The organism is Polyangiaceae bacterium, assembly GCA_020633205.1.
Lineage (GTDB): Bacteria > Myxococcota_A > Polyangia > Polyangiales > Polyangiaceae > JAHBVY01.
Genome location: JACKEB010000010.1, coordinates 288,358 through 403,700 on the forward strand (window position 1 = coordinate 288,358; position 115,343 = coordinate 403,700).

89 protein-coding genes (2 of these 89 only partly in view) are annotated in these 115,343 nt (G+C 64.6%); 55 read left to right on the top strand and 34 right to left on the bottom strand.

The annotated features are described in order from the left end of the window. Both H6718_01270 and H6718_01275 read right to left on the bottom strand, forming a co-directional pair. On the bottom strand, positions 1-294 hold the 5' portion of the coding sequence (locus tag H6718_01270) for a hypothetical protein (protein MCB9583992.1). Its footprint begins 1,677 nt before the window's first position; 294 of the gene's 1,971 nt are visible here — the first part of the coding sequence; the start codon lies at positions 292-294; the stop codon falls past the left edge of the window. An 80-nt stretch (positions 295-374) separates the two neighbouring features. Next, entirely contained in the window at positions 375-1,499 is a 1,125-nt protein-coding gene (locus tag H6718_01275; protein ID MCB9583993.1) for a tRNA-dihydrouridine synthase family protein, read from the bottom strand. Positions 1,500-1,578: 79 nt separating this feature from the next. Between H6718_01275 and H6718_01280 the strand changes: the two genes are divergently transcribed. After that, on the top strand, positions 1,579-2,571 hold the full coding sequence (locus tag H6718_01280; GenBank protein ID MCB9583994.1) for a D-2-hydroxyacid dehydrogenase: 993 nt from the start codon (positions 1,579-1,581) through the stop codon (positions 2,569-2,571). 1 nt (position 2,572) lies between these two features. On the opposite strand, the gene H6718_01285 is transcribed toward H6718_01280, so the two are convergent. The 3 genes from H6718_01285 to H6718_01295 all read right to left on the bottom strand — a co-directional run bounded on the left by H6718_01285 (position 2,573) and on the right by H6718_01295 (position 5,411). Then, positions 2,573-2,935: a DUF1330 domain-containing protein gene (locus H6718_01285; GenBank protein MCB9583995.1), complete on the bottom strand. Its 363-nt coding sequence runs from the start codon at positions 2,933-2,935 to the stop codon at positions 2,573-2,575. 80 nt (positions 2,936-3,015) lie between these two features. Next, a complete protein-coding gene (locus H6718_01290; GenBank protein ID MCB9583996.1) occupies positions 3,016-4,152 on the bottom strand; it encodes a hypothetical protein in 1,137 nt (378 codons plus the stop codon). 26 nt (positions 4,153-4,178) lie between these two features. Next, the gene (locus tag H6718_01295) at positions 4,179-5,411 is read right to left on the bottom strand and encodes a DUF1704 domain-containing protein (protein ID MCB9583997.1); all 1,233 of its coding nucleotides are present in this window, start codon (positions 5,409-5,411) and stop codon (positions 4,179-4,181) included. Between the two features lie 173 nt (positions 5,412-5,584). On the opposite strand from H6718_01295, the gene H6718_01300 reads away from it, so the two are divergent. From H6718_01300 to H6718_01310, 3 genes are all read left to right on the top strand, one after another. Next, complete coding sequence (locus tag H6718_01300; GenBank protein ID MCB9583998.1) at positions 5,585-7,219, top strand: AMP-binding protein; 1,635 nt, start codon at positions 5,585-5,587, stop codon at positions 7,217-7,219. An 81-nt stretch (positions 7,220-7,300) separates the two neighbouring features. Next, positions 7,301-7,549 carry a hypothetical protein gene (locus tag H6718_01305; GenBank protein MCB9583999.1) on the top strand — a complete coding sequence of 83 codons (249 nt, stop codon included), beginning with the start codon at positions 7,301-7,303 and terminating at the stop codon, positions 7,547-7,549. 58 nt (positions 7,550-7,607) lie between these two features. Next, positions 7,608-8,282: a hypothetical protein gene (locus H6718_01310; GenBank protein ID MCB9584000.1), complete on the top strand. Its 675-nt coding sequence runs from the start codon at positions 7,608-7,610 to the stop codon at positions 8,280-8,282. Between the two features lie 51 nt (positions 8,283-8,333). Here the strand turns inward: H6718_01310 and H6718_01315 are convergent, their stop codons facing one another. Together H6718_01315 and H6718_01320 are read right to left on the bottom strand one after the other, a co-directional pair. Next, positions 8,334-10,202: a hypothetical protein gene (locus H6718_01315; protein ID MCB9584001.1), complete on the bottom strand. Its 1,869-nt coding sequence runs from the start codon at positions 10,200-10,202 to the stop codon at positions 8,334-8,336. A gap of 53 nt (positions 10,203-10,255) precedes the next feature. Further along, entirely contained in the window at positions 10,256-11,443 is a 1,188-nt protein-coding gene (locus H6718_01320) for a PD40 domain-containing protein (protein ID MCB9584002.1), read from the bottom strand. Between the two features lie 126 nt (positions 11,444-11,569). Here H6718_01320 and H6718_01325 point away from each other — a divergent pair, with 126 nt between their 5' ends. After that, positions 11,570-13,240 carry an acyl-CoA dehydrogenase family protein gene (locus H6718_01325; protein MCB9584003.1) on the top strand — a complete coding sequence of 557 codons (1,671 nt, stop codon included), beginning with the start codon at positions 11,570-11,572 and terminating at the stop codon, positions 13,238-13,240. A 36-nt stretch (positions 13,241-13,276) separates the two neighbouring features. On the opposite strand, the gene H6718_01330 is transcribed toward H6718_01325, so the two are convergent. After that, complete coding sequence (locus H6718_01330; GenBank protein MCB9584004.1) at positions 13,277-14,398, bottom strand: PQQ-binding-like beta-propeller repeat protein; 1,122 nt, start codon at positions 14,396-14,398, stop codon at positions 13,277-13,279. An 87-nt stretch (positions 14,399-14,485) separates the two neighbouring features. Further along, complete coding sequence (locus tag H6718_01335) at positions 14,486-15,070, bottom strand: DUF3575 domain-containing protein (GenBank protein MCB9584005.1); 585 nt, start codon at positions 15,068-15,070, stop codon at positions 14,486-14,488. 78 nt (positions 15,071-15,148) lie between these two features. On the opposite strand from H6718_01335, the gene H6718_01340 reads away from it, so the two are divergent. Together H6718_01340 and H6718_01345 are read left to right on the top strand one after the other, a co-directional pair. Then, on the top strand, positions 15,149-18,157 hold the full coding sequence (locus H6718_01340; protein ID MCB9584006.1) for a DEAD/DEAH box helicase: 3,009 nt from the start codon (positions 15,149-15,151) through the stop codon (positions 18,155-18,157). Between the two features lie 42 nt (positions 18,158-18,199). Then, positions 18,200-19,579 (top strand): hypothetical protein, encoded by a 1,380-nt coding sequence (locus H6718_01345; GenBank protein MCB9584007.1) that lies wholly within the window; start codon positions 18,200-18,202, stop codon positions 19,577-19,579. 66 nt (positions 19,580-19,645) lie between these two features. Here the strand turns inward: H6718_01345 and H6718_01350 are convergent, their stop codons facing one another. Next, on the bottom strand, positions 19,646-20,362 hold the full coding sequence (locus tag H6718_01350; GenBank protein ID MCB9584008.1) for a collagen-like protein: 717 nt from the start codon (positions 20,360-20,362) through the stop codon (positions 19,646-19,648). 206 nt (positions 20,363-20,568) lie between these two features. Here H6718_01350 and H6718_01355 point away from each other — a divergent pair, with 206 nt between their 5' ends. The 7 genes from H6718_01355 to H6718_01385 all read left to right on the top strand — a co-directional run bounded on the left by H6718_01355 (position 20,569) and on the right by H6718_01385 (position 25,685). Continuing rightward, the gene (locus H6718_01355) at positions 20,569-21,123 is read left to right on the top strand and encodes a DUF433 domain-containing protein (GenBank protein ID MCB9584009.1); all 555 of its coding nucleotides are present in this window, start codon (positions 20,569-20,571) and stop codon (positions 21,121-21,123) included. A gap of 16 nt (positions 21,124-21,139) precedes the next feature. Beyond that, on the top strand, positions 21,140-21,259 hold the full coding sequence (locus tag H6718_01360; protein ID MCB9584010.1) for a DUF5615 family PIN-like protein: 120 nt from the start codon (positions 21,140-21,142) through the stop codon (positions 21,257-21,259). After that, on the top strand, positions 21,256-21,477 hold the full coding sequence (locus H6718_01365; protein MCB9584011.1) for a hypothetical protein: 222 nt from the start codon (positions 21,256-21,258) through the stop codon (positions 21,475-21,477). The genes H6718_01360 and H6718_01365 overlap by 4 nt, the downstream gene beginning before the upstream one ends. A gap of 333 nt (positions 21,478-21,810) precedes the next feature. Next, the gene (locus H6718_01370; protein MCB9584012.1) at positions 21,811-22,830 is read left to right on the top strand and encodes an LLM class flavin-dependent oxidoreductase; all 1,020 of its coding nucleotides are present in this window, start codon (positions 21,811-21,813) and stop codon (positions 22,828-22,830) included. Positions 22,831-22,868: 38 nt separating this feature from the next. After that, positions 22,869-24,851 (top strand): alpha/beta fold hydrolase, encoded by a 1,983-nt coding sequence (locus H6718_01375; protein MCB9584013.1) that lies wholly within the window; start codon positions 22,869-22,871, stop codon positions 24,849-24,851. After that, a complete protein-coding gene (locus tag H6718_01380; GenBank protein MCB9584014.1) occupies positions 24,848-25,327 on the top strand; it encodes a hypothetical protein in 480 nt (159 codons plus the stop codon). The genes H6718_01375 and H6718_01380 overlap by 4 nt, the downstream gene beginning before the upstream one ends. A gap of 130 nt (positions 25,328-25,457) precedes the next feature. Next, positions 25,458-25,685: a hypothetical protein gene (locus tag H6718_01385; protein MCB9584015.1), complete on the top strand. Its 228-nt coding sequence runs from the start codon at positions 25,458-25,460 to the stop codon at positions 25,683-25,685. Positions 25,686-25,805: 120 nt separating this feature from the next. On the opposite strand, the gene H6718_01390 is transcribed toward H6718_01385, so the two are convergent. After that, positions 25,806-26,711 carry an NAD(P)-dependent oxidoreductase gene (locus H6718_01390; protein ID MCB9584016.1) on the bottom strand — a complete coding sequence of 302 codons (906 nt, stop codon included), beginning with the start codon at positions 26,709-26,711 and terminating at the stop codon, positions 25,806-25,808. Between the two features lie 132 nt (positions 26,712-26,843). Here H6718_01390 and H6718_01395 point away from each other — a divergent pair, with 132 nt between their 5' ends. Continuing rightward, positions 26,844-27,746, top strand: a complete 903-nt coding sequence (locus tag H6718_01395; GenBank protein MCB9584017.1) for a LysR family transcriptional regulator — start codon at positions 26,844-26,846, stop codon at positions 27,744-27,746. Here the strand turns inward: H6718_01395 and H6718_01400 are convergent. After that, the gene (locus H6718_01400; GenBank protein MCB9584018.1) at positions 27,733-28,908 is read right to left on the bottom strand and encodes a hypothetical protein; all 1,176 of its coding nucleotides are present in this window, start codon (positions 28,906-28,908) and stop codon (positions 27,733-27,735) included. The two genes, H6718_01395 and H6718_01400, sit on opposite strands and share 14 nt — an antisense overlap. A gap of 294 nt (positions 28,909-29,202) precedes the next feature. On the opposite strand from H6718_01400, the gene H6718_01405 reads away from it, so the two are divergent. Genes H6718_01405 through H6718_01415 form a run of 3 tightly spaced genes read left to right on the top strand, consistent with a single transcriptional unit; the run spans position 29,203 to position 33,300 of the window. After that, positions 29,203-30,594 carry a hypothetical protein gene (locus tag H6718_01405; protein ID MCB9584019.1) on the top strand — a complete coding sequence of 464 codons (1,392 nt, stop codon included), beginning with the start codon at positions 29,203-29,205 and terminating at the stop codon, positions 30,592-30,594. Next, complete coding sequence (locus H6718_01410; protein MCB9584020.1) at positions 30,591-31,658, top strand: cytochrome c3 family protein; 1,068 nt, start codon at positions 30,591-30,593, stop codon at positions 31,656-31,658. Before H6718_01405 ends, H6718_01410 begins: the two co-directional genes overlap by 4 nt. Then, positions 31,651-33,300, top strand: coding sequence for a hypothetical protein (locus H6718_01415; protein ID MCB9584021.1), 1,650 nt, complete (start codon positions 31,651-31,653; stop codon positions 33,298-33,300). The genes H6718_01410 and H6718_01415 overlap by 8 nt, the downstream gene beginning before the upstream one ends. Positions 33,301-33,369: 69 nt before the next feature. Here the strand turns inward: H6718_01415 and H6718_01420 are convergent, their stop codons facing one another. Then, on the bottom strand, positions 33,370-35,250 hold the full coding sequence (locus H6718_01420) for a hypothetical protein (protein ID MCB9584022.1): 1,881 nt from the start codon (positions 35,248-35,250) through the stop codon (positions 33,370-33,372). Between the two features lie 175 nt (positions 35,251-35,425). On the opposite strand from H6718_01420, the gene H6718_01425 reads away from it, so the two are divergent. From H6718_01425 to H6718_01435, 3 genes are all read left to right on the top strand, one after another. Continuing rightward, entirely contained in the window at positions 35,426-36,178 is a 753-nt protein-coding gene (locus H6718_01425; protein MCB9584023.1) for a NapC/NirT family cytochrome c, read from the top strand. Then, positions 36,175-36,534 (top strand): hypothetical protein, encoded by a 360-nt coding sequence (locus H6718_01430; GenBank protein ID MCB9584024.1) that lies wholly within the window; start codon positions 36,175-36,177, stop codon positions 36,532-36,534. Before H6718_01425 ends, H6718_01430 begins: the two co-directional genes overlap by 4 nt. Positions 36,535-36,721: 187 nt before the next feature. Then, on the top strand, positions 36,722-38,053 hold the full coding sequence (locus H6718_01435) for a collagen-like protein (GenBank protein ID MCB9584025.1): 1,332 nt from the start codon (positions 36,722-36,724) through the stop codon (positions 38,051-38,053). A 136-nt stretch (positions 38,054-38,189) separates the two neighbouring features. Here the strand turns inward: H6718_01435 and H6718_01440 are convergent, their stop codons facing one another. From H6718_01440 to H6718_01450, 3 genes are all read right to left on the bottom strand, one after another. Beyond that, a complete protein-coding gene (locus H6718_01440; protein MCB9584026.1) occupies positions 38,190-38,783 on the bottom strand; it encodes a hypothetical protein in 594 nt (197 codons plus the stop codon). Positions 38,784-38,987: 204 nt separating this feature from the next. Beyond that, the gene (gene wecB, locus H6718_01445) at positions 38,988-40,160 is read right to left on the bottom strand and encodes a UDP-N-acetylglucosamine 2-epimerase (non-hydrolyzing) (protein ID MCB9584027.1); all 1,173 of its coding nucleotides are present in this window, start codon (positions 40,158-40,160) and stop codon (positions 38,988-38,990) included. A 4-nt stretch (positions 40,161-40,164) separates the two neighbouring features. Next, the gene (locus H6718_01450) at positions 40,165-41,679 is read right to left on the bottom strand and encodes a carboxypeptidase regulatory-like domain-containing protein (GenBank protein MCB9584028.1); all 1,515 of its coding nucleotides are present in this window, start codon (positions 41,677-41,679) and stop codon (positions 40,165-40,167) included. Positions 41,680-42,057: 378 nt separating this feature from the next. Here H6718_01450 and H6718_01455 point away from each other — a divergent pair, with 378 nt between their 5' ends. Further along, positions 42,058-43,878 (top strand): protein kinase, encoded by a 1,821-nt coding sequence (locus tag H6718_01455; protein ID MCB9584029.1) that lies wholly within the window; start codon positions 42,058-42,060, stop codon positions 43,876-43,878. Between the two features lie 15 nt (positions 43,879-43,893). On the opposite strand, the gene H6718_01460 is transcribed toward H6718_01455, so the two are convergent. Together H6718_01460 and H6718_01465 are read right to left on the bottom strand one after the other, a co-directional pair. Further along, on the bottom strand, positions 43,894-44,799 hold the full coding sequence (locus H6718_01460; protein MCB9584030.1) for a CPBP family intramembrane metalloprotease: 906 nt from the start codon (positions 44,797-44,799) through the stop codon (positions 43,894-43,896). A gap of 112 nt (positions 44,800-44,911) precedes the next feature. Then, positions 44,912-45,622 carry an outer membrane beta-barrel protein gene (locus tag H6718_01465; GenBank protein ID MCB9584031.1) on the bottom strand — a complete coding sequence of 237 codons (711 nt, stop codon included), beginning with the start codon at positions 45,620-45,622 and terminating at the stop codon, positions 44,912-44,914. Between the two features lie 351 nt (positions 45,623-45,973). Here H6718_01465 and H6718_01470 point away from each other — a divergent pair, with 351 nt between their 5' ends. Beyond that, positions 45,974-46,768 (top strand): hypothetical protein, encoded by a 795-nt coding sequence (locus H6718_01470; GenBank protein ID MCB9584032.1) that lies wholly within the window; start codon positions 45,974-45,976, stop codon positions 46,766-46,768. A 40-nt stretch (positions 46,769-46,808) separates the two neighbouring features. Next, positions 46,809-47,612 carry an alpha/beta fold hydrolase gene (locus H6718_01475; GenBank protein MCB9584033.1) on the top strand — a complete coding sequence of 268 codons (804 nt, stop codon included), beginning with the start codon at positions 46,809-46,811 and terminating at the stop codon, positions 47,610-47,612. A 3-nt stretch (positions 47,613-47,615) separates the two neighbouring features. Here H6718_01475 and H6718_01480 read toward each other — a convergent pair whose 3' ends face one another. Continuing rightward, positions 47,616-48,449, bottom strand: coding sequence for a patatin-like phospholipase family protein (locus H6718_01480; protein MCB9584034.1), 834 nt, complete (start codon positions 48,447-48,449; stop codon positions 47,616-47,618). Positions 48,450-48,542: 93 nt separating this feature from the next. Between H6718_01480 and H6718_01485 the strand changes: the two genes are divergently transcribed. Further along, on the top strand, positions 48,543-52,259 hold the full coding sequence (locus H6718_01485) for an Ig-like domain-containing protein (protein ID MCB9584035.1): 3,717 nt from the start codon (positions 48,543-48,545) through the stop codon (positions 52,257-52,259). Between the two features lie 37 nt (positions 52,260-52,296). Here the strand turns inward: H6718_01485 and H6718_01490 are convergent, their stop codons facing one another. Then, entirely contained in the window at positions 52,297-53,118 is an 822-nt protein-coding gene (locus tag H6718_01490) for an MBL fold metallo-hydrolase (protein MCB9584036.1), read from the bottom strand. A 245-nt stretch (positions 53,119-53,363) separates the two neighbouring features. Between H6718_01490 and H6718_01495 the strand changes: the two genes are divergently transcribed. The 13 genes from H6718_01495 (at position 53,364) to H6718_01555 (ending at position 69,679) form a co-directional block, all read left to right on the top strand. Then, positions 53,364-54,218: a hypothetical protein gene (locus H6718_01495; protein ID MCB9584037.1), complete on the top strand. Its 855-nt coding sequence runs from the start codon at positions 53,364-53,366 to the stop codon at positions 54,216-54,218. A 35-nt stretch (positions 54,219-54,253) separates the two neighbouring features. Then, on the top strand, positions 54,254-55,669 hold the full coding sequence (locus H6718_01500) for a hypothetical protein (protein ID MCB9584038.1): 1,416 nt from the start codon (positions 54,254-54,256) through the stop codon (positions 55,667-55,669). 299 nt (positions 55,670-55,968) lie between these two features. Next, positions 55,969-57,159, top strand: a complete 1,191-nt coding sequence (locus H6718_01505) for a cytochrome P450 (protein ID MCB9584039.1) — start codon at positions 55,969-55,971, stop codon at positions 57,157-57,159. A gap of 256 nt (positions 57,160-57,415) precedes the next feature. Next, positions 57,416-59,017, top strand: a complete 1,602-nt coding sequence (locus tag H6718_01510; protein MCB9584040.1) for a PAS domain S-box protein — start codon at positions 57,416-57,418, stop codon at positions 59,015-59,017. Positions 59,018-59,143: 126 nt separating this feature from the next. Next, the gene (locus H6718_01515; protein ID MCB9584041.1) at positions 59,144-60,835 is read left to right on the top strand and encodes a hypothetical protein; all 1,692 of its coding nucleotides are present in this window, start codon (positions 59,144-59,146) and stop codon (positions 60,833-60,835) included. 39 nt (positions 60,836-60,874) lie between these two features. Then, positions 60,875-61,366, top strand: a complete 492-nt coding sequence (locus tag H6718_01520) for a hypothetical protein (GenBank protein ID MCB9584042.1) — start codon at positions 60,875-60,877, stop codon at positions 61,364-61,366. A 185-nt stretch (positions 61,367-61,551) separates the two neighbouring features. After that, complete coding sequence (locus tag H6718_01525) at positions 61,552-62,865, top strand: hypothetical protein (protein ID MCB9584043.1); 1,314 nt, start codon at positions 61,552-61,554, stop codon at positions 62,863-62,865. Between the two features lie 187 nt (positions 62,866-63,052). Further along, positions 63,053-64,153, top strand: coding sequence for a phosphate ABC transporter substrate-binding protein PstS (gene pstS, locus H6718_01530; GenBank protein MCB9584044.1), 1,101 nt, complete (start codon positions 63,053-63,055; stop codon positions 64,151-64,153). Positions 64,154-64,237: 84 nt separating this feature from the next. Beyond that, positions 64,238-65,176, top strand: coding sequence for a phosphate ABC transporter permease subunit PstC (pstC, locus tag H6718_01535; protein ID MCB9584045.1), 939 nt, complete (start codon positions 64,238-64,240; stop codon positions 65,174-65,176). After that, positions 65,173-66,042 (top strand): phosphate ABC transporter permease PstA, encoded by an 870-nt coding sequence (gene pstA / locus H6718_01540; protein ID MCB9584046.1) that lies wholly within the window; start codon positions 65,173-65,175, stop codon positions 66,040-66,042. The genes pstC and pstA overlap by 4 nt, the downstream gene beginning before the upstream one ends. Positions 66,043-66,122: 80 nt before the next feature. Beyond that, a complete protein-coding gene (gene pstB, locus H6718_01545) occupies positions 66,123-66,902 on the top strand; it encodes a phosphate ABC transporter ATP-binding protein (protein ID MCB9584047.1) in 780 nt (259 codons plus the stop codon). A gap of 113 nt (positions 66,903-67,015) precedes the next feature. Next, positions 67,016-67,696 (top strand): phosphate signaling complex protein PhoU, encoded by a 681-nt coding sequence (gene phoU / locus H6718_01550; protein ID MCB9584048.1) that lies wholly within the window; start codon positions 67,016-67,018, stop codon positions 67,694-67,696. A gap of 249 nt (positions 67,697-67,945) precedes the next feature. Then, positions 67,946-69,679, top strand: coding sequence for a GAF domain-containing protein (locus H6718_01555; protein MCB9584049.1), 1,734 nt, complete (start codon positions 67,946-67,948; stop codon positions 69,677-69,679). 30 nt (positions 69,680-69,709) lie between these two features. On the opposite strand, the gene H6718_01560 is transcribed toward H6718_01555, so the two are convergent. From H6718_01560 to H6718_01570, 3 genes are all read right to left on the bottom strand, one after another. Further along, positions 69,710-70,393 carry an SDR family oxidoreductase gene (locus tag H6718_01560; protein ID MCB9584050.1) on the bottom strand — a complete coding sequence of 228 codons (684 nt, stop codon included), beginning with the start codon at positions 70,391-70,393 and terminating at the stop codon, positions 69,710-69,712. Between the two features lie 90 nt (positions 70,394-70,483). Then, a complete protein-coding gene (locus H6718_01565) occupies positions 70,484-72,403 on the bottom strand; it encodes a lamin tail domain-containing protein (protein ID MCB9584051.1) in 1,920 nt (639 codons plus the stop codon). A 131-nt stretch (positions 72,404-72,534) separates the two neighbouring features. After that, a complete protein-coding gene (locus tag H6718_01570) occupies positions 72,535-74,415 on the bottom strand; it encodes a S8 family serine peptidase (GenBank protein ID MCB9584052.1) in 1,881 nt (626 codons plus the stop codon). A 122-nt stretch (positions 74,416-74,537) separates the two neighbouring features. Here H6718_01570 and H6718_01575 point away from each other — a divergent pair, with 122 nt between their 5' ends. Together H6718_01575 and H6718_01580 are read left to right on the top strand one after the other, a co-directional pair. Next, positions 74,538-76,187: a hypothetical protein gene (locus H6718_01575; protein MCB9584053.1), complete on the top strand. Its 1,650-nt coding sequence runs from the start codon at positions 74,538-74,540 to the stop codon at positions 76,185-76,187. Positions 76,188-76,261: 74 nt separating this feature from the next. Continuing rightward, positions 76,262-76,726 (top strand): 6-carboxytetrahydropterin synthase, encoded by a 465-nt coding sequence (locus H6718_01580; GenBank protein ID MCB9584054.1) that lies wholly within the window; start codon positions 76,262-76,264, stop codon positions 76,724-76,726. A gap of 21 nt (positions 76,727-76,747) precedes the next feature. On the opposite strand, the gene H6718_01585 is transcribed toward H6718_01580, so the two are convergent. Further along, positions 76,748-77,548, bottom strand: a complete 801-nt coding sequence (locus tag H6718_01585) for a GTP cyclohydrolase I FolE2 (protein MCB9584055.1) — start codon at positions 77,546-77,548, stop codon at positions 76,748-76,750. Positions 77,549-77,773: 225 nt separating this feature from the next. Here H6718_01585 and H6718_01590 point away from each other — a divergent pair, with 225 nt between their 5' ends. The 4 genes from H6718_01590 (at position 77,774) to H6718_01605 (ending at position 84,367) form a co-directional block, all read left to right on the top strand. Then, positions 77,774-78,715, top strand: coding sequence for a mechanosensitive ion channel (locus H6718_01590; GenBank protein ID MCB9584056.1), 942 nt, complete (start codon positions 77,774-77,776; stop codon positions 78,713-78,715). A gap of 154 nt (positions 78,716-78,869) precedes the next feature. Continuing rightward, entirely contained in the window at positions 78,870-80,741 is a 1,872-nt protein-coding gene (locus H6718_01595) for a hypothetical protein (protein MCB9584057.1), read from the top strand. Positions 80,742-80,769: 28 nt separating this feature from the next. After that, positions 80,770-82,764, top strand: coding sequence for a serine/threonine protein kinase (locus tag H6718_01600; protein MCB9584058.1), 1,995 nt, complete (start codon positions 80,770-80,772; stop codon positions 82,762-82,764). Between the two features lie 52 nt (positions 82,765-82,816). Continuing rightward, positions 82,817-84,367 (top strand): cryptochrome/photolyase family protein, encoded by a 1,551-nt coding sequence (locus H6718_01605; GenBank protein ID MCB9584059.1) that lies wholly within the window; start codon positions 82,817-82,819, stop codon positions 84,365-84,367. Here the strand turns inward: H6718_01605 and H6718_01610 are convergent. The 3 genes from H6718_01610 to H6718_01620 all read right to left on the bottom strand — a co-directional run bounded on the left by H6718_01610 (position 84,364) and on the right by H6718_01620 (position 85,755). Continuing rightward, positions 84,364-84,918: a DedA family protein gene (locus tag H6718_01610; protein MCB9584060.1), complete on the bottom strand. Its 555-nt coding sequence runs from the start codon at positions 84,916-84,918 to the stop codon at positions 84,364-84,366. The genes H6718_01605 and H6718_01610 overlap by 4 nt on opposite strands. 25 nt (positions 84,919-84,943) lie before the next feature. Next, positions 84,944-85,222, bottom strand: a complete 279-nt coding sequence (locus tag H6718_01615) for a hypothetical protein (GenBank protein MCB9584061.1) — start codon at positions 85,220-85,222, stop codon at positions 84,944-84,946. 233 nt (positions 85,223-85,455) lie between these two features. Beyond that, complete coding sequence (locus H6718_01620; protein ID MCB9584062.1) at positions 85,456-85,755, bottom strand: hypothetical protein; 300 nt, start codon at positions 85,753-85,755, stop codon at positions 85,456-85,458. Between the two features lie 409 nt (positions 85,756-86,164). Here H6718_01620 and H6718_01625 point away from each other — a divergent pair, with 409 nt between their 5' ends. Together H6718_01625 and H6718_01630 are read left to right on the top strand one after the other, a co-directional pair. Then, positions 86,165-88,534: a 3-hydroxyacyl-CoA dehydrogenase/enoyl-CoA hydratase family protein gene (locus tag H6718_01625; protein ID MCB9584063.1), complete on the top strand. Its 2,370-nt coding sequence runs from the start codon at positions 86,165-86,167 to the stop codon at positions 88,532-88,534. A gap of 19 nt (positions 88,535-88,553) precedes the next feature. Continuing rightward, positions 88,554-89,717 carry a thiolase family protein gene (locus tag H6718_01630; GenBank protein ID MCB9584064.1) on the top strand — a complete coding sequence of 388 codons (1,164 nt, stop codon included), beginning with the start codon at positions 88,554-88,556 and terminating at the stop codon, positions 89,715-89,717. 87 nt (positions 89,718-89,804) lie between these two features. Here H6718_01630 and H6718_01635 read toward each other — a convergent pair whose 3' ends face one another. After that, complete coding sequence (locus H6718_01635; protein ID MCB9584065.1) at positions 89,805-90,791, bottom strand: LLM class flavin-dependent oxidoreductase; 987 nt, start codon at positions 90,789-90,791, stop codon at positions 89,805-89,807. Between the two features lie 64 nt (positions 90,792-90,855). Between H6718_01635 and H6718_01640 the strand changes: the two genes are divergently transcribed. Further along, entirely contained in the window at positions 90,856-92,793 is a 1,938-nt protein-coding gene (locus tag H6718_01640) for a hypothetical protein (protein ID MCB9584066.1), read from the top strand. Between the two features lie 189 nt (positions 92,794-92,982). Further along, entirely contained in the window at positions 92,983-93,945 is a 963-nt protein-coding gene (locus H6718_01645) for a phosphotransferase (protein ID MCB9584067.1), read from the top strand. Here the strand turns inward: H6718_01645 and H6718_01650 are convergent. The 3 genes from H6718_01650 to H6718_01660 all read right to left on the bottom strand — a co-directional run bounded on the left by H6718_01650 (position 93,929) and on the right by H6718_01660 (position 99,233). Continuing rightward, entirely contained in the window at positions 93,929-96,412 is a 2,484-nt protein-coding gene (locus H6718_01650; GenBank protein MCB9584068.1) for a hypothetical protein, read from the bottom strand. The genes H6718_01645 and H6718_01650 overlap by 17 nt on opposite strands. A 102-nt stretch (positions 96,413-96,514) precedes the next feature. Then, positions 96,515-96,898 (bottom strand): hypothetical protein, encoded by a 384-nt coding sequence (locus H6718_01655; protein MCB9584069.1) that lies wholly within the window; start codon positions 96,896-96,898, stop codon positions 96,515-96,517. 103 nt (positions 96,899-97,001) lie between these two features. Further along, positions 97,002-99,233, bottom strand: a complete 2,232-nt coding sequence (locus H6718_01660) for a M13 family metallopeptidase (protein MCB9584070.1) — start codon at positions 99,231-99,233, stop codon at positions 97,002-97,004. 129 nt (positions 99,234-99,362) lie between these two features. On the opposite strand from H6718_01660, the gene H6718_01665 reads away from it, so the two are divergent. Both H6718_01665 and H6718_01670 read left to right on the top strand, forming a co-directional pair. Next, a complete protein-coding gene (locus tag H6718_01665; protein ID MCB9584071.1) occupies positions 99,363-99,647 on the top strand; it encodes a hypothetical protein in 285 nt (94 codons plus the stop codon). 79 nt (positions 99,648-99,726) lie between these two features. Beyond that, positions 99,727-100,497 (top strand): hypothetical protein, encoded by a 771-nt coding sequence (locus H6718_01670; protein MCB9584072.1) that lies wholly within the window; start codon positions 99,727-99,729, stop codon positions 100,495-100,497. Between the two features lie 88 nt (positions 100,498-100,585). Here H6718_01670 and H6718_01675 read toward each other — a convergent pair whose 3' ends face one another. Together H6718_01675 and H6718_01680 are read right to left on the bottom strand one after the other, a co-directional pair. Continuing rightward, entirely contained in the window at positions 100,586-101,842 is a 1,257-nt protein-coding gene (locus tag H6718_01675; GenBank protein MCB9584073.1) for a PQQ-dependent sugar dehydrogenase, read from the bottom strand. Positions 101,843-101,958: 116 nt separating this feature from the next. Then, entirely contained in the window at positions 101,959-102,621 is a 663-nt protein-coding gene (locus H6718_01680) for an outer membrane beta-barrel protein (GenBank protein MCB9584074.1), read from the bottom strand. Positions 102,622-103,217: 596 nt separating this feature from the next. Between H6718_01680 and H6718_01685 the strand changes: the two genes are divergently transcribed. After that, positions 103,218-104,579 (top strand): hypothetical protein, encoded by a 1,362-nt coding sequence (locus H6718_01685; GenBank protein ID MCB9584075.1) that lies wholly within the window; start codon positions 103,218-103,220, stop codon positions 104,577-104,579. Between the two features lie 12 nt (positions 104,580-104,591). Here H6718_01685 and H6718_01690 read toward each other — a convergent pair whose 3' ends face one another. After that, positions 104,592-105,374 carry a hypothetical protein gene (locus H6718_01690; protein MCB9584076.1) on the bottom strand — a complete coding sequence of 261 codons (783 nt, stop codon included), beginning with the start codon at positions 105,372-105,374 and terminating at the stop codon, positions 104,592-104,594. 185 nt (positions 105,375-105,559) lie between these two features. Between H6718_01690 and recC the strand changes: the two genes are divergently transcribed. The 4 genes from recC to H6718_01710 form a co-directional block, all read left to right on the top strand. Continuing rightward, positions 105,560-109,030: an exodeoxyribonuclease V subunit gamma gene (gene recC, locus H6718_01695; protein MCB9584077.1), complete on the top strand. Its 3,471-nt coding sequence runs from the start codon at positions 105,560-105,562 to the stop codon at positions 109,028-109,030. Then, positions 109,030-112,815, top strand: a complete 3,786-nt coding sequence (gene recB, locus H6718_01700; protein MCB9584078.1) for an exodeoxyribonuclease V subunit beta — start codon at positions 109,030-109,032, stop codon at positions 112,813-112,815. Before recC ends, recB begins: the two co-directional genes overlap by 1 nt. Next, positions 112,815-114,800 (top strand): exodeoxyribonuclease V subunit alpha, encoded by a 1,986-nt coding sequence (gene recD, locus H6718_01705; protein MCB9584079.1) that lies wholly within the window; start codon positions 112,815-112,817, stop codon positions 114,798-114,800. The genes recB and recD overlap by 1 nt, the downstream gene beginning before the upstream one ends. A 215-nt stretch (positions 114,801-115,015) precedes the next feature. After that, on the top strand, positions 115,016-115,343 hold the 5' end (the start) of the coding sequence (locus H6718_01710) for a transglycosylase domain-containing protein (GenBank protein MCB9584080.1). It continues 1,769 nt past the right edge of the window; 328 of the gene's 2,097 nt are visible here — the first part of the coding sequence; the start codon lies at positions 115,016-115,018; the stop codon falls past the right edge of the window.

Consider the following 115,343-nt stretch of genomic DNA (forward strand, 5'->3'; position numbering starts at 1 on the left):
CGCCGTCCAGATCAGCTTGCCCGTGGAGACCGGGCTCTGGAAGCTGCTCTCGAGCTCTTGCTCTGGCGGTGTTCCGGCGGTTCCTCCGCCGCCGCCGGCGCCCGAGCCACCGCTTGCGTTGCCGCTACCGCCATTGGCTCCAGGCGTCCCGAGCCCGCCTTCGGCCTCCCCATCCGCGGAACAGTGAATGAGACCGAGCGTCGCCGCCAACAGCCCCAACAGAGACAGCCTCGAACCCCAAGTCGTGACGCGGCGTTGCCCCTCGCCGCGCGCTCCCCAAGCAAGCCAACCCATCGCCGGACTCGCTGTGCAAACCACGCGCCAAGCAAGCAAACGCGGAACGTCTCGGCAGATCCGCGGGAAATCGCCAAGCTTCAGCGGAGTGAGGCGTGGCTCAACTCGTGGCTGGTGTCTGCGTACCCTGACTTCGCTGTCCCGGCGCCGAGCGCGCTGCCAACGCTCTCGAGTCCGTGGCGCGGCGACGCCGCGAGATCGAGCTGCTCCGCTGGGAGCTCCAGCAGGAAGCGCTCACTCACCCTCAGAAATTCATCGAGTGACTGAGTCCGTCGGACATCCTTCAGGAATCCAGCGCCTCCCAGGATCCCCCGGGAGACGAAGGTGCAGAGCTCTTTCAGCTTTCCGAGCACACCTTGCCCGCGCACGTGCCGAAAGACCGGAACGTAGCGCTGCGAAGTACGCTGGAGGTACTCGAGGACATCGAGCGGCGTCGGATCGAATGCGGCTTGCCCGGCGCGCAGCTCCGCGAGCTGACGAAAGATCCAAGGGTTGCGAATCGCCGGCCTGCCGATCATGACCGCTGCACAGCCTGTTTCCGCCTGGAGACGCAGCGCGCTCTCGGCGTACCACAAGTCGCCGTTGCCAATCACCGGCACCGACAAGTGCCGCGCGAGCAGACCGACAATGCGCCAGTCCGCAACGCCGGAGTAGAAGTCCGCACGCCGACGCGGATGGACGCTGATGAAATCCACCCCCGCGCGCTGCACCGTCTCCGCGATTTGGAGCACGTGCTCCGCATCGTCGAACCCGGCGCGGATCTTTGCTGATAGCAGGCCGGGGGTGGCTTCTCGCATCTGACTCAGCACCTCGAACAACACCTGCGGTTGCTTGAGCATCGCGGCGCCGACGCCCTTCTTGACAATGCGCGGCATCGGGCAGCCGAGGTTCACGTCGATCACGGCGGCGCCGGCCTCGGATACGTAGCGCGCGGCCTCCGCCATGCGGTCCGCGTCGTTGCCCATCACCTGCACACTCAGCGCGACGCCAGGCGACGGCTGGATCGCGCGCCGAATCACTTCTGGGTTCATCGGTGACGAGGTCACGCGCACGAACTCGGTGCACACCAGGTCGAGGCCACCCTCTGCGACGATGGCGTGGCGAAACGCCGGGTGCCCCACGCCCTCCATCGGCGCCAGTACGTTGCGCCACGGCAGGCGCTCGTGGGGCGCGTGATGAGCTGGGGGCTTCAACTTGGGATTCACGGGGACGCCCCGGCTTGACCCAAAGCGCTGCTGCCCGCAAGCGTCCACTCTCGAGGACGCGCGTGCTACGGGAACCAGCATGAAGCCGCGTCTGGTGGTGCTCGATGGACACACGCTAAACCCAGGGGATCTGAGCTGGTCTGCGTTCGAGGACGGCGTCACGCTGGAGCTTCACGCACGCAGTGGGGATGCGACCGTGGAACGCGCCAAGGGCGCAACCCTCGTACTCACGAATAAAGAGTACCTGAACCGCGCGCGCCTCGAGCAGCTCCCGGACCTGCGCTACATCGGCGTCCTCGCGACGGGGGTGAACGTGGTGGACCTGGAAGCGGCGCGTGAGCGCGGCATCGCAGTCACCAACGTACCTGGCTACGGCGCTGCCAGCGTCGCCCAGCATGTCTTTGCCCTGCTCCTCGAGCTGAGCAACCGGAGCTACCAGCACTCCATTGCCGCGCGGCAAGGTCACTGGGCCAGTTGCCCAGACTTTTGCTTCACCCTCGCAAGCCTCCCGGAGCTGGAGGGGAAGCAACTCGGGATCGTGGGGTTAGGCGCGATAGGGGCCCGTGTGGCCCGCATCGCCACCGCGCTTGGCCTGCGGGTAGCCGTGGCAGATACTCAGCAAAGTCGCCCGGAGGTGCCTGGCGTCGACCTCAGGTGGCTCGGGCTCGACGAGCTGTTCGAAACCAGCCATGTCGTGAGCTTGCACTGCCCCCTCACCCCGGAGACTCGAGACCTCGTGGACACCAAGCGGCTCGAGTTGATGCGACCTGGCGCGTTCCTGATCAACAGCGGACGCGGACACCTGCTGGACGAAGCGGCGTTGCTCGGCGCCCTCGAGCGAGGAGATCTCGGCGGCGCCGCACTAGACGTCCTACGAAAGGAGCCGCCTCCCGCGGATCATCCGCTGATCGCCTACGCCGCGCGGGCGGGGGATGACGCGCGGAAGACACCGCTGATCATCACGCCACATATCGCATGGGCGACGAGGGAGGCGCGCGCTCGACTGATGGATATTGCCGCACGGAACCTGAAGGCGTTCCTGAGGGGCGAACGCCTGAACCGCGTCGACTGAATCAGCGTGTTGGGGGCAGCAGCGGGTCGGTGGCAAAGAGCACCGACTTTTTCAGGGCGTCAGTGCGCAAGTGTGAGATCGCCTGGTACTCGTGGCTCTGCACCATATCCAGCAACGCCGCGCGCTTCGGGTACTCGATGAGCGCCACGAGGTCCCAGCGCTGGTCATCAGAGCCGAGCAGCAGTTCGGCGCCGCGTCCCATGTAAATCGCGCGGCCGCCCCGAGCGCTCAACATCGGCTCCACTGCGCGCGCGTACTTCGCGTAAAGCTCCGCGCCGCCTTCACAGAACCTGAGCAGGTTGAGCATGCACACGGGGCCTTCATCCGCCCGCTGGGCGAAGCGCGAGAGGTCGTCAGGGTTCATTGGGACGCGGTACGCCGTCAGCGCCCAGCGCACAAGGCAGGAACCAGCGAATGGCGGGGCGGGTCAGGCGTCCGGGTCGATCAGGGTCGGGGCGCGCTCAGGTCGATCGGCACGTCGAAACTGAGCCAGGAAGCGAGAACTTGGAACTCCTCGCAGTCCCCCGGGTCCTGGCAGAGCTGGCTCGCAGCACCTTGGAGCCAGCCCCCAACTTGGTCCGTTGGAACCCGGTACAAAACCGAGCAGCCTACCTGTTGCACGATGTTGATCATGTTGCCCGCGCCGAGCTGCGGGTCCACGTCGAAGTCGCTCTTCTTTGGCGCCTTCGGACATTGCTCTTTCGCGAAGTCGTACGCCGCGCCGTCCGTCGGATTGAATCCCCCGGGAATCGAATGGTACAGAAACTGCGGCGCGATCTGGTCCAGGCCGTCCATGCAGGCGAAGCCCTTCAGGCTGCAGTAGCCCGGCCGCCCTGGATACCCAAAAGGCTGGGCGCTCACGATATCCAGGCGCCCGTCCTTGTCAGCGTCGGTGAAGCGAGCAACGGGCGCGGTGTCTACCCGCTGGACCTCAGCCGCGCGGGCCGGATCGGGCTGCGCCACGCCAAAGAGGTCGCACTGCGAGATGGGCTGCGGCACATAGAAGTTTGGGCCACGGTACTCCTCGCCTGTCGCCCGCACGCACAACGCGATTTCGGTTTGGGCGTCGGCGCTCAAGTCCTGCACGGCTTCGATATCGAGGCTGACGGAACCCCGGGCAAAGCCTGCAAAGTAGGGATTGAAAGCCGGTAGCTCCACGCGTGCCTCGCGTCCTGCCGGGTCGATGTGTACGAGCTCGAGCGTGACGACCACCAGCTCGGGTTCACTCACGTCGGTGCGCCGCCCCGCGCTCTTCAGGTCCAGCGCCCACGCCCCACCCAGCGCCCCGTGACACTTACCCAGATTTTCCCAAGGGAAATCATCCTCGGCCAGGGGCGCGAGCTTCGCATCTGGATCGTCGAGCTCTGGCAGCGGAACCTTCCCCGGTTGATTGCGCTCGGCGAGCGCCTTACACGCGTCTCTTACGGAGACCTGCATCACGGGCGCGGTCACAGGCTGATCCACTGGCTCAGCAACGCTTGCGCTGGTCGCTGGCGCGGCGGACGACGCCGTGGGTGCAGGCGCCGCGCCACCACAGCTCACAGCCAACCAAAGACTACCTCCCCCCCAAACCCATCTCATGCTCATCCCCCGATGCCTGAACCAACTCAGTCTTTGGGCGCGACCGGCGGAGGGCGCACGGAGACTGGATTGAGATCGTGAAGCCCAACCTGCTCGAGATCGATGCGGTTCACCACGCGAGAAAAGGCCAGGGTCGCTGCCAGCGTGTGGGTGCTGGCCGCCCAGCGCGGGACGTAGAGCGGCTCCTGAATCCAGCCAGCTTCGAAGGCCTCCTCCAGGTCCAGCACGTCGGCCAAGCTGAGGCGCCCGGCGAACACCCTCCGCACCAGCGCGAGGCGATGCTCCGCTATTGCCTTACGGAAAAACGTATGAACACTAAACAGACCGTGGAGGTAGACGGCGTCCTTGGTAAACACGACCTTGCCGCGGACGTCTCCGCCGCGGAAGACGCGCATGGCGGAGCGCACGCTCTCCATTTCGGTCTGCCCCTGATCCATGAAGAAGCGGAACGTGTCGATGAAATCGGCGCCGTTGAGCGCGTTGTGCACCGCGACCGTGCGCAACGCGAGGCGACGCAGCCGAGCCAGATCGATCGCCCCCGTCAACACCTCCGCCAGCGTGGCTAGGCCCTCCTGGGTCGACGTCGTGCGCGGAGCACCGAGCCCGAGCGCGCCTACGATGGGTTGCGCGCGGCCGTTGAGGGCGGTCGCGCTATGCACGAAAGCTTCGTGCTCGAGGAGCTGCGCTAGATCTTCGTGACTGAAGCAGGTGCGACCCCGAATGCGGATCCGGGTCGCGCTGGCTGCGGCCTTGCTCGCCAGCGACTCATCGATCACCACCTCGACCTGATGTTGCGTGAAGAAGCTACTCATGCGCTGCTCGAGCTCGGCACGCACGTACTCCGCGGTGAGGCAGTAGTCGGCGGCGTCTGGACCGATGCTCTCCGCCAGCGGCCCAGTCGTGTCGAGCAGAGTCTGTGCGGCATCCAAGTACGAAGCGTTGGTCCCCGGCATGCGGGAACTCGGATCACCGTACAGATTGCGACTCAGTTCGAGAAAGCCGCGAGTACCTGCTGCAGTGACCAAGCGCGCGGCGTCCAGGTAAGAAGCTGCTGTTGCCGCAAGGTAACGCCCCAAGGGGTGTCCAAGGTCGAACTCCTCGAGCAGCGCTTCCAGGCCGTCGATTTGCGCGCTGAGATCCACCTGAGGGGGAGTCACGACTGGTAGCTCGCGCTGCCCCTTGTGCCAGCCTTCCACGAAGGCGTCTACGACATCGCTTGGCCAGGTGAGCATGCCAAGCACCTGGATCCCTCGCGCCATCTCCACCAAGCGCGTGCTCTGCTCCTGGATGCGGTCGAGAGCGCTGGTCATCGTCCGAACGATACCGCGAATCCGAGCATTCAGTCCCCTATCCTCTCGGACAATCAGCTCGCGCGATGCGCTGTCTTCCCGCTCAATGCCCTATCCGGCTCAATGCTCTATCATCCTGCCCAATGCCCTCCAGGTTGTTTGGCGCGCTAGATCTCGATCCAACCCAGGAAGCCGCGCTGGTTTCCCCCGATGGCGGCATGCTGTTGAGCTACGCCGAGCTCGAAGGTCGCGTTTGGGCTTTCGCCGCACTGCTCCAGCATCCCGAGCAGCTAGCGCCCGACCTGGAAGGTGGCGACGCGCTCCGCCAGCTCGCAGGCCTGCCTCTCGACAGTCTCGCGCTGTCTGTCGGCAGTCTCATTCGGCCCCTCGACAATCTCGCGCTGCTCTCGAAGAATCGCGCTGAGTATCTGGAGGTGGTCCTCGGCGCCATCGCGGGTGGCGCCTGGCTCACCCCGCTGAACTGGCATTTGTCATCCAGGGAGGTGGCGTATATCCTCACGGATTCGGGCTCGCGCCTGGTCATCGTCGATCCGGAACTCGAGGGCCTTTTGCCTGAGGGGTTTCCGCGGCTGATCTTGGGCGAACGCTACGAGCAAGCGCTGGACCGAGGCTCCCGCGTCGCACGCGAAGCGCCGATGAACGGCAAGCCCGGTGGCACTCGCATCTACACGAGCGGCACGAGCGGGCGCCCCAAGGGCGTCGAACGCCAGCGCGCGACCGATCTCGATGCTGCCTGGGAGGCGCTGCGGGCTGCCGGTCGCGCCCTTGGGCTTGAAGGTCGGCGCGGGGATGGCACGCCGCACACCCACCTGATCACCGGCCCGATGTACCACGCGGCTCCACTGATGTTCGCGGTCTATGACTTGATGAACGGCGCGCGCGTCAGTGTCTTGCCACGCTTCTCCGAGCAGGCGTTCAGCGAGGCTGTGTCTGCCCTCAGGGTAAGCCACACCCACGTCGTCCCGACGATGTGCGTGCGCCTGTTGCGCCTCGATGCCGACGCGCGCCGCGCCCTCGATACATCGAGCTTGGAGCTGGTGTTGCATGGCGCCGCTCCCATCAGCCCCGGGATCAAGCGCCAGATGATCGAGTGGTGGGGTCCACTGCTCGTCGAGTACTGGGGGGCAACGGAAGGCGGCGTCTACACGCTGATCGACTCGCAAGACTGGCTGGAGCATCCCGGTAGCGTTGGCAAGCCGCTCCCGAAATTCGAAGTGTTCGCCCTGGACGATGAGCTGCAGCGCATGCCACCCGGCAGCGTGGGTACCCTGTACTGTCGTCACCGAGAACTACCGACGCCGTTCGTCTATCACCGGGCAGAAGACAAGACACGCGCTTGCTACCTGGAGCCCCACGTCTTCACCGCCGGCGACCTAGGGCATGTGGATGAGGACGGCTATGTGTTTCTCTCCGCGCGCCGCAGCAACCTGATCTTGAGCGGAGGCGTAAACATTTACCCAGCGGAAATCGAAGGAGCGTTCCTCGAGTCACCCTGGGTCGGCGACGTGGCGGCCTACGGCGTGCCCGACGAAGAGTGGGGAGAGCGCGCGTGCGTCGCCATCGAGCTCAGTGAAGCTGGGGCGAGCGAGCGAAACCGCATCGGGGACCAGGCGCTCAGTGACGCCCTGCTAGCGAGCCTGGACGGGCACTTGGCGCGCTACAAGTGGCCTCGAGAGCTGCGAATCGTGGACGCTTTGCCGCGATTGCCCACGGGTAAGATCCGCCACGAGGCGCTGCGAGCGCTTGGGTCGAGCTGAGCGGGAGCGCCCCGAAGACGTGAGCCCTGCGGGAGGCCTTTGCGCGAGACGCCCTCGGGGGCCTCGGATAGGGTGTGGCGTATGTTCGACAAGAACCAGCTCAGCCCGGAAGATCGCGCCTTTCTGGAGAAGGCAGCGGCCCAGGCGCGCCAGAAGCGGATGGAGTACGTGATGACGATGCTGCCGGCGATGGGCGTGCTGATCTTCATTGGCTTCGGACCAACGTTGGGGCTCTTGGCGCTCGGGCTGTTCAGCATCCGCATCACGATCATCACCTTCGTGGCCGGCGTTGCCCTGAGCGGCCTTTTGTATCGCAAGCTCCAGCGTTGAGCGGTTGAACACGCGATTGCTGCTCCCCCGCTGACCCGAGCCCGCTAGTATCGCCGGGATGTCGAACCTCTACGCTCCTCCTCAAGAGCCAGCTCCTGGAACCGCTCCCGCGATGACGGGGACCGAGCCGAAGAGCATGAACACGGTGTTGGTGCTGCTGCTCGTGCTTTCGGCGCTAGGTCTTCTGGGCGCGCTGCTCGGCATGCTTTCGAACCTCACCGGCCTGGGGCAAAGCCCTCCGCCGCCTCAACCCGGCATGCCGCCCGGCTTCGTGGAAGCGCAAGCCAAGATGTATGAGGAACTCCAGGCCGCCTCGATGAAGGGCCCGGCCACGCTGGTCTCTCTGATCGCGGCAGGCGTCGAGGGCTATGTGTTGGCCATGGCGTGGAGTGCGAAGCAGTACAAGAACGCTGCGCGAGAGGCGCTGGTTCGCACGGCGCTGCCAGCGATCATGGTCTTCACGATTCTCAAGCTGATCTGGGGCCTGATCGTCGCGATGCGCACCTACACGGTCTTCACGAACTTCATGGACCGCCTCGAAGCTTCCTTGCCGAGTAGCTCCGCCGGCACGTCAGCGATGAACATCATGAAGGCTGCAGTCCTTGGTGGGACGATTGGCGGGACAATCTTCGCAATCGTCTGGGGGATCGGCTTGACCGTGTTCTACAACTGGAGCCGGAAAGTGCTCGCCCGCCCAGATGTAGAAGCCTACTACGCCGCTCGCGCGGTCTAGCAAGGTGCGGTTGCCCATTCGCGCGCGGCCCTTCTTAGGGCGCCGCGCGGATCACTGATCCGCTGGGATCAGAGTACCCGACGTGGACACCCAGAAGGGTAACGCCGGCTGCTCACCGGGAGCCGGCTTGTCCGCTACTCGAGTCAGCCGGGGATGCAGCCAAAGCTTCACGCGGCCATCCCCCGTGACTGCCCACGCCACGGCGTTCTGGGTGAGGGCAACACTGGGCAACGGCGCCAGCCCCTGAGGCGTGTCCAGCACGAGGTTCAAGACGTTGGGATCCCCACCGACCCCAGGCAGTGCGACCAGCGCGCGCCCTCCTGCCAGTGCCTTCGCGGCGATTGCTTCCGCGGGGAGACTGCGCCAGCGCCCTGCCCCCGGCTGAGCGGGACTGCGCAAGAAGTGGCGCGTCTTGCCGTCGAGCTCCACTTCGACGACCAAGGTGCCGTCCGCGGCGTAGGTGTGCCCGTGCAGCCGCTCGACCTTGGTCCCTGGTAGCGCGACCTCGCTCTGCAAACCCGTCGCGCCCACTACGCCAAAGGACACCGTCTTTTGTTCGGGGTTGCGGCAGGCAAACAGACCGAGACCAATCGCGGTGCTCACCGACTCGAGATGACATCCCGGCGTGACGGGTACGACGTTGAGACCGCTCGACGTCACGAGGGCCACGCTGCCCCAGCGCTTGAGCTTCGCGTCTTGCTTGCACACGCGGTACTTGTGCGTCTCTTCGTGGCTCTGCTTGTCGGCTCCGGTGCCGAGCACCGTGTACTTCTCCACCCGCTCTTCACTGTCTGTGGGGCTGCACGCGGCATCTCCGAGGGCGACCGCCACGCGCTTCCCCGTCGGGAGCGAGGACTCTGACCACTCGAGTGCGAATGCACCACGGGGCGCGGTGCGCCCTGAGAGCACTCCAAGCAGTCCGCCGACGCAGTCCGACTTGCTGACCTTGCTAGCCGCTGTTGGCACCTTGGGCAGCGTGGGCTCGACGACTTCGCCGGGCCAGGCGGTCACCAACCTGCTGTGGAATGGCGCGCTATCCATCCAGTTCCACATGGATTTAGCCATGGTCTTCTCCGGGCAACCATAGCCCGCGACGATGGCGTCCCCCCAGCGCTCCAGCACGCCGCGCTCTGCCAGGAACTCGCGGTTCTCACCGGTCTCTGGCGGCTTGAGCTTGGCCTCGGCGAACGGGCGCCAGCCGTCGCTGACCCAAATCTTGAAGTCGTGCACCTCGACCGCCATGACCCCGTCCCGTCGCACGACGATCTTGCGCACGTCTGGTGGGAGCGCCGGCCCTTCGCGGAACGTCTTGCCCTGGTCCTGGGAGATCCAGAGCTTGTCGTTTTCGCCCTGCTCACCCTTGATGACCACGAACTTGCCGCGCGCGTCCCAGAACTGCGCGCCTGCGGTTGTGCTCAAGAGCTCGAACTCGCCCTTGACCGCGGCGTCCAAGTCCTTCGCACGATAGAGCTCGCCCTCATCGTTCGCGAGCAGCGGCGTGCTGCCGTCGCCCACCAACAGGGCAGCGGCCACATTTCCCTTTGGAATTTTTATCAAACCTCGCATGCCTCGCTCGAGATCCAGCGCGAGGACTCCGTAGGCCGTCAGCGCCAGGTAGGCCTTCTCACTCCACGCGCTGCGCTCGGGTTCTAGCGCCAGCCAGCCGGATTTCGGCTCCCCGGGCGTGGTCAGATCGAGCCAAGGGGGCGGCTGTGCGGGCGCCGCCGCCGCGGGCACGCGCAGGAAGTTATCCGCTGTTGGGGGCGGCGCGGGAGGCGGCGCATAGACGGGGGGCGGCGCCGCCTTCGGCTCATGCGCACAGCTCACCAGTGAAAGCAGCCCCAGGCCACTGACCAACCCGCTGAGTCCCCGACGCAGCGTATGCCCCGACATCCCCAACGAAACGCTCAAGCCAAACATGGCGGGACGCTAACCGAAGCGCCGCGGCTTTGCCCAGGGGCGACGCACTTTGCTCACTCGGAGCGTTGGATCCAGCTCAACTTGGTCACGAATTGCCCGGAATCCACGCAGTCGAGCAGGCGCGTCGCATCCCCGGTGCCGTCTGCCGCCCGAACTTCGATATGAGAGCACTGCGTTGGATCCGGCATCAAGTAGGCAACCCGTGTCCCGTCAGGCGACCAAACCGGATTCGTCACGTCGGCAGCCACGATCGAAACCGGAGTTCCTCCGCTGACATCGCGAACGTACAGGCCGCGAGGCGCGACGCGAGAGCGGTACAAGAACCGCTTTCCGTCGGGCGAGACGACGGGGTTGTCAGCATCCGCCAAGAAGCCCTCGCTGCTGCCATCGCTGACCTGCATGCGGCGGATTTCCCGGACCTGAGTGTTTGGGGGGGTGAGAGTGATGCGGGTAAACAACAGCTCGCTCACGTCTTGTCCTGCAGCTGCTGGGAGCAGCGGCGCCGGATTGAGCTCGAACACGTTGTCTTGGAGCGCGCCGTAGGCCTGATACGTTCCGCAGCCGAAATCGATCCGCCCGAGCTGCCAACCCTTGAAATGGCCCCCGGAACTATCCTCGGCGAAGTCGAAGCGACGACAGACATACAGGCCTGTCCCGTCCGGCGCGAACAAGTGGCACTCATCATTGATATTTCCGTGCGAAACCAGCTCAACCTGCTGCGTCGACGAGTCGTAGAGCCAGGTGTGCTGGATCGAGTCAAGGAAGTTGAGCCCGTAGTTGGTCTCTTGAGCTGGATCTGTTGCGGAGAAAGCGATACGGGCGCCTCCAGGCTCCACGCCCATGCTCCAAACCCTGAGCGCCGTGAACAGCAGGCTCTGCTCGCTGCCGTCCGGACGCATCGCCCGCACGGCGTTGGGCGTGCCCCAGTCGTTGTAGACGATGCTCTCTCCCTGCGGTAACGGATTCTTTGCACTGAACTGAATCGCCGCGGCCGTTGGCCTGGGGAAGCTATCATCCAACGCGGGCGCTCCGACGCAGCCGCCCGCGGCTCCGGCGCCGCCGACCCCGGCGCTGCCTGCCGCGCCGCCCGAGCCAGCAGTGCCTGCTACGCCGGCTCCGCCACCCCCAGCGCCAGCGACACCCGCCGTAGCACCGGCGCCTCCCTCTCCCCCTGATCCCTCGTCCGAACCACACGCGACAAGAAGACAGGCCAAACCAATGCAAGCCAAGCGAACGCGCATGCCTTGCGTGAACCACAGTCCTTTCCCGCACGCAATCCGTGCGGTTGGTTCAGCAACAAAACGCACCGCTGGAGGTGGGACAAACCCCGGGTTGCGCGCGTCGACGGTCCTTGGGATAGATGCCCCATGGGATTCATCCAAGCGCCGCCAGAGCTCGCCCCCCAGTTCGAAGACGACCGCGTGTTGCGCCGATTCCTCGAGCGGCAAGTGCCCGCGGAGGTGCTGAGTGAGATCACACCCAGCCTGAAGGAAATGGGCGAGCTCGCCGCGGGTCGGCTGTATGAGCTCGCGATCCGCCATCGCAACGAGGAGCCGCAGCTCACTTCGTGGGATCCCTGGGGCAATCGCATCGACCACCTCGAGGTGAATACCGCGTGGAAAGAGTACGCGAAGGTCGCCGCGGAAAAGGGTGTGGTTGGTACCGCGTACGAGCGCAAGCACGGCGCCTACTCGCGCATCCATCAGTTTGCGCTGATGTACCTCTTCGCCCCCTCGACGCAGGTCTACACCTGCCCCCTCGCCATGACCGACGGCGCGGCGCGCACCTTGGAGACGCTCGCCAAGCCGGAGCTGCGAGACCGCGTGTTGCCCCGTTTGATCCACAGGGATCCAGCTCAGGCCTGGACCAGTGGCCAGTGGATGACCGAGCGCACCGGTGGCTCCGACGTCGGATTGAGCGAAACCGTCGCCAAGGAGAGCGCCGACGGCTGGCGCCTCTACGGAACGAAGTGGTTCACCTCTGCGGTGACGAGCGAGGTCACGCTCACGTTGGCGCGCCCTGAGGGCAATCCGAGCGGCGGCAAAGGGCTCGCGCTCTTCTTCGTGGAGCTGAAGAACGACCAAGGGCGGCTGAATCACATCTTGGTCAACCGCCTCAAGGAAAAGCTCGGCACGAAGAACCTGCCAACCGCCGAGCTCACGCTCGACGGAACCCTCGCACAGCCCGTGGTCGGCCTCGACAACGGGATCCGCAACATGGCCAACATGCTGAACATCACGCGCACCTGGAACGCGGTGGTCGCCGTCTCGAGCATGCGTCGTGGGCTCGCGTTGGCGCGGGACTACGCCAAGCGCCGCGTGGCGTTCGGTGCGCCGCTAAGCGAGAAGCCCCTGCACCTCGACACGCTGGCTGGCCTTGCCGCCGAGTACGAAGCAGCGTTTCAGTTGGTGTTCGAAGAGGTGCGGCTGATGGGTCGCGCGGAGCTCGGCGAAATCACCGAGGAAGAGCAGCGTGCGCTGTACGCGATTCAGCCGCTCACGAAGCTGATGACGGGCAAGCAGGCGGTGGCTCACGCGAGCGAGGTGCTCGAGTGCTTCGGCGGCGCCGGGTACGTAGAAGACACCGGGCTGCCGGTGTTGCTCCGCGACGCACAGGTCCTGAGCATCTGGGAGGGCACGACGAACGTGCTCAGCTTGGAGACTTTCCGGGCGCTGCAGCGCGAGAACACCTGGGGTCTGTTGTCGGAGAAGATCAAGCGCCACGCGACCTCCGCCAACGACTCGCGCCTCAAAAACCTCGCGGAAACGACCCTGAAGGCGACTGGCCATGCCCTGGAGTGGGTGAGCCGCACGGGCCCCAACGATCCGAGGGCCTTTGAAGCCGGTGCGCGGCGCTGCGCGCTGACGCTGGGCCGAGCGCTGGCCTCTAGCCTGCTCATCGAGCACGCTCAGTGGGAGCTCGATCACGGCGGAGATCCGCGGAGCCTGTACGCCGCGCGGCGCTTCGCCGAGCACGGTATCGACCTGGTGCTGGACAGCTCGGAGCTCGAGGCCAACGCCGCGCTCGCCCTCGGCTGAGCGCGCAATCACGAAGCTTCCTGGCGGCCGCTCGGTCTACAGCGCGGCGGCGTCACCCAAGGTGGCCTTGAGCTTGCCGTCTTTCGGATCGAACAAACAGAGCCCTTTGCCGACCTGGACGTAGACGGCGTCCTTGGATGCCGAGACACCACTCGTCACCAGCAGGTTCGCCGTCGTGTTCTTCCACAGCTGCGTTCCGGTCTTCGCGTCGTAGGCCGTCAGCGCTGGGGGCGTCGCGAAATTGCTGACCACGTACGCGCGGCCCTCGGCTAGCGCCACCCAGGGAGGCGTTGTTCCCGGATAGGTTTGACTCCACAAATGCGCTCCGGCTTGGTCTTGGGCGATCAGCACGGGCGAGGGACCACCAGAAGAAGTCTTGAGCCCAGTGAAGAAGCGGTTGCCCGCCTCGTCCTCGAGGATGCGCGCACTGGCGTTCATGCCCTCGGGCGGCGTCACACCAGAAAGGCGCTTGCCGACCCCTGGTATCATCTGCGCCCCGCACCAGGACGCGTCCCCTGCTGCGGTACCGAGATCGACCAAACTGAGCTGAGTCACCTGGTTGTAGTTTCGCAGGACGACGTTTGGCTTTCCCGACGGATCCGGACAGAACTCACGGATCGCGTGGGGTGCCTGAGCCCGCTGGAGCTCCTTTCCGCTCTTGAGTTCGACCAACACGAGATCCTGGGGGTAGCCGACGATCAGCACGTTCTCCGACGTGGTGTAGAGCGTCGGTCCCATCCCAAACTTGATCGGGCCAACCCGCCACAGCACGTTACCGGTCTTGCCGTCAAACGCCCCCAGGTAGTCCCCGCTCGGGTCGAAGCCACGGTAGCCGCCGAGGAAATCGACAGCACCGTCTCCGTTGAGCTCGATGGGCAGCGCTCGCCCAGGATCCCCCTTGAGCCAGAACTCGGCGGTGTTGAGCCGCGCCTTGGCGTCCGCTTCTTTTCCACCCAGTAATTCGTAGCGGATCTTGGTCCCCACCCAATAGATGCCGTAAATCAAGCCGCAGAGCAGCACGATCCCGTACGTCCAGAAGATCTGATAGCGCTTCTTCGAGTACTTGTTGAGGAAGCGCCCTGCCTTCTTGGAACTCCGCTTGAGGTCTCGCTTGGTGTGCTTGACGAGATCGGAGCCCTTGGGTTTCGGAGCGGACACTCAAACAGTCTACCCAGCGGGAGGGAGATGCATGGCGTGTTTCCTACGGAAAATCTCCGAACCGGGAGAATCGCCTCGTCAGTCGCTCTAAAAGGCCCAGCCGAGGATGATATCCACCTGCGGATACACGCCCTTCACGCCCGCCTTCTTCTGGGAACCGGTCTCATACGCCCAGTACTGCGCGCCAGCTCCGAGCCGCAGCAAGATGCGGTCGTAGTTGAACATCCAGCCGTACCCAGCCGTGGCGCCAACGCTCCACACCGGATTCGATTCCGTCTTGTCGAGCCCATCTTTGGCGTAGCCGATGCCCGCCCGGCCGAACGGCGAGAGGTAGAGCCCCTTCATTCCGGTTCCGAAGGGAAAGATAAAAGGCCGCAGCTCCACTGCCCAAGCGTACGCGTCGGTGTCGGGTCCACCCCAAGTCTCGGTGTACCAGGGCTTGTTGTACTGCAGCGTCAGTCGAAGCGAGAGATGCTTGACGAGGCGTTGCTCGTAGCCCACGCCGAGCACACCGCTGCCGAGGTCTGCTTGGAGGCTATTGGTTGGATCCGGATCGGCGCAGGAAGCGACTTGGTAGGGCGGATCGTCTTCATCCGCGAGCGCCGGCACCGCGACGACGCACAGCGAGACACCCACGAAGCAACCGATCCCTGCGCTCTTCAGCCTACCCATGCTGCGGAGCTACCACGACCTGAGGCCCGACTGGTACCTGACTGGCCTCACCCAAAGAAAACGAGTACATCGCGCGCCATGGTCTCCCCCGCTGAGCGCGCGGCGCTCGAAGAGCTGTTCAAGAGCGTGCGCGGAGCCTCTACCGCGCGCAACTGGAGTCGCGGCGTGGAGATGGCGCGGGCAGGCCACGTGTTTGGCGCTGAGCAAGACGAAGACTCCGTCAGCCTCAAGGTGACCGACCCGAAGCTGCGCATCGCGCCGGTGGCCACGCTCTACGTCGAAGACGCCGAGTGGGACTGCAGCTGCGGTGGCGACGATCCGTGTGCCCACGTAGCGGCCGCGACCATCGCGCTGAAGCGCGCCCGCGAAGAAGGCCAAGCGTTGCCCGAGCCGCCACGCAACCTGGGTGAGCTGGTGTACCGCCTGAAGACCCTGCCGGAACGGGCAGAGCCAGGGGAACAAGTGCTCTTGATCCGCGTCAAGCGCGTCGGCGATCAAGAGACGCTGGTCGACGGCTCCATCGCCGCGCTGCTCAAGAACGACAGCGGCGCGCAGGCGTTGGATATCGAGCAAGCCGATCTGCAGCTCGATCGCGCGCTCTCGGGACGGCCGAACGGCACCCTGCCGCCGGACTTCTTCCAAGGGCTACTACGTTCCCTCGCGGAAGTAAAACACCTCGAGCTCAACGGCAAGCCCTGCCGCGCCTCGGGGGACAGCATCGCACCGCGGGCGCGCGTGGAAGCGACGAAGGCAGGCTTTCGCGTCACCATCGAGCGCCACCCCGACGTGCTCGCCGTGGTGTTGCCTGGGGTTGCCCTGGTGCGCGACGGCGAGGGCGCGGTGCTGAAATCCCTGCGCGGCACCGAGCTGACCGGCAAGCGCCTACAGAACCTGCCGAGCACCCGGGAGTACCCCAAGGCCAAGAGCGCCGAGCTCATCACAACCATCTTGCCCGCGCTGCGCGAGAAGATGGACGTCGACGTACTCACCGACGAGCTGCCCCAGGCGGCGCGCCACCTGAGGCCTCGCGCCGAAGTACAGATCACCCAGGAAGGCGGCAGCATCAGCGCGTTTGCAGTGCTGGTCTATGGCGATCCGCCGGTCGCGCGCATCGACAACGACGAGCTGGTGATCCTGGGTGGCGCCGTACCGGTGCGGGACACCGGCGAAGAAAAGCAGGTCGCGGACCGCCTGCGTGAGGATTTGGGGCTGATCCCTGGTCGCCGCCAGCACTTCCACGCGGAAGCAGCTACCGAGTTTGCCACGCGGCTCGATCGTTACCGCGCGCGCGCAGGGCGCGTGACCGGCGACGCGCCCGAGCGCTTCCTGCGCAAGGCGTCGCTCAGCCCGCAGCTGTCGATCAGCGGCAGCGACTTCTCCCTGGAGTTCTCTGGCACCGCGGACGACGGCAAGGCGGTGAGCGCCGACGCCAACGCAGTGCTCAAGGCGTGGCAACAAGGCCTCGACCTGGTGCCGCTCAGCGATGGTGGCTTCGCTCCCTTGCCGGCGGACTTCTTGAGTCAACACGGCCACCGCGTACTGATGCTGCTGTCCGCGAAGGAACAAAAGGACGAGCTGGCGGCGTACGCAAAGCCGCAGCTGCTCCAGCTGTGCCGCGACCTCGACTACCCCGCGCCGCCTGAGCTTGCTGCGCTGGCTCCGCTGGTCGATGGCTTCGAGGGCCTGCCTGAAGCCAAGCTGCCAAAGACGCTCAACGCGACCCTTAGGCACTACCAAGAGGCCGGCGTCTCCTGGCTCGGCTTCTTGCGTCAGGCAGGCCTCGGCGGCGTGCTGGCAGACGACATGGGCTTGGGCAAGACACTGCAGGCCCTGGCGAGTCTACCTGAGGTCACTACGAAGCAGCGCAAGCGCACTCTGGTCGTGTGTCCGACCAGTGTGCTGATGAACTGGCGCCGCGAAGCCAATAAATTCCGTCCGGATTTAACAGTTTGTGTGTACCACGGTGCGAAGCGCGAGCTCGACAAGCAGGCCGACCTGGTGCTCACGAGCTACGCGCTCTTGCGCCTCGACCGCGACGCGCTGGCCGCCGAGACCTGGAACACGTTGATCCTCGACGAAGCCCAGACCATCAAGAACCCCGACAGCCAAGTGGCTCAAGCGGCGTTTTCAATCCCCGCGGAATTCCGCCTGTCCCTGAGCGGTACGCCCGTCGAAAACCGCCTGGACGAGCTGTGGAGCCAGCTCCACTTCAGCAATCCCGGGCTACTCGGCGGTCGGGCCGACTTCGACAACCGCTTTGCGAAGCCCATCGCAGAGGGCCAGAGCGGCGCGGCCCAGCGCCTGCGCAGCCGCATCGCGCCGTTCCTGCTGCGGCGCCTGAAGCGCGACGTGGCCCCGGAGCTGCCCCCGCGCACCGACGTGACGCTGTATGTCGAGCTGACGGACACGGAGCGAGCCACCTACGACGCCGTGCGAGCGGCGACGGAGAAGGAGCTCGCAAGCCAGCTGGGAGCCGGCAGCAGCGTGCTCGCGGCGCTGGAGGCGCTGCTCCGGTTGCGTCAGGCGTGCTGTCATCCGGCGCTCTTGCCTGGTCACAGCGGCAGCCCTGCGGATACGCCGCCCTCGTCGAAGGTCACGCTGCTGGTCGATCACTTGGAGCGCGCCGCAGCGGAGAACCACAAGAGCCTGGTGTTCTCCCAGTGGACGAGCCTGCTCGACTTGGTGGAGCCCGCGCTGCGCGGCGCTGGGCTCGACTTCGTGCGCCTCGACGGCAGCACCGCCAATCGCGACGCAGTCGTGCAAACTTTCCAGGCGGAATCTGGTCCGCCGGTCATGCTCATCTCTCTGAAGGCGGGCGGCACCGGCTTGAACCTGACCGCAGCGGATCACGTCTTCCTGCTGGATCCCTGGTGGAACCCGGCGGTTGAAGACCAAGCCGCCGATCGCGCCCACCGCATCGGCCAGGAGCGCCCGGTGATCGTGCACCGCATGGTGGCTGAGGACAGTGTGGAGGAGCGCATCCTCGCGCTCCAGGAGCAGAAGCGGGCCATCGCGGATGCGGCCCTTGGGGAAGCCGACAAGGCCCTCAGTCTGACCCGGGAAGACTTGCTTGGCTTGCTTGGTTGACAGCGCCTGGGAATGCCTGCGCCGGTACAACGTACAACGCTCGTGAACAAGACCCCCGCGAGTTGGCCCCTGGGTGTTTCCGCGTTGATTTGCGCGTGCGCCGCTGGCTCCGAGCGCGCCGCGACGCCAGGGGTGACACCCCAGCTCGCATCCTCGACCACGGCAACGGTCGGCACCAACCGACCGGAACCCGCACCGGCACCGCGCACTCATTTCCCGGGGGACTCAATCAGCACCCCCCGAGGCAGTGACGGCGGCCAGGTACTAGCTCTGGACCACTACTTGTACTGGCTCGGCGGCACCACGGGCTGGCCGGACTCGCGGGTGCGGCGCTTCGATACCCGTACGAAAACCTGGGCGGGGATGCCACCGATGCGAGACGGGCGGATGCACTTCGGCGCGACCTCGCTGGGGAGCCGCCTGCTGGTGGTCGGCGGGATGGAAAGCGACTACCGCGACAGCGCCGAGTGGTACGATATCGCCCACGGACTCTGGACGCGCGCTGCAAGGCTTCCAGAGCCCCTCGGTGGCCCTGCCGTGGCTGCGGTCGGCGAATCCATCTACGTCTTCGGTGGCAGCCGCCGCGTCAGCCCGCTCGTCACCGAGTCCGTCCAAACTGCTTACCTTCTTCGAGGAAGCGAGTTCACGCGACTGCCGGACCTACCCAACGCGAGAAGCGGCAGCGCGCCGGTCGTCGTTGGCGACAAGATCTACTTGCTCGGCGGCCGAGTCTTTCGACGCGATGTCGACAACCCAACGGGCGCCGCGGCTCGGGACGTGACGGTCTTTGACACGCGCCTCGGCAAGTGGAGCGAAGCGCCGAGGATGCTGGACGGTGGACAGGGCTGCGCAGTCAGCAGCCAGGGCAAGCTCGTGTTCTTCGAGGAGCACATGGAGCGGAGCCCGAACGTCTACGACCTAGCACGCAAAGGGTGGATCCGTGGGGCAAAGCGCGACCGCGACCGCTTCGGCGACACCGTCGAGGGCTGCGCTGTGATCGACAAGCAAATCTACGTGATCAGCGATCGCGTTCCGGCCTACGGTCCCAAGCTACCCCTCGTGCTCACCTACGATCCGAAGCACGACGCCTGGGAAGTGGTCTATGAGGCCACCAAGCGTGGGGATCGCGATCGCCTTCCCGAGCCCACACCTGAAGCTCCCCCGCCACCCGCGGCAAGCAAGCAGGAGGCCCGCTGCGGTGCCGCATTCGATCACATGCAGCGTGTCTCGCAGCAAGAGCTCGAAGCGTTGCCCCTCGACCAGCGCCCGTCGGCTTCCGCACTCGCCAACATGAAGAAGAGCGACGCCGAACGCCGACGCAAGTTCATCGAGCGCTGTGAGCAAGGCAGCATCGACGTCGCCTGCATCCTGAAGTCAAACGACACCGTCGCCTACATCAAGTGCCTCGCGCCCAAGCGCTGACCAGGCGCCCCGCGTTTCCCCATGGTTTGTGGGTGAGGAGCACCCGCGCTGACGGCTAGCTGCTCATCAAGGGCACACGCTAGCAAAGCCTTGATCCAGGCGACCACCCAAGAAAGCTTCCATCTGGGAGTCACGGGCGCCCGCCTTCACCCGCACAGGCGCGTATTGGAACGAAGCTTCTGCCTCCGCCGGGAAATAACCAAGGTACTCGCACGTGATGGCAGTCGACTGCCCCTGGGCGTCGTTCACGTAGCTGTAGTACGTTCCCACGCACTCGGCGTTGGCGCTGCACGCAGCGGTGCACAGGTCGAACCCGTAGATCGTGGTGTTCTGCGTGTCGGTGAAAATCTTCGGGAACTTCTGCGTGCCGATCACGTAGGCGTTTTTCGCGACGAGCGAGTAGTCGCCGTTGCTCTCGAGGCGCCACGCCCACAGATCACAACCATCTTGTAGCGGGTCGATGGTGCCGGTCGCGTAGCTATAGACTTCCAGGTACTGCGGCGACCCGACGGCGTACGAGCCAAAGTGCTCTCGTGGGGCGCTAGTGGGCGTGGAAGCACCGACCACGCAATCGAGCACGTTGACCACGCCGTCTTGATTGGTGTCTTCCGCCTCCAGGTCTTTGGCGCCGTTCTCGTTGAGGTCCCAGCAGCTCTGCCCGCTCGCGCCCTGTTCGCCTGTCGCGCCCTGTTCACCCGTCGCGCCCTGTTCACCCGTCGCGCCCTGTTCGCCTGAAACGCCTTCGTCACCGCGGGAGCCGTCCGCTCCGGAGCATCCAAACAAGGCGAAAGGCTACAGGCAGCAGACGGCGAGGTTCTTCATCGGTTTCCCCTGGGAACGCTAGGCAAGGTCGCGTGTGCGGCTCCCGCACCGAAGAACGGCAGCTTGGTGAAAAGCTGGAGCGGTTACGGAACCCCGCTACCGCAGCCGCTCAAAATGGGTGGCGCGCCGCCAGTCTCGGATTAATATTCCCTAGTCCGGGAATATTTATGGCTCAGGATGCTCTTACCGCGAATGAGGTTGCTGCCGTCTTCGGGATCCCCGAGTTCCGGGTACGCAAGGAGCTCGAACGGGGTGTCCTCCCCAAACGCAAGCTGCCTCGCTTTACGCGCACAGACGTCGTGTACCTACGCGTGGAACAAGAGCTTGGCCTCGACATTGGGGTGGCGGACCGCAAGCGTCTCTACAAGCTGGTCGCCAAGGCCGTCGCACAGCCGGTCGAGCCTGAGCAAGTAGAGCTCGGGAAGCGCCTGGTCCTCAAGCTCGGAGATCAGATCCGCGAGGTCGCGAAGCGCTTCGACTTTGCTGAATGGCGCTCGCGACTAACGATCGACCCCAATATTTTGGGCGGAGAACCGGCATTTCCGGGCACGCGCCTTGCCGTGAGGAACGTCGGCGGCCAACTGAATCGAGGTGTGTCACGAGCTGACCTACTCGAAGACTATCCTTACCTCACGGAGACAGACTTGGACTACGCTCTCGTCTACACGCAGGCTCACCCGCGGCGTGGACGGCCCCGTGCACGTCAAGCTACTCCTCGATGAGAATTTGTCTCCACGTGTGACGTTGGCCTTACAAGCTGACGGGGTCGACGCGTGCAGCGTTCGCGATCGAGGAATGAACGGCGCGACGGACCCCGAGGTTCTCGACCTTGCGTTCCGCGAGGATCGCACCTCGTGACCAAGAACGTAGACGACTTTGCGCGCCTCGCCAATCAGGTGGAGATCCACGCTGGCATGGTGTTTTTCGAGGACGGCAATCTGACCCCGACGGAACAGCTCACGCTGCTGAGGGAAGCGCTGGGGCTCATCGAGAGTCGGGGCGGTACTCACCACATGGTCAACACGGTGCTGACAATTGACTTAGCGGGCCAACCAAAATTTGAGGAAGCCTCATGATCCGCGACGCCTGGCTAGACTCAGAGGGGCACCCATGCCTTTGGCTCTCCGTGCGCGTGGCGCGCTATCACGGTCACCGCGTGCTTCTCGAACCGTACTGACGGAATCTGCAAGCAGCCCCGACTGGAATCCCCCTCCGCCCGGCGCGCGAGCGTTTAGCGAGTCGCGCCCGGCGCCGGGAGGGGGAGCGTCCGAGCTACGCCACAGGCGTGTCTCGGACGCGGGGGGAGGCAGCCCTTCCCCCTCTGGAGTGTTTGCTCTACATCTCAAGGATCGCAGGCCGACTGGGAAAACCAGCGGCGAGCAGCCGTGAGGCGAGAAGGAGATCCGAAGATGACCGACACGAAGCAGAACGAGCGCATTGGGCTCGTGGCGTTCTGGAAGAACTACGACCGCAAGCTGAACCTACGCGCGGCGCAGCTCGCCGATGAGCTGGGGTACGACTCCTTCTGGCTGCCCGAGGCGTGGGGTTACGAGATCTTCAGTCTCCTCACGGAAATGGCCGTGCACACCAAGAATATCAAGCTCGGCACAGGCATCGTGAATGCTTACTCGCGCACGCCGGGTCTACTTGCGATGCACGCGGCGACCCTGGACGAAGTCAGCGAGGGCCGCTTCATCATGGGCCTCGGCACCAGCGGCAAGCGGGTGATCGAAGGCTTCCACGGCCGCCCCTTCGACAAGCCACTGACCCAGGTGCGCGACGTGATCCGCGTGGTACGGGCGCTGCTGGCGGGTGAGAAGCTGTCAGACGCCGGAGCCAAGCTGAACGACTACCGGCCCTTCGAGCTCGCGATGACCCCCGTGCGCAAGACGGTGCCGATCTACGTTGCCGCGCTGAAACAGAAGAGCATCGAGAGCATCGGTGAGCTGGCGGACGGCTGGATCCCGACGTTTTGGCCTTACCAGGAGTTCAAGACCGGCATGCAATGGATCGAGAACGGCGCCAAGAAGGCCGGTCGCGATCCGAAAGAGATCACCGTCGCGCCCTTCACTACCGTGATCCCAACCGGCGGTGAGATGGCGAAGGCCCAAGCCAAGCAGATCATCAGCTTCTACATCGGCGGCATGGGCGACTACTACAAGGAGCTCCTGAGCGGCTTCGGCTTCAAGGACGAGTGCGAGAAGGTCGACAGCCTCTACAAGGACAAGGCGACTCGCAGCCAAGCGGCAGACGCCGTGACCGACGCGATGATCGACGCGCTCGCGGTGACCGGCGACCCCAAGGAGTGCGTCGCTGAGCTGCGCCGCCGCCGCGAGTTTGGCATCGGACTGCCGATCTTGAACCTGCCCAACGGCATGCCCTTCGAGATGGTCGAAATGTTCATTCGCGCCATGGCGCCGAACCAGTAGCCGCATCATCGAGCCTCGAGCGCGAAAGGCGTCAATTCATGCAGCTCGCCCCCAAGCAGCGTCGTTCGCTCTTCGCGGACATTCAGCACCGCCCAAGCCATCGCCTAAGGCACCGCGTCGCCACGGGCGATGGCTGGCACATCGCGCTCTACGAATATTCCCCAGGGAAAAATGTCGCCAAGAGCGATTTGCCCCCTGTCGTGCTCTGCCACGGCGCGTTCAGTCGCTTTCACATCTACGACTGGGGCGGGGGTGGGGGACTGGCACCGTACCTCGCCGGGCTAGGCCGCCGGGTGTTCGCCGTGGAGCTGCGCGGCCGGGGAGACTCCCTCCCCCGCTCTCCTCGCGGTCGTAAGCGCCAGTACAAGCAAGGCTGGACCATCGACGATCTCTTGAACCACGACGTGCCCGCCACCCTCGACTTCGTCACCCGCCACACCGGCGCAGGTCAAGTCGACTGGGTCGGGCATTCGATGGGCGGCATGTTGATGCTGGCGCACCTGAGCCAGGCAGAAGACCCGCGGGTGCGCCGTGTGGTGACCGTGGGCTCCGCTGACTTTCGATTCCTTGGGGAAAATGACAAGGCCGGCAGCCACGACCCCCGTAAGGGCGAGCGCCGCCGCGTCGATTTGGCTCAACTGATGAGCCCGATCACCCGGCGCTTGCCCGTGATCCCAGCGCGCCCCTTCATGCGCGGCCTGGCAGTGGCAGCGCCCTGGGTGCCCGCAAAGTACAAGGCAACGGCGTACCACGCACCGAACGTCGAGCGCGGCCTCGAGCGGCGCTACCTGTGGCACGGGTTCACCAACGTGTCGTCACGGAAGTTCCGCGAGTTCATTCGGCTGCCCGATCCCGAAGGCCTGTCGCGCTATCAACACCCGACGCTGTTCATCGCGGGGGAGCGCGACCTCCTGGTACCGCCACGCCTGGTTCAGCGCACGTTCGAACGCGCTGGCTCCGCGGACAAGCGCTACCTCTTGTTCTCGAAGGACCAGGGTCACAGCGCCGACTACGGCCACGGCGACTTGCTGATCGGCAAGCAGGCTCCACAAGAGGTGTTCCCACACATCGCGCAGTTTCTGTCCCAAGAAGCGGGAGCCGTCTCCAGGCGTGAGGGCACGGCGCCAACTCACGAGGTGCGCTCGTTTCCGTTGCCCCACGGTATCACCTTGGTGGGCGACGCCTACGGCGACCAGCGCGCGTACAAAGCAGGCAAGGCGCCTGGAGTATTGCTGCTTCACGGTGGCGGTCAGACTCGCCACGCCTGGGGAGGCAGCGCGGAGGCGCTGGCGCGCGCCGGATTCTACGCCATCGCCCTCGACCTGCGCGGCCACGGGGACAGCTCCTTCGCTCCGAACGGCGAGTACCACACTGATCACTTCGTCCAAGATCTGCGCGCGCTGCTCGAGCTCTTGCCCCATAGGCCAGCCCTCGTCGGCGCCTCCCTCGGCGGCATCACGTCTTTGGCAACGCAGGACTTGGAGGCCGCTCAAGGCGCAGACGCTTGCAGCGCCATTGTGCTCGTGGACATCACGCCCAAGATGGAAGTCGACGGCATCCGTCGCATCCTCGAGTTCATGGACGCGCGCCCTGACGGCTTCGCCGATCTGGAAGAAGCCGCAGACTTCATCGCGGAGTTCCTGCCCCACAGAAAGCGCCCGAGTAACCTGAACGGCCTGAAAAAGAACCTACGCCAGCACCCCGACGGCCGCTGGCGCTGGCACTGGGACCCGAAGCTGATGCGCACCTGGGACCCGAACAGCTTCGACCCGACGGAGGGCCCTAAGATCCACGCGGAAAGGCTCGCCCAGGCCCGCCGCCTGAAGGTCCCCACCTTGCTCATCCGCGGCAAGCAGAGCGACGTGGTCAGCGAAGCCGGCGCTCGGGAGTTCCTCGAAGCCTGCCCCCACGCCGAGTTCGTCGACCTCACCGGCGCGACCCACATGGTCGCCGGCGATGTGAACGACCACTTCAGCAGCGCAGTGGTCGACTTCTTGAACCGCGCAACCCGGCGGGCATGAGCGACTGGTTACGCGACACGCGGGCCCTCCTCGCACACCTTTCAGAGTCCTTGCTCGGCTATCCTCCGGGATTGAATGAGGTGCTGGAGCCGGAGCACCAGGAAGCGGACGATCTCACAGCAATCTACAGTCGGTGCGGTGGAGCGAGCTTGCCCGATGTGTGGAATGGCTACTTCATCGATACGCCGGCGCGAGCTCGCACTGCGTCAGCGAGGGCGGAACCGCTGAGCATCGACGGAGAGCGGGCGATTTCAGTGTTCGGCAGTGACGGCGGCGGCGGCCGCTTCGCCATCGCACGGGACACGGGCGCAGTGCTCTACCTGCCGTCAGGCGGCGCGGTTTCTAAGTCTACGTACTGGCAAGACGAGAGGAACGAAGTGCGCGAGGTCGCGTCATCAGGCAACGAATTCCTCGACCGTCTTCAGCGAGACATCGAGGCGTTCATCAAGGGCGATAGCGATCACAAGTACCTCTAGCGCGAGCAATCGCCCGCACCGGCGCTACGCACGTGAGCTATACTACCTGACACTGCTAACCGATGCGCTCTCCGAGCAGGAACTCCTAGAAGCGCTGAGCGAGGCACCGCCCGAGGCAAAGGAAGCGATCATGTCATTGGCAGAACAATGGATGGCCAGAGGCCGGGCGGAGGGCGAAGCCAGAGGCCGAGCGGAAGGCGAGCGCCGGGTGCTGGAGCGCCAGCTGCGGCGCAAGTTCGGTGATGCCGCCGTGGATGAGTCGGTTTTGAATCGCCTCGCGGCAGCGGTGGAGGCGCAGTTGGTCGAATGGACTGAGCGCGTCCTCGACGCCGAGTCGCTGGATGCTGTCTTTCGCTGACTCGGCGCTTTTCCTCACGGTATTTCTCCAGGCATCGCTCTTGCTCGTGATTGGTGGCTGTACACCTCACGACGAGCGAGCGGAGAAGATCCTCGACTGCAATCTGATTGGGTAGCTGCGCTAGCCGTACCGCTTTGCGATCGCCGTGAGGTTCAAGCCGCCGAGTCCCGCATCACTTGCCGCACGGAACACCTCGTGGGCCTGGGCGGTCAACGGTGCGTCCCCAGCTTGGCTTGAAGCATAGCCCAGGTCCTTCGCGACCAGGTCGATGGGGAACATGGGGTCGAAGGCGGCGGCCAGCATGCCGCGCAGCGCGCCGAGGGCTGCGGGGCTGAGGACGGGCAGGCGCTCGAGGGCGGCTTGTATTGGGGGGGAGAGGAGCGGCGCTCGGTCGCTTGCGGTGCTGTGAGGCGGGGCAAGGGTCGGTAGCAGTTCGGCCAGAGTGGCGACTTGGATGGCGAAGAGGGCGTTCGCGACCAGCTTCAGCCGCGCGCCTGCACCTGGTTGTCCTAGTGGATAGTGGGCGCTGCCGCAGACTTCGAAAATAGGCTCCGCGCGACTCAGACTCGTGCCCTCACCCCCAACCAAGAAGATCAATTGGCCGGCTTCGGCTTGGGGTCGGGAGCCGAGCACCGGGGCATCCAGGAAGGCTCCGCCGGCGCCCTCAACGGCGGCGCCGAGCTCGAGCGCCCAGTCGGGGGTGACCGTGCTGCACTCGAGCACCAGCGTATCCTTGCGGATCGACTCCAGCGCGCCGTGCTCTGAGTCGAGCCACAGCTCGCGCGAGGCAGCGTCGTCGCGCACCATCGAGAGCACGATGTCCGCTTCGGCGACCGCTTGGCGCGCGTCGGAGCGAAACGTCGACGCGAGGGAGTCGCAGTCAGCGGGCAGGCCGGAGCGACTCCAGGTGGCGAGGGGGAAGCCCGCCGAGAGCAGGCGCTGAGCCATGCGTCGGCCCATGGCCCCCAACCCGAGCAGCGCGATGCGCGGCTGACTTTGCGAAGTGTCTGGAATGAACTTGGGCATGGCTTCTCCTTTTGCGCTGCTCGAAGTGGCAGGCTCGGCGCTTGCGTCGCGCCGGTGAGTTGATTTGTATGCATTCCAAGTTCGGGTGACAGCACCGGCTTCATGTTAGGATTCATTCCAAAAGGGGAATCAATGGATCGCATCGAAGCCATGCGCTTGTTCACGCGGCTCGTGGAGCGCGGCAGCTTTTCGGCTGCGGCGAAGGACCTGAAGGTGAAGCAAAGCACCGCCAGCAAGTGGGTCGCGGAGCTGGAAGAGCAACTTGGGGTCAGCTTGGTGGAGCGCACCACGCGGGCAATCCGCATCACGGATGCGGGGCGGCGCTTTCACGCAGGCTGCCAGGCGGTGCTCGGCACCTTTGACGAGTTGAGCGCCGAACTCCGAGATCAGAGTCTGGAGCCGAGCGGCCACTTGCGCGTGAGCCTACCGGTGACCTTCGGCACCTGGTTCGCCGCGCCGCTGGTTGCGGACTACCTCACGTGTTTCCCCAAGGTAAGCATCGAGATCTTGCTGAGCGACCGCTACGTGAACCTCGTGGAGGAAGGCATCGACCTGGCGCTACGCGTGGGCGTGCCCGTAGACACCAGCGCCCGGGGTAGGCGTTTGCTCGACGGCGGACGCCGCTTGGTGGCTGCTCCGGACTATCTGAAGCGGCACGCAAAGCCGAAGGCCCCCGAAGATCTGGCGCAGCACACGTGCCTCCGCTTCAGCGAGGTGGGCACGGGCCCGGTGTGGAGTTTCACGGACGAGGATGGCACGCAGCACACAGTTAGCGTGAGAGGCCCGCACGCAACCAACAACGCGGAGGTGCTGCTCCTGATGGCGAAGCGCGGCATGGGGATCACGCTGCTCGCCGACTGGCTGGTGCGAGACGCCATCAAGCGCAAAGAACTGGTGGCGTTACTGCCAAACTTCGCGCCGCCGCCAGCGCCGATCTACGCGCTCACTCCCGGCAACCGCTACGTCAGCATTGCCGTGCGGTCATTGATCGCCCATCTGGAAGCGGGGCTACGCCGCGAGCTCAGGGGCGCCTAGCCTTGCGCGCCAGCTTGAGCAGCGTGTCGCCTTGAGCGCTCACGATGGGGTCTGAATGCGCCTTCAGCGCTTTCGCGGTGGCTTGGCCCACCAGGAGCTGCCGGCCGAGCAGCACCTGCAGACACGACTTGAGCGCATCCACCGCGCCGGCTCCGCTGGCCAGCTCTTCGGCTAGCGGGATCAGCTCCTCGGCCACTTGGAGCGGAGCGTACTTCGCGTCGCTCAGGTAGGACACGAGCTGCATACGGAACGACTGCATCTGGTCGAGAGGCGGTCGTAGCATCGCGCGAGCGATGTCGGTGTGCCCAGCCTCGGCGGCGACCAACACCCGCACCGCATTGATCAGCTCCGAGTCTTCTGCATCACTTCGCAGCAGATCCAGCGCTGCCGCCACCGCGGTCTCTTGGTCGAGCTGGCGGAGGAGGCGCAGCGCAGCCTCACTCATCCAGGGCGGGTCTTGGCGCCGGATCGCCAGCAGCAACGCTTTACCGTCGGGAAACGCCTGTTCAACGGGAACCGATTCCAAGAGCGAGATGGAGAAGTGCCCGCCCTGGGCGACCAACGCGCGAAGCACCACCTCGGGCTCGAAGCACTCAAAGGCAGCGACCACTCGCTGACGGATCGGCGCGACAGGAGTGAAGCTGCCGGACGGCGCGGCGACCGGCTCGTGTCGCGGGAACGACGCGACATACAGTTCGGAAGCCTGCTCGGAGAGCGGCAGATCCCGAAGCGCGCCAAGGGCATCGGCGTCCAAGCTCGCGCAGCTGCTCCCTCCGGCGTGCACGCGGATCTCATAGCCGTACTCCTCTCCGACCTGCACGACGTATAGCTCTCCCTCCGCTCCAACGCTCGATGCGACACGGAAGGCGGTGACCAGTTCGGTGACGAGCCAGCTGAAGCTCTGTTCCTTCAAGAAGCCTGACCAGCTGACGAGGCGCCCTCGGGTCTCGAGCAGCACCCTGGCGTCGCCGTGACTCGACTTGGGGTATGCCGCGATCCGCTTCAAGAGCTGCGCGACCGGCGCGCCGTCGCCGGAGCTGCCGTGTCCGAGATCGTCCGGCCAGTCGTCGAATGCTTCGGCATCCACGAGGAGCTTACGCCACGCGCTGACTCCACGGGCAGGGAAGCTCAGGCTTCCGAACACGAGGACGTGGGACTCCATGCACTCGTACTAGGCCAGCGCTTTCCTCCCGGCAATGGTCAGGGAAGCCCCGACGCGAGCCGCGGGCAAACGCCTCGTCGGGCAACGCGCGGCGTCGCCGGCCCGGGGTCCCACGCACGCAGCTGGTTTGGCGCCAAGACCGGGCTGAACCTGGGAATCCGACGCACTGCGCACGGCTTGCTGGCACGAAAGCTCACGCGCGAACATTGCGCATTTTGAAGGGATTGCAGGTTCCGCGGGAGTCCTGGACCCGCTGTTGGTCGAAACGAAACTGCAGTAAAGATTGGAGCCGTCATGTGGTGGCTCCAACGGATCGGCAGGCTCGGTGCGCCCGCCACAGCGGTCGTGCTGTGGTCCGTGGTCGCCAGCGCCGAGCCTGCGGATGGTCGCTACCACCCAGACCGCTTTACCCTGGTCGCGAAGAGCGAAAGCCACGTCGGACTTTTCCAACGGGCGCTGTTGCCTGGACCCCGCGGCACGTTGATCACCACGGAAACGGTCGTCCCCCTCGAGGAGTACGTGCTGCTCGACGCGCGCGGGCTCGATACGGGCTGGGACGAGGACAGCGTCGACATCGAGCTATCAGCGTACGGGCAAGTCGCCTTGGGGGCGCTAGAAGACGAACAGCGCCTGGACGGTGACATCCAGACGTTCTTCGTTCGCTATCGCAAGGGCCCCGCAGCGCTGCAGCTCGGTCGGCAAATCGCGGTCTCTCCCGCCGCGCGCTATGTGCGCTTCGACGGGGCGGCAGTGGACGCGGACCTGGGGCTTGGGCTCGACGTGAATGCGTATGGGGGCTTCACAGTGCTGCCCCGCTGGAATCGCACACCGGGCTATGCCTCGCTGGGCGGGCTTCCCGAAGCGCGGGTGGAAGATCCTCGCGTGCTGGAGACGGTGTCACGCAGCGGCTACTGGCTGGCCGGCACCCGGGTTGGCTACTCCCAGGAGTTCATCGGCGGTGGCCTGTCCTTTCACGAGCAGCGGGAAGACAGCGAACTCGCGCGTCGCAACTTGGGCTTGGACTTCCGCGCTGGACCTTGGAAGAGCGCCAGCTTGGGCAGCAACGCGCTCTTCGACACCGACGCCACGCGCTTCGCCGACGCGCGGGTGTGGATCGACGCCGAGCCGTGGGAACCGCTCGACTTGTCCATCGAATATCTCCACACGGAACCAGCCTTGTTGCTCTCGCGGCAGTCGGTGTTGTCAGTGTTCGGTGGCTCTGGGTATGAGGAGGTGAGCGGCAGCGCCGAGCTCGACGTCACTCCCGCGCTCAGCCTTGAAGGCCAAGCAGCCTTCGAGGTGTATGACGAAGGACACCCGGGCTCCCGGGGTGAGCTCGGTGCGCGCTTCCTCGCTGATCGGCTGAGCCACGTCGTGGTGCGCGTGAGCTACGCCCGCTTGATCGCCCCGGATAACGGCTACCAGAGCCTGCGCGGCGGGCTCTCCAGCAAGTTGATGCCTCGCCTCTCCGGCACCGCGGAGGTCTACGCCTACTTCTACGATGAGGCGATCCGCGGCTACCACGTCTCGACGGTGTATGCCGGCACCCTTGGCTACCAAGCGACGGACGCCCTCGACTTGCTTTGGGGTGGGTCCGTCGCGCGCTCGCCATACGCCGCTCTCGATGCGCAGACTCAGCTGCGGTTGCGCTACCTGTTCGACTCCACGCTGGAGGCGCGGCGATGACGACCAGCGGACCCACGCGTTCGAGCCAGAGCCTCACGTGGCTGTTCTGGGCTGCGCTGGTGTTCGCGGCAGTCTTTGCTGCGTGTAGCACGCCTCCCCCCCCGCCCCGCTTTCCGCACGAAAAGCACTTGGAGGAGCTGCCCTGTGGCGGCCCGGGTCAACGCGCGTGCTTGAACTGCAACACCTGTCACACCGTCTCGGAGACCCGCCGCGACGATAAGTTGCCGGAGCCGGTGCTCTGCGAGACCTGCCACCAAAAAGACGCCCAGACGGCGGTGCAGGCGCTCAAGGCGATCCCCGAGCGGCCATACGGAGAGATCCTCTTCAACCACGACCAGCACCTCGCGCTGCCGAAGCTGAACGGCCAGTGTGTGGGCTGCCACTCTGGCATCGTGGAAGGTGCCAAGCGCAACATCCCCGCGATGAGCGAGTGCTTCAAGTGCCACGAGCACCAAGCGGAGTGGGACCGCGGCGAGTGCGTGCCGTGTCACGCGAAGTCGGATCTCAAGCGCATCACGCCTCAGAGCTTCTTGCGCCACGACGCGAGCTTCCTCAAGCACCACGGCGTGGAGGCGGTGCAACAAAAGCAGCTCTGCCAGAGCTGTCACGCGAAGCAAGACTGCGAAGGCTGCCACGACGCCTCTCAAGACTTGAGCATCGAGCGGCGCCGGCCGGAGGCGCTTGGGTCACGCTTCGTGCATCGCGGGGACTTCATCAGTCGCCACGCCATCGAAGCGCAAGCCTCCCCGGCGAAGTGCCAGCGCTGCCACGAGCCCTCGACCTGTGACGCGTGTCACACGCGGCGCGGCGTCAGCGCCAACAGCCGTTCCTCGCGGAACCCGCATCCGCCGGAGTGGGTCGGCAACAGCGCCAGCATCAAGAGCCTGCATGGTAAGGCCGCGCGACGCGATCTCTTGAGCTGCGCGAGCTGCCACGAGCAAGGGCCTGCGACCAACTGCATCCGCTGCCACAAGGTCGGTGCCTACGGCGGCAATCCCCACCCCGGTGGCTGGCGTAGCAGCCGTGGCGAGACCACAGGAATGTGCGGGTACTGCCATGAGTGAGCGCCGCCAACGCCTGCTGTTGCTTGGCAGCCTGAGCGGCGCCTTGCTCCTCGGCTTGATGCCGAGCTGCCTGGAGCGCCATGAAGAGCGCGCCATCGACTCGGATGTCACGCGCTGTGCTTCTTGCCACGGGGATCCAACGCGTGGCGGCGACTACCTGCAGCGCTCAGCGCCCCCAATCAACCTGATCGGGACGACGGACGTCAGCTACCCCAGCGTTGGCGCGCATCAGTTTCACGTCTATGGCAGCGAGACCCATGGTCCCGTCGCCTGTAGCGAGTGCCACGTCGTCCCAGAGCGGGTCGACGACCCGGGTCACGCCGACTCCGAAGGTCCCGCCGAAATCAGCTTCGGCACACTGGCGAGCTCCGACGACCACAATCCAGCCTGGAGCCCGAAGACGCGGCGCTGCAGCGACAGCTACTGCCACGGCCCGAAGTCGCCCTCCTGGACGCAGCCAAAGCCCTCGGATGAAGCTTGCGGCACCTGTCACGGACTGCCCCCGGCGCCCCCTCACCCCCAATCCGAGCGCTGCTCCGCTTGTCATACGGGGATCGACGCTGACAACCATTTCCCCGAGGCAAGACTTCACGTCAACGGCGAGGTCGAGTACCTGCTCGGCAAGTGCAACGCCTGCCACGGCAACGCGGACTCTCCCGCTCCGCCGGTGGACACCCACGGCAACACGGATCCCACATCGCCTGGCGTGGGCGCGCACGCGGTGCACCTCGCAGGCGGCAACGTGAGCCGCCCCGTGGAGTGTCAGGAGTGCCATCAAGTGCCTGACACCTCGGATCTGACGCACCCCAACGGCCAGTCAGAGCTGGTTTTTTCGGGGGTGAGCCAAGCCAGCGCAGACGCTCCAAGCTACGACTCGGCGGCGCAGAGCTGCACGGTCTACTGCCACGCCCCGAGCGCCAGCGACCCCCACGCCTCTCCCAGCTGGACCGACGCCCAGGCGCTTGCCTGCACCAGCTGCCACGGCGCGCCGCCTCCAGCCCCACACCCGCAGATGACCGACTGCAACCGTTGCCACGCGGCAACAGTTGCAGCAGACAACGTGACCATCGTGGACCGCGCGCTTCACGTCAACGGCAAGGTGGAAGTCGACTTCGACGGCAGCTGCAACGCCTGCCACGGCAGCACCAACGACGCCCCTCCCTTCGATTTGAGCGGCAACACGGCGACCAGCTTCCCCGGAGTGGGCGCTCACCAAGTGCACCTCGCTGGCAGCAGCAGCTTCCGCGCCGTGGCCTGCAGCGACTGCCACCAGGTCCCAACCGAGGTCACGACTCCAGGACACACCGACTCCGCGCTGCCAGCGGAGGTGGTGTTCTCCGGCGTGGGCGCGGCGTTCGGCGCAACTCCGACGTACTCCGGCAGCAGCTGTCAGGGCACCCCCTGCCACGGCGGTCGCTTCCCAGACGGGCATCGCTCGGGTGGCACGCAAACCGAGCCCGTCTGGACGCAGGTCGACGGCAGCCAAGTGGTCTGCGGCAGCTGTCATAGCTTGCCGCCGCCTCCGCCGCACCCCTACCCGACGGACTGCAGCCAGTGTCACAAGAACATCTCGAGTGACAACCAGAGCTTCATCCGCGGGGATCTGCACGCGGACGGCGTCGTGACCTTCGAGCTACCCTAGTCGCCCCGAGCTGCCCGAGTCGCCCGTTCTGGACGCCCGCGCCTGCGCAAGGTCAGGGAGCGTGGAGCACTACTTGGTTGGGTTGAACAGGTGGCAGCTCGTGCAGGTCGGCGCGTCGGGGAAGTGATCTTCGCGCTTCTCGTGGCACTTCGTGCACGCCGCGCGGTCTAGCGCCTGCACCACAGCACCCGTCGAGGCGAGCATCTCACCGTGTCCAGTGTGGCAGTTGCTGCAGGTTTCATGTTGCTTCAGGCGATGCAGTCCGGGCAGCTGCTTCGGTTCGTGGCAGCTGGTGCAACCAGGCGGCGTGGTCACGCCGGATGGCCCATGGGGGCGGTGGCAGCTCGCGCAGTCGGCGCTGATCTTTCCGTGGGGCGTCTTCGCCGGCTCAGCGTGGCAGCTCGCGCAAGCCTTCGGGTTCTTGCCGCTGTGCGGCTCGTGGCAGTTGGCGCACGCCAGGTGACCCGCAGGTGCGGTGTTCTTCTCTTGGCGATGGCAATTGCCGCAAGTCTGCGGGACATCGCCACGTACCAGCTTGCCGCCGTGGGGCTCGTGGCAGCCCTGACACTCCTGATGTCCTTTCCGCACGGTTCCGCCCTGGGCTTCGTGGCAGCTCTTGCAATCGGCGCGCAGCGCCTTGGGCTGGTGGGGCAGCCCGCGATGGCAGCCTTGGCAGTTCTGGTGCCCCGCACCGGTGGCGCTCTTGGTTCCGCCGCTGGCGATGACAGACGCCAGCGTCACCTGTTGCGAGTGACAGCGCGTGCAGAGCGGCTTCTGGTCTAGCCCGGCCAGCACGAAGCGATGAGGCTGGTGGCAGCTCTTGCACTCCACGCGCTCGTGGAAGGCCTTGTCGCTCGCCGCCTTCTGGTGGCAGTCGCTACAGCTCCGCGCGAAGACCTGGGCGCTCTCTTTCGCTGGGTGCGGGTTGTGGCAGTTCACGCACTGGCCGACGCCAGCTTTCACGGGATGGTTCGGGTGTACGTCCTGATGACACTTGGCGCAGGCCTTTGCAGGGCTCTCCCGTACGGCGTGGGGCGAGTGGCAGGCGGTGCACTCTTGGTGCGCCTTGATGCGCTTGCCGCCGAGCAGATTCATTTCCGCATGGCATGAACGACAGGACGTCGCGTCTTGCTTTTCGAAGGCGTGGGGCTGGTGGCAGCCAACGCACGCGCGGTGTCCCCCCTCGAAGAGCGCCGTCGCGGGAACGATGGGTTCCTGCTTCTGATGACATCCGGCGCAGGTGTCGAGGGCGTCTTTGGCGCGGGCGTGCTGGTGCTGGTGGCAAGTAGTGCACACCTGAACGACGCCCTGAGTGCCGAGCCCATGGCTCACCGGAGCCTGGGTGAGCTCCTGATGACACTCGCTGCAGGGTGTGACGTTTACCTTCTGGTCACCGTGAGGTCGATGACAGCTGAGGCAAGGCGCCGAGCTGTGCACCTCCACCGCTGGCGTATCGCCCTGCGTTTCCGCGTGACAGCGAAAGCAGTCTTTGGGTCGGTACGAGCCGGCCTGGGTCAAGTCCGGCGGCGGCAGGTCCGGAGCCGACTCTCCGTTCGCTTCGGGCGCACCTTTCGAAGCCTCATGCAGGCGAAATACATGGCAGGTGGTGCAGTCCGCTTTGGCGGTGGCCCCGAAGCGTTCGTGCGCCTCGGCTTCGGCGTGCACGATCGTGGCTTGTTTCTCGTGGCAGGCGGCGCAGCGCTCGGGAGTGAAGCTCCCCATGCTGTCCTTGCCCATGGTGTGGCAGGCGGAGCACGCGATGTGTTGATCGACGACGTGGGTTTGATGGCCGGCTTGTGCTCGAGCCTGTTGCCACTGAGTCCCGATGTAGATCCCGTTTCCGAGCGGACCCGGCTCTGCTTCGTCGGAACAGCCGACGATCCACGCCACACACAGCGCGATCAGCAGCCACACGACGGGCAAGCCTCTCTTGGGGAGCGAACGGGCCAACGCGCCCATCATATAGCCTGAAGCGCGGGTCGCGCGCGCGATGGATCCGCGGAGGATCGACGGGTGGTGATCGACCACGGAAACACGCAACGCTTGCGCCGGCCCGCGAACACTGCGGGACTTCTCACCAACAACCCTCTAGCGAGACGCGCGTTGGCCCCCTATCCTGCCGGACGTGGCCCATTCGTCGCCGCTCACCGCGCTGACCCTGGTGTGCGCACTGATCGCGGCATCCATCTGCCTTCACTACCTGGTGAAGCGGCCGCCGCTGATCCTGGCGACCAAGCTCCAGCTCTTGCTTGGTCTCGGCGTTTTTCCCTCCTTGGCGGCAGTGACCTCCACCGTCACCGGGATGGAAGCCACGACCCATCGTGAGTTCTGCGGCTCGTGTCACGTGATGGGCGCGCACTACGCAAACGCAACGGATCCCAACGCTCAGTCGCTCGCGGCCCGGCACTCGCGTAACCCGTTCTTTGGCGATCGCAGCTGTTACGTCTGTCATGCCGACTACGGCATGTACGGCTACGCGATGACCAAGGCGGGCGGGATGCGCCACGTCTACGAGTACTACCTCGGCGGCTACAAGGACATGACCCTCGAGGAAGCAGAGAAAAAGATCCACCTGCGCAAGCCGTACGACAACACCAACTGTCGGCAGTGCCACACCACCACGGCGAGCGTGTGGCGCTCGGTTCCCGATCACGTCTCCCTGGCGAGTGAGCTCAAGACGAACCAGGTCAGCTGCACCAGCGCCGGCTGCCACGGCTACGCCCACCCGTTCACCAAAGCGTCGCAGGAAGGCAGCGGAGGGACGCAGACGGTCCCCTCCACGTCACTGAGCCCATCACCAGCGCCTTCAGGTGCGCCCTCTGCAGCAACTGCAAGCTCTGCAGCTGTCCCAGCTTCCAGCGCAGGAGGTGCGCCGTGAGCCGGGTTGGCCACTGGCTGGTCCACCAGTCCGTAACGCACCTGCTGCGGATGGCCTGCGTCGCGGCGCTGATCGCCCTGAGCCTGATGTCCTACTCGGTCATCTCGCTGAAACCTTTGCCGGTGATCTTCGCGATGAGCGTGGGCCACGGCATCGGGATCTTCGCCTTCCTGTGTTACCTGCTCGCGGTGATCCTCGACACCCGACGGAGCGCCCCGCGGACGAGCGCTGCCCCCTCTCCCCCAAAAAAGAAGCCGAGCGAAGCAGCACGGGCGGACGCTGCAGAGGACGAGGACAGCGAGGAAGCGCACGCAGACTCAGAGGACGAAGACGGCGACGAGGCCAACCGTCACTGAGCTGTTCCGCACGGCGACAGCCTGAGCGACCGAAAAATCTTCCGCCCCTGGAACCCCCGCGCGTTCTTTTCGCGAATCGGGCCAAGTCGCAAAACCAGCAAAAGTTTCCGGCATTTTTGCGGGTGAGGAGCTTCGTCGTCGGCGACGCCGGCTGCTATAAACAGGCCGTTCGAAAGGGTTGCTGGCTATGAAAAAAACGTCCCTCGTCCTGATATTGGCGGGTGCCTTTGGCGCCGCTGTGGCTTGTTCCGGAGATGATGGTGCCGATGGAAAGCAAGGTCCCCAAGGGGAACCTGGCGAACAAGGCGATCCCGGGACCCAAGGCGATCCGGGTATCCCCGGGGAAGCGGGCGTACCGGGTGAAGCGGGAACGAACGGCGAAGCGGGCACCACGCCGGAAGGCGGACTCACCGCCTCTTGCCTCGGCCCCTGCCACGGCTTCACGGGCATCGTGGAGCAGTGGAAGTCCAGCACCCACTACGCGACGTACATCGCGAACCTCGGTGGCGAAGAGGTCGAGACCTGGACCGGCGAGCGCGCGTGCGGCAACTGCCACGCGATCGACGCGATTGAGCAGCGCGTCGCCGGCAACGTGTTGGCTCCCGGCGGAAGCGCCCCAACCCACGCCGCCAACGGCCAGCTGAACTACCTCAAGGGTAGCGCGGTGACCGAGTCCAACTACGGCGGCCACGCAAGCGTCGCGGTCGTCCACTGCACGACCTGCCACGACTCGAGTCCGCAGAACGATCCTCACCGCACCGGCAAGCAAGTCTACGAAGCAGGCGACTTCCCGCTACGTGGACCGACGGGACCGACGGACCAGACGTACATCGAGAAGAGCTCCGCCGTGGGCGTGTCGGACGGCACCGAGGCCGGCACCTACAACAAGGGCAACGCCTGCATCTGGTGTCACAAGTCGCGCAAGGACGTGACCAACTACATCACCGCGAGCAACCGCTTCTCCGCCTACTGGGGTCCGCATGAAGGCCCGCAGTCGGACATCTACACTGGCAAGGGCGGCTATCAGTACAGCGGTCAGACGTACACCTCGTCGTCGCACCAGGCGTTCACCAACGGCTGCGTCGATTGCCACATGGCCCCCGTCGCAACCAACGGCGATATCGGAGATCACTCCTTCCGGCCGCAGCTGTCCACGTGCCAGTCCGCAGGCTGCCACGTCGCTGCGACCAGCTTCGACGTAGCCGGCGGCCAGAGCGCGATGAAGGAAGGCATTCGTGAGCTGCGCACGGCCCTCAACGACAAGGGCTACCTGTCCCGTGAAGGCGTGGCCCCCCTCACCGCAGCTCAGCTGGCCGACAACTTCTTCATCGAAGACCAGCCAGCCAGCGTGAGCAACGTCCCCGCAGACGACGCCGGCGCCATGTACAACTACCTGCTCCTCGCCCGAGGCAGCGGCTACGGCGTCCACAACCCGGTCTACACCCGTCAGCTGATCTACGACTCCGTGTTCTCGCTGACGGGCGCCGCACCGGCGACCATCCCAACCCGCCCGCAGTGATCTGAGCGCTGGTTGAAACACGGGGCGTCCCTTGGGGCGCCCCGTTTTTTTGTTGCCTCCCCCCGCGCCGCGCGTTGCCGCGCGGCACGCCCCCTCCCGGCGCCGGCGCTAACGCGCGCGGGCGGAGGGGGATGAGCTACAGCGCAAACCCCGCGCGCACGCCGAGCCAGTTGGCGTTCCAGAGTATCGACTTGCAGGTGTCTTCTAGCTCCACGCGGCTGCCGTCGGCGTTCTCACGGTGGAAATCGTAGAAGCAGCCGGTGGACCACTGGTACTGCACCCCCAAGCGCACACCAGAGACGGGCGCGAAGTCGTAGCCGATCCCGGCGCGCACGAAGTCGGCGCCGTTGGCGACCAAGCGATCGGGACCGCTCGACTCCTCGTGGCGGCGATAGCCCGCACCGAAGGTCACGATCAGCTCACCCACCGGAGTGAACACCACGTGCCAGCGCGCTTGCGCCCCGACTGAGAAACCATCGCGCTCTTTCTCAGAGCCGCCCGTCTCCGCAAACACGGATGGGTTCAGCCACTGCACGTAGCCCCCGAAGGACCAACGCTTGTGCGGACGAAACGCAGCATCGAGGCCATAGCCGGTGACAGGCCCTGCAAGGACTCGGTCGTCGAGCTCCAGCCCGACGATGGCGTTCCCCCCGAACTCGAAACCGTAGCCGTAGTCAGGTGGCCTGTCTTTATCGTGCGGAGCTTGCTCCTCCGGCGATCCGGTGGCCACGACGTTGGAGTTTGGCGCCGCCTGAGCGACACACGGAATGAATAAGCCCCCAATAAGTAAAGGAGCAGCACACAGCCGCATGGCTGAAAGCTAGCTCAACCAGAGCAGGCTCGCAGCTCTCTGTGCGGAGAGTTGTATGGGGTAGCTCGGGTGGCTGAGCGGCGTTCCTCACCCCCTGCCCCCGAGCAATCGGTCGTTCACGCTTCAACCGAAGGCTTTGAGCAGGCTCTCGGCGATGCGCTCGGCGGTTTTTCCGTCCCAGAATTTGGGGATGCGGCCGTCGAGCTTACGGCTCATCACCTCTTTGTAGGCGGGCAGGATGGTTTCGCGGCGGCTGCCGGCGAGCACGTTGGTGCCTTCCTCGATCGTGCACGGGCGCTCGGTGTTCTCCCGCAGGGTGACGCAAGGCGTTCCAAGCACAGTCGTTTCCTCCTGGATCCCACCGGAGTCGCTGAGCACGACCTTGGCTGAGGCCATCAGGCGCAAGAAGTCCAGGTAGCCGAGGGGCTCGACCAGCTTCCAGCGGGCGCTGTCGAGCTCGAGGCCCATGTCCTTGAGGCGCGCACGGGTGCGCGGGTGAACCGGGAACACCAGAGGCTGGTCGTGAGAGACGTCATCGAGCACGCCCAGCAGGTGCTTCAGCTGCTCGGGCTCATCGACGTTGCTCGGGCGGTGCAGCGTGACCAAGCCGTAGCCGCGCTCAGTCAAATCGAGGCGCTGCATGATGTCCGACTGCATCGCCTTCTGCTTGGCGTAGAGCAGCGTGTCGATCATCACGTTGCCGACGTACTCGACGCGCTCGTCAGCGACGCCCTCCGCCTTGAGGTTCGTCATGCCCGCCGGGTCCGACACGTAGAGCACGTCGCTCAACACGTCGGTCACCTTGCGGTTGGTCTCCTCCGGCATGTCGTCGTCGAAGGAGCGGAGCCCCGCCTCGACGTGCACCATCACCGGGCGCTTGCGCGCTTTCCCGCGGAAACGGAACTCCTCGGACAGGAAGTGCTTGGCAGTGACCAGTGCGCAGCCGGCGGTAGAGTTCACGTCGCCCACCACGATCACGACGTGGGGGTTCTCGGCCTGAATCACCGTCTCGAAGCGCTTCATGATCTCGGCGGTCTGCACCGCGTGAGACGCCGAGCCAACCTCCAGGTCCATATCAGGCTTGGGGATCGCCAGGTCTTCGAAGAAGACCTTCGCGAGCTTCTCGTCGTAGTGCTGTCCGGTGTTGACCAGCTTGACCTGGAACTGCTCCGGGCGCGCGTTGAAGGCGCGCATCAACGGCGCGATCTTGGGGAAGTTCGGGCGGGCGCCCGCGACGCACAAGACTTTGATGATCACGGCCCCGGAATAGCCAGAAAGCCATTCCGGGGCAACCATGGGCTCAGGGCAGCGGAACCAGGATGAAATTCCGCGTCGTCGAGCCACCGTTTGAGATGTCGGCCATCGCTACGGCGTCTTGGTAACCGGCCTTGCGCACACGAATTTCCCACGCAGTCCCCGCAACTGCTGAGTTGAAGTTGTAATTGCCGGTGGTGTTGGTGGTCTGACTCGAGAGACCACGGTTGATCTGCACCGTCGCGCCGCTGACCGGCTGTGACTGGTCGTCGACCACCTGTCCGAGCAGCACGCCAGCGCCGGGATCCGCGCCGATGCGCACCTGATAGTGACCCGCTTGCTTGGTGAGGTAGCCCTGAGTGTCGACGCTGACCACGTGGAAGAAGTGGATGCCAGCGCTCAAGTTCGACTGAATCAGCTGCTTGTTCGTGACCGGCAGGAAGTTGTCGGCACTGGTGGGCACCGTATCCGCGTAGACATCGCGCACCCAGTAGGCCCCGACGAGGTTGCTGTCCGCCACGGGGAACGTCCACGAGTAGAACGCGGTGGTGTTGCTCGACCAGCTGGTCTGGCTCGGGTGACTCGAGGAGGCCATGCTGGGCGGCGTGGTGTTGACCTGGATCTGGAACCAGGACTGCACCGTGCTCACCGCAGAGTTCCCGTCGATACTTGCCACATGGAAATAGTTGGTCCCTGCGACGAACTCGCTGCGCGGCAGGGTGATGCTCTCGGTGTCGAGGAAGTTCGCGTTGGACGGCGAGGGCACCGTGGTCGCCGAGGTGTTCGTCAGCTCGTAGTAGCCAAGCGCCGAGGGGAACGGACGATTCCAGGTGACATAGGCCTCCGGGAAGTCGTCGTTGTAGATCCGCGCCGGTTGGGGGTGAGATGCGCTGGTGAGCGTCAGCGGAGGCAAAATGCCTGACGTGAGCGTGGCCCCGCTAGTGCTGCCGCTGATGGTGTTGGTGAGCCCATAGAGTCGCTTCACGCGGCCGTTGCCGCCCTTGCCGCCCGGCAATGCGTCATTGCTTCCGCCCTTGGCTCCGCCGGCTCCACCAGACACGTTTATCGAACCCCCAACGGTGAGGTTGTCCGCGGCCAACAAGATCCCGCCACCAGATCCTCCACCACCGCCCCCGGCGTAGTAGGACAACGCCGGAGCGCCATCCTGACCCGTAGCACTCACGGTGCCATTCATCGTGATGGTCGGTGCAATCAGTCGGAGCACGCCGCCGCCGACGCCTCCGGTTCCGGGGTTGTTGTAGCCCGCCCCACCGCGAGAGCCCTTGGTGACAAACCCATCGGAGGTCTGACCGTGTGCAGGCCCCCCCGCCCCGCAAGAGCCACTGCTCCCGCCGCGCGTCCCACTGCTGCCATACCCTCCTCCGCCGCCACCATTGTACGCGTAGCAGGGAGAAGCGTACGCCGGCCCGATCGCACCCGCGCCAAGAGGATTGTCCCCCGTGGGCGCGACGGCGATCGACCCACCGTTCTCCACCACGATCTGATCCGCGATGATCGTCAGGTCACCGCTGGGCGAGTTCAGCGTCGCGCCAGAACGCACGACCAACGCCGCGGGGACAGGCGGCAGCCGTGCCGCCGCTGCCTCACTGGCGCGAACCTCTCTCCTGCCGACCCGTCCGGTGTGGCGTCACTTTCGGTGCCACTCGGCGCCGGGGGATACTCCCCGAACTCACCCTTCGGCGCAACGACCGGACGGCAAAAAGTTGACTGATATCAATATGTTACAACCCAACAGGCAGACCGATCGATGTTTTACGCTTAAAGCATTTCAGATCTCCCCCAGCGCGAGCAGCAGCACACCGTTAAGCTCGCCCCGAACACCCCGTAGCGTCGCGGGATCAGACGAATAGGCGCATGGAAAAGCGACGTGGCGTGTTCACTCAGTGGGTGAGACAGAGCACCCACCGGTCAGGGGAAAATGGATCACGACGAGGAAACGCTCGCAGAGCCGCGACCGCGCTATCCAAGTCGCCCAGATGAACTGGGTGACTTGCCGTCCGCCATGAGCGGAATGGAGCGCGAGCTCGGCAGCGATCCAACCGTGAGCACTGGCTTTCCCCGAAGCGAGTCCTTGCCGCCACGACCCCTCAGCGAACCACCCGCGAGCGGCGTGACCACTCACTCATCGCTCACCACCACACTCGTACGTCGAAGAGAGGAAGCCGAGCGCGCCAGGGCACTGAGCGTGGTGGCTGGCATCGGCGCCCTCGGCACCATCGCCGCGCTGTTGATCGGTGACCGCGCGTCCCCTTCGCTGTGGGTCGCCGTCGCCTGGTTGACCTTCACGGCCCTCGGCTCCGTGGTTGGCTACGTGATGGACCGCATGGGGTACCCCATCGGTCCGCGCCGCCTGCTCACCATGGGCTTGCTCGCTACCGTCGGTGTCCTCGCGCTGATCGTGCACATCGGCGTCTTTTCCTTGGCGGTCGTGCCGCTCTTCGTCGGCACCTACTACTTCGGCATGACCGACGCCCAACGGGATGGCTGGGCGTTCTTTGGCGTCGGGGCAGGCGGCTACTCGGTGCTCGTCGTGCTCAGCATGTTAGGCGTGCTGGATCCGGCGAGCGCACTCCTTTCCCTGCGGGAACCGCCAGACCGCACAGCGGGCAGCATCGCTGTGGTGATCGTCGGCTTCCTTGGACTCACCTTCTGGCTGGCGCGGCGGACGCGAGCGGCAACCCTGGAAGCCATGGCTCGGGTCGAACGCGCCCAGCGCCAGCTCCGTGGGCGCGAGGCGCTGCTCAACGAGGCGCGCGCCGACCTTGGGCGAGCGCTGGAACATGCGCGCCTCGGACGCTTCAGCGGACACGAGATCGACGGCTACGTGCTCGGCGATGTGATTGGTCGGGGCGGGATGGGTGAGGTATACCGCGCGGAATCAATTGACGGCGGCATCCCTGTCGCCTTCAAGGTGCTGCATGCGTTTGCCGCCGCCGACCCAGCGCACGTCGAGCGGCTGATGCGCGAATGCGAAATCACTCGGGGCATGGACTCCAAGCACATCGTGCGCGTGCTTGGCTCTGGCACCGCCAGCGACGGCACCCCGTATTTGATCATGGAGCTGCTTCACGGACGGGATTTGGGGGAGCTGCTCCGCGAGACACGCCGCTTGTCGCTGCAGCAGACGCTGGAGCTGACTGAGCACGTGGCAGAGGCGCTGAACGTCGCGCGCGCCCACGGCGTGGTGCACCGGGACCTCAAGCCCCAGAACCTATTCCGCACGGAAGAGGACGGCGGCGCCTACTGGAAGGTGCTCGACTTCGGCGTCTCCAAGCTCCAGGGCTCCAACGCGACGCTTACCCGCGGCTCGACCATCGGCACCCCGAGCTACATGGCGCCGGAGCAAGCCAGAGGGCGCGACGTGGACCACCGCGCGGACATCTTCGCGCTGGGCGTCAACGTGTATCGCGCCCTGACGGGCCGCCCCGCCTTCACCGGGCCCGACATGATGGCGACGCTCTACAACGTCGTGCATGTACAACCCGTTCGCCCGTCGGACGTCGTGCGTCTGGGCACTCCAGAGCAGGAGCGCGCCTTGGATTTCGTGTTGGCCCTGGCGCTTGCAAAAGACCCAGCTCGCCGCTTCTCCAGCGCGACGCTGTTCGCCGCAGCGCTTCGCGACGCGAGCCAAGGCCGCCTCGACCAGCGCCTGGAAGTCGACGCGCAAGCGCTCATCCAGGCGCAGCCCTGGGGGCGGGACGTGTCGGAGCCCACGGAGAGCGTGCCTCCCGAAGCGTGAATGCTTAGGCGGTGCTTACGGAATGGGCACGCCAGGACTACGCAAGCGCTTCCACACCCCACGCCCGAAACCGAGGGCGACCAGCACGCTGAAACTAGCCACGAACACTCCCGACTCACCCACGAACGAGCCTTGGCCCTGGGTGGCTCCGTCGAACGCGCCCTGGATGATTGAATTCCACGCGGAATGCATCAAGATCGCCGGCCACACGCTGCCAGACTCCAGCCGCAGCCGCGCAACGAAGTAGCCTGCGGCGACGATCGACACCATGAACAGCAGCGCAGACAGCATGGGGTGAGGCCCCGAGGCGTATTGCCCGCTCAAGATCAGCGGCAGGTGCCAAAAGCCCCAAATGAGTCCGCTGCTCAGCACCGGCTTCGGTATCCGGGCTTCGATCAGGCGAGTGAGCAAGTAGCCTCGCCAGCCGATTTCCTCACCTGCAGCCGAGATCGCTGACAAGACGACGCCAACCGAGCACGTCAGCGCTAGCAGCACGAAGAAGCGCGTGCTGGGAGCGAGCGCGGACAGCGCAGTGTCCCGCGCCGGAAAGCCGAAGTGGGCCAGACCAGTCGCCCAAGCCAGCCCATAGGCGGCTCCGCCAATCACCAGCGGATAGACCCACGCGAGCAGCGACCAGCGCACGCCGCGCCAGCCACCGAGACGAAAGGACACGTCCGCGAACCCCTCGCGCAGCGCCAGGCGCAGGCCAAGCGACACCAGGCCAGGAGTCCACATCAGGCCCAACACGAGCCCAACGTGCTTCTCGATAGGATCCCCGGTCCGCAGCAGCAGCCATTGAAACACGCCTGAGATCAGGAACGTCAGGGTCAGGAATGCGCTCACGGTGAAACGCGCGCGCGCCACACGCGCCGACTGTGACGCCGGCTGAGGTACGGCCTCGGAGACGGGTGAACTCAACATCCTGCTTACTTCGAGCTGTAGCCCGATTTATTTCAGCGGCGAGGTGCGATGGACCAACGGTCCGTGAGGCGGACGAGTGTGCACCGCTCGCCCTTGAACGCAGCGCCGGGACTCAGAGGGCGTAGCGAACGAACAGCTGAGCTTGAGCAGCGAAATCCGACTGGGTCTCGATGCGACCACCGCCACTCACCGTCGTGTCGTTCCACTTCCAGCTGCCATCACCCTGAGACTCGCCGTAGACGGGGAGCGTCGTAGCGAGCATGCGAAACGCCCCTCCGAGCTTCAAGTTGTCAGTCGCGTTGATCTCCAACCCAAAGCCGATGTATCCGACCGGATACACGGCGGAGTGGCTCATCACCGCCTCACCGTCCTGAAGCGCTTCGATGCGCGTGAGCTCCACGCCACCACCGAGCTCCGCGTACGGGCTCACGATGAAGTCTGGCAGCATGCGAAAGCCGACACCCAAGGTGCCGTGGGTGGAGACTCGATCCAGCCCCTGTTCGTTGGTCTCTGGCGCCGCGCTGTAGAAGTCGAGCCCCACCTCGCCGAACACATGGCGGTTGAGGTCCAGCGTTCCGAAGACACCCACCCCGTTCATACGGCAGTTGTCCCAAACGCCCTCGCCGTCTGCGTGGCGGAAACCGTAGCCCCCAACCCGCGCTCCAAAGCCAGGTCGCAAGAAGCCGTTGGGATGGCTCTCGTCCGAGGTTGCCTGATCCTGCGCGCCCGGCGCCTTCGCAGTCTCCGCTGCGGGTTCCGCGCTGACCGCCCCAGCCGTTGCCACCAACACCCCGCACACACACATCGTTGCCAATCGCTTCATCTCGTCCTCCTGATCCCTGACCGTGGCTCGTCCCGTGGCGGGCCAGCTCAACTGAAGATGCGCACTCGACTCTGGGCGTGCGCTATCGCTGCCAGCGCCTAGAGCAATCGCTATGCCGGTCAGCCCGAGAGACTTCCTGCGCGGAAATTGGGGCCGGAGGTCTGCCAGTGCGAACCGCTCGCTACACCGCCACCCGAGACGCCGGTTCACGCACGAAGGCCTACAAAAATAGGACAAATGCCTTTTCGGAAATTCGCCGTCGGGGATTGAACAGTCCACGGCGGAGCGGCAACCAACGGGGTCGATTCTGGGTTCTGTCAGGGTCCAGGACCCCGGCAGCTGGCAAAGCTGGTGGCAGACCAGCGCGTCGTGTACTCAGACGCGGTGGAGTCCAGCACAGCGCTCGCACCGGGCAGCCCAACACCTACGTCGCCCCGCCCCATCCCGCGCAGCGTCTGGGTATGCGCCCTGCTGTCCGCAGCCGCGCGCTTCGCGCCACTCCCGTTTCTCGATGATTTGATCATCGGTCGCATCCAGCGCCACTTGGTTGCCACGGCCCTGGTGCGGCACGGGCGCAGCCTGGATCGCCATCAGGTGGCGCCCCTCTACGAGGACCCTCAAGGTTGCGTCGCGGGCTGCCTGGCACTGGCCATCCAGCTACCGCTGGCGATCTTGCTTTTTCCCATACGCAAAATCTGGGGGATCGTCAAGGCCATCCGCAGCTTCTCCAAGGACGTCGCGGACACGCTGCTGCTCGCGAGGTGCATCGACCACAGCCTGGAGCGCCCGTTGATGGTGGACGGCGCGCCCAAGGAACGCTTGCTGTTCGAAGCTGCGGCGGTACGCCGCGCGCACTTCGAGGCAATCGCAGGCACCGACCTCGAGCTCCTGAAGAGCACCTTGCAAGGCGTGTTTCGGCGCACCGGCGCGCCCCGCCTTGCCCAGCGCCTGCTGCGAAAGGTGCGGCGCCAAGATCGAGAAGTGGAGTCGCCAGAGGCCCTCCTGGAGTCGGACCCCGACCTCAAGTCAGGACTCGAGGAGCTCGACGCGGCAATGAAAAGCGACGAACTCAGAGCCCTGTTTCAGGCCTTCGATCAGCGTTTCGAGGCTGCGCTGCAGCGCCAATTGGCCATGCCCTCCCGCTAACCCACTCGCAGCCGCTTGCCGGACTCGATATACCGGATCCATGCAGGTGAACGGCTGTGAGCTCTACGTGCAGGACACGGGGCGCGGAGTCCCCATCGTCTTCTCCCATGGGCTGTTGTGGTCGGCGCGCATGTACAACGCGCAGATCGCTGCGCTCGCCGATCGCTACCGCTGCGTCGCCTACGACCACCGCGGACAAGGACGCAGTGAGAGCCCCCACGGCGACATCTTGGATGGCCACGGCATCAGCATCGAACAGGTGTACCTAGACGCGGTCAGCTTGATCGAGGCGTTGAAGCTCGCGCCTTGTCACTTCGTTGGCTTGTCGATGGGTGGCTTCGTCGGACAACGCATCGCAGCGCGCAGGCCCGATCTGCTGCGTTCACTGGTGTTGCTGGAGACCGCCGCCGATCCCGAACCGAGGCACAACGTGCCGAAGTATCGCACGCTGAACAAGATCGCGCGCTTTGGCGGGCTCAGCTTCGTCGCCGGACAAGTCATGCCGATCATGTTCGGCGATAGTTTCCTCAAGGATCCAAAACGCAAGAAGCAGCGCGCCGAGTGCGAACGCCAGCTCAAGAACAACGGGCGCGGCATCTACAAGGCCGTCAATGGCGTGATCGAGCGTGAGGACTTCGAGCCGGAGCTTGGCAAGATCGAGGTACCCACGCTCATCGTGCACGGTGAAGAGGACCGCGCCATCGTTCGCGAGCGCGCGGAACGCTTGCACGGTGGCATCCGTGGGTCCGAGTTCGTGCTGCTACCTCGAGGTGGACACAGCTCGACGATGGAAGAGCCCGAGCTGGTAAACGCCGAGCTACAGCGCTTCCTCGCTGCCCACTGAGGCTCAGCCCAGCTGCTTGATCAGAGCGCGCGCGCGGTCGCGTCCCATCGCCACACCTTCACGCACCTTCCCTGGATCCCGCGTGAGGCGCGAAAGGGGCATCCCCTTGGGCGGATCCACAAGGATCACCTCCCCCCGGTCCACCGCGTCTCGCAGTCGGCCCATCACGCCGTTGTGCAAGTGGTGCTGGTTCAGCGAAAGATCCCGGATCGACCGAGGCACGATCAGACGCACCGCCAGGCGCTCCCAGAGCACGGGTGGTGGTTTCGCCGTCTGCATTGGGCGGGTGAGCACAACGACCACGGGCCCTTTCACGTCGACGTCAATGGGCTCTTCGAAGCAAGCAGGGCAGCTGACGCCACCGTCGATGTAGCCCCGCCCGCTCACCTCAACCACGCGGTTGTACCCGACGGGCAAAGCCAACGCGGCGCGCAGCCACTCAATCAAGTTGTCCGCGTTGGGGCGCACCAAGCGCATCTTGGCATCGGCCACGTCTGTTACCGTGAGGAATAGCGCAGGAGCGCCCTGAGTGGCCCGCTCGAGGTCCAACAGCTTGCCCTGGGTGATGACATTGTCGAGCATGTCATCGACCCCCAACCCAGGCGCGCCCCAGGGAGTGAACTGCCGACGCCAGCTGATGAAGCGCGAGCTGGGCACGTGTTCCGACCAGAGGTCCACGGCGGTGTCCATCTGACGCGATGCGAAGAACGCGGCATTGATAGCGCCGGACGAGGAACCAATCACAGCGTCCACGGGCACGTCCGCGCGCTCCAGCTCCTGGAGTAGCCCTGCCGCGTAAGCCGCTCGCACCCCGCCACCTTCCAGCACCAACCGCATGGCGGGTGAAGCTACTGAGGGGGCTGCGACGGCGGCAATCGAAAACACACCGACCAACTGTCCGTTTGGTAACAAGACTGGTAGGTTTGCGCCGTGGCGACGGCTTTCCCCTGTGGCTCGATCGCGCGACGCGTCGGCCTTCTGTGTGCGCTGGGCAGCGCTTTGCTGAGCGCGCCAGCGGGCGCTCAAGGTGTTCCCAATCTCAGCTACCAGCCGGCTGAGATCGGGACGGTGCTTTCACGCATCGACTCGAACCTGGGCGCGCCCCGAGGTCACGGCAACGTGATGATCCACCGCGGCTACCTGACGGTGATCTTCAGCCGCGACTCGGGCAAAGGAGACGGTGGCTTCGCCTTCTTCGACATTTCCGACCCGCGCGCACCGCAGTTGGTGTTTGCGAAGGACGACGACGAGACCGAGGACATCCGCGAGTCCCACGGCTACGGCGTGGTGCGCTTCGAGGGGCGCGATCTGTTTTTCATGCAGGCGAGCTTCGGCCTCCAGGTGTGGGACTTCACCGATGTGACCGCGCCCTTTCGCGTGAACTACCTGAAGCTTCCGGGCATCACCGACTCGGACTACGGCACTGGCGCTTGGTTCGCTTTTCCACAGTGGCCGTACCTGTACCTCGGAGGCAGCAGCAACGGGCTCTACGTGATCGACATCCACGATCCCGCTGCGCCTTTCCTCGTGGATCGCGGAGAGTTCCCGAATCCCATCCCGCCGACGCTGCTTGGCGACTTCAAGACTGGGCCGGTTTATGCCGCGGGGAACCTACTGACGATCACCGGCATGGACCAGCCTGGCTACGCGACGCTGGACATCGGGCGCCCGGAGCAGCCCTTGCTGCTGACCACGCGTCGCGACGGGCTCGACTCCATCTACTCCGGGCTGTTCAACGGCGGCTTCCTGTACGGCGCAGGGACACAGAACCGCGTCACGGTGCATGATGTCCGCGATCCGCTGAAGATCCTCGACTACTCCAAGTCTCCTGAAGTCAGCGGTCGTGGCGGCTACCTCAGTGTTCAAGATGGCCGGGTACACTGCGGCGAATCGGAGCACTTCGTGGTCGTCGACTTCAACGACCCGAAGGCTCCAAAGATCCTCCTCGATGCGACGAGCGGCGTCGAAGGCCGAGACGAGGACTTCGCCACGACGATCGGCAACTTGACCATCGTGAGCGACGACCACGGCAACGGCTCCTTCATCATCCCCCACGACACCGCGCCTGACACGACGCCGCCGCGGGTGAACTTCCTGAGTCCCGCGAATGGCTCCGTGGGGCAGTCCCTCGATTTGCGCGTCGGCTTGACGTTCAGTGACGCGATCGACTTTCAGAGCGTCGACGAGGGCTCTGTCAGCTTGCGCGTCGCAGGCGGCGCGGCGGTGCCCGGCTACTTCAGTTACCAAGCCGGTGTCTTGAATTTTGGCCCCAAGGCTCCCCTCACCCCGAACACGACCTACGAGATCGAAGTACCGGTGGGTGGAGTGCGCGACGTTGCAGGCAACCCAATTGCCGAGCCGTTGGTCGCTATATTTTCCACAGGGCAACTTGCTGAGAACCCAGGCTGCAAGCTCAGCTCCGCGGGCCCCACGGAGCTCGGCAAGGACACTGAGCTCGCCGTTGAGGCCGCGGGCGATGCGTTCGCCTGGGATTTCGGCGATGGGTCGGGAGCATCGGCCCCCGAGGCGAGCAAGAGCGCGACGCACCGCTTTGCGGCTCCCGGTCACTACAGCGTGATCGCCTACGCCTACACGGGCGGCGCGCTGACCACGACTTGCACGCTGACGCAGACGGTTCATCGCCCCGTGAAGGGACGGGCGCCGAAGAGCGGCAGCATCGTATTCGACCCGGCGCGTGAACGCGTCTGGAGTGTGAACAAAGATCAGAGCACGCTCAGCGTGCTCGACGCCAAACAGAACAGCTTGCTCAAGGAGCTGGCCGTCGCCCCCGAGCCGCGCGCGTTGGCGCTGGGTGCGAGCGCTGATGGCTCGAAGAGTGAAGTCTGGGTGGTGAGCGACGAAGGTCGCAGCTTGCAGGTGTTCGACGCGGAAAGCCTGGAGTCCGTGGCGGAACTCAAGTTTCCCTGGGGATCTCGACCAAGTGGAGTCCTGCTCCCGGAGAGCGGCCCTGGCTTCGTCACGTTGCGCGGCACCGGAGAGGTAGTCAGCATTGATCGCGCGACCCACGAACGGTCCGCGTCCCTCGGCTTGCCCGCTGAACCCTTTGGTTTGGCTCTGGACCCCGAGGGGCAACGCCTGTTCGTCAGTCACTTCATCTCGCCGCAGACCCACGGCTTGCTGAGCGTGATCCAGCTCCCGGGTTTCGAGCTGGGCGAGCCCTTGGAGCTCGCAGAAGATCTGGGCCCTGACACCGAGAGCAGCAGCCGTGGGGTCCCAAACTACCTGCGGGCCCTCGCCCTGAGCCCAGACCGCACGGACCTGTGGTTGGTGGGCAAGAAGGACAACACGAGTCGCGGTTGGTGGCGAGACGGCGAGGCGCTCACCCATGAATCGACCGTACGCTCCATCGCCCTGCGCATCGACTCGAGCACGCTGACGGAGGATCCGACGCGGCGCCTGGACCTCGACGACCGCAACCTGCCGAGCGCGGTCGAGTTGAGTCCCCTGGGAGATATCGCCTTCGTCGCCACCGAGGGTTCGAACACCATCGAGGTGCTCGACGCCTACTCAGGACGTCGCATCAGCTCCATCGACCACGCAACCCAGGCTCCGGAAGGACTGTGGCTCGACGAACGCACGTCGCGACTCTACGTCCAAGGTTTCCTGAGCCGCAGCGTCGCCGTCTACGACGTGAGCTTGTTGATCAACTCCGGTAGTAACCGCGCGGAACTAATCAGCGAAGTCCCGACCACCACGAGCGAAGCCCTTGCACCAGACGTGCTCGCGGGCAAGCGCATCTTCTACGACTCGAGCGACATCCGCATGAGCCGCGACAACTACCTGAGCTGCGCCACCTGCCACCTGGACGGCGAGCACGACGGGCGCGTGTGGGACTTCACGAATCGTGGTGAGGGCTTGCGCAATACCACCACGCTGCGCGGCAAGCGCGGCGGCCAGGGACGCCTACACTGGAGCGGAAACTTCGACGAGGTACAGGATTTCGAGCACGACATCCGCGGCGCCTTTGGCGGCCTGGGCTTCATGCAGGACAGCGATTTCGAGGCCGGTCGTGACACTCCGCTCGGCGAAAAGAAGGCCGGCGTGAGCCAGGAGCTCGACCAGCTGAGCGCGTATCTGGAGAGCCTCGAGAAGGTGCCTGACAGCCCGTTCCGCACGGAATATGGCAGTATGAGCAAGCTGGCCAAGCAGGGGCAACGGCTCTTCGACCGACTCGAGTGCGGATCCTGCCACTCGGGGGAGGCCTTCACCAATAGCGGAGATGACACGCTGTACGACGTGGGTACGCTCTCGCCCTCCAGCGGCCAGCGGCTCGGAGACACCTTGACCGGTGTTGACACGCCGACGCTGCTTGGTCTGTGGACCACGGCGCCCTACCTGCACGATGGCAGCGCGCAAACCTTGGATGAAGTGCTAGAGCGCGCCGCGAAGAGCGGGAAGCACGGTGACATTCAGAGCCTCAGCGCGGATGAGCGCAAGGCGCTGGTGCAGTACCTGCTCGAGCTGGACCAGAGCGAGGCGGAGCCGCAGCCAGAGGCCGCTCCTGAAGACTCCGGTTGCGCCTGCCATGTTACCTCACGGAACCGACCCGGTTTGGGGGTGAGCCTCACTGGGTTACTCCTGGGGCTACTCCTGGGACGGCGCCGCAGATCCGGGCGCAGGCGCTAGTCAGGCGCTCCCTCACCCCCGAGAGCGAGTGCTCCAGCTAGCCGAAGGTCAGGCGCATGCCTTCGCGGGCCACCGTCGCGCCATCCCACATCGCCCGAGCGTCCGCTTCGACGCGGCGCATGAAGTCGTCTTCGTGCTCGGGATCGTGATGGAAGATGGCGAGCTTTTTCACGTCCGCTTGGGTGCAGAGGCGAACCGCCTCCTGCCAAGTCGAGTGACCCCAGCCCACCTTGGCGGGAAACTCGTCGTCGGTGTAGGTCGAGTCGTAGATCACCAGATCAGCACCCTCGATCAAGCTCAGTACGTTCTGATCGGGCTGCCCGGGGATGTGCTCGGTGTCGGTGACGTAGCAGACGCTCTTGCCGTTGCCCTCGATGCGGTAACCCGTCGCCCCGTTGGGGTGGTTCAACGGTACCGTGCGGATCTTGAGGTCGTTCTCGAGGGTGAAGGTATCACCGGCGTGAAAGTCCGAAAACGAGAGGGTGGCCTTCATCGCATCGAGGGGCACCGGGAAGGTGGGCTGCGCCATCTGCCCGGCGAAGACCTCACGCAGCCCCCCGGGCCCCAAGTGACCCGCCATGATCTCGAAATGGTGCCCCGCCTGAAACCCAGGCTCGAAGAACGGGAAGCCGTTGATGTGATCCCAGTGGGTGTGGGTCAACAGGATGTGAGCGCGCTTGACGCCGCTCTCCATGAATGCACGGCCGAGACCACGGATCCCCGTGCCGGCATCCAGCACCAACCGGTGCTCTCCGCAGAACACTTCGATACAGCTGGTGTTCCCACCGAACACGACATGCTGTGGCGAGGGGCACGCGATGCTCCCGCGCACCCCCCAGAACTGAACTCCAACCGCCATGACCGTTGCGACTCGCTCCTCGTACCCTACTCCAATCGCGCCCGGGGCGGCGCGAACAAATGATGCACGCCTTCACGAGGGGCATGAAGAAGTAGCAAATCCGCGCTGATCTCCGCCGAAAGCCCCGGCGCCTCGCAGCCGCGGGACCTGACCACATACGGCGAGAGGCTCGCAGATCTCCCGCCCTGGAGCCCGTTCCGGAGCCCGGGTTGCGACATCACGTCGAGCATGTTGAAGATGGGAGCATGCTCAAGCTCGACGAATTCGAGAGCGTCTTCAAGTCGGCGGCGAAGGAGCGCTTCGAGTTTTCCGTAGTGCCCATTCGACGAGTCGCCGTCTTCACGGATCTCGGTCCCGACGAAGCCCGGCTGTTTGGTCGCGACGCGGCGGAGTTTTTGAGTTGCTTGGGTGAGATCGAGCTCGAGACCGTCTCCGGAGATCGCTTTGGTGACGTGGGCTCGCTACTCGATGTGGTGGAAGGGCTGCGCCCCGACCTGATCGTGTCGTATCGAAATCTCCACGGCCGCGCGCGAAACTTCCCCTTCAGCTTGGGATCCCACATCGACGTGCTCACCCAGGCGACCTCGACGCCCGTGATGCTCTTGCCTGCGCCAACGCCGGAAGGTCGTCTGGACGCGAGCTGTCGCCATATCGAGCGGGTCATGGTGCTGACCGATCACCTGACTGGTTCCGCGCGGCTCGTAAACTACGGGCTCGCGATGACGCCTCGTGGGGGAACCTTGGTGCTCGCCCACCTGGAGGATGACACGATCTTCAAGCGTTATGTGGACGTCATCTCGAAGATCCCGAGCATCGACACCTCCGACGCGGAGAGCGGCATCAAGCGCCAACTGCTCAAGGAGCCCCACGACTACATCTCGAGTTGCCGAGAGGAGCTGCTCGGTCAGTCACAGTTGGACCTGCAGGTGCTCGAAGAAGTCCGCATGGGACACCACGTGGCGGATTGCCGAGAACTGGTGTCGACTCACAGCGTCGAACTCATCGTCATGAACACCAAGGATGACGAACAGCTAGCCATGCACGGTCTGGCTTACCCCCTGGCCGTCGAACTCAGGGATGTCCCGCTGCTCCTGCTGTGAAGCGCTCCGCACCAACGCAGTCAGCCTAGCAAAACATGCGCGATCTACTCTTGTTGGCCAACGCCGAAGCCCACCCCCATCACGCGCCGTCCACCGGCGTGACGCTGCTCTTCGCGGGGATCCTCACGGCAATGATTCTATGCCTCGCGCTGGAAGAGAAGCTCCACGCAAAGAAGTCGGTGATCGTCGGCTTCTTCGCGGTGGTGAGCCTCTTTCTAGGAGACGCGCTGGGGGTGCTGCCGCTGGATCGTGATGGACACTTCTGGATGGACAACCCCCTTGGCGAACGCATCAACTTGCCGGTCTACATCCCGGCGATCGACTGGGGCGTGATCGCGATCATCCTTGGGGCGAGCCTGTTCGTCGACGTCACCAGCAAGAGCGGTCTGTTCTCGTGGATCGCGATCAAGCTCACGAAGGCATCGGGCGGGGATCCGCTCAAGCTGTTGATCTACTACGGCTGCCTGACGGTGTTGTTCTCGGCGGTGCTGAACAACGTGACGGCGATGTTGATCATCGGCTCGCTGACTGCTGTCTCCCTGAAGAAGCTGAAGCGAAATCAGCTGCTCCTCGGCTTCTTGCTGGTGGAAGGCTTGCTCACGAATGTGGGTGGCTTGCTGACACTCATCAGCAGCGTGCCCAACATCATCGTAGGCAACGCCGCGAAGATCGGCTTCATGGAGTTCTTCGTGAAGGCCACGCCCTACGTGGTCGTTGCGACTGCGCTGACGCTGCTCTTGGCGGTGAAGCTGTTCAAGATCCCGCGGCTCCGCAGTGAACAAGAGAAGAAGGACGCTCAGCGCCTGGTGAACAGCTTCGACGAGAACGATGGCATCGAGAGCCGGGGCTTCTTCTGGTTCTCTACGGCCATGTTCGTGTTGTTCATCTTGACCCTGGCGACCACGAGCATCTTGCCCGTGATCAAAGATCTCGAGATGGGCTACGTGGCGATGGCCTTCGCGGTGATCATGTTGATCCGCTTCAAGGCTACCGCGGGGAAATTCTACAAGGCCCTCGATTGGGACCTCTTGCTGTTCTTCGCGTTCTTGTTCGTGGTGATCAACGTGATGGAGCACGCCAGAGTGCTCGAGGGGATCGGCAAGGGCCTGGCCGCGATCACCGGTCTCGGTCCCAAGGTGGGCGGCGCCGGGCTCCTGGCGGCATCGGCCGGCGCAAGCGCGGTGACCGACAACATTCCCCTCGCGGCGATGCTGGCGAAGATCCTCGGAGCATCAGGCGACGCGCCCATGAGCCAGTGGTGGGCGGTGGTGTTCGGCGCAAACCTTGGCGGCAACCTCACACCCATCGGCTCGGCTTCCACGGTGGTCGCGGTGACCATCATGACGCGCTACGAGCTGGCAGTTGGTTTCGCGCGCTTCGTTCGTCTCGCATTGCCCTTCGCGTTGATGCAAATCGCGCTGGCGATCGTCTACGTCTTGATTGCGATCTAGGCGCACGCGCCTACCCGCGGAATCCGAATCCAGCGCTTTGGTCCTGACGCCGCCGTTTGAGTACGGAAACCCCGACCAGCTGTCGGGGCTGCAGAGCGCGAGGTGGATTGACCACGAAGGATTCCCACGGCTTGCTTTTTTGGGGGAGGGAGCGCGGCAAAAGTGCCGCGTGCATCTCAAGTCAAACCGCCTGAACAAACCGAAGGTATTCCTTCCACAAAGCGCGCGGAGTGATTCAACCTTTGCACCCTGAGGCTGGAGCTCCGCGGCGAGCTCTACAGCGAACGCAAGAGGGAAGAATGAGCTTCGAGAACACGGATCTGCTGGCCACCGCAACCCACACGGGCGACCCCGAACCCTTCTACGAGTGGCATCGCGAACAGACGCCGCTCTACTGGGATCCAGTCAACGAGCTGTGGTCCGTCGCGCGCTACGAAGACGTGATCTTCGTTTCGAAGAACCCGCAGCTGTTCTGCTCAGGCCAAGGCGTGGTGCCGAAGTTGACGCTCGATGACTGGCCCGAGGAGGCGATGATCAACAAGGACGGCGACGCGCACACCAAGCAGCGTGGCCTGGTCAGCAAGGGCTTCACTCCCCGCCGTGTTGGCTGCATGGCGGAGCGTGCGGTCGAAATCGTCAATGAGCTGATCGACGCCTTCATCGACAAAGGCGAAGCAGATCTGGTCAGGGGCTACGCACGCCCACTACCCATGTACATCATCGGAGAGATGCTTGGGTATCCGCGAGATCGCATGGACGAGGTTCTGGATTGGACTGACGTCTACGTGGATGCCGGCTCCGGGCCCGAACACATCACCGAAGAAGTACAAGAGGCCTTCGCGAACTTTGTCGAGTTCCACGAGGAAATACTCGAGCAGCGCAAGCAGCAACGCGGCGATGACCTGATCAGCGTATGGCTCGATGCAGAACTCGACGGCGAGAAGCTCAGCGAAGACATGCTGATGTTCGAGCACAACCTGTTGCTCGTGGGTGGCAGCGAGACGACGCGCAACGCGATTTCCATCGGCTTGTGGCAGCTGATGAAGCATCCGGATCAGCTGGCCTGGCTCAGCGACAACCTGGACGACTCCGACGCCGTCGCGACTGCGGTGGAGGAAATGATCCGCTTCGCCTCGCCCTTCGTACGCATGCGCCGCACGGCGACTCAGGACTACGAGTGGTACGGCAAGACCATCAAAGAAGGCGATGAGATCTTGATGCTCTACCCCGCGGCGAACCGCGACCCCCGGGTCTTCCCGGAACCACAAAAGTTCGACATCAAGCGACAGAACGAGCAACCGCCGCTCAGTTTCGGCTACGGCAAGCACTTCTGTTTGGGTGCATCCCTCGCCCGCCTCGAAGCGCGCACCGCGATCAAGCAGCTGCTGAGTCGTGTCAAAGACCTGGAGCTCGCGGGCGAGCCGCGCCTGCATCCTTCGAGCTTCACCAATGGGCTCGAATACCTCCCCGTGCGTTTCAACAAGCGCTGAGTCCGGCGTTCGCGGACTCGCGTAGGTTCCAAACGCACACTCAGAATCGGAAGGTCGCCGCTTGGCGACCTTTCGACTTTGAAACACCGCCCGTCTCGAGATGAGACGAGAGGCAGCGCATTCGCGTGCTGCACACCCCGCGAAATGCGGGCTTCGGGCTAAACGAGTCGCGAACCCGGTCGTATGATCTGCGGATCTCCAACTCGATTGCGGCCCGGCCCTTGCAAAGCCCCCGAGCATGCCGGTCCTCGCGCGTATGGCTCGAATCACGAACTCGCTTGTGAAGCTCGAGGCGAATAATCAGCCCGTGCGCTCAGGCGCGCCTGAAGGGCTCAGCGCCTATCGTGCCGTGTTCGAGACGGCGACCGACGCGATCTTGGTGGCGGAGTGGACGAGCGCGTGTTTCCGCGAGGCGAACAGTGCCGCGGAGCGGCTGTTCGGCTACTCTGCTGAGGAGTGGCCGCGGCTAAGTGGACGCATGTTGGCCCCAGACGCGGCAATCGCGGACACGCGGGCACTCAGTGCAGAGCTCGAGGCGACCGGATCCGCGCGCCGCACTCGGTGGCGTTTTCGTCGCCGCGACGGCAGCCGGTTCTGGGGGGATGTGAGTGTCAGCGTGTTCGACGCCGGTGGTCAGCGCTTCATGGTCAACATGATCCGCGACGTGTCGGAAGCCGTGGAACGCGAAGCCGAACTCGAGCGCAGTTACGCGTCGCTCAAGGAGACCCGCGCCAAGCTAGCTCATGCGGACCGCCTCGCGTTGATCGGGCAGATCGCGGCCGGCGTCGCCCACGAAATCAACAATCCGGCGGCCTACATCAGCGCGAACTTGGACACTCTCGAGCACGAGCTGGCTCACCTCACGCTCGAAACTCGGAAGCGCGACTCGCTGCTCGAGATCGTCCGCGAGAGCCAGGCCGGCGTGTCTCGCATCACCTCGATCACGCGAGAGCTACGGGCGTTCTCGCGTATGTCCCAAGACGCCATCGTCGACCTCGACTTGAACGACGTGGTGCAAGCGGCCAGCAAGATGACCGGCAACGAGATCCGTCACCGAGCTCGGCTCGAACTGCGCCTGAGCCCGTTGCCGTCAATCACCGGGCATGCGGATCGCCTGACCCAGGTCATCACGAATCTGCTTCTGAACGCCGCACAGGCGATCCGAGAAGGAGAAGCGAGTCTCAACCGCATCTTGGTGGAGACTCGCGAGGCCGATGACTCGCTCTTCGTCAGCGTCAGCGACACTGGGAGCGGTATCGCACCCAATCATGTCTCGCAGCTGTTCGAGCCGTTCTTCACCACCAAGGGCGCAGGGGAAGGCACCGGGCTGGGCCTGGCGCTATGCGCTGATATCGTGCATCGACACGGGGGCGAGATCAGCGTGGAGAGCGCGAAGGGCAAGGGCAGCCGCTTCACCATTCGCTTCCCGAAGGATACAGGACTCAAGCGTAGCCCGGTGCACTCCCGGCCTCCTCAAGGCGCTGCGGCGCGGCGCTTGCGCCTCTTGATCATCGATGACGAGCCGCTGTTGCTGCGTGCCTACGAGCGCATGCTCGCGCGCACCCACGACGTGGAGGTCGCGCTCGGCGGCGAGGCAGGCCTCAAGGTCTTGCGCGCACGCCAGGACTTCGACTTGATACTCTGCGACCTGATGATGCCCGACTGTGATGGTCCGTCGGTGTATCAAGCGCTGAGCCAAGAGGCGCCCGAGTTGCTCGAACGGCTACACTTCTGCAGCGGCGGCGCCTTCACCCAACGCGTCACCGACTTCCTGACGCGCGTCGGGCGCCCCGTGCTGGAGAAGCCGCTCAACCAAGCTCGCTTGAGCCGCTTGTTGGACGAGCGCGGAAACACCTAGGCGTCGGTGTTCCCACGGAGACAGCGGCGCGGATACATCAGTACAGAGAGCGCGCGTTTTCGCGGTTCCAACACTCACCGACCAAATCCCGACGTCGCGCTGGCGAAGATCCCCTAGGCTCAGCCCATGAGCACCGAGCTGGAAGCACTCGAGGCAGCCGTCGTGTCCGCTCCGTCGTCCCTGGAGGCACGCGCTGCGCTTCGGGATCGACTGAATGAGCTGGGAGATCCGCGGGGCGAGCACATGGCGCTGTCCCTCGAGCTCGACCAATTGCACGTGTGGGAGGACCGCTTTCACGAAGTGAAGCGTCGGGTAGCCGAACTCGAAGCAGAGCACAGCCGCACTTGGCTGGCTGAGATCGCGCAAGCGACACGACAAGAGGCGGGCCGACCATGGGGAAACACGAGATTTTGCTTTCGTCGCGGAGCGCTCGAGCGCCTCGAAGGCGACATTCAGGATCTGGCCCATCAGCTCTCCGCAACCACTGAACTCGCGCCCGTGGTCGAGCTAGTGGAACTCGATAATGTCACCACCCAGCCGATTGAGCGCCTCGCGGAGACGCCCGCCCTGAAGCGCGTCCGTAAACTGACGCTGCGGACTGGATCTCGTGTGATGTGGAAGGACCCACTCATCTCCCCGCTGCTCGAGTCGCCGCACTTGGAACGCCTCGACAAGCTGACGATCAACCTCTCCCGCACCTCCACTAAGATCAAATGGGATGACGAGGTGCGACGGCTCACCGAGTGCCCCGCGTTAGCCGGACTCGAGGAACTGGGTCTCTTGGATCACGCTGGGAAGATCACCCCCGCCGGAGTCGAGACGCTGATGGCCGCTCCCTTCATGTCGAACCTGCGCAAGCTGGGGCTGAAGATTGGGGAAGAGGAACGGCTCTTCCAAGCGGTCGCCCAACTTCGCGGGCTCGAGGAGCTGTCCTTGGGCGGCGTCAACGCACGGGGACTCGACGCCATCTCGGACCTCGCTTGCAAGGACACGCTGCTCAGCTTGAGCCTCCGCGAGAGTAGCGAGACGCCCAATCACCCCATCACCTTGACCCTGCCAGAACTCCGAGCGTTGTCCGTCACAGGGTTCGGGCTCGACGAGGCGAAGATGATGCAGCTCCTCGACGATAGCAACCTTGGGAAGCTGCGAGTGCTCACGCTCAGCGCCGGACGAGAAGATGGTGTGGTGAAGGCTCTAGCCAAGCGCTGGCGGTGGGGGAGTCTGCGAGAGCTCAATCTGCTAGGCGTCGAAAGCGCAGAAGCCCTCGCGGCGCTGCTTGCCAGTCCCATCGCCAGCGAACTCAAGCGCCTTGGACTGGCTGGGCTCGGAACGGCTGCTTGGGATGCGTTGCTTGCCTGGCCCGGACTCGCCCAGCTCGAGGCGTTGGATGTTCGGCACCTGGGGTCTACCGACGATTCACCCCTCACCCCCCGCCGAGCCCACACCCTCTTTGACGCGCTAGCCGCAGTTCATGAGCTGGATCTGCGTGGCCAGCTACAAGGCGCCGACCCGATTCGCTCCCTCGCTCGGGCCAACGGGCTGACGAAGCTGCGACGTCTCAGCATCCTGACGGGGGACCCTTCGGGCATCGTGCGTCTCGCACACTCCCGAGTCGGCGCCCAGCTCGAAGCTTTGCGCCTTCCTAACAAGCGGCTCGAGCTCGAGACGGCCGAAGCACTCGCTCAGATGCCACACCTCGCTCGACTCCAATTTCCAACGGGATATTTCGATGCCCCCTTCGCGTGCTTGCTCGAGCGCTTCGGTCCCGGGTTCCTCTCGGGCAACCCCGAGGTCCCTGTCGAGAACGCGTTCGACTAACTTCCTGGAACGGCGCGACGCACGCGTGGAGGAGAAGACATGTCACTGCAGGTAAGCATCGGCCTAGAGAGCCACTACATTGGACGCGAAGACGAACAGCTTCACCGCGACGCCCTGGTGGCGTTGATCGAGACCAAGCTCGTGGTGCGAGTGTGCGACTTCATCGGAGACGGCATCTACGAGGCGTGGCGCCGAGCGGACGGCAGCGTGGGTCAGGGCTGGCTCGACGACCCAACGTCGAAACGCGTCCGAGATGAATACGCAGCCCTCGAAGGAACCAGCGCAGAGTTCGAGTACGACGCCCTGGCCGGCTCCGCGCTCATGGAGCTCGGCTTACCCGACGCGGACATCCCGGTCTACGAGCACCGCGACGTGAAGATCCCCACGGCAACAAGCAGCGCTCAGAAGCTGCGCGCCACCTCGCTGGAAACGTCGGGCAAGTGCTTCGGGTCCCGGGGCAAGAACTGGAACGTCGCCCGCGCGCTCGTGGACTTTGCGCAGACGAATTTCATGATCCTGCATAGCGCGTGACGCAAAGCGGAAGGTAAGGCCCTCCGCGGTGCGCTTCGTCGCATGCGATTGAGCGCCGCTCTGCGCACTTTGTCGCAAATACGTGACCACCTGGCGTCGCGGGTTAACCCGCACGTTTCTCTCTCGTTACTTATTCACCCGAATGTCACACAAGCCACCAACGGGTTCTCTACCTTCCGCCGCCGATGACGCCCTTCACCGCTCTCGGTCGACTCCGTTTCCGTGCCGGCTCCGCTGGCGCGTCCTCCAAGCTGCTTCCGCTGGCCAGCGCGCTGGCCATTTCCACACTGGCAAGCAGCAGCTTCGCTCAAAGCTCCGATCTCCAGCCTGAATCCGAGAAGGCGGCTCTCGAGCCACGACCCGTCGAGGGCGTGGAGTTCAAGCCGGGCAAGGGGCTGTCGGCAAGCAGCACGGACGGCGACTTCTCCATTCACATCGGGATCCGCAACCAGTTCCGAGCAACGATCGAGAAGGAGCATCCAGAACAAGGCGACGCCCCGGACGCCACCCTCGGCTTCCAAATCCGGCGTTCGCGCGTTTCGATCAAGGGCAACGTCTTCGACAAGAAGACCAAGTACGAGCTGCAGCTGGGTCTGGCCTCCAAGGACGTGAGCGCTGGCGCCGCAGGCCCGACGACCTCGCCGTTGCTCGACGCGGTCGTGAAGTTCGAACAGCTCAGGGACCTGAGCCTGCGGGTTGGGCAATACAAGGCGCCCTACCTGCGCGAACAGATCATGAGCGACGGGAAGCTGGAGCTGGTCGATCGTAGCCTCCTCAACTCCCGCTTCACCGTGGATCGAGATATCGGACTGGATTTCTACTCCAATGAGCTCTTCGGTCTCGAACAGCTCCACTACAACCTCGGCGTCTTCACGGGTGAAGGCCGCAACAGCTTCCAACAACAGAGCTTTGGGCTGATGTACCTGGCTCGTGTCGAGGTCCTACCCCTGGGCGACTTTGATGGCCTCAGCGAAGGCGACTTCGAGCGCAGCGCGCCGAAGGTAAGCATCGGCGCAGCCTACGGCTATCACAGCCGGGCTCAGTTCAGCGGAGGCACCCGAGGTGGCGCGTTCGCGGACGGTGGCACGGCGAGCTACAAGCTCGCAACAGGAGACCTGATGTTCAAGGCCATGGGGTTGACCCTGATCGGCGCGGTGGCGTGGCGCGACGGCACTCGGGCGCAGGGAACCGCCCAAGACGCCACCGGCAACCCGATTGCTGAAGAACCAGCCAGCAACGGCTGGGGGTTCTTTGCTCAAGCAGGCTACTTGATCCCCACGACGGGCTTAGACGTCGCTGCTCGCTACTCTCAGGTGCGCGGAACTGGCGGGGATGACGCCACCCTGGCAGACGAGAACGAGGCAGGCTTCGGCGTCGGCTACTTCTTCGCCCAGCACCTGCTCAAGCTGCAGGCCGACGCCTTCCGTATCTGGGAGAAATCAGCTGGTTTCTCCCACGGAACCGACGAGGTCCGACTGCAACTGCAAGTCTCGCTCTGAGGCGCCGTTTTTTCGCATTTGCCCGAGAGCGAAGCACCGCTCTCGGGCACTCACGCATGCGCCAGCCGCGACACCCGTTTGTCACACAAGCGTCTTACTCGAACCGACCCTGACACATCAGCGTCACACAATCGTTGCCCGACTGTCCCATCGAGCATGGCCTCCGGTTGCTAAGTACCCCGGCGAAATGAAAGCCAAAGCTCCCCGGTTTGCGCGACGACTGCTTTTGCCCGTCGTCGTTACCTTCGTCGCATTCTTGCTCGCAGCCTGCAAGGGATCCGGGGAGGGGAGCGGCGGGGAGAAGGCCAACGCCACGACGGGTGACGTCAGCTTGAATGGCGCCGGCGCGACGTTTCCGTACCCCCTCTATTCCAAGTGGATGAGCGAGTACAACAAGCAGAACCCGAACGTGAAGATCAACTACCAGAGCATCGGTTCTGGCGGTGGCATTCGCCAGATCCTCGCGGGAACGGTGGACTTCGGCGCCAGCGACGCGCCGATGAGCGACGATGAGATGAAGAAGGCGCCTCACGCCCTCCATCACATCCCCGCGACCCTCGGTGGCGTCGCGATCGCGTACAACTTGGAGGGAGTGAAGGACCTCAAGCTCTCCTCGGAGGCGCTCGCCGGGATCTACCTCGGCACGATCACCAAGTGGAACGACGCGAAGATCGCGGAAACGAACGACGGCGTCACGCTCCCGGACCAGGACATCACTGTCGCGTATCGAAGTGACGGCAGCGGCACGACTGCCGTATTCAGCGACTACCTCGCGAAGGTGTCCAGTGAATGGAAAGACAAGGTCGGCGTTGGCAAGAGCCTGAAGTGGCCCAGGGGTCTCGGAGCCAAGGGTAACGAAGGCGTCACCGGGCAGGTGAAGACCACCAAGGGAGCCATCGGTTACGTCGAGCTTGCCTACGCGATCACCAGCAAGCTCGAAGTCGCTGCGCTCAAGAACAAGAGCGGCGAGTTCCTGAAGCCCTCCATCGATGCCATCACCGCCGCGGCGGCAGGTGAAGCTCTACCCGATAGCCTCACGACCTCGATCACCGACAGCCCCGGCAAGGGTGCTTATCCGATCTCCAGCTACAGCTACCTGCTCGCGTACGAAGACACGAAGGACACCACCAAGGGCGAAGCCCTCGCGAAGTTCATGTGGTGGGCGATTCACGACGGCCAGAAGCTGGCCGCGGACCTGCACTACGCGCCGCTTCCGGACGCCGTCGTCAAGCAGGTGGAAGCTCGGCTGAAGCAGCTCAAGTCGGGTGAAAAGAAGCTGCTCCCCTGAGCGTTCAACTGAACTCCGAGCCGAGAGGTGTAGTCCGTGCCTGAGGCAAGAGCGACAGCCATCACCCGCAAGCCACCACGCTGGTTGGCTTGGCTTGGAGGCAAGAGCAACCCTGGAGACACCGTCTTTCGCGGTGCCTCCAGGTTCTTTGCGCTGCTGGTCGTCGCGCTGCTCGTGGCGATGGCCTACGAGATGGCGCAGGCGTCCAGCCTCTCCTTCAAGGAGTTCGGCTGGCGCTTCATCATCAGCCGCGACTGGGACCCGGTCAGTGAACAGTTCGGCGCCCTACCCTTCATCTACGGCACCGTGGTGTCGTCGCTTGTGGCGCTCTTCATCGCCGTCCCCGTCGCCCTCGGCATCGCGATCTACCTCTCGGAGTTGGCACCGCTCTGGCTGAGGAAGCCAGTTGGTTTCCTTGTGGAATTGTTGGCTGCGGTACCATCTGTCGTCTACGGCCTCTGGGGGATCTTCGTACTCGCCCCGCTGATGGCAGAGACGGTGGAACCTGCACTCCGCCGCACCCTCGGCTTCCTGCCGCTGTTCTCTGGGCCGAATCAAGGCTTCGGCATGCTGAGCGGTGGCCTGATCCTCGCGATCATGATCTTGCCGACCATTTCCAGCGTCAGCCGCGAGGTGCTCCAGGCGGTACCAAACAACCTGCGAGAGGGAGCCACCGCGCTCGGCGCGACCCGCTGGGAGGTCGTGCGAGTTGGGGTCCTCCCCTACGCGCGCTCGGGACTCGTTGGAGCCATCATCTTGGGCCTCGGGCGAGCCCTCGGTGAAACCATGGCGATCACCATGCTGATTGGTAACCGACCGGAGATCAGCAGCTCTCTGTTCGCGCCGTCCTACACCATGGCGAGCGTCATCGCGAATGAGTTCACCGAAGCGACTGCGGACGTCCACCTGGCGGCACTCGCCGAGATCGCCTTCTTGCTGTTTGGCGTCACGCTGCTGCTGAACATCATCGCGCGCCTCCTGGTTTGGCAGGTGTCGCGGCACGAAGCCAAGGGGGCGAGATGAGCAGCTCCAAACTGACCGCAAACGACGCGACGTACAAGGTACGCAAGATCAAGGATCTCGCGATCCGCGGCCTGTGCGTGCTGTTCACGTTGCTCGCGCTGGTGCCCTTGTTCAGCGTCCTCTATTACCTCACGGTAAGGGGTATCGGCGGTGTGAACCTGGCCTTCTTCACCGAGCTACCCAAACCGGTGGGTGAAGAAGGTGGTGGCATGGCCAACGCCATCGTTGGCACGCTGGAGCTGGTGGGCCTCGCTTGCTTGTTCGGCATCCCCCCTGGGGCGATGGCGGGCATCTACTTGGCGGAATTCCAGGAAAGCAAGCTCTCCCGCCTCGTGCGCTTCAGTGCCGACGTGCTCTCCGGGGTGCCGTCGATCACCGTCGGCGTGTTCATTTACGGGATCTTCGTGCTGACGATGAAGCGCTTCAGCATGGTCGCTGGCGCCGTGGCGCTCGCGGTGCTGATGCTTCCGACTGTGACTCGCACCACCGAAGAGCTGATGCGCCTGGTCCCCGTGCAGCTCCGTGAGGCAGGGCTCGGGCTTGGGTTGCCGCGCTGGCGAGTGACGCTCAAGATCATCTTCCGCACGGCACTGCCCGGGATCGTCACAGGCATCATGCTGGCCGTAGCGCGAGTGGCGGGTGAGACCGCGCCGCTGCTGTTCACGGCGCTATCGAACCGCTTCTGGAACGACGGCATCGATCAGCCCGTCGCGTCCCTCCCCGTTCAGATCTACACCTACGCGGTGTCTCCTTTCGAGGACTGGCACCGTCAAGCCTGGGCCGCTGCTCTCATGCTGGTGGTCTTCATCCTGATCCTCAACGTGACCGCCCGCTTGATGGTGCGTCACCGGGTGAAAGCACGATGAACCTAGAGTCAGCCACCGCCACCGAATCGCCGGCCAAGGCGACCGTAAGCAGCGCGCAGAACGAACGCCCCCTGGACGAAATGGATGCCACGGAGCGCCGTCAAACCGAGGTCAAGCTCTCCGCTGAAGGGCTGCGCGCTCTGTTCGGCAAGAGCGAGGTCCTCAAGGGCATCAGCTTGCCCATTCGGGGGCGCAACGTGACCGCGGTGATTGGCCCGTCCGGCTGCGGCAAGTCCACCTTCGTTCGCTGCCTGAACCGCATGCACGAGGTCGTCCCTGGCGCGACCGTCCAGGGGCGTGTGCTGCTCGACGGCCAAGACATCTACGCGTCGAACGTCGATCCCGTGCTCGTGCGTCGCCGGGTGGGCATGGTGTTTCAGAAGCCCAATCCGTTCCCGACGATGAACATTCGAGACAACGTGCTCGCGGGACTGAAGCTCAACGGCGCAAGGGTGAAGAACGCAGCGGAAGAGGTCGAGAAGCGACTCCGCCAGGTGGCGCTCTGGGACGAGGTCAAGGATGGCCTCGAGCGCTCAGGTACCAGCCTTTCCGGCGGTCAGCAGCAGCGCTTGTGCATCGCCCGTAGTCTCGCTCTGGAACCCGAGATCCTGCTGATGGACGAGCCGTGTTCGGCGCTCGACCCGATCGCTACGGCTCGCGTGGAGGAGCTGATCCACGAGCTGCGAGAGCAGTACACGATCGTCATTGTGACTCACAACATGCAGCAGGCCGCGCGCGTGGCAGACACGACGGCGTTCTTCTACATGGGTGAGCTCATCGAGTACGACGAAACCGACGTGATCTTCACGCGGCCGAAGCAGCAAAAGACTGAAGACTACATCACGGGACGCTTCGGCTGAACGAAGCGGGCCCGTTGGTTCACAGGACAAGCGTACGGAGCAAGCTGTTCCGCACGGTACCGATCTAAGATGCTCGAGGGTGGGGAGCGGCCAACCTAGGCCATGGTGACGACATGAATCGGCACACCGATCGAGAATACGAACGCGAGCTGCGCGAACTGCGCGACAGTATCCTGCACATGGGCTCCAAGGTGGAGGCGATGGTCGACACCGCCATGCAGGCGTTCGACTCTCGCGACGCGAACCTCGCCCGGCGGACGATGCTGATCGACCAAGAGGTGGACCGCCTCGAGCTGGAGATCGACCATCGCTGCCTACGTCTGCTCGCTCGGCGCCAGCCCGTTGCAAGCGACCTTCGCTTCATCACTACCAGCCTGAAGCTCGTCACCGATCTCGAACGCTCCGGGGACCTCGCGGCGAACATCTGCGAGCGAACACTCGAGTTGATCGAGTATCCGCCGGCACTGATCGATCCACGCCTGCCGCGGATGGCAGCGCTTGCTCGAGAGATGCTCGAGGACGCTCTGAACAGCTTCGTGAACAAAGACTCCGCGCGCGCCCGAAGCGTGGTCGAGCGGGATTCCATAGTCGACGCTTGCTACGCGGAGACCTTTCCCGCGTTGGGCGCGCGTATGGGGAGCGAGCCGGAGACCGCTCAACGCCTGCTCTCCGTGGGACGCTACCTGGAGCGAATTGCGGACCACGCCACCAACATCGCTGAGATGGTGGTGTTCATGGTGGAGGGAAAAGACGTTCGCCACACCTTCCAGATGGGCCCGGTGGGCAACGCCTGAGGCTCAGACGCCTCGCTGAGGACAGCGGCTGAGGCGAAGTGCACCTCTCCCCCCAAACTCCCCGCCCCCGCTCCCTAGAGCTCGCGACCCCAAAGAAAGGGCTGGCGGACGCGCGGGGACAGCCTGCGGACCGTGGAAAAACACCTGAATCGCCGCTGACGCCCGCGGACAGTTCGGACGGCCACTTTCGTCCCGCTATACTGAGCTGCTGTCCGGAGACCGGGCGGGAGGAATGGTGGAGGCCCACGCATGAGTACAGGGACCAGCGACGAGGGCGCGAACAGCGCGCTGCTCGAACGCGCGACCCTAGACAAGGCCGAGCGGATGGAACTGCTCCATCGCGTCGGTATCGCGCTGACCGCCGAGAAGAACCGAGACCGTCTGGTCGAGATGATCCTCCTCGAAGCGAAGCAGCTGTGCAACGCCGACGGCGGAACGCTGTATATGCGCACGGAAACGGATACGTTGCGGTTCGCGATCATGCGCACCGACTCCCTCGCGATCGCCCTGGGAGGGACGACGGGGCGCAAAATCGAGCTCCCGGAAATGCCTCTCTATGACTCGGAGACTGGCGAGCCGAACCTCAAGAACGTCGCCACCGCGGCAGCCATCCTCAAAGAGTCGATCAACATACCCGACGCGTACGATGCCGAGGGCTTCGACTTCACTGGCACCAAGAGCTTCGATGAGCGCAACAACTACCGCTCGCGGTCGTTCCTGACCATCCCGCTGTTCAACACCGAAGGCCGCGTGATCGCCGTCCTTCAGCTGCTGAACGCGCGCGACGCCGAAGGCTCGGTCATTGCCTTTAGTACCGAGGTCGAGCGCGTCGTTGAAGCCCTCGCGTCCCAAGCCGGCATCGCCTTGGACAACCAGATGTTGCTCGAGGGTCAGCGCAAGCTACTCGAGGCCTTCATCAAGCTCATCGCGGCTGCGATCGACGCCAAGAGCCCCTACACCGGCGGACACTGCGAGCGCGTGCCGGTGTTGACGGAAATGATCGCCCAAAGCCTGTGCGAGACACGGGGCGGACCCTTCGCTGAGTTCGATCTCAACGACGACGAGTGGTACGAGCTGCGAATTGCCGCGTGGCTTCATGACTGCGGCAAGGTCACGACGCCAGTCCATGTGATGGACAAAGCCACCAAGCTCGAGACCATCGTGGACCGCATCTCGATCGTACGGGCCCGCTTCGAGTCGTTGAGGCGTGGCGCTGAGATCGCCATGCTGAAGGCCAAGCTCGACGGACGGGAGCCGAGTGAGGCGATTGAGGAGCGCTACCAGGCCGAACTGAAGCGCCTCGACGACGATCTCAAGTTCCTCGAGCACGCGAACGTCGGAGGCGAGTTCCTTCCCCCTGAGCACCAAGCTCGCATCCGAGAGATTGGCCTGCGACGCTACTCCGAAAATGGTGAGGAGCGACAGCTGCTGAGTGAAGACGAGATTGAAAACCTCTCGATCTCACGCGGCACGTTGACCGAGCCAGAGCGACTCGTGATCAACGGGCACATGGTGCAGACCGTGCGCATGCTCGAGGCGCTCCCCTTCCCACGCAACCTGGCCCGCGTGCCCGAGTACGCAGCCGGCCATCACGAGAAAATGGATGGCGGAGGATATCCGCGCGGCATTTTTGCTGGGGACATGAGCGTCCCGGCGCGCATCATGGCAATCGCCGACGTGTTCGAGGCCCTGACCGCAGACGATCGCCCTTACAAAAAGGCCAAGCGACTCTCCGAGGCGATGGGCATCATGGGCGCGATGAAGCGCTTCAATCACCTGGACCCGCAGCTCTTCGATCACTTCGTACAGAGCGGCGTGTACCTGGAGTATGCGCGCAAGTTCCTCTCGGAAGGCCTGATAGACGAGGTCGACGAGGCCAAGCTGCTAGCTATCAAGCCGGAGCCCTTCAACTTGCCGGATACAGAGCTGCGCAAGCTGCGCTGGAGGGATTTCCTCCCTGCCTATCGCAACCAGTCGCGCTGAGCGCGTTGAGCCGAGCCACCTGAGCGCGCGCTAGCTGCGTCCGTACACCGGTAGTGCGACGCCGCTGATGTCACGAGCGGCGTCCGAAAGCAGGAAGCCGATCGTTTCCGCGAGGGACCTGGGGCTGACCCAGCGAGAGGCGTCGGCGCTTGGCATCGCGCTGCGGTTGGCCGGCGTGTCGATGGTGCTCGGCAGGACGGCGTTCACACGCACACCCGTCTCGAGCAGCTCCGCCGCCACGGCCTTCGCCAGTGCTACGACGCCAGCCTTGCTCGCGGTGTACGCCGCGGCCTTCGCGCCCAGCTCTGGATGAACCGCGTTCTTCGAGCCGATGACCACCAGACTTCCATCTCCGCGCTGGACCATGGGCTTGAGCAATGCCTGCATGGAGACTCCGGCGCTCACCAAATTTAGCGACAGCTGGGTTGCGAGCTGGTCGCCGGGCGCTTCGTGAAATGGGGTGCCTCCCGCCCAGCCTCCAGCGACCAGCACGGCACCCGACAAGTCGTTCAGTTCACCGCTCTCGGCGAGGCCCGCCCAAGCCGCGTGGTCAGCGACATCCAGTTCCGCGTGCCGGCACCCCAGGTCTTTCGCGAGCGCCTCCAGACGTCCGTGGGATGCCGCGCGATCAACCGCTATGAGGTCTGCCCCGGCGTCGACCAGCGTCCGACAGAGAGCAGCGCCAAGAGCCCCAGCAGCACCCGTTACAGCGATCCTACGTCCTTCGAGCAAGCCTTGAGTAGTCACGCGCCTGAGCGTGTTGGAAAACCCGCCCGGAAGCAACCGGCAGAGGCCGCTGCCGCGTCAGGAGCATTCCCAGGTGGTGACGTTGCAGTAGCAGCTCACCCCTCCGTAGGTGCAGGTCTGGAGGAACAGCGAGCAGGCGCTGCCGTTCGTCGGCTGAACCCCCGGGCACTGACTCGAGTTGAGGGGCAGACTCGCCGAACCCACACTCCAGTCCGACGCCAGGAAGTTCGGCGCGCTGCCGCTAGAGGCGACCCGCAGGTAGGCGGAGTTGTCTTCCAGAGCGGTCGAGTTGATGCCGGTGAGGGCGCCAGGCGTGAAGTTGATTCCCGACGGAACCGTCGTCGGGCGAGAGGTGAAGACGACCGCGTCGATTACGTTTGAAGCGCTGCAGATCACATCCTGACAAAGCAGCGCAGCACCATCGGACCCGTAGATCCAGCTGATGCTCCCATTTACGTAGAGATCGCCCGACTCGCCGCTACCGTCGCTCTCCAGAACGCGGATGGAGGCGCCGGGGGCCAGCGTGTGACTCGGGAGCGCGAAGTTCGTGGCAGCCGACGCATTACTGGTCAACGCCGCGAGGGTAACGCCCTGGAGCTGCGCGCTGCAGGTGGTGCTTTGGTTCTTGATCACCACGTAGTCGCCGCTGCCGAGGTACACCTCGGTGAGCCGCAGCTGGCGCACGGCGGAGCCAGGAGCGCACGCCTGGCAAGCACCATCGACGCAGCTCTTGCCGGAGGCCGCGCAGTTGGTTCCGCCCGCTGCGTAGCCACTCCCGAGAGCGTTGCACGTCGTGGCAACTTCACCGTTGCAGGTCGGCTGATTCGGAGAGCAAACCTGGGTCTTGCAGGTCGCACTGACGTTGTCGCAGTACTCCGACGAGGTGCAGTCATCGACGAGGCTCGAGGCGCTCCCGGTGCTATTGCAGAGCTTCACGTCCCCCGCGTCGCAGTAGAACTCGTCTGCCGCGCAGACCTTGGCGGAACACGCCCCGCCCACACAGTTGAGACCTTGGCTCGCGCAGTCCTCGACGGAGCTGGAGGAGAGACCATCGGCGGCGCATTTGCGATGATCGGTGCCATCGCAGTAGTCGCTGTTAGGAGAGCACTCGAGGGCCGCGCAGCTTGCTTGGGCGCCGGCTTGGACGCACGTCGAATCCCCAGTGCAGGTCACCGGCGGGCCCCAGCCAACCCCGTCCGGAAGACAGCTCTCGATCGCGTTGCCGCTACAGCGGCTGCTCCCCTCGGCGCAGGCGTCCAGCGCACAGCCGCCGCCGGAGCAGTGATAAGCAGCCGGGCAGTCGCTGTTCTTCAAGCAGTCGACACAAACTCCGAGGGTCTTGTCGCACAGCTGGCCAAGCGGGGTGCATTGATTGTCCGACTGACAGCCGACGAGCGTCTTGCACTCGCTAGCCACACACGTCTCACCTTCGTCGCAGTCCGCGCTCTCGATGCACTCCACGCACCGCTCGAGGGTTGGGTCGCAAACCTGCCCGGCGTCGCAGTCGAGGCTGTTGGTGCACGAGGTGAAGGCCACACAGCGGTGGTCCACACAATCGGCGGTTCCATCACAGTCGCTGGGTTCGACGCACTCCTCGCAAGTGGACGTAGCTGGATCGCAGATGGGTCCGGTGGGTGCATCAACGCAGTCGAGGCTGTTGACGCACTGGGTGTCGGCCACGCAGTGCTTGTCTGTGCAGCGCTGGTCAGCGCCGCAGTCGGTCTGGAAGAGGCACTCGACGCACTCCCCAGCGATCTCGTCACACACGCCCGAGGCACAGTCGTCACTCGACTCGCAGGGGCCACCGACGGATCCGCCATTGCCGCCATTGCCGCCATTGCCACCCGAGGCGCCAGCGCCTCCGACTCCTGCAGTTCCCCCGGTGCCACCGGTCCCGAGACCGCTGCCGTCACCGCCGCCGCACGCCGCGACGCTCAGCGCCGCACACAACACCCCAACCCACCGAATTTCGCGCATCATACTGCAGCCTCACACCCCTAGTTCGCGCGTATGCTACGCCAAACGACCGTTCGACCTCCCTGATTCGCGCTGAATTGTTGAAGCCTAAACGGTCAGCGTCCGATTCGCCCTCCGCGGGCGCCCAGATCTCAGCGCGCCTTGCGAGCCGCGGCAAGTGCTGCGGCCTCGTCGGGGATTACGCCGCTGAACGGAGCTTTCACTGGATTGCCGTGCTCGGCGATGAGCGCTCGGACCTGGCTCGGCTTGAGCTTGGGATTCACGCTCAGGATCTTCGCCGCGAGGTTGGCAGCGTTGGGAGACGCCATCGAGGTTCCGCTCAGTGGAACGGTCTCTCCAGAGGGGATCAGGCTCGGTACTTCAACGCCAAAGTCGAAGACCTTCACCCCCTCCCCGGAGTTCGTGAAGCTCGCCCAGTTGCCCCAGCGGTCCACGGCGCCGACCACCAGCAAGTTGTCGCGCTGGATACCCGCGGGGACCACGCCATACTCCACGACGTCCTGATTCGAGTTCCCCGCGGCAACAATGAAGAGCGTATTCGGACACGCGTCGAAGACGCGCGCCCAGTTCTCGCGTCGCTGGTCCAAGACTGCCTTCGCCCGCGAGCGAACTGCCGCGTCATCCTGGTACTTCGCCTTCTGGTAGCGGAGCTCCGCTTCCAGGTAGTCCTGGCTGAAACCCAGGGAGGCGTTCACCACACGCACCTTGTGGCGGTTGATGAACGCCGCAACTGCGTCCATGTTCTTGCGCTCGCCAGCGAGTTCTTCGTCGGTCGGCCCACGGTGATGATAGGGGCGCGCTTCACCTGCCCACGCGGAGCGAAACACCACGAGCTGCGCCTTTGGAATGCCCGCAAGCAGGAGTCCGGCGACGTGAGTGCCGTGCGCCCACTCGCCGATGGCGTCCAGGGATTGTTCGAGGCGTTCAAGCTCCTTCGCGTTCGACACACCTCGCATCAGAGCGAGCACCTTCTGCGCAGCTTCGCTATTTGCGATTCCCGCCCGCAGATCCATGATTCCGCGGAGAAATGGTTTGTACTCCTCGAGCACCTTGGGGTCAGGCTCGAACAACAGCTTGGTGTTCGGGGCCTCATCGACGAGCCCACCTAGGTCATCGACTTGACCGTTCCCGTCGTCGTCCTTGCCGTTGGCAAGCTCTGCGCGGTTCTTGAACAGCTGTTTCTTGAAGAGCTCCGTATTGGTGCCAAGGTCCCAAACGCCGACGACCACCGGTTTGCTGTCACGCGCCTTCGCGAGATCGACGGTCTTGAAATCGAAGTCAGGCTCGGGTGGGAGCGCTTGTTGGTTCTTCCTCACCCCTTCGACCGCCTCCAGAAACGCCGCGCGGCCGCGCACCACATCGGGCAGAACCTGGCTAAAGACGAGCGCGCTGCTCGCGGAATCTAGGCTCAAGAGGCCTTGCTTCAGCTGTTCGACGCGCGCGTCCAGCTGCTTTTGCTCCTGAAAGACCTGGAACACCACCGTCGCGCTGCCGAGTCGGGCGCGGGGGAGTTCGGCGAGCACTGGCTTGATCGCCTCGACCTGCACCTGACGGTCGTCCCCCGCGCGGCGCTTGGCGATCACGCAGAGGAGCGTCGTGCCCGTGAACGCCGAGTTGCGATTCTTGGCGCGGACCCTCACCCAGCGCACGAGCCCCTCCGCAGCGTCCAGCTCACCCCGAGAGAGCTTCACCACCGCCAGGTTCAACACCTGCTCGCTGGCGCGTCCGCTGAGCTCGGGCGCAGAATCGGGCTGCTTGGCGTACTCGGCGAAGCGCGCGGTTTGTAGATCCGGCGCCACCTCGGCGAGGCGAGCAATCGCCTGCGCCTCCACGTAACCCGCTAGCCCCTGGGGATCCAGATTCTCCCAGGTCGGAACGAAAGGGGCCGGCTCGCTGACGACAGTTGGGAGCGGCGGTGGAGGCGGCGGGACCTGAGGATTCGACGGCTCACCGCATGCAGAGAGCAAACCCAACGTCACCGCCCAGCCCCAGTACCACGCCACCCGACCCATGGCCTCGGGGTTAGTGCCCAAGCCTCGCGAGCGCAACCCAGAGCCGCCAACGTTTTGCTATACGCTGCGCCGAGTCGGTGATGGTGGAGGCTGTTTCCAAGCCGCAAAGGCTAAGACAACGATTGGGGGCGCTGATCCGCGTACCGACCCCGCTCGAGTGGCTCTTGCTGTTCGCCGGCCTCACCCTGACCTGGCGCTACTTCTGGTTCATGGACGATGCGTTCGTCTACTTCCGCTACGTCGACAACTGCGTCTTTCTGAAGCGCGGCCTGGTGTTCAACCCGGGAGAGTACGTCGAGGGCTACTCGAGCCCACTGTGGCTCCTCCTGTTGCTGCCGATCCGGGCCACCCACGCCGACTGGTACACCTCGCTCAGAGTCCTCGCACTGGTTTTCTGCGCGGCATTTTGGGTCACCAGCGTGTGGATGAACCGAGAGTTCAGTCGGGGCCCGACGGGTGAAGCACGGCCGCGCGCCTCGTTCGGCACTGCCTTCGCCATGACACATTATGGAGTGCTGGCGTACTTTTCCTCGGGCCTCGAGACCCCGCTGGTCGAGCTCGCAGCTTGTGCCTTCGCCCTTGCCCTTTTGCGCCCGAGGCGCCGGCTGTTTCAGGTCCTGGTGGGTCTCACTCCACTAATCCGCCCGGAACTAACCATGCCCTGCGTGGTGCTGATCGGGGTGCTCTGGCTGCGGGAACGACGCTTCCCCCGTTGGCTCGTCGGCTCCAGCTTGGGTTTCGGCGTCGCGTGGCTGATGTTCCGCGTCTACTACTACGCGGATTTGTTCCCCAACACGTACTACCTCAAAGACGAGACCAACTTCACCCAAGGCTATCACTACCTCGCGTACAGCTTCGGCTCGCACCACTTGCTGGTCGTGCTCGGCGTGATGCTGGCTTTCGCCGCGATCGAGACCTGGCTCCGTCGCCGCAGGGATCCACAGGCCCCGAGCGGCCGCCCCCGCTTCGTGCGACTCGCGCTCCTCGCCTGCGCGGTCTCCGCGATGGTGTATCCCCTCAAAGTCGGGGGAGACATGGTCTATTACCGCTTCATGGCCTTCCCGATTTGCGTGGGCTTCCTCGCCTGCGCCGGAGTCGTCGAAGCGCCGCTCTTGCGCCTTCCGAATGCGCGGCGCTACCTGCGCTGGGTGCTACCCGCCATGGGTTTGGCGACAGCAACCCTCAGCGCCTTGGCCTACCCCAGCAAGCTCACCAAGCACCCAGCAACCCTCGAAGCCAAAGTCCCGCACTATCACGGCATCGCGGACAGCGCCTGGCATCGGCAGATCGCTGATCTGCGTCCGAGCGCCGAGCGCGGGCGCTACGACGCCGAGCGCCTGGAACATTACCGCAAGGCAACGCCAGCTCAGCTCGCGGGGGTGAGGGTCGACACCGGAGGTTGGTGCGTCGCCGACTATCGGCGCTGGGACCGAACGGTGGTTCACGAGTGGGGCCTGACGGAGCCAGTGCTCGCGCGCGCAACCGTGAAGAGCGACCGCCCAGGGCACAAGACTGGGCTCAAGACCCTAGCGCGTGGACTGCTCTCGCTGCGTCGGAAGGCGACCGCGAACGGCAGCCTGGGACGCGGGATGTATCGCCGCGCCGTGGAGGAACACTACGCGCCTCGCTGGGTGGCCGCGAACCTCGACGCCATCGAAGTGATCGAGCAGAAGGCCTACAACCGGCACCATTTCCTGGAGAACTTCCGGTTGGCGCTGCAGCGCCCCAAAGTTCAGATCCCGGCGCCGAGTGGAGCGCCGGGCCGCCCCTGAGCGATTTCTGGAGCGTTCGCCGCCGGGTGCTCAGGCTGCTTGAACTCCCCGCCTCAGCTGCTTGAATAGCCGCCGTGTCAGCCGTCCACTATCGCTCAACCAAGACCTTCAGCGACTTGCCGTGCGCCCACCGCCAGCATCTCCACCAGGGGCACTGCCGCTTCGTACATGGTTATAGCCGCACGGTAACACTCGTGTTCGCTGCCAAGCAGCTCGACGAGAACCACTTCGTCGTCGACTTTTCGTCGCTCAAGCCGCTCAAGGCCTGGCTGGAAGAGATGTTCGACCACACGTTGCTCCTGAACCACGACGATCCAGAGCTCGAAACGTTTCGCGAGCTCCATGAGCGCGGCGTGGTCAAGCTGCAGGTCGTGCCGAACGTCAGCATGGAGGCCACCGCCAAGCTGGTGTTCGACTTCGCAGATGATCTGGTGCGTTCGCAGACCTCGGGCCGCGCGTGGGTGGAGCAGGTCGAGATGCGCGAGAACGCGAAGAACTCCGCGTGGTATCGCCCAGGCTCGGCCTACGTCTCGACCTGAGCGGCGACCCGAGTAGCGACTTCAGTCGCGGCGCCACTCCACGCGAGCGAAAGCCGCGTGGTTGTGGATGCTCTCTTGATTTTCCGCGTGGACTTCGAACCAGGCCACGCGCGGGTCCTCCCGCAGCGCGACCGCGACGTTGCGCACCATGTCTTCGACGAACACCGGGTTATCGTAGGCTTGCATGGTGACGTGGCGCTCGTCTGCGCGCTTGAGCAGCGGATAGACCGGTGCGCTGGCTGAGCGCTCTCCGAGCTCCACCAGCTCCTCGATCCAGATCATCGAGCGCTCCTCTAGATCTACGCTGCGCACCCGCATGGTCAGCGCCGAGCGCTGGTTGTGCGCGCCGTAGTCGCTGATCGCTTTGGAGCAGGGGCAGAGGCTGGTCACCGGCACGGTGACCTCGAGCACGAAATCCTCTTCGTTTCCCTGGGGATTCGCCTTCGAGCGACCCTCGAAGCAGGAGTGGTAGTCCATGAGGGCGCTGGCGCCGCTGACAGGAGCTGAACGCTCGAGAAAGTAGGGGAACTCGAGGCGAATGCGCGCGTGCTCCGCGTCCAGCTTCTGCCGCAGGTCCGCGACGATGCGGGGCAACGTGTGCAAGCTCACCTCTCCCCGATTCTGCTCGAGGACCTCGATGAAACGGCTCATATGCGTGCCCTTGAACTCGTGGGGCAATGCAACGCTCATCTGAATCGTCGCCACGGTCTGCTGCCGCTCGCGCGCGCGATCCCACACGATAATCGGATAGCGCAGTCCGCTCACGCCCACCTCGTCGAGGGGTACGCCGCGGTCGTCGCGATGGCTCTGTAGGTCTTCCATGGGCTCGGTTTACGCCGGCGGCGTTGAGTGGTCGCGGCGGGTGGGGCGAATCTGAACGACGAACGCTGGATCGTCCAGTGTGCGGGGGCGCTCCTCTCCCCCAAAAAACCGCGAGGATCGAGACACGACGCGGGAAGGGGCGCTGGGGATGACCACGAATCGCGCCGTTCCATCAGAAAATAGGCCACTTTTGCCTATGGGACGCGCGCTGTGTAGGGTCGCAGGATGCTGAGCGACTTCGGGCTCCGACCAGGAACCGCGATCTACCTGGGTGCGATTCTGGTAGGCGGGATCCTGCTGTTGATGCGCGCGCTCTTCTGGCTGCGCGTGACTCAGACTCAGCGCACGGAGCGCTTACAGCAGCGGCGCTACCTCGAAGCGATCAAGACCTCTTCGCCCCTCGAGGACTCGACCGCTACGGCCAAGGCGCGGGGACTCGAGAGCATCGACAAGCACACCACGGTGACTCGGCGGGTCGTGGTGCCGCTGGTGATCGGGTTGATGGCGATCCTCGCGGCACTGCCGTTCTTGGGGCAGCTACCAGCAGCCCTCCTGAGCGTGATGGTCGCCGCGGTGACGGTGTTTCTCGGCATGGCGGCGCGCCCCACGGTGGAGAACGCGTTCGCCGGGCTCGCGCTCGCGTGGTCGAAGCAGATCAACATCGGCGACACCGTGATGCTCGACGAGCTCTACGGAACCGTCGAAGACATCACGGTGACTCACACCACGCTGCGCGTGTGGGACTGGCGACGCTATGTGGTGCCGAACAGCCGCATGATGCAGAGCAACGTGATCAACTACTCGCTGAACGATCGCTACCTGTGGGCCTGCATCGAGTTCTGGGTGGCCCACGACAGCGATCTCGATCTGGTCGAGCAGCTCGCCCTCGAAGCGCCCATCGGGAGCACGAACTTCGTCCCCCACGAGGGTCCGTCCTTTTGGCTGATGGACATCAAGGAGACCGGCATCCAGTGCTGGCTCGCAGCGTGGGCGGACACACCGAGCAGCGCCTGGAACCTGAAGCACGACATGCGCCGCGCCCTGCTGGCTGCGTTCCGCAAGCATGGGATCAAGACCCATGGTTACCGCCTGGAACCGAGCGGCGGGTCCCCTCCCCTACTGGAAACAGAAGCACGGAAACCCGCTGAGGGCGACAAGCCAGCGTAGCCTAGCCCCACGCAGAGGAACGAGGCGCTTTTCCCCACGGCGGTTCTCCGATAGAAACACGAACATGGGGCTTGTTGGATCCGCGCGAGAAAGACGTCGACGGTTCGTTGCTCGGAACAAGAGGGTTTGGGGGTTAGGTCAGGCGTTGGTCTTCGTGGCGGCGCTGCTGGGCACTTGGCTGAGCCCAGGTGAAGCCAAAGCCTGGCTCTTTCATGAGCACCACGAGCTAGGTCTGTACAGCGTCTACCGTCTCGCGCCGAGCCGGCGAGCCCAAATCGAGAAGCTCTGGAAGGAGTGGCGAGAGCACGTCAATCGCGGCAACCGGCTGTGCAAGAGCGCGGCAGCAGGCAAGAGCCGCAAGCTCTGTTCAGGAGCCGACTGCGCCACGGTGCCCGGCACCGAAGACGACGTCGGTGACTGCGTCGACTTCGCGATGCTCCCCGCCATCGCTGCGGATCACTCCTGTACACCGGACGAGCTGACGCAGACCGTGTTGAACGCCGACTGGCTGCGTGAGATCGTGCGCATCGCGTTCCGCACCCGCGCGCTGATCGAGCAAGCGAAGGACTCCGACGCCCGGCTCGACGCGTGGCACGGGACCCACATCAAAAACGAGATGGCGGACGACAAGTACTTGAGCCGCGCGGACGCCAACAACGCCCACTTCATGTTGGTGCGCAAGACGGCGGACACCCTCGACACGTACTTGGCGCGCAGCGTCGACCCAGCGCAACCCGTAAACTCCGTCGCTCTGTACGTGCTCTACCACCGCGCCGCCCTCGAGCTCGGGCTCTCGCTCAGCAAGATGACCCCAAGCGAGGCCGGGTACTTCGACCTGTTGGCGCAGGCGATGATGAGCGAGGCTTTTGCCCTGCATTTCCTCGAGGATTCGTTCTCCGCGGGACACATCGTCGGCACCTGGGGCATCAGCCCGGAGCGCATGGGCACTCACGACTACTACTGTGAAAACGGCATCGACGCCCACACCTGGGACGGCAGTCGCTACACCGCCAAGGGCGACGGCAACATGCAGCCCAAGGACGTGAACCACAGTGTTCCTGCCCTGACGGAGAGCCTGAGCCAGTTCGTGGACGCGACGCTCGGGGACTACAGCATCCGGGACGGAGCGCCTCACATCTCCAAGGCTGAGGCGCTGCGCTTGATGCGCATCGACTCGTGTACGGCGACTCAGCTTCCAAGCGGCCAGGAAGACTTCGCGCTCAGCTCGCTGAGCTCGGCGGTGCTGGTCCAAACCATCGAACCGGGGCTTGGACCGAAGGACGCGTACCTGCCGCGCTTCCGCAACGAAGTGGGTGCGTTTGCACGCTTCTACTCCGGATTCCGCTTGGGAGGGAACTTCGGTGGCTATCAGAGCCCGGCCCCGTTCTACGCGCCGCGCCCCCGCGGGGATCTCGAGGTGGGCTTCGGTGTTGGCTACGGCTTCGAGGGCATCGTGACACGTTCCACTGATGGCGTTGTGTTCGCTCAGCTGACGGGGATCGCGCAGTCCAAAGAAAAGGACCTAGTGTGTCCTGACCCGTGTGAGGACGACCGCACCCTCGCTGGTGATGGCGATCGAGTGCCGTCGCGCCTTGGGCTCGGGATCCGCCTCCGCGTCCCTAACCTGCTGTTTCCTGGGGACTCACTGATCGCAGTCCCGCTGACCATGCTGTTCGATTTCCACGCGGGGAAACGCCTCGCGCTGAAGGCGGCGGACGGCGGCGTGGGCGGTCTGTGGCGCCGCTCAGGCAAGGGTCAGTTCGTGCTATTCCGCGAGGTTGGCGTGAACATCTACGGGCTTCTGTTCGGGACTCCGGTGTTTCGCCGCAGTGATGGTGTGCGCGAGGAGTTCACTTCCGTGGAGGTGGACCTGCCTTGGTACGAGTACCGGCCGCTGCGCCGCTTCAATACGGATCAGACCTCCACCTTGATGCTCCAGGTCGGAACTTCTGGGGACTTCAACCGCTACGGTCACGCTTTCTTGCTGTACGCGAGGGTCGGCTTCGACGGCCGGGTGTACTTCTAGCCGCGAACCTGTGACAGGATGGGCCGGAGTGTCGGTGATCCCCATCCACCCAGCGGACGAGCGGCTCGAGGGGCTGATCGGCCACAGCGTGCCTTCGGGGTTACCGAACACCCAGTACCAGGTGGTGCGGATCCTCGGCAGCGGTGGGATGGCTGTCGTCGTGCTCGCGCTCCGTCACGACCCGTTTGGCGTGGCACCCGCGGTGCTCAAGATCCTCACACCGCGCTTCGTGGGGAACGCGGGGAACACCGCCACGCTATCGCTACTCAAGGAGGCGCAGGCCCTGAGCGCACTCAACGAGCAAGTGCCGCCGACTCCCTACGTCGTGAGGTTGCTCGACACGGGGACGCTACACATCTCCCTGACTCAGCACCCAAGCCAACCCGGCACGGTGCTCGAGCTCGGATGGCTGGCCCTCGAGTATATCCATGGGGATGCAGAAGGCACGACGCTGGGGGAGCGGGTGCGCTACAGCCTCGAACGCACCCGGGCGGCGTTCGATCCGTTGCGCGCAGCGGACTGTCTGAACGACATCAGCCAAGGTCTGAGCGCGGTGCACGCCATGGGGATCCTTCACCGCGACGTGAAGCCCAACAACGTGTTGTGTTCGGGCTTCGGCGACCGCGAGAGCTTCAAGATCGCTGACTTCGGCATCAGCCGCAGCGAGGACGCGGGCACCTTCGTCAGCGCGGGCGTTGGAACACCTGGCTACACCGCGCCGGAGCAGCTCTACACCCAGGGAGCGAAGCTCGGCCCCGCGAGCGACGTGTTTGGGCTCGCAGGCATCGCCTACTTCGTGCTGACCGGCAGGGATATGTTCCGCTTCGAGACCATGGTCGACATGGTGCGCACCATTTCCTCCCCGGCACGGCCGAGCATCCGGGAGAGTGAGCACCTCGCCCAAGACCTGAAGCGCTCCACGGCAGCGTGCGACGCCATCGACGCATTGCTCGCGCGCAGTACCTCGGCGAAGCCGAGCGAGCGGCCGCAAACCACTTTAGAGTTCGCGGAGGAAGTCCGCCGCGCACTCCACATCCCCACCGGCTTGGGCCGTACCACGATGAGCCGTATGCCAGCGCACGCGGAGCACGCGGCTCCGTCGAGGGTTGGCTGGCAGTGGCTCACGCGTCAGCGCGGCTTCACGGATCCGTACGGTAACGTGAGCGACGAGTACGTGATCAGCGCCGCATTCGACGGTGCCCAAGGCTGCCTTTCGACGACGAACCGGAGCCTCGTCTACTGGGATGGTCGACTTTGGCGCGGTGTCCCGGCGCGTGGAGGCGCAGGCCTCGATGCGGTCCACTGCATGGGCGCTGGCGAGTGGCTCGTGGCGAGCCGCGACGGCGGAGTGCACCGGTTCACCTATCAGGGTCTGGAAGAGATCGTTCGGGGAACCGGACAGCGTTACGAGCGCCTGTGCGGGGTGATGCGCCAGGTGATTGTCCTGGTGAGCCAGGAGCGGTCACGCTTCGCGCCCCCCGGGCCACCGGTGCTGCACCGCCTCACGCGTCACGGCATGCTCGAGCCCTTCCCCTTGGAGCACTTCGCGTGCGTGAACGACATCGCGCGCTTGGATACCATGCGCTGGCTCGTCGTCGGCCGAGGGCACCAGGGTCAAGGGCTGGTGGCGATCTTTCATCCGATGGCAGGCCACCTCGACTGGGTCGAGGCGCCCGCCAACACCGCGTACCTCGCCTGTGCGACGAATCCCGACCACGGCCGCGGCATCGTCGTTGGAACCCAGGGCTGCGTGGTGATCATCGACGAGGACGATATCCGCGCGGAACGGATGGGCACCCCAGCACCGCTTTCCGTGGCCTGCTTCGATCCGAGCGGTGGAGCTTGGACGGCGACCGCTGGCAGCCTCTACTACCTGGCGCCAGACCCTCGCTCTCGCTGGCAGTGTCCGTGGCACGACCCGGCGTGGACCGCACCATTCGCGAGTATCCACGCGAGCGGCGGCGTGGTGCTTGCGTTGACTGCCGACGGCTCAATCCTCGAGGGCCTGGGCAACCTGCGTTAGCACTGGATTGCAAGGCTCGACGCGACGCTGGGCCGGTCTTAAGCCCCGCTCAGTGAAGCGCACGCTGTTCTTCGTTGGCCCGTGGGACCTGAACCGGGAGTTGCCGTGTGTCCCGCGAGAGGCGAACGAGGGCCGTGTGCTCCTCGTGGAGTCCGAGGCAAAGGGTAGCGCGCTGCCCTATCACCGCCAGAAGCTGGTGTTGGTGCTTTCCGCGATGCACCACTTCGCAAAGGAGCTGCGGGCCGACGGCTACACGGCGCGGGTCACGCGCGCGGAGAGCTACGTGGCAGCACTCCGCGCGGAAATTGAGATAACCAAAGCAGAGCGCGTGGTCGCGCTGCGCCCCCGAGAGTGGGGCCTTGAGCGTGCCCTCGAGGCAGCTCGGGACTCGCTGGGCGCACCCCTGGAGCTCTTCGATGACGGCGGCGAGGGTAGCCACTTCTTGCTGTCTCGGGAGGAGTTCCGTGCCTGGGCGGACGGCAAGCGGCAGCTCAGGATGCACGATTTCTATGTCTGGATGCGCAAGCGCACCGGCTACCTGATGGATGGCAACCAACCCATTGGCGGCCAGTGGTCATTCGACGCCAAGAATCGCCAACACGCCCGAGGCACCCAGCCACCTCGTGTTCCGCGCCACACGCCGGACCCTCTCACTCAGCAAATCATGAAACGGGTGGCGCGTTGGCCGAATCACTGGGGCAGCGTCGAAGGCTTCGGCTGGCCGGTCACTCGCGCGGCCGCCATCGAAGAACTCGACCACTTCTTTCAATTCCGCGCGGAGAGCTTTGGGCGCTACCAGGACGCCATGCTGCAAGGCGAAGCCTTCCTCTGGCACTCGCTGATTTCCCCAAGCATCAACCTGAGCTTGCTCTCACCTCGGGAGGTCTGCGAGCGCATCCAGCTCGAATTCACACGCGGCTCACTCCCGATCGAAAGCGCCGAAGGCCTGCTACGCCAGGTGCTGGGCTGGCGCGAGTTCATCCGCGGGATTTACTGGCGACGCATGCCCGAGCTACGCACGGCGAACCTGCTCGGCGCGACCCGTCCCCTGCCCGACTTCTTCTGGGAGCCGGAGAAGACGGACCTCGAGTGCCTGCGTCAGAGCGTCGGGCACGTCCGCGATCACGGCTACGCACACCACATCCAGCGCCTGATGGTGCAAGGCAACTTCGCACTGCTCGCTGGAGTCGACCCGTTGCAAATCTCCCACTGGTTCTGGGCGGCCTTCGTCGACGCCTATGAATGGGTGGAGCTACCCAATGTAGTCGGCATGGCCGTGTACGCCGACGACACCTTCACCACCAAGCCGTACGCTGCATCAGGGAACTACATCGCGAAGATGAGCGACTACTGCAAGTCTTGCCCCTACGACGTGAAGCAGCGAAGCGGGCCAGAAGCTTGCCCTTACAACTCACTGTTCTGGTCGTTCATGCAGCGGCATCGCGCGCGGCTGAGCCAGAACCCGCGGCTCGCAGTGCTCTACAAGAGCTGGGACAAGCTGCCTCAAGACGAGCAACGCGCCACGCTGAGCACCGCCGAGCGTTTCCTCGCGGCACTGCAACCGCCAGAGGCAGCGTGGAGCTTCGATGACGATGCGTGTTAGCCTCGCCGACGCTCAAGCCAGCGTCGGAACCAGACCAGTAGCAACACGCCTGACGCGAACGCAATCACCCAGCCTTCGAAGCGCTTGACCTCGGCGAATACCAGCTCGAGCGACTGCCCAAACACGTAACCCAGCGCCCCGACCACGAGCGCCCAGAGCGCAGCCCCGACAACGTTGTAGCGAGCGAAGACTGCAGGCTTGATCCCGCTCGCACCGACGAGCAGCGGCGTCACGCTGCGCACCCCGTAGACGAAACGAAACCCAAGCAGTACCGCTGCTCGCCGCTTTTCAAGCAAGCGCGCGACCCGTTCCGTTCGTGCCCTGAGCCGTGGCCGCCGTTCAATCCACTCGTGTCCGGCGTAGCGCCCGAAGAAGAAGGCGATCTGATCCCCGAGGAGACTGCCGACGAACGCGCACAGCATCACGAGCGGCAACGACAGGTAGCCCCGGTGTGCAAAGTACGCTCCGACTATCAGCACCGTCTCTCCCTCGAGCATCGCGCCAACGAGCACCGCCCAGTAGCCGTAGCTCGAGACCCAGTGTTCAATCATCTCGTCGGTGAGGGCTCCGTGAGCTTCACTCCTCGAGAGGCTCCACCGAGCGCAGGCCAATCACGGATCGACCATGATTCTCCAGCTCGATGGAGAGAGCGGTGTCGTCGGTGAGGAATAGCGGCAGCGGCCTCCCCAGCATGAGCTGACTCGAATCCGCAAGCCCAAGTCGATCGAACCACCTGGTGGGCGCGATGGACTTTGCTGGCATCGATTTCTCCTTGGCCTTGGCAATGTAGAGGCGGAATGCGGTGGTCAACTCTCGCCGAAGGTGTTCAGGCGCCTTGGAGATAAAGTAACTCATCTCCGTGAGGATATGAGGAGTCGTTATCCAACGCGTGACCTTGTCGCATGCCAGGTTGACCAGCTCGCGATGCAATGGCCCGCGACGATCCTTGGTCAGTCGCCAGTCGGCCGGAGTCCTGTGGCTAGGAAGTATTAGGAAGCCGAGAGCGTTCGTGTCCAATACGACGCCGGACTGCTGATGACGTTGCACGATACGCAAGAAATCTCGCCGCGAGAGGAACTCTGCCACCATCACTCTCCCTGGTGTGGTCGGTAGAGTTGCATTCGCCTGACCTGTCCGTCGGACCGAACGACGAAGGCCTTGAGCACCCGCTCCACCTTCGTCTTGGCGGTCAGAGGACTCTTGATGGCTCGCTCGACCAGCGACTCCGGTTCCACGACCTCCTCCACATGGCTAAGCGTCACGCGAAAGTCCTCGGTCTCGCTCTCCGGCGGGAAGAGCTCCTCGACGCGGACGCCTGACGCGGGCTGCGGCAGGGACTCATTGAGGTAACGAATGGCAGCGTTCACCGCTTCTCGCTTAGAGATCATCAGGTTCAATGTACTTGCTCCGTTCCGCACGCCCAAACGCGCGAGCAGGTATCGGCCCGCAGGCTCCCGGATTGACTCAGGGTTTTGGGGGGAGGCGCGCTTCGAGCCCAACGCGGTCCACTCGCCCCTTGCGAAATCGCCAAGTTTGCTGAAGGTTATGCTCCCCTTACGTAGTAGCACTCAACACTGGAATGGGAGCGCCACACCAAGCACCAGCGGGCTCCTAGGGCGCCTCTTGACGACGACGCCACGCCGGCGCGTCCTGCCCTCTCCCCCAAAAAACCAAGGCCGCGCCGGAGACGGACGAAGGCCAGCAACGACCAGCACTGTTTCAACCTACCGAGGGTCTTCGGGTCCTCGCCGAGCGAGTAACCGAGCTCCGCATGGGGCTCCAACCAAGGACGAATGCATGAGTGAACCGATCCGGCGCGTAGGCGTCATCGGCGCAGGTGTGATGGGCAGCGGCATCGCCGCTCACCTCGCGAACGCGGGTGTGAGTGTGCTGCTGATCGACATCGTGCCGCCGAACCTTTCCGACGCGGAAAAGAAAGATCCCAAGGCACGCAATCGCTTCTCCGAGGGAGGCCTGCAGAACGCCCTAAAGGCGAAGCCGGCAGCCTTCTTCCACAAGAGCCGCGCGGCGCTGGTCGACACCGGCAACCTGGAAGACGACTTCGACAAACTCGGCGAGTGTGACCTGATCATCGAGGCGATCATCGAGCGCCTGGACATCAAGCGCTCGCTCTTCGAGCGCCTGGAGAAGGTCGTGAAGCCGACGACGGTCGTCGCCAGCAACACGTCTGGCCTACGCATCCACGACATGGTCGAAGGCCGCAGCGTGGGGTTCAAAGAGAACTTCCTCGTGATGCACTTCTTCAACCCGGTTCGCTACATGAAGCTCCTCGAGCTGGTGGCGGGTCCAGAGACCCACGCAGCGACCATGGATCGCATCGCGAAGTTCGGCGCCGAGAGCCTCGGTAAGGGCATCGTGATCGCCAAGGACACGCCGAACTTCGTCGGCAACCGTATCGGCACCCACGCCATGATGCTCGGCATCCAGCAGATGGTGGCGGACAAGCTCGCCCCGGAAGACATCGACGCGATCACGGGACCGCCGATGGCCCACCCGCGCAGCGCAAGTTTCCGCACGGCAGATATGGTCGGCCTCGACACCTTGGTTCACGTGGCGGACAACTGCTACAAGGCGCTCGAGAACGACCCGGAGCGCGAAGTGTTCAAGGTCCCGGACTACGTCCGCGGCATGATCGAGAAGAAGCTCCTTGGCAACAAGACCAAGCAAGGCTTCTACAAGAAGACCAAAGAAGGCATCGAGACGTACGACCCCTACACCGGGGAGTACCGCGCCAAGGGCGGCGACGGGGACATCAAGAGCAAGTGCAAGAGCATCAGCTCCGAAGAAGATCCCGCGAAGCGCGTGAAGAAGCTGTTTGAAGACGACGGCCCTGCGGGCCAGTTCGCCTGGAAGGTGAACAGCCGGGCGCTGATCTACGCGGCGCGCATGACCGGCGAGATCTGCGACAGCATCACCGCCATCGATGACGCCATGCGCTGGGGTTACAACTGGGAGCTCGGCCCGTTCGAGACCTGGGACGCCATGGGCTTCGAAGCAGTGCTTTCCCGTATGGAGAAAGACGGCCTCGACATCCCCGAGAGCGTGAAGAAGATGAAGGCCGCTGGCGCCACCTCGTTCTACAAGGACGGCCAGGTCTTCGAGCTGACTCAAGGCAAGTATGTCGATCAGGGCACCGACGAGCGCACCCTGCCGCTCGTGAAGGTACGCCAGGGCAACTCCGCGGTGCTGCGCAACAGCGGCGCCGAGGCCTGGGACCTAGGCGACGGCGTCTTGGGGCTGACCTACACCAGCAAAGCGAACAGCGTCGATCCCGATGTGATCGCGATGTTGGGTGAGGCCACGGAGCGTGCGGAGAAAGACTTCCGCGCGCTGGTGATCACGAATCAAGGCGATCACTTCTCCGTCGGAGCCAACCTGTTCGGCGTCGTGATGGCCGCCCAGCAGAAGCAGTGGGACAGCCTGGACAAGATGATCCACGGCTTCCAGCAGGCCTGTCAGAAGCTCAAGTACGCCAAGATCCCCGTCGTCGCGGCTCCGTACGGAATGACCGTCGGCGGTGGCCTCGAGGTGTGCCTGGGTGCGGACGCAGTGCAAGCTTACGCCGAGACCTATGCGGGCTTGGTGGAGGTCGGCGTCGGGCTCATCCCCGGCGGCGGAGGTTGCTTGAACCTCACCTGGCGCGCGCTCGAGAATCTCCCCGAGGGTGCTGATGTGATCATCGATCCGTTGGTCGCTCAGGTGTTCAAGAACATCGCCATGGCCAACGTCGCAACCAGCGCGATGATGGCTCAGCAGTACGGCTATTTCCGCCAGGGAGACGGCATCAGCTACGACAAGGCCCGTCAGCTGTATGAAGCCAAGCGTCGGGCGATCGCGATGGCGGAGACGGGCTACCACCCGCCGGCGCCCCGCGCACACAAGCTGCTCGGTGAGAGCGGCATCGCAACCATCAGTATGCTGGTGGACACCTTGGTCGCCGGTGGGTTCGCCACCGAGTACGACGGCTTCATCGCGCGCAAGCTGGCTTACGTGCTGTGCGGCGGTCAGGGCGGAGCAGCGGCCCCCGTCACCGAGCAGCAGATGCTCGACCTGGAGCGCGAGGTCTTCCTCAGCCTGTGCGGCGAGCAGAAGAGCCAAGAGCGCATGCAGTACATGCTGATGAACAACAAACCCCTGCGGAACTAAGCGAGAGGACACAAAGACCATGGCAGACATTGCAATCATCGATGCCGTGCGCTCAGCGGTTGGCCGTGCGCACAAAGGCTCCCTCGCGAACAAGCGCCCCGACGAGCTCGCCGGGGAAGTCATCGCGGGACTCCTCGCTCGGAACCCCGGCCTCAAGCCGGAGCTCGTGGAGGACTTGATCTTGGGCTGCGCAATGCCGGAAGGCGAGCAAGGCCTCAACGTGGCACGCCCCGCGGGCCTGCTCGGCGGCTTGTCCGTCGACAGCGGCGGAATCACCATCAACCGCTTCTGCTCGAGTGGCCTCCAGGCGATGGCCCTCGCAGCGGGCGCGCTCGCCATCGGCTCCTACGAGGTGGTGGTCGCAGGCGGCGTGGAGAGCATGAGCATGGTGCCCATGACGGGCTTCAAGATCAGCGCCTCTCCGCGGGTGATGGAGACGATGCCCACCACCTACACCCCCATGGGCATCACCGCTGAGAACGTAGCCAAGCGCTTCGAGATCAGCCGTGAGGACCAGGACGCCTTCGCGGCCAAGAGCCACGAGAAGGCCGTCGCAGCCGTCAAGGCGAACCGCTTCGACAGCGAAGTGGTGACGGTCAAGGGTGTGCGCTACGTCAAGGGCAAGCACGAGGAGTTCGACTTCCGCACGGAAGAGCTCATTCGTGAAGGCACCACGGCGGAGGGCCTCGCGGCGCTGCGCCCCGTGTTCAGCACCACCGGTAGCGTGACGGCGGGCAATAGCTCTCCGCTCAGCGACGGCGCCGCGGCGGCCATTCTGATGACCAAGCAGAAGGCCGAAGAGCTGGGCCTCAAGCCCAAGGCGTGGTTCCGCCACTTCACCACCGTGGGTTGCGACCCGGCGATCATGGGCATTGGACCCGTACCCGCCGTAAACAAGCTGTTCAAGCAGACCGGTTTGTCGATGAAGGACATCGACGTGGTCGAGCTGAACGAAGCGTTCGCGTCGCAGTCCGTCTACGTTCAGCGTCAGCTCGGGATCCCCGATGAGAAGCTGAACCCGAACGGTGGCGCCATCGCCCTGGGTCACCCCCTCGGCTGCACCGGCGCGAAGCTCGTGGCGACGATCATTCCGGAGCTCCAGCGTCGCGGCGGCAAGCGCGGCATCGTCACCATGTGCATCGGCGGGGGCATGGGCGCCGCGGGCATCATCGAGCTCGCCTGATAGCTAGCAGAACACTAGCGCCCCATCGGTTCCTCCGGGAACTGATGGGGCGTTGGCGTTTTGTGCGCCAGCGCAGTGACGCTGCATTCAGCCTAGCGACGCCGCGCTCTCGGCGATTATCTCCAATGAACGGAAACGCGCGGCCGGGTCGAATACATCGGAGACGACCATCAGCTCCTGGACCTGGGTGCGCTCGACGAACTGCGCGATCCCAGTGCGCAGCTTGTCGGCGTCTCCCACGACGCTACAGCTCAGCATGCGCATCACGTGGACACGCTCTGCCGGACTCCAGTAGCTCTCGATGTCATCGATGGGAGGCTGAGACAGACCACGCTGGCCGCGGATCAGGTTCGTGACGCTCATCTGTTGGGTCGTGGCCAGGCGCCTAGCCTCGGCGTTGGTGTCCGCGCCGATGAGGCCAATGCCAGCCATCGCGTAAGGCTCGCTCAAGGTCTTCGAAGGCTTGAAGCGGCTGCGGTAGATCTCGAGGGCGTCCATCAGGAGCTGGGGCGCGAAGTGAGAGGCAAAGCCAAACGGTAGTCCCAGCTCCGCGGCCAGCTCAGCGCCGAACAGGCTCGAGCCAAGGATCCAGAGCGGCACCTCCGTGCCTGAACCCGGCACCGCCTCGATAGCTTGCCCATCCCGCGGCGCCGCCAGAAAGTGCTGCAGCTCGAGTACATCCTCGGGGAAGCGGTCGGCGCTGCGAGGATCTCGACGAAGCGCCTTGAGGGTCAACTGATCAGTCCCCGGCGCACGACCCAAGCCGAGGTCGATGCGCCCTGGAAACAGCTCCGCCAAGGTTCCAAACTGCTCGGCGATCACATACGGGGTGTGATTGGGCAGCATCACGCCTCCCGCGCCCACCCGAATGCGCTCGGTACCGCCTGCGATGTGCGCGATCACGACGGGGGTGGCTGCAGTGCTCACGCCCCGCATGTTGTGATGCTCAGCCACCCAGAAACGCTCAAAGCCGAGGTTCTCGGCATGGCGTGCGAGGTCCCGCGCTGCGTCCAGGGCGCCGCGGCGGTCCGAACCTTCACGCACACGCCCGAGCTCCAGTATCGATAGCTTCACTCTCTGACCCTAAGACATCCCGGGCCTGGCGCCAGCCGCTGAGTGGTCCAAAGAGACGGCCTGGATGGTCGTTGCGCTTCGCCTCAGTCTCACTCAAGTCGCGCTGCTTGGCTTGCTCAGCACGGCCTGCGCGACCCGCGTGCAGGATGTGGAGTCGCCGTATCTGCCCCGGTTGGAAGCACTCGAACGACGCCTCGGAGCGCGCTTGCCCCAAGCTCCAACACCCGTTGTCGGAGCTCGCTTCACCCCGACGGGGCTGTACGTCGAGGACGACGTGGTCTGGGTCTACTCTTCTGCACAGCCAAAGCAGCTCGGGTTCAGGCTCGATGGATCTCGGGGCTTCGTTCCCGCGGGCACGCGACTTGGCCCAAGAGAGACTGTACGCTGCGTCGTCGGCCAGGCTCAATTCGCAGGGCGCACGCTGTGTGTCGGGCGCAGTGAAGCGGGTGGCCTCAACGTGGTCTCAGGGCCTTCTTTCCCCACGGTACTAGAAGGTCGCGCAGGCTACCGCGACGTCGCTCAAGTCGGTACGGACCGACTCGTCGTCGTTGATGATCTACGGCAGCGCCTGGTCACACTCGGACCTGACGGAGCCGTCGTTCACACGAGTTCCATTCCTTCGGGGAGCTATCGAGTCGGAAGTCTTGGGCAAGGCAAGAGCTTCGTGCTGAGCGCAACACGTCCGCACCTGAGCACTTACTCTGCGAACGGCACGCGCATCTTCGCCTCGCCACGGGTGGCGCCGCTCAGGAACGCGAGCTTCGATATTGGCAGCAATCTGCTCTTGAGCGTCGGCCCAGAAGACGCGCTCGTGAGGCGCTACAACGGTCCCATCCAACACCTCACCCACGAGCTCCGTCTGTCCAAGGTGGGCGGCGACGGGGCGCTCGAGCTGAAACAGCGCCTAGACCTGGGCAAGTTGGGACTCACCGACCCCACGAGCGCCGCGCAAAACGCCGGAGTCACGGCGGTGACCCTCGCAGGCAGCGACCGGGTGCTGCTGTATCGGGGCCAGGCTGAGCCCGAGGTTCAGGCGGTGCTCGGAGCACCCTGGAGCGTCGTCGCCTATGGCAGCGGCTTCGTCGGAGTAAGTCGCCTGGACGACCGACTGTGGTACCTCCCGGCAACGAACGACGAGGCGCGCCATGAAGTCGCGCTGAGTCAGTCATCCAAGGCGAGCCCGGAGTCCCTCGGAGAGCGCTTGTTCTATGGCTCGGCGCTCTGGCAGCAAAATGCCAGCTCCCGTGCCCCCTACACCTGCAACAGTTGCCACTGGGAGACGGAGAGCGACGGGCGCCGCCACCCAGGCTTTCTCGAGCGGCGCTGGGAGATCACGCGGAGCCTCGCCGGGATCGGCAGCGTGCGTCCGATCTTCAGCACGGGCGGCGCCAAGTCCCTTTCGCGCGCCCTCGAGGGTTTGATCCGCGGGCTCGATGAACGCATGTGGAGCGAAGGCGCGACAGGCTACTGGGACGAGCCACTGACCCTCGAAACCAGCGTGGGCCCCCAGACGCTCTCGGCCTTCGAGGTGCGCGAGGCGCTGCTGACCTTCTTGATGAAACTGCCGGTGCGTCCCGGTCCCCTTGCCTACAGCGGAGGCGAACCCTGGCGGGTGCAGCGCACCCGTGGCGGCGCCCTGTTTGCCCGTGACTGCGCCTCCTGCCATCTCCCCGCGGCATCGATGCGCCGACCCACCGAGCTTCAAGACTTGAGTCGCTGGCTCGAGCGCGGCGGAGCAACACGCACCCCGCTCAGCTTCGGCGCAGCGGCGTTTGCCGACACTGGGGGCGGCGCGCGGTTCACGCCGAACGGTAACCGCATCTCTCCGCTCTGGGGAGTTGGGCGGCGCGCGCGGCTTTACGTGACGGGACGCGCGCGCAATCTCAGGCAGCTGGTCCGCGAGCTGCGCCCAGGGAGCGCAGCCGTGCATGGCGGTGCCGGCCTCACCCCCTACTCCAACGAAGAAGAACAAGCGCTCTGGGTGTTCTTGAACAGCCTTTGAGGCACACCACTCGACGTCGCCGCCGCTTTGCCTATACTGCGATGCGAGGTGGCTCGGGGCTGCCTCCTCCGCTGAGAGCCGTAGCGCACCCCGAGTTCGCCGCAGTGGCGAATGGATCGTCATCTCACGGAGTGTTCTTGGAAGAACCTCGGGTCCCGTCGAGCGGAGCGGACCGACCTGGAGGCTCCTATGAACGAACCCGTAGTGATTGCGCGAGAACTGCTCGCGAGCATCGGCGTAGCCGCCGCTCAACCCGAGCTGACCCCGATGCATGGCGGACGCTCCGGCGCCCTGACCTTCCGTGTGGAAGTCGGCTCCCAGGCGTACGCGCTAAGGATTCAGCCTGAAGAGCGCTTCACGAAGCACTTTTCTCAGCTGGCAGAGCTGCAAAGCTTGGCTGGGGAGGCAGGAGTCGCTCCCGCCGTGCTGGCAGTGGACGACCGGCGTCGCGCCATGCTCTCAGAGCATATCCCCACGGAACCTTTGATTGGAACTCTACGCTCGAGCCGGGGGCTCGAGCTGCTCAGTCGCATTGGGCAGCAGCTTGGGATCCTGCACGAGCTGACACCGCCTCAGTCCCTCGCGGATCGCTGTCCCACGGTGCGCACGCGCGAGTTGTTGCAGGAGCTATGCTCGGACGGTCCAGAGTTCGTGAGGCGAGCGGCTGTCAGCGTCACCTCCTTGGAACCGGGCCCCAAGAAGGCCGTCTGCCACCTCGACCTGAACCCGACCAATATCCTGTTCGACGGCGAAGGTGTGCGCTTCGTCGACTGGGAGACGGCAGGCATCAGCGACCCAGCTTTCGACCTAGCAACAGTGATCAACCTCCTGATGCTCGACTCGGCGTCCCGAGGGGCGTTGCTCCGCGGATACGCGCGCAGCACCACACCGCCGACGGAGGCGCGGCTCGAAGCGGCACGGCGCCACGTGTACCTGGGCTACGGAGCTGAGTTCTTGCGCCTGGCCGGAGCCCCCGCCCCTGACTGGAAGAGCGAGGAGCTACCGGCGTTGGCGGAGGCTTACGGGGAGATCGCCCTCGGCAAGCTAGACATGGCTACCCAGCATGGTCAGTGGCGCCTCGGCGCAGCGTACCTCGGCGAGTTGTTTCGCATGGGCCGTGAGCCTCTGGGCAACCTCAGCGGAGTTCGTTAATCGTTCCGCTGGGGCAGCCCTGGGTCTTGCTCCGGATATCCATGCGGACAATCAAGCGATCCGTGGTGTTGCAAGGCGCGCACTGCACATCGGTCGACTTGAGTAGGCACGCCTTCTGGTTCTTGCTGCGCAATCCGGGGACGACGTCACGCATCACCAGATCCGCAGCGACTTCCATGGCGACATGGCGCTCGTCGTTCTTGAGCTGCGTGGTGCACTTGTAGTCTCGGTCCACTCGACCTGTAGCTCCGCCCGACTTGCTGCGCAGGCTGCATGCCTTCGCGACGTCGCTCACCCGCGAATACGGTGACATCTCCACGGTACCTTGCAGGAACGAGTAGAGCGGTACCGAGCGACTGAACTTCTCTCCCCAGCCCCAGTTCGCGTCCACCATCCACTCTACAGAACCGGCGCTCACCCATTTTTTTCCGCTCGGATCCCAGCGCCGCGGTGTGACGCTACGGATCCCGAAGCCGACGGGATAGTGATTGTGCATGCCGATGGCGATGGGCTGGCGCCGCGTGCGCAGCGTGTGCAGCACCTTGCTGGTCCCCGCGCTCGTGCTGACCAAGAGTCCATCGTAGTCCGCAATGACTCGCCCAGGCACGCGGCCCCAGAAGTACTGGTTCGACTGCGCCATGATCGACGGATGCGTGAAGCGTTCGCCGTTGGGCGCACAACCGGACACCCCCCAGTCGTTCATGGCATCGCGGATTTCCACGGTCATGTTCTTCACGCCGCGATCGTTGAACTCCGGTGCGAGCGCGTTCACCGCGAAGCGCCCGCGGCCGCCCTGACTGAGATAGCTGCGATCGAAGGGTCGATACTTCGAGACCCCTTGAGAACCCGCGTAGTCGACATAGCCGATCAACATGGCCCAAGCGGTGGCGCCACAGCCGCTCGCGCAGGGTGAGCGATTGGGCGAGGTATTGCCGTCGATCTGCTCGTACTTGCGCTGGTAGCTCCACGCGGTGGCTTCATCCTTCAGATCGGCGAAGTAGACCGGGGGCGCCGGCGGATTGCACGCCACCTGGAAACGCTCCCATGTCGACGCGACGTCACGGTCTACGGTCACCACGTCGCCGCCGCCATTCTTTGCGGAAACGTACTTCCCATTGCTACTGCGCAGCGCAAACGTCCCGCCAGGCTGGGAGACCAGCTTGAACCAACCGAAGGAGCCAATGTCACGCAATATCAACGAGCTGCCCCCCCCAGCAACAGCCGACACGTAGCGGTTCGCCGGGCCAGCCCGCAACGCGATGGTGCCGTCGGATTTCTGGGTGAGGTCAAACGTCTCCCAAACCCCGACCTTGTCTGCTCGCGCGTCGATTTCGCCTTTGCGTTCCAGCGCGCGCAGGTAATTGCCCTTCACCGACGTGCGCAACGCCACCGTCTTGCACGACGCGGGGAGCAACGCCTTGCCTTTGCTCGGAGCACCGAGCACCGGGGCGATCGCGAAACCCAGTAGCTCCCGCTCTCCGCTGCCGTAGCTCAGGGTGATCTTCACATCACCCACTCCGCTCTCCGGAGCGCTCAACGTGCGCACCCGCAGCCACTCCTCCCCCGCAGGCCCGCTCTCTCGCGTGACCTCGACGCGATCCGCATCAGTACCGGCGACCTCGAAGGTCGCCTTCCCACGCTGCAGCACCTGAATCCGCGCGGCATCGTCCACGTGCAGTTCTTGGGCCGTGCGCCCCACTTGGCGCTCGCTCTGCCAGAACGGCGCCGCGTTGCGCTCGACGATGGCTTGCTCCAGACGGCTCTGTCCGCCCATGACCCGCTTGTAGTCTTCCCAGGAAGCAAACGGACGCATGCTGAGTCCCGCGAGAGCACTCGGCTTGTGCACCACCGGCGCTTCGCCCCCTTGAACCACACTTGAACCGTGGCGAGCGCTCTCTGGCAGGTCGATCGCCGAGGCGTCCACGCCCTCCATGCGTTCGGGCAGCGAACCCAGACGAGCCACCTCGCGCCCCTCGGCGTTCTCTGCAACGAAGACGAAGGGCGCGGGCGCCCAGATGCGCGCGACGCTTTCGCCGCTCACCGAGGCCATGCGGGCCAGCTGAACACTCGGCGCCTCACCGCCACGTGCCGCTCCGACCACGGGAAAGTCGTGTTCCCCCGTGGAAACAAGGATATAGCCGAGCGCTTCTCCGCCAGCGCCCTCGACCGGCACCTCCCAGTACGCGGCGCCCTGCACCCCCGGACGCAGCATCGAGGTCGCTCGGCCCGCCAAGTGAGCGTCGAACCAATTGGAGTCCGATGTCAGCCGAATCGCCTCGAAGTAGCGCGCCGCGCGACGGTGCAGCTCGAGGGGGACCCGCGCGATCGGCTGCGCCTCCAGCCCAGCTGGTGTCAGCGCCTGCACCTCGACGGTCGGGGCTGCCGCAGCCTCCGACCCGTGTGGCATCGCGCACGTCGCGACGCCAAGCCCAATCAGCCACCGTGTTTCCCAACTCCCAATTGCCATGCTCAGCCTCCGGCTGCACGCGGGACTGTCCCACGGCTGGGAGCATGAGCGAGGCGCGCGTGGCGAACTTGAGCGCTGCCTCAGCAGATCTTGAAGAAGCCCTTACCAGTACTCGTTGTCCTCGTTGTAGACGGCTTCGACGTCGGCGCTTCCGTCGGGCTTCACGGTGACCGTATTGTCCTTTTCCGGCTGGATCTTCACCGGCGTCTGCTTGCCGTTGCTCTCCAAGGTCACGTTTCCGTAGCTGTCGAAGCCGAGCTTCTCGAACTCCGTGGTGGTGTTGGGAGCGACCGATCCGTACTCGACTTGGTCCTCTCCGCTCATCAGCTTCACGTTGATGGGTTCACTCCCGCCGTTCTTGATCGCGGCGCGAGTGTTCACCCCACAACCTACGAGACACACCGCAGCGAGCAGCGCGCTCAGCATCAGGCGGGTACGCGGGGTTTGGGGGTGAGGAGCGTGGTTCGTCAGGCCGTGCTGTTTCATCAACGCGGCTGATTGGCCCAGCACTTACAAACGTCAAGGGCACGCGGCAAGGCGTGCCCTTGGAGGGAAAGCGTGGGCGGCCGAAGCGCGCCGCTGCTTGAGACTACCAGACCGAGCAGCGGTTCTCCGGGTTCATCGGAGTACCCGACTTGCACTCGAAGGCTTGCGCGAACTCCGGCAAGTTCGAGAGCGGCCCGTTGACGCGATAGCGCGGCGCCGAGTGCGGATCGTTCACCACCTGCATGCGCGCCGCTTCCTCGCGGTACTTCGCGCACCAGATCTGGCCGTTGGAGATGAAGAACTGCTGGTCCTCGGTGAAGCCGTCCGCTTGGACGTGCTCCGGGGCATCTTTGCGCAGCGAGCGATAGGCCGCAAACGCCAGCTTCAGGCCACCCATGTCGGCGATGTTCTCGCCCAGGGTGAGCTTGCCGTTGATCTTCACACCGGGCAGCACCTCGTAGCTCGAGTACTGCTCGGCCACGCAGGCGGTCTTGCCCTTGAAGGTCTTCTCCACCGGTGGCTCCCACCAGTTCTTCAGGTTGCCGTCCTTGTCGAACTGCGAACCCTCGTCGTCGAAGCCGTGCGTCAGCTCGTGTCCGACCACCATGCCCATGGCCCCCAGGTTGACCGGCACCGCAGCCTTCACGTCGTAGAACGGCGGCTGCAGGATTCCAGCGGGAAACACCATGTGGTTCTTGTTCGGGTGATAGTACGCGTTCACCGTGGGCGGGCTCATCTCCCAGCGCTCGCGATCCACCGGCTTACCCAGCTGAGAGAGATCATCCTTCAGCTTCCACTTCTCCGCACCGAGTACGTTGGCCGCAAACTCCTTGCCAACGGTGAAGTCGTAGCTCTTCCACTTGCTCGGGTAGCCGATCAGGTAGGCCATCGCCTTCAGCTTCTGCTTGGCGCGTTGGCGCGTCGTCGCGTCCATCCAGTCGAGGTTGTCGACCTCCTTGTCGAAGGCAGCAGCGATCGCGTGGACGTAGCTCTCTGCAGCGGACTTGCTCTCCCCACCGAAGTGCTCAGCGACGAAGGGCTGCGCTAGCGCCTCACCCAGCGCGTCGTCGGTGAAGGCCACGCAGCGCTTCCAGCGCGCCTCGATCTCTTCTTGACCTGTGAGCAGCTTGTTCAGCTTGAAGTTCTCGTCGACGAACGCCTTGCTCAAGGTAGGCGCCATGTTGTGGAGCACCTGCCAGGTCAGGTAGTTCTTCCACTGCGCCGGCTTGAACTTCGGGAGGATGTCATTCACTCCCGCGAAGAACTCCTTGCTGGTGATGCTGATGTCCTTGAGCTCCGGGGCCCCGATGGCCGCGAAGTAGCTCTTCCAGTCGAAGCGCGGCAGCGTCTTCTCGACGCCCTCGAGGTCGACCTTGTTGTAGAGCTTCTTTGGGTCGCGCCGCTCCACCTTGGTCTTGGAGACTTCTGCCAGGGCGGTCTCGATCTTCAACACGTCCTTCGCGGCCGCCTTGGCGGCGGGCGCCTTCATGCCCCCAAGCTCGAGCATGCGCGCGACGTGAGCTTCGTAGTCGGCGAGCAGCTTCTTCTTCTTCTCGAGCGCCTCCAGGGCCTCCTTGGTCGGAGGCGCTGCCTTCGCCTCGCTCGGGTGCTTCGCCGGGTCACTCGTGTGCTTGGGCAGCGCAGCAGGCTCCAGAATGTAGTAGTCGCGGTCCGGTAGGCCGAGACCGTTCTGATCCATGAAGCCGATCATCTTGGTGGCGTCGGCGAAATCTTGCTGCGCGGAAATATCGAAGAGGGCCCAGATGCGGTGCTCGTGCAGCTTGGTCACCGCGGCGATCAAGCTTTTTTGATCGCGGACGCCCTGGATCTGCTTGAGCAGCGGCTGCAGAGGCTTGGTGCCCTCCCCCTCGATGGCCTTCTCGTCCATGCAGGCTGCGTAGTAGGAGCCGAGGGCCTTCTTCACCGGCTCGGCGTCGGTCGCCTTGCCTGCCTCCTCGAGGATGCGCCGCAGCTCCTTCTCATTCTCCTCGTGGATCACCGAGAAGGAGCGCACCCAGCGCGCCTTGTCCGAGGGGATCTGTGTGTTCTTGATCCAGCCGCCGCAGGCGAAGCTGTAGAAGTCCGTACAGGGGTCGACGCTCTTGTCCATCGCCGCAGCGTCCAGGCCCACTTCCGCGAGGGAACGCTGGACCGTCGGCTTGCCCGGGGGCTCTGGGGGGACCGGGGGCGCCGTGTCAGGCGGCGCCTCAGTGGCAGCTCCACCGCCACAGGCGACGAAGCAACCCGCAACGAGCGCACCAGCGAGGGGCGCACGCACCAGGTGAGCGAAAGAGCGGACGGGGTTCTGTCGAGGGTCTTGCTTGGGGTAGGACATTGGCGCCGGGGACACTACCAAAGAAGCCCGGAGCGCCAAACGCCGGGAACCCGGTAAGTTTGCCAAAAGGCAGAAGGCACAACGGATCTCGCGCTTTGCGCCAGCGGTCCCTTGCTAGAGTCAGCGGCTATGTCAGCCACCCGTGTTGGTCCCGGCTCTGCCCTGGGTGCCGCCCTGCTGTTGGTCCTGGTGAGCCTTGCTTGCAAGTCCAAGCAAGCCTGTGACGACCACGCCCTGCCCGGTGGGCCAAGCCTGCGTGAGTGGCGCCTGCGTAGCGGCGACACCAGTGACGCCGCTAGCGCCCGCGACCCCACCCAGTCCGACCCAGGCAGGCAACGGCGCGGCTCCCGGTTTAGTGCGAGGCCGCTCGACCAGCGCGGGCGACCCATCTCTATTTCCGTATGGCTATTTTGATGTCAGCGGACGAGGCGCAAAGAACGACTTCTGCCAGGTGGTGCGCTCCACGCGCACCTTACAGTGCGACACGGGCAGCATGACCTTCCAGTCGAGCGCGAACTTGGACCTCGGCTACAACCGCACTGGGCGCATGGAGGACGCTAACGGCGACGGAAAGGAAGACTTCTGTCGCTGCGTTGGGGACTCACCCAATGTCCACTACGCGTGCCTGATCTCAAACGGGAACTCCTTCGCCAGCGATCAATTCGGCCTCAAGCCACCGGGGCGTACCAACTGCGACTTCTTGAACGCCCAGGCGGCACCCGCCGCGACGCTACCTCCCGCGCCGCCGCCCGTTGCTGCCGCACCCACCGACGATTGCGGCGGCAAGTGCGCAAAGTTCGAGGGCACGCGCTGCGTTAGCGGCTCCTGCATGCTCGGTCCGAACGAACTTTGGGTGGTCGCCCCGATCGCCGTCCGGGTCTACGAAGGCCGGTCTTGCGGCGGACGCTGCAACACCAGCATCTGTCTGTCGGACACGAACGGCCAGGATAAGCACTGCACCCCGAACTTCGCGTTCGAAAAAGGTAGCAAAGGCGTGAGCGACAACCGGGGCCGCTACCGTCTAGGGGTCTTCCCGGGCAACTCGGGCGGCAAGATCGTCAGCACCGAACAGCTATTGAGGGATGGCATCCAGGTGGAGTTCGTGGACGGCACGCGCTTGGTGGAGCGCTTTCCCCGAGTCGCGCGCTTCGACGGCATCTCGGCGGGAGATCTGCTGTTCAAGGGAGGCCTCGTGCTGCGCCTGCAGGGGAACCTGTTCTACTCGATCACGGTTTCGATCAAGCACCACATCGAAGGCGACTAGGCGGGCGCTCCTCCCCCAAAAATCCTCACGGAATTCTAGAGGCGGGCGAGTTTTGCCGCGAACTACCACGACAGGACTCTACCAGGGGCTAGTGCTTGGCTTCGAATCGGTAGATGTCTCCGCGGCTGTAGTCTGCCAGGTAGATCTCGCCTTTGGCGTCCTGACCAAAGGTGCTGATCAAGTAGGGCCATTGGCCCAAGCTCTGTAGCGGCAGCATGGGCTCGCCGGGGTCGAGTTCCTTCGGCAAGGCGACGGACCAGACGCGGCCGTCCACGAAGTCGCCGAATACGTAGTGGCCAGCGAGCTCCGGGAGCTTCTGTCCGTGGTAGACGAAGCCGCCAGTGATGCTCTTGCCGAGCTCGTGATTGTACTCGGTGATCGGATCGACGAGGCCGGCGGTGGTGCAGTCGTCGTCGCTGGCAAAGCAGTGACGCCCCTCCCGAGTGTTCCACCCGAGATTGTCGCCGGCGCGCACGTAGTCGACCTCTTCCCAGGTGTTCTGTCCGACATCGGCGACCAGCGCGCGCCCTTGGGGGTCGAAGCTGAAGCGCCAGGGGTTTCTGAGGCCGTAGGCCCAAATCTCCGGGCGAGCGTCGCTCTGGCTGAGGAACGGGTTGTCCTTGGGGACCGCGTATTCCTTGCCCTCGTCCTTGTGGTCGACGTCGATGCGCAGGAGCTTCCCGAGCAGCGTCTTGAGGCTTTGACCGTTACCGTGGGGATCATTCTTGAAGCCGCCATCTCCGGTGGCAACGTAGAGGTAACCGTCCGGCCCAAACGCTAGCTGACCCCCATCGTGGTTCTCATAGGGTTGCTCGAAATCGAGCAACACTCGGGTCTCCTTGGCGGGTCGCTTGCCAAGCTCCGCGACGGGTAAATGCCACTCGGAAACGATGGTGCGGAGCTCGCCGGCCTTGGGGTTGTAGTTGAGGTAGAACAGCCCGTTCTCCCCGTACTTGGGATGAAACGCCAATCCCAGGAGGCCCAGCTCGGAGTTGGTTCGCACCTCCAGCTTGACCACCAGCGGCGCTTTCTCCGCATCGATTGCCTCACCGGACTCGGGCACCTCGACGTAGCGAGCAGTGCCCCCCTTCTCCAGGAACACCGCGTGGTCCGCCTGGCCAGGCACGAACTGGATGTCCGTCGGCTCCGACAGACCCGTCACGACTTGCACCAGTTGAACGCCCGACGCCGCGCGACTTGCCGCTCCGGCGGAGTCCACGCTCGGCGGCGAATACCCCGTATCGAAGGCCCGCACCAAGCCGCGGCGGATGGTTCGCCCTCCAAAGGTCAGACCGAGCGCAATCAGCGCGAGGGCACCGAGGGCGATCCAGTAGCGGCGCTTCATGCCATCTCATATCGCGCTTCTGGGGACGCGTGGCTACGGCACACGACAAAAAAAGAGCGGCGGCGCGCCACACCCGGGTGACTCGCCGCCGAAAGGTCTACTCGAAGGACTCGGACTCAGAAGCCGAAGGAGCCCTTCACGCCGAGCGTCAGCCACTGGTGCATGGCGGTCTCCTCGATGTCGGCGTCTTTGCCCGCCGAGTCGGTCGTCTTCGAGTACTGGCCCAGCGCGAACGACACGTAGGGTCCGACACCGATGCCATCCGCGACCTGGAAGTCAGCCCCACCGTTGAGCGAGATGAACTCGAGGCCGCTCAGGCTGAAGTCTTGGGACTGACCACCGGCTTCGCGACTCATCGAGATGTCTTCGAAACCAAATCCGAGTCCGAACCAGGGGTCCAGATTTTCCCCACGGGAAAGGTGATACTGCGCCTGGATACCGTAGCGCAGCTGGTTCGCGCTGCAGTCCACGCCCGAGGGGCACGCATCGTCCGCGACGCTCAAGACCGCATAGCCGAAGTAGGCCCCCAGCATGATCTCGGGCGTCACGAAGTAGCCGGCGTCGAGCTGCAATGCTGGAAAGGCACTCGACACGGTGTCGGAGAGCTTGAACTCCGTCGTCTGTCCAGCCACGGTGACGTCATCCTGCACCTTGCCCATGGGGATACCGTACCCAGCGCGCAGGCCGAGGCTGATCGGCTTGTCTTGCGCCATGGCGGTGGAAGAGAACAGGCCAAGCAGAGTTGCAGCGCCAGCGGCGCTCACGAGCAGCTTCTTCATACTAGCTCCTTTGGGGTGGCGGATGACGCAGCACCCATCTTAGATATTCAAATCAATCGTTCAGGCCTGGCGCTGCTTAGGGGATCGAGGTTTGGGTCAAGCAGGCCAGGTCAAGCAGCTCGGCAGTGTTGCCGATGTGACTCCACATACGGCGCGCCCTGGATTTCCCTCCCTGATATCGGGCCCGATTTCCTGACATTGGACTCCGCTGCGCACCCCCATTCGCAGAGCGTCAGAAAAAGCAAAGTCATCCTCGGTTTCCGTGAGCGAAAACCAGTCCAAGCACCGTCTAAGCGGCCTCGAACAGCGGCCGCAGCGCTCGAGGTCGCTTTCCTGAGTCGCGAGAACACGAATTTCCGCACAGATTCGCCAGTAGGTCAGGTTCGCTTCCCAGCGCCGAGCCTCCACCAACCAGACGGGCGTTTGGCGGTTCCGCGGTGATCCGACCTGCAGCAAAGTGCGGCTCGGCCCGCCGCAGCGGGCCCTCTCCAGCACCGAAGCGGCGCTTTCGCCAGGCTGGGCGCTGCTAACCAGCTGCTTGGCGGGCCGTGGCTGGCGCCGGGGCCGCGGATCTGCTTTACCGGAGTCGCCCCCCCATGCTGAAACACTTACAGAAGCGGCTCGGGAGCCCTCTGGGCCTCTTGAGCATCTCCGCTTTGATTATTGCTGGGATCGCCTTGGTTCGACCCGGTGTGGCGAAAAAGCCCGTTACCAAAGAAGCCCCGGAGGTGGTGGCCGAGGCGCCCCGCGCCGAACCGGTCAAGCTGGCTCAGCTGAAAGCCGAGCCGCTGAACGACCAGCTGCGCCTCAAGGGCTTCCACGAGTGCAACCCCCACGACCCGATAGGGCTCGGGCCGTACGCGGCGTACCGCAAGCTGCGCATGGGACAGATCGCCATTCCGCAGAAAGGCGGGCACACCAACGACTTCGGCTACGACGTGCTGATCCACTTCCACGGCCACGAACCGATTCGCAAGACCCTGGTTCAGGTGGCTCACGGCATCACCTACGTGGGCGTCGATCGCGGGACCGGCAGCGGCCCATACACCAAAGCGTTCGAAGATCCTGAGCGCTTCCCGCGGCTGCTCAGGTCGATCCAAAAGAACCTTCAGGCGTACTCCAACGACCCGCGCGCCCACATCCGACACCTGGCCATTTCCGCATGGAGCGCAGGCTACGGAGCGGTGAATCGGATCTTGAAGCACAGTGCGGACAAGGTGGACGCGGTCGTGCTGCTGGATGGACTCCATGGCGGCTGGAAGCCCGGCGCCGCGCACCATTCAAAGCCGAGCGACGTCGATCCAGCGTTCATTCAACCCATCTTCGACTACGCCAAGAACGCGAAGGCTGGGCGCGGGATCTTCTACCTCACCCACTCCCAAGTCGAACCCGAGGGCGGCTACCCATCCGTTCGCCTGACGACCGCGCTCTTGCTCGAGCAGCTTGGGCTCAGCCTCGAAAAGCGCGATGCAGGCGACTCAGAGTTTGGTTTGTTGGGGGAGGTGCACTCCGGCAACCTGCACGTGCTGTCCTACGCCGGACACCGTGAATACGCCCATTGCTCGCACATCTCCCACATCACCGAGGCGCTCTACCTCCTCGAATCCACGTGGAAAACTCCTCCCTTCGACCGCTCCGTCGAGAACACACCGGCCCCGAAGCTTGGCACCCCTCAAGCGGAGACCGACGACGAAGACAGCGACGACTCCTCTGACGATTCAGCTGACGAGGTTGACGAGCCCACACCGGACGCCGAGGAAGCACCAGCGGGCGAGGCAGCCCCTCAAGACCCCGAGGCTGCCGAAGCGAAGCCCAGCGCCCCGACCGCGCCAAGCGGTTCACCGACCAGCAAGCCGAGCGGCGCTACACCAACGCCAGACAAGCCGAGCGCGCCGGCCCCGACCCCAACGGCGAAGCCAGCCCAGCCTCAGCAGCCGGCGGAACAACCCGCGCCCTGACGCCGCCGCCCGCTACTCGTCCTTCAGATTCTGCGCGAGGTACTCGACCTCTTCTTTGGCGAGCATCGCGCTAACCTTGAAGTGCTGGCGATAGAGGTCGACGGCACGCGCCTTCTCCCCAGCGCGCAGCAGCGCGACTACCTGAGCCTTCGGGTCGCCTGAAGGAGGCGCGGCGCCAACAGGTGCTGCAGTTGGCAGCGAGGCGCTGGTTGGCAGACCGACCGGGGCAGAACCGCCGGGCGTCGTCGGTACCGCAGAGCTGGGACTCCCCGAAATGGGCGCCCCGGGCACGGCCGGCGGAGGCCCTTGAGGCGGCCCAAAGCCGGCTTGAGGTCCTGGTGCAGCTTGATTTCCTGACGGTGCCGGAGCACCGGCCGGCGGGCCCCAGCCAGCTGGGGGCGACGGAGCACCGGCCGCTGGCGGACCCCACCCCGCAGGCGGCGCAGCCGCTGTTCCCTGCGGATTCGGCTGTGCACCCGTTGGCTGGGAGGCAACCTGAGCCGTGATGGCCGGCGCAAACTGGGTTGGCCCCGTCGCGTCGGCCCCCGCCGCAGGAGCGCCGCTCAGCTGCCCGGCGCGCGCACGCACTTGGTCGAGGATGGGTGGCGGGATCTGTTGCCACGCCGAGGGGACGGCAGCCCGCCCCTGTTGGAGCAAAGCCTGGAGCGGCTGAGCTTCCTCCGTCGGAGGAATTCCAGGCCCGCTATCCCAAATCCACACCAAGCGGTCCCCACGGATCTCCACCGCATACTGGTAAGGCAGCTCAGCCACCCGCCAGGTCCAACGATCAGGCATGGGCGGAACGATAGCCTCCCTCTCCAGGAGCCGAATACTGAACACTTTTTCCGTGTTATTGTTCGTCCTACCTGGGCTTTCCTCCCACAGTAGTTTAAGCGCCTTGCTCGTGCCGAGCGGAACCCGCCACGGTCCTTCGGAGCCGCACGGCGTCTGTCCCTCCCCCCCAACCCTGCCTGACCCCTATGCCCCGGCGCCTGTTCGTCTATCGCAGCAATCACGCGGAGCAGCTCGCGAAGAGCCTCGCGGAGGTGCTGCGGGTGCCTGTCGCGGATCCGATGCGCGCGGAGCGGGTGGTGGTTCAGGGCCGCGGGATGGCGACGTGGCTCAGTCAGCAGCTCGCCCTCGAGCTGGGCGTCTTCACGAACGGTGAGTTCCTTTACCCACGGAACTTCGTTTCACAAATCTATGCGGAAACGTTCTCCCGACCAGATCTCTCGAGCCACTCTCGCGAGGGACTGTTTTGGGGGCTGTACTCGAGCCTGGCGACGTTGCCCGCAGAGTTCGCGGGACTCGAGCCGAGCCCGGATCGTGAAGCTCTAGAGAGCGTCCTCGGCTACCTCGCGGGCGGCGCGCTGGACCTCAAGACCCAGCAGCTCGCCGCGCGAGTGACTCGCGCCTTCGATGGTTACTTGGTTTTCCGCCCGGAACTAATAGCCGCATGGGAAGCGGGGAAAAGCGGAGACCTGCCGCCGCGACTCGAGAGCTCCGCTGCCTGGCAGGCCGCGCTGTGGCGGCGATTGCCAGAAGCGCTGCGAAAGCACCACCTAGCTTACCTCGAGCGTGACTTCGATCAGCGCGTCCGAGAGCTTGCAGAGCTCCCTGCAGACGTCGCCGCTAGTCAGCACCAGCTGCCGGAACGCGTGTGCTTGTTCGGTCTCTCGAGCCTACCCCCGCTCTACCTGAGGAGCGTCGCGCGCCTGGCCGACTTGATCGACGTGCACTTGTTCGTGCTCTCGCCTTCGCGAGGCTGGTTCGCGGATCAAGCTGCCCCTCGCCAGCGGGCGAAGCTCATCGAGCAGGGGCAAGCACTCGAAGAGCCCCACGAGTTACTCGCGGCTCTTGGCGTCGCGGGTGCGCACTTCCAGCAGCTGCTCGAAGAACTCGGGGCTGGCTATCAAGAGCCCCTCGAGCTGTATCGCGACCCGACCGAGGGGAAGGCGGAGCCCAACCTGCTGGCAAGGGTACAGAAGAGCCTGCTGGAGCTAGACGATGCCCTCGAGCCAAGCCTCCCGACGAGCGACCAGTCCATCGCCGTGCACTCGTGTCATGGCCCAATGCGAGAAGTCGAGGTCCTACACGATCTGCTGCTCGACCTACTCGAGAGCGATCCGACGCTTGCCCCCCAGGACATCATCGTCATGGCGCCCGATATCGAGCGCTACGCTCCGCTCATCGAAGCGGTCTTCGATCGACCTCAAGCGGATCGAACCGCCAGCAGTGACTCCGCGCGGCAACAGAGTGCAGCGTCACGCAAGGAGCGCCGCGGCGGGATCCCGTATCGAATCGCCGACCGGTCCGTACGCCACGACGCACCCGTGCTCGAAGGGCTATTTCGGGTGTTGTCGCTGGTGGGTGGACGTCACAGCGCGAGCCAGCTCCTCGACTTGCTGAACCTCGCGCCGATCGCGGAGCGCTTTCAAATCCAAGTCGCCGAACTCGACTCGATCGCCGAGTGGGTGCGCGAGACGGGGATCCGTTGGGCGATCGACGAACAGGATCGCGTCAGGCATGGCCAACCGGAGATCCGCCAGAACACCTGGCGCTTCGGCCTGGACCGCTTGCTCGTCGGCTACGCTCTGCCCGGCCAAGACCGGCGACGCTTTCACGGTTGCCTCCCCTACGACGAGGTCGAGGGTCAGGCTGCGGAGCTCGCTGGGAAGCTCGCGTCGTTCGCCGAGACGCTGTTCAAGAGCTTGGACACTCTGGATCAGTCGAAGAGCCTCGCGGAGTGGCAGGCTGCGCTCGCGCGGGTGGTGGGACTCTTGTTCGCAACGGAAGGCGACTACGCGTGGCAGCACCAGCGAGTGCTGAGTGCCCTCGAGCAGATCCGCAGCGCCGCTGAGAGCGTGGGCTTCGGCTCCAAGATCGGCCTCAAGGTCTTGATGCCCTTGCTCGCTGAGCAACTGGACGAGTCGCAACCTGCCAAGAGCTTCCTCACCGGCGGCGTGACGTTCTGCGCGATGGTTCCCATGCGCTCCATCCCTTTCCGCGTGGTCTGCTTGATGGGCATGGACGAAGATGCGTTTCCGCGGAGAGATAGCCAGGTTGACTTCGACTTGGCCAGCGCCTTGCCACGGCCCGGCGATCGTTCGCGGAGCCAGGACGACCGCTATCTCTTCCTCGAGGCGCTGCTCTCCACCCGAGATAGGCTGATCATCACGTACAACGGCCAGAGCATTCACGACAACTCCAAGCGTCCGCCGAGCGTCGCGGTGGAGGAGCTACTCGACCATCTGGAGCGACAGCTCAGCCCTGCGTCACCGCAAGTCGAAGTCGACCTCGCCGAGAACGAGCCTGCGCTCGACGTTCGCCAGCGGCTGATCACGGAGCACCCGCTGCAACCCTTCAGTCGCCGCTACTTCGACGGTCAGGAGCCAAGCCTGTTCAGCTTCCGCCAAGAGCTGTGTCGAGGAGCCGCCACGGCGCGCAGCAGCCGTCACCAGCCAACGCCCATTTTCGAGGGTCGCCTGCCGAGCTTGGAAGGCCCCCCGCGCTTCGGTCTACGCGACCTGTTGCTCTTCGTATCGGCGCCCCAGCAGTACCTCTTCGAGCGCCGGCTCGGCTTGTTCCTTCGGGAGGAAAGCGCGGAGCTCCTCGACCGAGAGCCGATCGAGCTTTCTGCGCTGGAGAAGTACTCCGTAGGCAACGTCTTGCTTCAGCTCGGCCTCGAAGGTGTGGACGACGACGAGAGCCTGATGGTGCTCCGCGCGAGCGGAAAGTTGCCGTTCGGCACCAGCGGTTCGGTCACTCGCGACGTGCTCCAAGCGGAGACGGACGCGATGAAACAGGCCCTACTCGGTGCCATGGCTGGCCACCCAGCCCAGAGCCATCATGTTTCCCTACGGATGCCATGCGGCGTTCAGCTAGAAGGCAACCTGGACGACGTGTACGGCGGGCGGATGATCCGCGCAAACTTCATGCGGCCGCGACCCAAGCGCCAGCTGCGCGCCTGGGCAGAGCACCTGATTTGGTGCGCCCACGTGGAACAACGCGCCAGCGCGCCGGATAGCTCACGCCTGAAGAAGCCGAGCCAGCTGCCGCGGGAGGTCGCGAGGTCGTACGTGTTTTTGCGCCCGCAGCCGGGCAAGTCCCGCATCACGCGCTACGAGCTGCGAGCACCGGAGGACGCGACTCGCGAGCTTGACGTACTGTGTCGGCTCCTGCTCCTCGGGCTAGACGAGCCGCTCTATTTTTTCCCTGAGGCATCGCGCGCATTCGTCGACGCGCTGGAGAGCGGAAAGGAACACCCCCACGCGGTGGCGAGCGCGGCGCTCGCCGACGACACTCGCTTCGATCCTTACGCGAGTCGCGTCGTCGGGAACAGCAGCGACGTCCGGGCTCTACCGCCCATTCCCGACACGCGGGCTCCGGGTTTTGACGAGCTCGCACAGACGATTTGGCAGCCCCTCTTGGCGCACCTGGAGGAGACCTAGTGCGCCCCTTCGACGCCAGCACGATCGAGCTCGCAGGTTTCAACTTGGTGGAAGCCAGCGCGGGCACCGGTAAGACTCACGCCATCACCAGCCTGGTGACTCGTCTGGTGTGCGAGCGGGGCCTGGGTATTGAACGCATTTTGGTGGTTACGTTCACCGAAGCGGCAGCGGCGGAGCTACGAGATCGCGTCCGAGCCAGGCTTAGCCATCTGCTAAGGGGGCTGGAGGTCGGCCGAACGCGCCTCGATCAAGCGGACACCGCATTGCTCGCGCGCCTGCGCTCTGTGCTGCCGGACGACGCGCTGAAGCCGCGGCTCGAGCTCGCCTTAGGGCGCTTCGACGAGGCGGCGATCTCGACCATCCACGGGTTCTGCCACCGCTGCCTCACGGAAATCGCGTTCGAGAGCGGCGGTCTGTTCGAGTCGGAACTCGTGCCGGACTTGAGCGTGTTGCGTGACGAGGTCGTGCGGGACTACTGGACCCTGGAGACCCACGCCGCCCCGGCAGAGTTTCTCCAGCAACTCGCCGCGCACAAGCTCGACTTGAAGGCCTGCCAGCGCCTGGCCGACCGCGTCGTCTCGAACCCGGAACTCCTGGTGTTGCCTCGAGCTGAGCAAGCGCCGATGCCTAACCGCAAGGCGCTCGAGCGTGCGGTGGACCGCGCGCGAGACGTCTACGACCGGGCAGAGCTCGATCGCATCCTGCGCCGAAAGGGCGTGAACCAAGTGAAGCTCAAGCTGCTCTTCGTCGATCAGCTACTCGACGATCTCGAGGATTTCTTGGGGGTGAGGGAGCGCCGGGGCGCCCTCGCTGACACGCTGCCAGAGCGCTCGATACACCTGGCCCAGTCGCGCTTCCCGATGAACAAAGGCCAACCGATACCGCGTCACGCGTTCTTCGAGCGCTGGGAGACGGTGGTCGAGGAACACGAGGCCCTTACCGAGGCGTGGCGAGGGCGCCTGGCGGCGTTCGTCACTGGGCTCGTCGAATACGCACGCCGGGAGATCCCGAAACGTAAGCTCGAGCGAGGGCTGATTTCCTTCGACGACCTCTTGCAGCAGCTGGACGCCGCGCTCATCAGCTCGCGCGGACCTCAACTAGCAGACCGCATTCGGCGTCGTTTCCCCGCGGCACTCATCGACGAGTTCCAGGACACGGACAGCATCCAATGGCGGATCTTTCAGCGGCTCTACGTCGAGCCGCTGTCTGCTTCTCCTGGCTCCGCTGCTCCGAGCGCTGCTTCGCCGAATCTCCCGGTAAACGCAGACAGCGTGGGGCCGCTGTTCGTGATCGGGGACCCCAAGCAGGCCATCTATAGCTTTCGCGGTGCAGACCTCGGCGTCTATCTGCGGGCCGCGCGGGGCACGGCGAGCGAGCGCCAGTACACCATGGGCACGAACTGGCGCACAGACCCGGCGCTACTCGAGGCGCTGAACGGTCTGTACGATGCCGAGCGACTGCATGTGCCCTTCTTGGTCTCGGGCATCGCGTTTCCCCACATCGCTCCGAAGCCTGGCGCGACTGAGCGCCTCGCGACGATCGAGGGTGAGCCCCAAGGCGGCCTTAGCTTGGCGTTCGTCGACGCCGAGCTGAGTCAAGAGCTGGGGATCGCTGAGCTATGTGCGCGTGAGGTGCGCCACACGCTTGCGTCAGGTTTACACATCCTCGAGCAACCGCTGAGCGCTGGAGACATTGCGGTACTGACGCGCACCAACGCTCAAGCCTTCGAGGTGCAGCACGCGTTGAACGGCCACGGGATCCCAAGCGTCGTGCTCGGCGATCAAAGCGTCTTTTTGTCGGTGGAGGCGCGCGAGCTTGGGCAACTGCTCAGCGCCGTCGCGGAGCCGACCCAAGTTCGGGCGCTGAAGGCTGCACTGACCACGGAGTTGATTGGGGTCAGCGCAAACGCCTTGGACGCGCTGGAGCGCGATGATCGGGAGTGGGACCTCTGGACCGCCCGCTTCCGCACCTGGAACCAGCTGTGGATGCAGCGCGGATTCGTGCAGATGATCCAGCGAGTGCTGGCGGAGCTTGGAAGCTTCGAACACCTGCTCGCGTTGACCGATGGCGAGCGGCGCCTCACCAATGTGCTCCACCTGATCGAGCTGATCCATGCGGCAGCGCGCGGTCTTCACCTTGGCCCGGCTGGCATCCTCGCGTGGCTCAGCGTTCAGCGACTCGACAACAGTCAGCGTGTGGAGAACGTCCAGGTGCGGTTGGAGAGTGACGAGCGCGCGGTCAAAATCACCACGGTGCACAAGAGCAAGGGCCTCGAGTATCCAGTCGTCTTCTGCCCGTATGCGCACGCGGGCTCTGGACTCCACCCCGATGACAGCCGCCAGCCCGTCTTTCACGACGACGAGGGGAAGTTGACGCTGTCGCTCCTGTTCGAGAACGACAGCAAGCACCCACACAAGCAGCGGGCAGTGAACGAGAGCCTCGAGGAGGCATTGCGCTTGCTGTACGTCGCGCTGACGCGCGCGAAGCACATGACCCACGTGTTCTGGGGCCCGATTGGGCACAAGCACCAGAGACCCTACGCCTACTCCGCGCTAGGCTATCTGCTGCACCCGCCAGATCAGGGACGCATGGCGTGTGACGTGGATCGCCTCAAGGCCCACTTCAAGGACAAGTCCGCGGATGACCTACTACGCGAAGTCGCCGATCTGGCGAGTCGCATCCCCGGCCTCACACTACGTCGACTCGATGGGTCCATGCCCGGGACGCCGGTCCTCGGCGGCGCTCGGGAACACGCACTCAGCGCTCGCGCCCGGGAGCGCAGCATCGACCAATATTTCCGCACGGCTAGTTTCTCCGGTCTCGCTGCCCAAGCAGAGAAGCTCGAACTGGATCCGGATGAAGGTCGTGACCGCGACCAAGGTGGAGATCTGAGCGACGCCGAGGCAGACTTCTTGACGCCACAGCTGGAGCTCGTCCCATTTCCACGCGGTTCCAAGGCGGGCAACTTCTTTCACGATGTACTCGAGCACCACGACTTTACGCGGGACGAGGCCGCGCTAAAGGAGCTGGTGAAGCGCAAGCTCGCAACCCATGGTTACCCGACGGATCTGAGTGACGGCGCGACGAGCGGTATTCAGCGCGCCCTCGTCACGCCCCTGTTTCGCGTACCTGAGGGGCGAAGCCGCGCACCGTCCCCGAGCGCGGAGGCAGGTCCCGACGTCGATCTATGTCTCGCGGCGCTCAGCCGTCGAGACCGCCTAGACGAGCTCGAGTTCCACTTTCCCGTGGCGATGACCCCCGGCGCCGAACGCCTGCACTCCCAGCACCTCGCGGCGGTGTTTCGAGATCACCCGAGCGCAGCGCTCGCGCCGAGCTACGCCGACCGCATTCAGCAGCTTGGGTTCGCCCCACTCACGGGCTTTCTGAAGGGCTACGTCGACCTGATCTTCCGCAGCCCGAACTCCACAGCGGAGGGGACACGGCGCTTCTACTTGGTGGACTACAAGACGAACTTCCTGGGGGACGCCGCAGTCCATTACGGTGCTCGCCGCTTGCAGGAGGCGATGAGTCACGGGCACTACTACCTGCAGTATCATCTGTATACGCTGGCGCTGCACCGCTACCTGTCGTCACGCATGCCGGGCTATCGCTACGACGTAGATTTTGGTGGAGTGCTGTATCTTTTTCTGCGCGGAATGGCGCCTGAGCTGGGCAACCTGAGCGGCGTCTTCTTCGAGAAGCCACCGGAGAGCCGTATCCAAGCCTTGTCGAATGTGATGGACGGCTTGGGTGGCCCGGGGCCCGCACTGGAGGCGAGTTCCTGATGGCGAGATCTCTACCCGAGGCGCTGCTCGGGCTGCACTCCGCTGGCGTCTTGGGGGCGCTCGACGTGGAATTCGCGCGGGTGCTGGATCGCATCCAACCGAGCAACGCGCACGTCTTGCTGGGGGCGGCGCTCGCCAGCCGCGCGGTACAGCGAGGGCATGTTTGCTTGGACCTGCGAGGGCTGGACAAGCGGGTGCTCCTCGACGACGACGAGCAGCCAGTCGAGGTCGAGCTACCCCCGCTGCAGGGTTGGTTGCGTGAACTCGGCCAGAGTCCCCTCGTTGCTACGCCAGCAACCTGCCTCGAACCGTTGCCTGCAGATCACCGGCCCCTGGTCCTCGATGCTCGAGGTCGCTTGTATCTTTGGCGCTACTACGACTATCAGACGCGCCTCGCAGCGGACCTCCTCGAACGGCTGGGTCGGGATGTGATCGTCGAGGAGCAGCGACTCGGAGAGAGCTTGACGCGGCTCTTCGCTGGCAGCACAGAGGACCCCGATCTACAGCGCGTCGCTGCTTTGGTGTCCGCGAGCTCGGCGTTCTCGGTGATCAGCGGCGGACCAGGCACCGGCAAGACCACGACGGTGGTACGCATCCTGGCTACGCTCGTCGAACAGTCCCAGGCCCTCGGCAAGGATCCTCCGCGGATCTTGCTGTTGGCACCCACGGGGAAGGCAGCGCAACGCCTCGCGGAAGCCATCACCGAACAGAAGGCGAAGCTCGCGTGCGACGCTTGGGTAGCCGAATCAATCCCCACGGAATCGCTGACGATCCACCGAGCGCTGGGCTACCAGCCGCACTCCCCCACCCGCTTCCGCTACGGCGCGAGCGAGCCTCTATCCGCAGACTGCGTGCTGGTCGACGAGAGCAGCATGGTCGATCTGGCCTTGCTAGCCAAGTTGGTCGAAGCAGTGCCAAAGCACGCGCAGCTGATCTTGATCGGCGACAAAGATCAGCTCTCTAGCGTTGAGACCGGCGCGATCCTCGGAGATGTCTTCAACCCCTCCACGCTGAATGGCTACTCCCCGGCCCTGGTGAGCCGCATCGCGAGGCTCAGCGGGGATCGCCTGGCAAAGCCGAAGAAAGCGCGCGGCATCCCTGAAGGGCGAGCAGCCCTCGCAGACTGCATGGTGCATCTGACAAAGAGCTATCGCTACTCGAGTCAGGGTGGCATCGGCGCGCTCGCCCGAGCCATCAACGCCGGTGATGGACGCGCTGCCTGGGATAGTTGCCACGGCTCGGCAGGTGCCGCGTTCATCGCTGGCGACCCAGACGAGTTGGAGCCCAAGCTCGGCGCGCTCGCCGTCCAAGGCTTTCGCGCCTACCTCGAAGCAACCGACCCGGGGCTCAAGCTCGACCGGTTGGCGCGGTTTCGTTTGCTGACCGCACACCGCCGCGGCCGCTTGGGCGTCGAACAACTCAACCAGACGTGCGAACGTGCGCTCGCAGAAGCGGGGCTGATCCGGCTGTTTTCTGGCTTTGAACAGCGAGCCAACTGGTATCCGGGGCAGCCGATCATGGTGACTCAAAACGACTATCAGCTGGGGCTCTTCAACGGTGACGTCGGTGTGGTCACGCGGGGAGAGGATGGGCGGCTCCGGGCGTGGTTCCTGAGCCCTGCGGCGCCTGGTGAGGCACCCAGCTTGCGAGGCATCCTTCCAGCGCGACTGCCTCCTCACGAGACGGTGTACGCCATGACCGTCCACAAGAGTCAGGGCTCTGAGTTCGAAGAAGTAGCGTTGGTCCTCCCCCCCAAACCCTCACCCATTCTGACACGGGAGTTGATCTACACCGCGGTCACGCGCGCGAAACGTCAGGTCACCCTCCTGGGGCAACGGGCGGTGCTCGAAGCCGGCGTAGCAGCGCGTATCCGGCGAGCTTCGGGCCTGTCCGAGATGCTTTGGGGGTTCGAGCTCCCGGAGGACGGCGGGGTGTCGCTCCCCACGGCGGCGCGGCGCGCAGAGCAGCTCAAGCTCCCTTTCTAGTGTCCTGTCTCCGTAGTTCGCAGCAGAACTCTTGAGACGAGGAAACGCTGTGGTGACTTGTTCAGCGAATCACCGATTCGCCTCACGAGTCGCAGCCAGCGCGCCTGGCGTGTCCGCTGCAACACGCGCTGTGGGTGAGATCACCACGGCCAGATGACAGAGCCGGCTGTTTCAGCACGGATCCAGACTGGCACGGGGCTTGTTTAAGACGGCCCGTGCTGCGCGGGTTGAAACAATCGCTGTGGGGGAGTGAAAACAGCGGGAATAGGGCTTGGCGTTGGAGCGTCCGCTGCGCGCTGTTGGGGCTGTGCGCCTGGCTCGTAGTCCAGCGCCTGAACTACCCCAACGAACGCCTTGCCTACACCGCTCTGGAGTCCACTCGCTATGTGTCGAGCGACGGCGAGCTGCTCTACGAGGCGCGCTCTGAGCGTGGCGGCTATCAGCGCCCGGTCCCCTTGCGCGATGTGTCCGCGTACCTGGTCTCGGCTACCGTCTCGAGCGAAGATCGATACTTCTGGAGCCATCCCGGCGTCGATCCGATCG

What these genes read in the sequence shown, in the direction of transcription:
- pstS (MCB9584044.1), top strand. Translation starts at nt 63,053, where the DNA reads ATGAAAGCCAAAGCTCCCCGGTTTGCGCGACGACTGCTTTTGCCCGTC.
- H6718_01640 (MCB9584066.1), top strand. Translation starts at nt 90,856, where the DNA reads ATGGTCGTTGCGCTTCGCCTCAGTCTCACTCAAGTCGCGCTGCTTGGC.
- H6718_01310 (MCB9584000.1), top strand. Translation starts at nt 7,608, where the DNA reads ATGTCGAACCTCTACGCTCCTCCTCAAGAGCCAGCTCCTGGAACCGCT.
- H6718_01410 (MCB9584020.1), top strand. Translation starts at nt 30,591, where the DNA reads ATGACGACCAGCGGACCCACGCGTTCGAGCCAGAGCCTCACGTGGCTG.
- pstB (MCB9584047.1), top strand. Translation starts at nt 66,123, where the DNA reads ATGGATGCCACGGAGCGCCGTCAAACCGAGGTCAAGCTCTCCGCTGAA.
- H6718_01380 (MCB9584014.1), top strand. Translation starts at nt 24,848, where the DNA reads ATGAGCGACTGGTTACGCGACACGCGGGCCCTCCTCGCACACCTTTCA.
- H6718_01290 (MCB9583996.1), bottom strand. Translation starts at nt 4,152, where the DNA reads ATGAGATGGGTTTGGGGGGGAGGTAGTCTTTGGTTGGCTGTGAGCTGT.
- H6718_01630 (MCB9584064.1), top strand. Translation starts at nt 88,554, where the DNA reads ATGGCAGACATTGCAATCATCGATGCCGTGCGCTCAGCGGTTGGCCGT.
- H6718_01655 (MCB9584069.1), bottom strand. Translation starts at nt 96,898, where the DNA reads ATGAAACAGCACGGCCTGACGAACCACGCTCCTCACCCCCAAACCCCG.
- H6718_01280 (MCB9583994.1), top strand. Translation starts at nt 1,579, where the DNA reads ATGAAGCCGCGTCTGGTGGTGCTCGATGGACACACGCTAAACCCAGGG.
- H6718_01395 (MCB9584017.1), top strand. Translation starts at nt 26,844, where the DNA reads ATGGATCGCATCGAAGCCATGCGCTTGTTCACGCGGCTCGTGGAGCGC.
- H6718_01515 (MCB9584041.1), top strand. Translation starts at nt 59,144, where the DNA reads ATGAGCACCGAGCTGGAAGCACTCGAGGCAGCCGTCGTGTCCGCTCCG.
- H6718_01680 (MCB9584074.1), bottom strand. Translation starts at nt 102,621, where the DNA reads ATGAAGAAGCTGCTCGTGAGCGCCGCTGGCGCTGCAACTCTGCTTGGC.
- H6718_01300 (MCB9583998.1), top strand. Translation starts at nt 5,585, where the DNA reads ATGCCCTCCAGGTTGTTTGGCGCGCTAGATCTCGATCCAACCCAGGAA.
- H6718_01465 (MCB9584031.1), bottom strand. Translation starts at nt 45,622, where the DNA reads ATGAAGCGATTGGCAACGATGTGTGTGTGCGGGGTGTTGGTGGCAACG.
- wecB (MCB9584027.1), bottom strand. Translation starts at nt 40,160, where the DNA reads ATGGTTGCCCCGGAATGGCTTTCTGGCTATTCCGGGGCCGTGATCATC.
- H6718_01565 (MCB9584051.1), bottom strand. Translation starts at nt 72,403, where the DNA reads ATGCGCGAAATTCGGTGGGTTGGGGTGTTGTGTGCGGCGCTGAGCGTC.
- H6718_01650 (MCB9584068.1), bottom strand. Translation starts at nt 96,412, where the DNA reads ATGGCAATTGGGAGTTGGGAAACACGGTGGCTGATTGGGCTTGGCGTC.
- H6718_01370 (MCB9584012.1), top strand. Translation starts at nt 21,811, where the DNA reads ATGACCGACACGAAGCAGAACGAGCGCATTGGGCTCGTGGCGTTCTGG.
- H6718_01490 (MCB9584036.1), bottom strand. Translation starts at nt 53,118, where the DNA reads ATGGCGGTTGGAGTTCAGTTCTGGGGGGTGCGCGGGAGCATCGCGTGC.
- H6718_01670 (MCB9584072.1), top strand. Translation starts at nt 99,727, where the DNA reads ATGACCTTCCAGTCGAGCGCGAACTTGGACCTCGGCTACAACCGCACT.
- H6718_01460 (MCB9584030.1), bottom strand. Translation starts at nt 44,799, where the DNA reads ATGTTGAGTTCACCCGTCTCCGAGGCCGTACCTCAGCCGGCGTCACAG.
- H6718_01620 (MCB9584062.1), bottom strand. Translation starts at nt 85,755, where the DNA reads ATGATCTCTAAGCGAGAAGCGGTGAACGCTGCCATTCGTTACCTCAAT.
- H6718_01405 (MCB9584019.1), top strand. Translation starts at nt 29,203, where the DNA reads ATGTGGTGGCTCCAACGGATCGGCAGGCTCGGTGCGCCCGCCACAGCG.
- H6718_01675 (MCB9584073.1), bottom strand. Translation starts at nt 101,842, where the DNA reads ATGAAGCGCCGCTACTGGATCGCCCTCGGTGCCCTCGCGCTGATTGCG.
- H6718_01625 (MCB9584063.1), top strand. Translation starts at nt 86,165, where the DNA reads ATGAGTGAACCGATCCGGCGCGTAGGCGTCATCGGCGCAGGTGTGATG.
- H6718_01500 (MCB9584038.1), top strand. Translation starts at nt 54,254, where the DNA reads ATGCGCGATCTACTCTTGTTGGCCAACGCCGAAGCCCACCCCCATCAC.
- H6718_01525 (MCB9584043.1), top strand. Translation starts at nt 61,552, where the DNA reads ATGACGCCCTTCACCGCTCTCGGTCGACTCCGTTTCCGTGCCGGCTCC.
- H6718_01385 (MCB9584015.1), top strand. Translation starts at nt 25,458, where the DNA reads ATGTCATTGGCAGAACAATGGATGGCCAGAGGCCGGGCGGAGGGCGAA.
- H6718_01610 (MCB9584060.1), bottom strand. Translation starts at nt 84,918, where the DNA reads ATGATTGAACACTGGGTCTCGAGCTACGGCTACTGGGCGGTGCTCGTT.
- H6718_01315 (MCB9584001.1), bottom strand. Translation starts at nt 10,202, where the DNA reads ATGTTTGGCTTGAGCGTTTCGTTGGGGATGTCGGGGCATACGCTGCGT.
- H6718_01585 (MCB9584055.1), bottom strand. Translation starts at nt 77,548, where the DNA reads ATGGAAGACCTACAGAGCCATCGCGACGACCGCGGCGTACCCCTCGAC.
- H6718_01555 (MCB9584049.1), top strand. Translation starts at nt 67,946, where the DNA reads ATGAGTACAGGGACCAGCGACGAGGGCGCGAACAGCGCGCTGCTCGAA.
- H6718_01510 (MCB9584040.1), top strand. Translation starts at nt 57,416, where the DNA reads ATGGCTCGAATCACGAACTCGCTTGTGAAGCTCGAGGCGAATAATCAG.
- H6718_01325 (MCB9584003.1), top strand. Translation starts at nt 11,570, where the DNA reads ATGGGATTCATCCAAGCGCCGCCAGAGCTCGCCCCCCAGTTCGAAGAC.
- H6718_01320 (MCB9584002.1), bottom strand. Translation starts at nt 11,443, where the DNA reads ATGCGCGTTCGCTTGGCTTGCATTGGTTTGGCCTGTCTTCTTGTCGCG.
- H6718_01285 (MCB9583995.1), bottom strand. Translation starts at nt 2,935, where the DNA reads ATGAACCCTGACGACCTCTCGCGCTTCGCCCAGCGGGCGGATGAAGGC.
- phoU (MCB9584048.1), top strand. Translation starts at nt 67,016, where the DNA reads ATGAATCGGCACACCGATCGAGAATACGAACGCGAGCTGCGCGAACTG.
- H6718_01570 (MCB9584052.1), bottom strand. Translation starts at nt 74,415, where the DNA reads ATGGGTCGGGTGGCGTGGTACTGGGGCTGGGCGGTGACGTTGGGTTTG.
- pstA (MCB9584046.1), top strand. Translation starts at nt 65,173, where the DNA reads ATGAGCAGCTCCAAACTGACCGCAAACGACGCGACGTACAAGGTACGC.
- H6718_01615 (MCB9584061.1), bottom strand. Translation starts at nt 85,222, where the DNA reads ATGAGTTACTTTATCTCCAAGGCGCCTGAACACCTTCGGCGAGAGTTG.
- recC (MCB9584077.1), top strand. Translation starts at nt 105,560, where the DNA reads ATGCCCCGGCGCCTGTTCGTCTATCGCAGCAATCACGCGGAGCAGCTC.
- H6718_01340 (MCB9584006.1), top strand. Translation starts at nt 15,149, where the DNA reads ATGGTCTCCCCCGCTGAGCGCGCGGCGCTCGAAGAGCTGTTCAAGAGC.
- H6718_01520 (MCB9584042.1), top strand. Translation starts at nt 60,875, where the DNA reads ATGTCACTGCAGGTAAGCATCGGCCTAGAGAGCCACTACATTGGACGC.
- H6718_01305 (MCB9583999.1), top strand. Translation starts at nt 7,301, where the DNA reads ATGTTCGACAAGAACCAGCTCAGCCCGGAAGATCGCGCCTTTCTGGAG.
- H6718_01295 (MCB9583997.1), bottom strand. Translation starts at nt 5,411, where the DNA reads ATGGCGCGAGGGATCCAGGTGCTTGGCATGCTCACCTGGCCAAGCGAT.
- H6718_01480 (MCB9584034.1), bottom strand. Translation starts at nt 48,449, where the DNA reads ATGCGGTTGGTGCTGGAAGGTGGCGGGGTGCGAGCGGCTTACGCGGCA.
- H6718_01415 (MCB9584021.1), top strand. Translation starts at nt 31,651, where the DNA reads ATGAGTGAGCGCCGCCAACGCCTGCTGTTGCTTGGCAGCCTGAGCGGC.
- H6718_01400 (MCB9584018.1), bottom strand. Translation starts at nt 28,908, where the DNA reads ATGGAGTCCCACGTCCTCGTGTTCGGAAGCCTGAGCTTCCCTGCCCGT.
- H6718_01685 (MCB9584075.1), top strand. Translation starts at nt 103,218, where the DNA reads ATGCTGAAACACTTACAGAAGCGGCTCGGGAGCCCTCTGGGCCTCTTG.
- recD (MCB9584079.1), top strand. Translation starts at nt 112,815, where the DNA reads ATGGCGAGATCTCTACCCGAGGCGCTGCTCGGGCTGCACTCCGCTGGC.
- H6718_01665 (MCB9584071.1), top strand. Translation starts at nt 99,363, where the DNA reads ATGTCAGCCACCCGTGTTGGTCCCGGCTCTGCCCTGGGTGCCGCCCTG.
- H6718_01455 (MCB9584029.1), top strand. Translation starts at nt 42,058, where the DNA reads ATGGATCACGACGAGGAAACGCTCGCAGAGCCGCGACCGCGCTATCCA.
- H6718_01505 (MCB9584039.1), top strand. Translation starts at nt 55,969, where the DNA reads ATGAGCTTCGAGAACACGGATCTGCTGGCCACCGCAACCCACACGGGC.
- H6718_01495 (MCB9584037.1), top strand. Translation starts at nt 53,364, where the DNA reads ATGCTCAAGCTCGACGAATTCGAGAGCGTCTTCAAGTCGGCGGCGAAG.
- H6718_01335 (MCB9584005.1), bottom strand. Translation starts at nt 15,070, where the DNA reads ATGGGTAGGCTGAAGAGCGCAGGGATCGGTTGCTTCGTGGGTGTCTCG.
- H6718_01435 (MCB9584025.1), top strand. Translation starts at nt 36,722, where the DNA reads ATGAAAAAAACGTCCCTCGTCCTGATATTGGCGGGTGCCTTTGGCGCC.
- H6718_01475 (MCB9584033.1), top strand. Translation starts at nt 46,809, where the DNA reads ATGCAGGTGAACGGCTGTGAGCTCTACGTGCAGGACACGGGGCGCGGA.
- H6718_01590 (MCB9584056.1), top strand. Translation starts at nt 77,774, where the DNA reads ATGCTGAGCGACTTCGGGCTCCGACCAGGAACCGCGATCTACCTGGGT.
- H6718_01355 (MCB9584009.1), top strand. Translation starts at nt 20,569, where the DNA reads ATGGCTCAGGATGCTCTTACCGCGAATGAGGTTGCTGCCGTCTTCGGG.
- H6718_01645 (MCB9584067.1), top strand. Translation starts at nt 92,983, where the DNA reads ATGAACGAACCCGTAGTGATTGCGCGAGAACTGCTCGCGAGCATCGGC.
- H6718_01690 (MCB9584076.1), bottom strand. Translation starts at nt 105,374, where the DNA reads ATGCCTGATCGTTGGACCTGGCGGGTGGCTGAGCTGCCTTACCAGTAT.
- H6718_01660 (MCB9584070.1), bottom strand. Translation starts at nt 99,233, where the DNA reads ATGTCCTACCCCAAGCAAGACCCTCGACAGAACCCCGTCCGCTCTTTC.
- H6718_01375 (MCB9584013.1), top strand. Translation starts at nt 22,869, where the DNA reads ATGCAGCTCGCCCCCAAGCAGCGTCGTTCGCTCTTCGCGGACATTCAG.
- H6718_01390 (MCB9584016.1), bottom strand. Translation starts at nt 26,711, where the DNA reads ATGCCCAAGTTCATTCCAGACACTTCGCAAAGTCAGCCGCGCATCGCG.